We start from the raw sequence: 115,343 nt of genomic DNA on the forward strand, positions 1-115,343 counted from the left end.
ATGATCCCGTCGCTGGACTCCATTCTGGTGGCAAGCCTCGGTTATCTGGCGCTAAGTCGCCGCCCGGCACTGCTCGCCGATAAACGGGCTCACTGATCCCTCACATACCAAAAAGGCCGCATCTGCGGCCTTTTCATAGCAGAACCAGCGCTAGCCGAGTGGCCCCAGCAACCCCTGTTGCAAGGCCGGATCACGCAGTTGCCGCAACCACCAGCTAAAGCAGGGACGCGTATGTTGACGCTGCCAGGCCAAAAACAGAGGCGTGGACTGTTTGGGGGCTTCCACCGTCATCACCTGCAGGCGACCATCGTCGATAAGCGGTTGACCAAAATGACGTGGCACAAAGCCGATGCCGATCCCTTCGGCCTGCAGCGCCAGCTTGCTGTGAAAATCAGGCACCTGCAGCGCCTTCTGACCACGCAGCAGCCAGGCCTCCTTGGGCTTGAGCTGTACCGAGGTATCTCGAATGCAGATGGCCGGATAGCGGCGCAGGGTTCGCTCGGTCAGGGGTTGGGGCAATTGTGCCACCGGATGGCGCGGGCTCACGGCAAACACCCACTCCACCATCCCCATCGGCTCTGCGCCGATCTCGCTATTGGCAATCACCTGATTGGGCGCCCCTACAGCGATATCGGCCCGCTTGGCCAGCAGAGCATCCCACACCCCGCCGTGCACGTCGATGGCGAGCTGGATCTCAGTCTGGGGAAAAAGAGCCTCACATTCACGTAGCAAGGGGGTGAGAGGCGCCAGCGAGAGGATGTTGTTAAAAGAGAGGCGAATCGCGGGTTCAACCCCCATGGCAATCAGGCGGGTGGAATCTTCGAGGCTGCCAAGCTCGCCCAGGATCAGCTCCCCGCGCTTGATAAAGTGGTAACCCGCCTCCGTCAGCACCAGTTGCTTGCCTTGGCGCTCGAACAGACTGACACCGAGGGCATCTTCCAGCTTATGCAGGGTGTAACTGAGAGCACTGGGTACCTTGTGCAACTCCTGGGAAGCGGCGGCAAAACTGCCACAGCGGGCAATGACAATAACAACCTTGATCGCGTCGGCGGTAATAACCATGCATAACAGCTCCTTTTCGGGAGCGTAATATAACATCACCAGTCATCCAGTTTTTTGACCACCGCCATCAAGACAGAAAAAGGTACCCAAAGCAGGTCACTTTTCCACATGCATTTGGGGTTATTTCTGGCCATGTTCAGGCATCAGCGAGATCACCGATGGCCGGAATACGGCCAGTTCTATGGCCTTTACGCTTTTTGGATAAAAACCCCATCACCGAAAACAAAACCTCTCTGCTAGACTGGCCCTCTTTTTTATCATGTCGTGCATCTTGCAAAGGAGTGTTGGATGTCTGCTTCTTCCTGGTGGGACAGGTCCACCGGTTTCGCCCTGCTGACCATACTGCTGTGGGCCTCTCTGGCGGCCCTCACCTCCAGAATCACCAGCGTGTCGCCACTGGTATTGGTGGGTCTGGTGCTGCTGTTTTGCGGCGTAGGGGCCTTGCCATTCTGGCGCCAGTGGCGGGCCAGCCCTCTCACCTGGCTGGTCACTGTGACTGCCCTCTTGTTCTACCACCTGTTGTTGTTCATGAGCTTTCGCCACGCTCCCGTGCTGGAGGCAAACCTCATCAACTACCTGTGGCCCCTGTGCATCATATTGTTCACCCCCCTGCTGCTACCGGGTCACCCGCTGCAGGCCCGCCACCTGTTGGCCGGAGCGCTCGGCCTGGCCGGCTCCGTGCTGGTGATGGTCAATGGCGAGCTGCAACTGCAACAGGCCTATCTGCCCGGTTATCTGCTGGCACTCGGCGCCGCCATCATCTGGGGCGGCTATTCCGTACTCTCACGCCGGCTTCCCCCGGCGCCGGCGGTCGTGACGGCGGCAGCCTGCCTGCCCGCGGGCTTGCTAGCATTGCTGCTGGCCTGGCTACAGGAGGGGCCCTTGCCCCTTACACAGATCCCGACCGGTGACTGGTGGCTTATCGTCGGATTGGCGATCGGTCCCATGGGGGCTGCCTTCGTCACCTGGTATCTGGCGCTGCGGGACGGAGATCCACGCCGGATCGGAGCCCTTGCCTATCTCACGCCACTGTTGAGTACTCTTCTACTGGTGCTGCTCAACGGCGAGCAGCTCACACCCCGCCACCTGCTGGCCGGCACCCTCATCATGGGGGGGGCCCTGCTCGGTATGCAGGGCAAACGAACCACCCCGGCACTGACAACGGCACACCCGAAGTAACGGTCGGGAGCCTGGCGCCCTTGCCACCAAGGCGCGCAAGGCTCCTGTCATAAAAATGCCACGCATCCTGTTTAGCCTCACGCCATGCTCCCCATGGTCTGTGCATACAGGAAGATCACAGTGAAAATCGCCCATTACGCCACCCTCTCCTCCCTCGTCTTGTTGCTGGTTGCTGGAGGGCAGGCGTTGGCCCTGCTCCACGGCTGGCAGCAACTGGGCCAGAGCAATCTCGCCCAACAGCAGCATGAGGCTCGCCAGCAACTGATCACCGTCTCTCTGCAAGATACCCTGCGCGCCTATCTGGATAGTGGCGATCCGCAACGACTCACTGAAGCGCAGGCGCTGCGCCAGCAAGCACTGGAAAGTCTGACGGGACAACCCGATGCTCTGGCAGGGCCACTGCGCCAGCAGCTGGCAGCGATGGAGCAGCGGATCGCGCACGACTATCTTGCCGCCGGCAAGCTCTCCGGCAACAGCCAGTCACTGCTGCAACATGCCGAAAGCGAGCTCGCTAGCCAGGCCATTGCCCTGTTGCGTTACGCCGGGTCGGGCAACTCCGACGAGCAAGGGGCTGTCGCCCGGCAATACCGGGAGGGAGCCGCCACCGTGCTGGCCAGCCTGCCGGCGCTCGCTCATCTACGCGAGCGTTACATGACGCAGGGCAACGACAAGTTGCTCGAGGGGATCCGCTTCGAACTGGACGCCCTGCAAAAACAGACGGAGCAGCTGCAAGCCCTGCCTCTGCTCGGCCGCTATGAAGAGGCACCAGCCGATGAATTCACCCTGGGTGAGCCGCAGCGCCAGGAGCTGGGTGAGCAGCCCCGCAGCGAACTGCTGTCGCTGATCAAACGTTACCCACAGGAACTGGCCAACAGCAGCAAGGCGCTGAGACAGCAACAGGCGGGCCGTCAGGCGATACAGGAGGACATCTTGCAGATGCTGCAGGCAACCGGGCAGATGGGAGAACAGCTCGCCCAGGCGCGTCTGGCGGTGACCCGCCACCTTGCCACCATACTGGGTTCCCTGGCGTTGTGTCTGGTGCTGGTCGCGCTGCTGTTTGCCCTGGTGCAGCGCCGCTGGCTGCTCAGGCCACTGCTGCGGTTGCGCAGCGCCTTCCTGCTACTGGATCAGACCGGCCAGGCCGATCCCCTGCCGACGGGGCGCGAGCGCAACGAACTGGCGGATATCGTCGCCAGCTACAACCGTCTGATCGGACGCCTGCAGCAGGAGCAAAAACACAAGGCCGGCCAGCTGTCGGCGGTATCCACCAGCTTGCAGGGCATGGTCAATCAGGTCGATGAAATCCACCAGAGCACCCGCACCACGGAGCAGGTGGTCGACGAGAGCGGTCAGATGATGGGAGAGCTCAACCAGCTGGCCAGCGAAGTGCATCAGGTCGCAGCCGAGATAGCCCGGCATGCCCATCACAACGAACAGGCGATGAGCGAGAGCGAAGGGCTGGTCGGCAATATGCTGCACGCCACCCATCAGACCGGGCTCGCCATCGACGAGAGCGACGAGGCCCTGCGCGCGCTCAGGGGATCGGTCACCGAGGTTTCCGCCATTGTCGATGTCATTGGCCACATCGCCCAGCAGACCAATCTGCTGGCCCTCAATGCCGCCATTGAAGCAGCCCGGGCCGGTGAAGCCGGACGGGGATTTGCCGTGGTCGCGGATGAAGTGCGCACGCTCTCGGCCCATACCCAACGTTCCCTTGACCAGATCACCGACATCCTGAAACGGCTGACCCACTCGGGTGAGCAACTTGCCACCGTGCTGACCCGCATCACCAGCGAATCCGGCAGCCAGCGGGTCCAGGCCGAGCGGTTGCGCCAGACTACCCTGGCAGTGCGGGAAATCGCCCGCAACACGGCGGTGATCGCCCTGCAGGGGGCGGACAACGCCAAAAGCCAGGAGCACAAGCTTGCCAACTTTGCCGACCTGATCGCCCGCATCCATCAACATGCGCACCAGGTCAGCCAGCTGTCGGTCCAGGTTTCATCCCACATCCATCACCAGGCCCAGCAGATCCCCCGCATCCTCGGCCAGCAAGGCTAATCCGCACCATTCGCCCAACTCACTCCGCCATGGCGGGGTGAGTTTTTTTGTATCGCAAAATTATATGTTGCATACGGGTTATACCCGCACCGGCATAACCCTGCAGGATACGCAGGTTCCACCACCCTGACGGCAAGCAAGAAAACGTTCTCATTGCCGTCATACGGGGGATGAAACGGTATGAGAGCGGCCGTCACGATTATTTGCACTCGGTCATATTTTTGAAACTTGGTGGGAACTTTTAATTGATATTTCGCACCGCGAACGTACTCTTGAGTTGTCCGATAGCCAAGGATCGGAACACAAAAAACACAATTAGTGATGAACAGAGCTGCCCACCGCAGATGTGCCAAGACGTCGCGGCTGCAGACCAGATACAACGATTTTTTTGCCCTTCGGGGTTTTGATTGCAATGCCAATACCGAGCGGTAGGCCTGCTGCCAACTGCCGGAACAAAAAAGCTAAGTCCATAAAATCAGGAGCAATAGAAATGGAAAAAGTGATCTTCAAGCGCGCCGCTTTGAGTGCCGCTGTGGTAGCCGCGCTGGTCGCCCCCGGTATGGCGTTGGCAGCCCAGGACATGATGAGCCCGGAATACGGCAAATCCTATGAAGCCTTCGTCAATGATTCCAAACTGACTGGCGGCCTCTTCTACTTCCAGCGTGATCGTCAACGCGTGGAAGGCCCCATGATGGCAGACCCTAACAATCCCGGCAAAGAGATACCGAATCCCAATACGGGGCGTTATAAATCCAACCTTAGCCATGCAACTGCCCAAGTTGCTCTTAACTTCAATTCTGGTTATGCCTGGGACATTATCGGCTTAGATCTGGGTGGATTTGCGGCCTATGACTTCTCCGTTGACGAATCAAATGGGGTTAACGAAGAAAACGAATTTTCTTTCTGGGGTGACAGCTGGTCACAAACCGATGGCGTACCTGAAAATGGTGCGAGCCTTTCCACTGCTGCCCTAAAACTTAAATTCATGGATGGTGCGATCACCGCTAAAGGCGGTTACACCCAGCTCTACGTACCGGGTCAGATTGGTGTCAACTGGTCCTACCAGCCGGGTACCTACCGTGGTGGCCAGGTTGAAGGTAACTTCGGTGGTCTCTACCTGACTTACGCCATTGCTGATGAGTACAAAGCTCCATGGTTTAAGAATACCAATGGGTTCTCCAAAGCTGGTAACTACGCTGGCGCAGACACCCAATACTCCGATGAAAACAAAATCGACTATATCCACGCCCTCGCTGCTCGCTACACCTTTGAAAATGGCACCGCCGTTACCGGTTCTTTCGGTCAGTCCGAAGGCTATATGGATAGCTACCATTTCAAACTGGCACACAAGTTTGACATCTTGGGTGGTTTGAATACCAGCTACCAATTCTATGGTTCTGACACCACTGGCAACAATGACTATGATGGCTTGGCATGGCAACAAGCATTGACCGCAGCATGGGGTATGGGCCCGTACGGCTTCCGCCTGGAAGGGATGTGGACCAAAGCGGAAGGTGATATGGGGAACTATCTGCCCCGTTTGACCAAAGGCTATGGTAATTCCCAAGGCGCGAACGAAATTTGGTGGGATTCCCGCTCCGACTGGAATAACAACAATGAGAAAGCTGTATTTGCTGGTGTAACCCGTACTTTGGATGACTTGGTTGGAGCTCCGGGCTGGACCGTTGGTGTGTCAGGGGCCTATGGCTGGGATGCTGAACACGGCACCGATCCGAACCGTAAAAATGGTGAGGAGTGGGCGACCAACTTCGACGTTATGTACACAGTTCAAGATGGCAAGCTGAAAGGTACCCTGTTCAAGCTGCACTTTACTGACTACAACAACAAACAAGACGAGATGGGTAGCTGGTACTATCCGAACATGTTCACCTCTGAGCGTGACGTCAAGTTCCACATCATCATGCCGTTTACCATCATGTAAGCAGGCAATGATTATCAGCAAACCGGGCCAGTCGGCCCGGTTTTCTTTTTTCCGGCGCTCGGGCTACCATGCGCCTCGACTCCCCTCAGGTTACAAGGAAGGTTCTCATGTCCCGTTTTGTGCTGATCACCGGCTGCTCCAGCGGCATAGGGCTGGCCGCCGCCAAGGCGTTGGGGGAGCACGGTTTCACTGTGATCGCCTCGGCCCGCAAAGCGGAGGATGTGACCCGGTTGCAGCAGGAGAGATTGCTGGCAGTGCAACTTGATCTGGCGGATCCCGCCTCCATCGAGCAGGGGGCTGGCGCCGCGCTGGCATTGGCGGGAGGACGCCTCTATGGTCTCTTTAACAACGGTGCCTACGGCCAGCCTGGCGCACTGGAAGACCTGCCTACCGAGGCGCTGCGCGAGCAGTTCGAAACCAACCTGTTTGGCTGGCACCACCTGATCCGTCAGGTTCTGCCCGCCATGCTGGCGGCAAGAGAGGGTCGGATAGTACAAAACAGCTCTGTGCTGGGGCTGGTGGCCATGAAGTATCGCGGCGCCTACAACGCCAGCAAGTTCGCACTGGAAGGGTACAGCGATACCCTGCGCCTAGAGCTGGCCGGCAGCGGCGTGCATATCAGCCTGATCGAGCCCGGGCCCATCGACACCCGTTTTCGCGCCAATGCCCGCTCAGCCTTCCTGCGCCACATCGATCCGGCGCAAAGCCGCCATCAGGTCGCCTACCAGCAGACCCTGAGCCGGCTGGAGCGTGAAGGCGGCGCCCGCGGCTTTACCCTGCCAAGCGAAGCCTGCATCCCGCCGCTGCTGCACGCCCTCACCAGCAAGCGGCCGCGCCATCGTTACCCCGTTACTTTTCCAACCCGACTGTTTGCGATCTTGCGCCGCCTGTTGCCAAGCCGCTGGCTGGACCGGATCCTCGCCAAATCGGCCTGAACCGGGCAAGCAGCCCATCCAGGCCCTGCCCGACGCCCCCGAGCCGGGGCAAACCGCTGGCACGACGCGCACCGTCGTCTCGATCAGTAGTGCTCGCCGTTGCTGTAGTAGGCGCTTTTCACCATGGGGATCACCTGCACCACCACATAGGTCTGCTCCCCCAATGCAGCCTTCAGGTGGCGGGTGATGAGCCCGGCTACCGCGTCCTGCATCGCTTGTGGTCGCTCGAACCAGTGCAACTCGACGAAGGGTGAGCCCGTCTCCACCGCGCCATTGCGCACCTGACAGCGGTCGATCAGCTCCATGGTGACAAACTCCGGCTTGCCGCCGGTCAGGGTGCAGAGCTCGGCCAGCAGCGGACCACTGATCTGCTGCAGAGTGTCGAGGGAAATGGCGCGAAAACGAAGATGGGGCATGGCAAACCTCTTGGTTATCTGAATGGAGGTCTTATCATAGGGTTTATAGTCATGAAGAGAAGCCACCCTACACACATAAGGCGCCCCATGAAATTTCACCGCACACTGTTTTCCTTCCTGCTCTGTCTGCTGTTGCCGCTGACGGCCCTGGCCGATCCCGCCTTCTACCGGGTCAGCAAGGGTGATGAGCAGCACTGGCTGATGGGCTCCATTCATGCAGGCAAGCCCACGCTCTATCCGCTGCCCGAGCCTGTCGAACGCGCCTGGCAGCAGAGTCGCGCCCTGGTGATGGAAGTCGACATGAACAGCATCAGCCAGGAGCAGTGGCAGGGGATGGCGTCTCTCACCCAGCTCAACGATGGCAAGAGCCTCAAGGAGTACCTGCCTGCCGAGCTCTACCAGCGCACCCTGATGGCGGGGACCCGCTATGGTCTGGATGAGGCGACCCTCTCGCCACTGCGCCCCTGGTTTGCCGCCATTACCCTCACCCAGGCGGCCATGGCCAAGACTGGCTTTGACAGCCAACTCGGCATCGATCAGCACTTTGCCGGTTTGGCCGCCAAAGAGGGCAAACCCGTCGTCGGCTTCGAAACCCTGCTGGAACAGCTTGGTTATCTCGCCAGCGTCGGTGACAACCAGACCCTGATGCTGGCCAGCACCCTGGACGAGCTGCCCATGCTGGAGAATGCCTTTACCGCCGTGATGAAGGCGTGGCAACAGGGGGACGAAGCCACCCTCATCAATCTGCTCAAGGAGGAGATGGCTCCCCCCGCCCTGCAGAGCTGGATGGAGCAGACCCTGCTGGCGGAGCGCAATCACAACTGGCTGAAAAAATGGCCGAGCCTGCCGAACGAAAGCTTCATCGTGGTAGGTGCCCTGCATCTTTACGGCGAACAGGGGCTGCTGGCCCAGCTGGAGCAACAAGGGTGGCGCATCACCCCGCTGACCCAGCCAACCATGACGCAAGGAGCCCAGTGAGAACGATCACAAATCGGCGTGGATGTTTAATAACCATCCACTGAGTTGATCGGGATCATCTCTCTACAGATAAAGAGGTATTTATCATGCCTGTCATCAATCGGGTGACAGGAGCAACAAAATGGATTTTTGGCTGGATCTGATGTTTGGCAACAGCGTGGGGCTGATGTCCATGCTGGTGGTGATCGGTACCTTCTTGCTGATCAGCTCTTATGCGGCCTACTTCATCTACAAGGTGATGAAGTCGCAGCCGCCCAAGGGAGAGCAGCAGCCCCATCACAACGAGTCGTAACAACCCAGGGCGGCCGGCCCCGTCTGACCGCCTGTCCCGTTTTCCGTCCCGCTTCCCGCCGCTATAATGGCTCCCACTTTTTCTGATGGGGAGCCTGCCGTGTCTCATAACGACGAACTCTCGCTATTTCTGAATGAAGTGGCCGATGTCAGGCCCATTCGCAGCGATCATATCCATCCCCAAGTGGGCAAACCCACCCCGACCGAAGCCCAGTTGGCCCGCCGCCAGGCCGCCACTGCACAGCAACTCGAGCTCGATCACCTCACTATGGAGGCGATCGAGATGCGCGATCCCCACGAGATCGTCGGCTTCAAGCGCGACGGGGTGCAGGAGGGGGTCTACAAGAAGCTTCGGCTCGGCAAATACGAGTTGCAGGCGAGCCTGGATCTGCACCAGAAGACCCTCAACGAGGCGCGCCAGGCTCTGGTGCAATTTGTTCAGGATTGCGAGCAGCGGGACATCCGCTGCCTGCTGATCCTGCACGGCAAGGGGGAGCGCAGCACGCCACGCGCTCTGCTCAAAAGCTATGTGAGCGCCTGGCTGCCGCAGTTGCCAGCAGTGATGGCCATCCACAGCGCCGAACGTCGTCACGGCGGCAGCGGCGCCCTCTATGTGCTGCTGCGAAAGAGCGAGCGCAAGAAGGCGGAAAACCGCGAACGTCACCAGAAGCGCCTCGGCTGATCCGGCCAACCGGCAAACATGGCGCAGGGCGTCATGGCAGTGATAGCATCGAGCGACCCCGATCATGCCAGGTACGGGGTGCATAGCATCAGGGACGATAACAAGGACAATCCCATGTCATATCAAAAACTTGAACAACATCAGCAACAGCTGCACCGCTTCTCCCACCTCTCGGCCATCTGCGGCTGGGATCAGGCTGCCATGATGCCGGAGGGGGGCAATGAGGCCCGCGCCGAAGCCATGGCGGAGCTCGGTCTGCTGATCCACCACAAGCGTACCGCTCCCGAGCTTGGCGACTGGATTGCAAAGGCTGAGACGGAAGCGCTGGATGAGGTGCAGCGCGCCAACTTGCGCGAGATCAAGCGCCAGTGGCAGGACGCCAGCCTCTTGCCCGGCGAGCTGGTGGAGGCGCTGTCGCTGGCCGGCAGCAAGTGCGAACACGCCTGGCGCAGCCAGCGCAAAAACAACGACTGGGCCGGTTTTGCCCCGAATCTCGCAGAAGTCGTGAAACTGTCGCGGGAGGTCGCCTCCTTGCGTGCAGAGGCCCTCGGCGTACGCCCTTACGACGCCATGCTGGCGCTCTACGAGCCCGGCATGATCAGCGCCCGGCTCGACGAGATCTTCGGCGATCTCGCCAGCTGGCTCCCCTCCCTCATCCAGCAGGTGAGCGAGCAGCAAAAGAGCGAAACCATCCTGATCCCGCAAGGCCCCTTCCCCATCGCCAGCCAGCAGGCGCTCGGCCAGGAGGTAATGGGACTGCTCGGATTTGATTTTGCCCACGGCCGCCTCGATGTGAGCAACCACCCGTTTTGCGGCGGGGTGCCGACCGACGTGCGCATCACCACCCGCTACAACGAGCAGGAGTTTGTCTCCAGCCTGATGGGCATAGTGCACGAGACCGGTCACGCCCGTTACGAGCAGGGGCTGCCGCGCCACTTATTGGGCCAGCCGGTGGCCGAGGCGCGCTCCATGGGCATTCACGAGAGCCAGAGCCTGTTTTGCGAGATGCAGCTGGGCCATGATCCCGCCTTCCTCGCGCTCTTGGCACCACGCATTCGCACCCACTTTGGCGAACAGCCGGCCTTTGCACCGGCCAATCTGGCCAAGCTCTATAACCGGGTCGAGCCCGGCTTTATCCGGGTCGATGCGGATGAGGTGACCTATCCGGCTCACGTGATCCTGCGCTACGAGCTGGAGCGCGACCTGATGGAAGGTCGCATCGAGGTGGCGGACATCCCCGAGCTGTGGGATGCCAAGATGCAGCAGTGGTTGGGCCTCTCTACCAAGGGCAACTACCAGAACGGCTGCATGCAGGATATCCACTGGACCGACGGCTCGTTCGGCTACTTCCCGAGCTACACCCTTGGTGCCATGTATGCGGCACAATTGCGTTTCGCGCTGGAGAAGGAGCTCGGCAGCATGGGCGAGCTGATCGCAGCGGGCCGCCTGCCGGAGATCTTCGCCTGGCTGGGCCGCCACATCTGGTCCCAGGGAAGCCTTCATGACACAGACGAGCTGGTGCACCGCGCCACCGGCGAAGCGCTGAACCCACACTGGCTGCGTCAGCATCTGGAACAGCGCTATCTGAAGTGATGGCCTGACACTGTGACATAAAAAACGGGGCAGCCAGGCTGCCCCGTTTTTTTATCGCACGCCTGGCGGATTCAGTGTGACTCGGGGGCCCCGAGAAACTCCCGCAACTGCAGGATGTTGCCTTCCGGATCAAAGGCATTACGCAACACGAAGCCGGGGCCTGACCACTGCTGCGGCAACAGGCCACCGCCGAGATCGGCTGCTTTTGCCTCCGCCCAGGCGAGACTCGGCACGGTAAAGAACAGCTTGATGGCACTACGCTCTCTCAGCTCGGGGGGCCGGGTGACCACGACCTGGCCTGCATAGGGCTCCGGGATAGTGTGGAGCAGCAGCTGGAAATCGCCGTTCTCCAGCACCACCAGCTGCTCATCCTGGCTGAGAAGATCCATCTGCAACAAGGTGCGATAAAAGTGGGTCAGCAAACCGGGATCTTTGGCATAGATCAGGGCGCCGGCACGGGCAGGACCAGGCATGGGCAATCCTCCTTGTGTGTCAGGATCCCAGCTTGTCACAGTTGCCGGCCCGGTTCGACCTTTTCGTTGAAGCCGGTGCGGATGCCTTGTTGCTAGTGCACAAAATGCCACTGCTTCAGCGCCAGCACGGGGGCAGGCCCATGTTCCGCGCCAAGATCCGCCAGTCCGAGCGCCTCGTCATAGTGCACGCCGCCAGCGCCGCTCTCGTTCAGATATTTGGCGCGCACCGCGCCATACAGCCCGCCACTGCCGCTGATGCTCATCTCGGTCAGAGGAGCATAAAGAGCGGCATAGAGCGGCGTGTTGCCCGACAGTTTGACCCCGTCCTTACCGCTGTAGGCCGAATAGAGGGAGATGGCCGGGGTGCCCTCTGCGGTGAGTCCCTGTTTGGCTGCGCTCACCTCGGCCCCCGCCCCCAACTCGACCTTGCCGCCGACGATCAGGGTCAGGCTGCTACCCTCGGCCACCGTCAACTTGTTGCTGCCGCTCATGGTGAAATCCCGGTCAATTACTAGCACCACGTCTCCCTGGATGGTCAGCGCCGCATCGGCCCCCATGTTGAGGCTATCCAGCCGGTAAAGGGTCTGCTCCTTGCCAAACAGCTCCCCCTTGCCCGGGAAGGGTAACGCCGGCTTGTGTTGGTTGGTGCTGGAGACAGAGCCGGTGGCGGGACTCTCGGTCAGCACCATCTGCTGGGTCGACCCCAGCGTCAGGGCACCATTGATGGGCAGGTTGGCGAACTGGGGAGAGCCGGCGAGCGCCGTCACGTTGAGGGGATCACACACCTGACCCGCCACTGGCGGCAGCTTGGGATGCTGGCGATATTGGGGCTCCAGATACTTCTGGTTTTCTGCATCGTTGAAGCTGCCAACCCCACCATAGTTGAGCTGGCCGCTGTCGATGCTGGTGCCCCAGCCCATGGCCACATTGCCGTTCATCGCCACCGAGCCGGTTATTCGTCCTCCTTGCAGGGTGAGGTTGCCGCCCCCCTGCAGGTTGCCATCCACCCGCACTATCTTGTCGGAGGACGGGGAGATGGTGATATCGCCCCCCGCGGCCAGGCTGCCGGAGACGGGGGACGAGCCATTGAGGGTAACCGAGCCGGTCGCCCGCACATCGCCCCAGATGGGTGAGTGGCCATCGAGCACCACATTGGCCTGGTCGCTGACCGTCGCCACGCTGGCATTCTGGTTGACATTGCTGCCACCATAGCTGCCCTTGCGCGAATCATAACTGTCGATAAGCCCACTGCCGGAGAGGCTGAGCCCCTCGCAGGCGACCACCGAATCCTGGAAGATCAGGTTGCCGGGCTGGCGCCTGAGGGAAAACAGGGCATTGAGGCCGGCGCTCCCCTCCAGAAAATGGCCACTGCTATAGAGCGCCAGGGTGTCAGCCACCGCCTGCGCCGGTTTGTCGATTTGATAGTGGCTGCCATCCTGTACCCCGTTACCCCGATCGGGTATGGCCCGGATCAGCACGGCCCACTCGCTGCGTGGCGTCTCCTCCAGGGTGGTCCGCAAGGCTCGGTAACTCTCGTTCATCCCCTGTTCGGCACTGAGCTGGGCATTGATCTTCTTGTGAAAATTGCCGCTGAGCCGAGTCTGTATCTGGTTGTCCTGGATGCTGGTCAGCACCAGCAGGCTCGAGAGCAGGCTGAGCACCAGCACTACCAGCAAGACGGCCCCCCGCTGTCGTTGCAATCCCTTGTTCATCCCGCTCCTCCTGCGGCCTGACCAGCCAGTGCGGCATCCCAGATGGCCTTGCGTCGCGCCACCTGTACTGTTACCCCCGGGGCCAGATAGGCTGGCAAGCCCTCCGGCATGATGCGGATGGTGACCAGCGACCCTTGCTCGCCAAATTCCAGCTCCTTGAGCCCGGTCACCAGCAGACGTGCCCCCTCGCCGTCGTTACAACTGAGCACGGGCGGCGTGAACCGGTACTGCTCGGTAAAGTCGGCGGTCTTGCTATTGCCAAGGCAGGAGAGCACCTCGGCGCCCCCTTCCACCCTGAATCCCAGCGTCAGCCGATCCGGGGTGACGGCGATCAGTCGATCCGCCTGCTTGATGCTGCTGGTGAAGGTGAGGGTGGCAAAGCGCAGCACCTCGCTCGCCTGCTCCAGCGCCTTGCTCTGGGCCACGGTGCGTTTGATGGGGGCATAGCCGGCAAAGACCGCCAGCATCAGCAGCAGGCCGAGTACCATGGCGATCATCAGCTCCACCAGGCTGACCCCGCGCTGTCTGTGCATGGTGTTCAACATAGGGGGGGGAATCCGGCATTCAACGCCACCTGCCAGGCACCGGAGACCCGTCCATCACGCCACTCTATGGTCACCACGAGGTTGTCGCTGTAGCGTGCAGGCAGCAGCAGGCGCTGCCCCGGCTGCAGGGCGAAGCGGGCGAGATAGTCATCATCGGAGAAACGCTCGGGCGTGCGCTGCACTTCGCACAGAGTGCCCCAAATTTGCTCCACGCTATTGCTCGCCGCTATGGTGGCCAGAGTCGTCTGCAGGCTGAAGTGCGCCTGCTTGAGCGACACCACCTGCCCCTTGGCCAGCCCGAGAAATACCATCACCGCGAGCACCATGGAAACCATGATCTCCACCAGATTGAACCCCTGCTGACGCCCCATGGCGCCGGGTTGCCAGTTCATCACGAACAGCTCCCGTGCAGCAGCTGGCCACTCGGGGCGATGCAGAGCACGCGCTGCTCGCCGAGGCGATTAGCCAGGGTGATCTCGGCCTGCGCGCTGCTGCCGGTCGGCGCTATGGTGATGGGAGCAAACGGCGAGATGCTCACGCCTCCGCCGGGGGCGGCAGCCTGCCTGAGCAGCTTGCTGTCTGCCGTTACCTCCCAGCCCCCGTTCTGCGTGCCTTGCAGCACCACGGGCAGCGTCAGCTTCACCGCTTCACTGCGCGCGAAACGATAGGCGGAGGCGAGCTCCCCGGTGGAGCGCTCCAGCCGTTCGGCGGCGAGTCGCTCGCTCAGGGAGGGAATACCGACCACTAGCAGGATGGCCGCGATCACCACTGCCACCATCAATTCGATCAGGGTAAAGCCTCGTATCTTCATCTCATGACCCCCAGCAATCGCTGCGCGCGGCGGCGCGATATCCGGTGTGATCCAGCGTCAAGGTGCCGCAACTGTCCTTTTGCAGACGAGTCGGTGTCGCCTTGAGCAGATAGGTGTACTGCGCCAGCTGGCTGTAGCTGAACTGATAAAAATCGGAGTTCGCAGGGAGCGTGAATTGCACGGGATAGCGGCCCTGCTCAGTGAAGATGCGCTCGAGTGCAAGCGCCTGCTCCATCATCAATTGCTGCGCTTCATAGCGCCGCCCTTTCTCCAGATAGTCGCGATAGGTGGGCAGCGCGATAGCGGCGAGGATGCTGACTACCGTCATGGTGATCAGCAGTTCGGTCAAGCTGAAGCCCCGGACACGGGCTCCTTCAGAAAGATATTTCACTTATCGTCCTTGGCAAGTGGTTATTGTTTTATATCAGTAAGTTAGCTGCGCATTGGCAATACTTAATAATCAAAGAGAAAAAACTATTTAGATTGGACAGTATCGAGTCCCACCAGGCAATGACTATTTGATGAATATGTGATCGGTTATTAATTTTTACGCAAATGAATCCGATTGTACGTGCCACTCATGTCGAGGGGCTCATGCGTGCTTTTTTCCTATCCCTGTCCGTTTCTGGCTAGTCACTGCCCCCTCGCCCCCTTACTCTCTCATCATGTCTCCCGTACCGAGCCGCCATGTCATGACCCAGTCACCCAGCCACGACCATCTGCAGGAAGAGACGCTCCAAGGCCTCAGCCGAGAGCAATGCCACGCCGCGCGACTTGCCCGCGATGCACGCTTCGATGGCCGCTTCTTTACCGGTGTCATCTCCACCGGCATCTACTGCCGCCCCGTCTGTCCGGCCAGGCCGCCGCACGAACACAATGTGCGCTACTTCCCAAGTGCCGCTGCCGCCGAACAATATGGCTTGCGCCCATGCCTGCGCTGTCGCCCCGAGCTCGCCCCCGCAGCCCGCGGCGATCTGCCCCATGCGCTCGCCCGCTTGTTGGCGCGCATCGAGCGCGGTGAGCTGGCGGATGGCTCGCTCGCCGCACTTGCCGAACAAGCCGGCCTCAGTGAGCGCACGCTGCGCCGCGAATTCAGGCAGCACCTCGGCGCGTCGCCAAAACAGGTGGAGCAGACGCGTCGCCTGCTGCTCGCAAAACGGCTGCTGACAGAGACGCAACTATCCATCACGGACATCGCATTTGCCGCGGGCTTTTCGAGCATTCGCCGCTTCAACGACGCCTGGCTGCAGGCGTATGGCATGGCGCCGCGCACCCTGCGCCAGCAAGAGGACCAGGGTGAGCAGGCTAACAACAAACTGCCGGATGATCGCGGTGCAACGCTGACGTTGCAGCTGCCGTATCGGCCCCCGTTTGATGTGGCGGCTATGCTCGCTTTCTACCGGCTACGGGCGATCCCCGGGCTGGAGCGGGTGGATGGTGAAGTGTATGAGCGACGCCATAGTGTCGGCGATCAGAGTGGTCTGGTGCGCATCACACAAGGCAAGGGGCACAGCCTGACGCTCACCGTGCATGATCTGCCACCCGCGGCGCTGCCTGATCTCCTGTATCGCGTGCGCCGGATGTGGGATCTCGATGCCGACATGCAGCGCATCGGCGAGCAACTCGGACAAGATCCGCTGATGGCGCGCCTGCAGGCGCGCTGGCCCGGTGTGAGGCTACCCGGCGGTTGGGATGAGTACGAGGTGATGCTGCGCGCCATCGTCGGCCAGCAGGTATCGGTCAAAGGCGCCATCACCATACTGGGACGGTTGGTGACGCGTACCGGGGCGCAATTCGGAGTGGCTCAGCTGCCCACGCCAGCCCAGTTGTGCGAGCTTGATCTCGATGGCATCGGCATGCCCGGCAGCCGCATTCGCACGCTGCAGGGACTGGCCACCGCCATCGCGAGCGGCGAACTCTCCCTCGTCAGTGCCAGCGACGAGCAACTGCTGGCGCTGCCTGGCATAGGCCCCTGGACGGTCGCCTACTGGCGACTGCGTTGCGGGCTGGACACGGACGCCTTCCCCGCCTCCGATCTGGTGCTGCAAAAGGCACTGGGAGGCGGCGACAAGCTGCCGGTGAAAGAGGTCGTGGCGCAAAGCAAGGCGTGGCAACCGTGGCGAGCGTACGCCGCCAGCTGGCTGTGGCACGCCATGAGTGAAGCGCCGGCGCAGCTGATTGACCCAGCCCACCCAGGCGAAAACACTGGAAACAACGAACACAAGGAGATAACCCCATGATCCGCTATGATATTCTGCCAACCCACTGCGGCGATCTGTTGATCGCCATCAACGAGCGCGGCCTGGTGCATGTGGACTTTGTGGCAGGCCTGCGAGCGCTGCCCGATATGAGCGGTTGGCAGCAAGATGGCGAGGCGCTCGCTCCCTATCTTGCCGAATTCGAGGCCTATTTTGCCGGTCGCCTGCAGCGCTTCACCCTGCCGCTCGCCGCCAGCGGTACCGCCTTTCAGCAGGCTGTATGGCAAGCGTTGTGTGATATCCCCTATGGCGAGACCCGCAGTTACGGCGATATCGCGCGCGCCATTGGCAAACCAAATGCGATGCGGGCAGTGGGCGCCGCCAACGGTCGCAATCCGCTCTCGATTATCGTCCCCTGCCATCGGGTGATCGGCCAGAATGGCAGCCTGATCGGCTATGCGGGAGGATTGGAGATTAAAAAAGCCTTGCTGCAACTGGAAAATATTAAGGTTAAATAGCGTGATATCTAGCTAACCATAGACCCTGTCTATCATAAATAGATATCCACTTTACATTTACGACTTCATGCAAGCCCCTGAAATAGGTATAGTGGTAGATCCATATTTATTGAGGAGATATTAAATATGGAACAACTATTATCTGCCTACAGACAGGGAAATGTGATTCTTTTTGTTGGTGCAGGCGTGTCTATGAACCTTGGTCTTCCATCATGGTCCACTCTGATCGACAAAATAGCCAAGGATCTGGATTATGAACCAGAAATATATAGATCTTTTGGCGATCATTATGCATTGGCAGAGTACTATCGTTTAAAGAAAGGAAGTATTGGCCCTTTAAGAAGCTGGATGGATAGAATTTGGCATTCCCCTGAAATTGACATTTCAGACTCAAAAGTGCACGAGTATATTGCCAAAGCCAATTTTCCCATAATATACACAACCAACTATGATAGATGGATTGAGAATGCCCTTGCCTATTATAACAAGCCATTTACCAAAATAGCCTCGGTGTCAGACTTTACAAGAATCAAAAGTGGCAATATACAGGTGGTAAAGTTTCATGGTGATTTCGATGATGATAAATCAATTGTTATTGATGAAACGAGCTATTTTGAGCGGCTTGAATTCGAAACACCGCTTGATATAAAACTTCGTTCAGATGTTTTAGGTAAATCTGTGCTTTTTATTGGATATGGTTTGGCAGATATCAACCTGCGACTTTTATTTTATAAGCTATCCAAGTTATGGAAAGCCAATCAAGCAGGCGATGCACAACCCAAATCTTATATTTTCTCAGCGAAACCGAACCCGGTACAAGAAGCTGTGCTTGAGCAGTGGGGCATCAGCATGATTTCTTCTGGGAAAGAAAATCCAGGAGAGGCATTGGAAGAGTTTCTGAGTAAATTTCAATAGTTAAGAATCACAGCCAGCATTTTAAATGTAACCCACCTACATCGTTTTTAACCATTAACGATATTTAAATTAGTAAATAACATAATAACTTGCCTCATATAAACCTAAATAATGTTAACAAATGCAGAAATTTTCCAAGATAGCCCCCCCTTCCATTAAGGAAAAGGGGAGACATCTTCAACGCTTCAGACTTCCCATTACATGCATTTCGCAGCGCCGGCAGTCAAAGCGCAGGCGGAAGGTATCCTTGCCCATCTTGAGCTCCAGCGGCTCGGCCTTGAGGCCCGGCACCTCGTTTGGGCAGAGGTTCTGGCTGTAGCGAATGCAGTGCTTGGTGATCATCAGCACCACTTCCCGCTCCTCCTTGTTCGCCTCATAAGCGGGGGCGATGCGCTCCACCCCGTGCTCGCGGAAGAACTGCTCGGCCGCGCTGTTCAGCACGTTGCCAAGGTAGGAGAGACGGTGCTGAGGATAGCGGATATCCCGCAGGGCGATGCGTCGCTCGGGGCGCTGGTAGCCGGCCAGACGGGCAGCCTCCAGCGCGGCGATGCCATCCCGGCGCAAACCGTTGAGCATGGATGCGGCAATGAATAGCGGGTGAGTAAACGCCAACTCAACCTTGCGCGCCACAAACAGGGTGTTACCAAGTTTACCAAGCTGGTCACGCGCCTGCTGCAGCGCCCGCTCCGGGTTGTCGGCCGGTTGCTTGTCACAGGGGAGCGTGACGGCGGCGCTGATGCCCTGCTCATCGGTCAATTCAAGCCGGATCCCTACATCGCACTCGGATAGCAGCATATCGACCCGGATACGGCGATCTGCGCTCGCCTTTTCCAGCATCTTGCTGAACGCCTGATCGTGGTTGCGGTAGATCTCGGTACCTACCTTCAGCCCCGGCATGCGCTCTGACAGGAGTAACAGCTTACTCTCTGCCTTCTCTTCGACCTTGTTGAGGCGCATCCCCACCAACTCGTTGTTCGGCTTGAAGAAGCCAAGACCGTCGCCGTTGTTGAGGGTCACGGGCTTGCCGTCGAGCTCGATACCCTCTCTGGTGACTCTGGTAACTCGCCCCAGTGGCTCGCCCACGTATTTCGGGCTTCGGGTGGAGTCGATCCCTTGTTGACGACCATGAAGGAAATAGTCGGTACTGCCGCGGTTGAAGCTCTTTTTCGGATCCGGTGTGAAGCTGTAGCTGCAACGGCCAGCCGAGGAGGCCACCAGATCGCTGCGGCGCTCCAGAATGGCGTCGAGCTTCTGACGATACCAGGCGGTGACGTTCTTGACGTAGTCGAGCCCCTTGAGGCGACCCTCTATTTTGAAGGAGCGGATCCCCGCCTCGATCAGCGCTTCCAGGTTTTCGGTTTGATCCATGTCCTTGAGGGAGAGGAGGTGGCTGTCGGCCACCAGCACCTCCCCATCCGGCTTTTGCAGCGAGCAGGGCAGCCGGCAGAGCTGGGCACATTCGCCGCGGTTGGCGCTGCGGCCGGTGCGAGCGTGGCTGATGTTGCACTGGCCGCTATAGGAGACGCAGAGTGCCCCGTGGATAAAAAACTCCAGCTGCACATTGGTGGCCGCACTGATCTCGCGGATCTGTTCGAGCGACAGCTCACGCGCCAGCACCACCTGGGAGAAGCCCACATCCTGCAAGAACTTCACCTTCTCCGGGGTGCGATTGTCGGTCTGGGTACTGGCATGGAGCGCGATCGGCGGGAGATCGAGCGCCAGCAGCCCCATATCCTGCACGATAAGCGCATCGGCTCCCGCTTCATAGATCTGGTGGGTCAGGCGCCGGGCCTGCTCCAGCTCGCTGTCATGCAGCAAGGTATTGAAGGCAACGAAGACCTGGGCACCGAAACGGTGGGCATGACGCGCCAGCGCTTCGATATCCTCTATGCTGTTGCCCGCCGCGCTGCGGGCGCCAAAGGCGGGTCCGCCCATGTAGACGGCATCGGCGCCGTGATTGATGGCTTCAATGCCATAGGCGAGGTTCTTGGCCGGAGCCAGTAGCTCCAACCGGTTGTGGTGGCTTAAGGAGTGCTTGTTCTGGTGCATGGTCTCGGGATCAGGGCGGACAGCAAATGGCAGCCACTCTAGACCATTGCCACCCTGATTGCCTTGATCCCGCTTAAGATCACTGCGAAATACAGGATTAGAGCTGACGCACGTGGCCCTTCTCCCTTGGCAAGGGAAATTCCTTCTCCTCCTTTACGGCAGGCTGCGCTTATCCTCCTCCCCCAACCAAGGAGAAGGACGGTCAGCTGATACTGATGCTAAATCACCACCTTGAGCGCCAACCCCAGCAGCACCAGACCACTGACCTTGTCGATGACGAAGGATTTGGCTTTGAGCCAGGCCAACACAGGGCCACGGGAGAGTACCAACGCCACCAGCACATACCAGAGCGCGTCGATACCACCAGCGGTGAGCATCATGATGCTCCCCTCATACCAGCCGGTATCGGCATGCACAAACTGGCTGAACAGGGCGATAAAGAAGATGGCGAGCTGGGGGTTGAGGAAGGCCACCATAAAGCCCTCGAACGCCCCCTGACGACCGCGCAGCTGGTGCATCTCCTCTTCACGCGACTCACCACTGGCGGGTTTGGCCAACAGCGCCTTGACCCCGAGCCAAGCGAGAAACACGGCGCCACCGTAGCGGATGAGATCAAACAGCAAGGGGGTCTGGGTGATCAGCAGCGACAGACCGAGTGCCGTGATAAGCGCGTAGATGCCCACCCCGAGACCGTGGCCCAACGCGGTCGCCACCCCGTGGCCCTGCCCTCCCTGCACCGTATTGCGAATGATCAGCGCCAGACTCGGCCCCGGGCTGATGGCCCCCATCACGCAGATTGCGGCCAATGCCAGCCAACTCGTCAGTTCCATTTTGTGTTTACCCTCACCCTGAATATGTTGTAACTGGATTCAGGGTAAGGGGCGCATGGCTATGCCAGAAGTGAAAGTTATGAATAGATCCCATAACCATTGGCTATGCTGTGGCATAACCGACTGGCACTAACGGGTCCGGGTCTGAGCCAGCACCTTGCGACTCTCGGCCACTGTGCCTTGCAAGTGGTCCCGCAGGAAAGGATAGGCCAGCTCGCGAAACCAGCGATGGGCCGGGTCCTGATGGTGGCGCTGATGCCACAGCAGATGATAGTGCTGAGTGCGGGTCGAAAAGGGGAGATCCACAAAAGCGAGCTCGTTGTTGCATGAGAGTTGCCAGGCGATATGAGCGGGTGTGGTCATCAGACAGTCGGTTCGCAGCAATACCTCCACCGCCGCCTGAAAGAAGGGCACCCGGGCAAACCAGCGCCGGGAGAGGCCCTGTGGCGCCAGCACCTGCTCCACCGGGCTGTCCTTGTCACCGCCACCGCTCACCTGCAGGTGTGGCCAGGCGAGGTAATCATCGAGTGTCAGGCGACGGTTCGCCAGCGGATGCCGACGGCCCATCAACACCACCAACCGATCCTCCCCCTGATGCAGGCCGCGGATCTGATCCGGCACCTGTTCCGTGATGGTGGAGACCAGGTCAAGCTGTGATTGCCACAACTGCGGTAGCTGGCGCTTGTCCCACAGGCTGTACTCGAGCGCTGCCAACGGCGCCTCTTTGGCGAGCGCTGCGCAGATATCGGGCAGGATATGCTGGGCCACGTAATCGGACGAGGCGAGCCGGAACACCCGTTCACAGCGGCCAGGCTCGAACCCGGGCGGCTCATAGAGCCGCTCTAACGCACCGAGAGAGTCCGCCAGCTGGGCGGCCAGGCTTTCGGCCCGCGGCGTCAGCAGCCAGCGTTGTCCTTCCCGCACCAGCAGCTCGTCGCCAAACTCGTTGCGCAGCAAGGCAAGTTGCTTGCTGATAGAAGGCTGGCTCAGGTGCAGCAGCTCCGCCGCCCGACTGATGTTGCGAGTCTCCAGCAGCACCTTGAGGGTAGGCAACAGATTGAGATTGGCTTTGAGCAAGGTGTCGCCTCGTCGAGGGAGAAAACCCTATCTTAGGGCAGGCAAGTCCTTCCCTTTAAGCGAAATTTCCCTTGTTTTGCGGCCCATTGCCACATCCTCCCTGCCAGATAACCATGACCACAAGATGACAGTAGTTGTCTCGTGCGGCATAATTGCGCGATTTTCCGCCCGCGGGCGATCCACATTGAGAAGCGGTAACAAGATGAAATACGCCAATATCACCGGTTGGGGCAAATGCTTGCCTCCCTCAGTGCTGACCAACGATGACCTCAGCACCATCATGGATACGTCGGATGAGTGGATCTATCCGCGTACCGGCATCAAGGCCCGCCGGATCTCCCACGTCAGCACCTCGGATCTCGCCACCCTGGCCGGTCGCCGCGCTCTCGCCTGCGCCGGTCTCGAGGCCAGCGATCTCGATGGCATCATCCTGGCTACCGCCACCCCGGACAACCTGCTGCCGAGCGCTGCTTCCGCGGTGCAGAAGAAGCTTGGCGCCACCAATGCCGCTGTGTTTGACCTCAACGCTGCCTGTACCGGTTTCGTCTACGCCCTCTCCGTCGCCACCTCGCTGGTGCAGACTGGCATGATGAAGAAGGTACTGGTGATCGGTGCCGAGCGTCTGACCTATCTGCTGGACTGGGCCCGCCGCGATACCGCCGTGCTGTTTGGCGATGGCGCCGGTGCCGTGATCATCGAAGCGAGCGAGCAGGAAAGCGGCCTCATCGCCAACAAGCTCGGCTGCGACAGCGAAGCGCGGGAGATCCTGCATGTACCGAATTTCGGCACAGATCGCGTACGTTTTGCCGACATTGACGGCCTGTTCACCTTCAATTTCGAAGGCCCCGAGATTTTCAAGCGCGCCGTCCGTGGCATGGGTGAGGCAACCGGCACTGTACTGGAACAGGCCGGCATTGCTCCCGAGCAGATCGATCTAATCGTGCCGCACCAGGCCAATATCCGCATCATCGAAACCCTGGCCAAGCGCATGAACGCGCCCATGGAAAAGGTGATGGTGAACATCGAAAACTACGGCAACACCTCCGCCGCCACCGTACCCATTGCCCTGTGCGAAGCGCTGGAACAAGGTCGCGTCAAGCCGAACTCCTATCTGCTGACCGCAGCCTTTGGCGCCGGCCTCACCTGGGGTGCTGCCATCATCAAGTGGGGCGATCGCATCACCCCCATCAGTCAGTGCGATGAAGAGCTGCCTGCGTGCGAGCAGAGCGCGCTGGAGCTGATCGCCCATGCCGTCGAAGGCTGCCAGCAGGCTCACGCCAGCAAAGCCTGACATGGTTCAAGGAGCCTGCCATGGCAGGCTCCTTATTTGTCTTTCTCTCCTTCGCTACCCCAGATTTCGCTATCTCGCTGATATCGGCGGAAATAACGCTCAGCATCAACTCCCCTTATCAAGGCCCTACCTCTTTTTCGGCAAGCAATACTGACTTGCAACCAACTATTTTTTTTACGCTACCCTTACTGAGCCAATAGTAAATATAACCAGGCCCTGGGTTGCCAATCTGGATGGCACAACCCGACGGCCAAGCTGATGACTAGCACAGGGATAAGTTGCGTATGGCACAACACAAAAGTGGCGTGATCAACCCGCTATGGGATCCGGTTTGCTGGCTGAGCTGCATCGGGCTGGGATTGCTCGGTTGCCTGCTGCTTCTGTCCGGATCTTCTTCTTTGCTTTACCTGTTATTGAACGGCGCCTTGGCCATTGGTGCCGCACTCTGGACTTCCCATCGCGTCAATCAGGCCCGCCACATTCACGCCTCAACCAACGAGCAGGACGCTACCCCAGCTTCCTTCGCCAATGCCATCATCGGGCTGGAAGAGGTCTGCCAAAAGGCGGTCCCCATCTGGTCACAACAGATAGAGAGCTCCCGGCAGCAAACTGAAGAAGCGATGATCGAGCTGACCCAGCGCTTCAGCGGGCTCGCCAACAAGCTGGAAGAAGCGGTCAACGCCTCCCATCAGGCTGCAGGCGATCTGGGTGGCACCGAATCAAAAGGGATGGCCGCCGTGTTGAGCGAGAGTCAGCTCCAGCTCAATGAGGTACTCAGCCTGATGCATTCGGCCCAGGAAAACCGTGATGCCATGTTGGCAGAAATAAAGAGCCTGACCGCCTATACCCTGGAGCTCAACACCATGGCGCTGGATGTCGCCAAGATTGCCTCCCAGACCAACCTGCTGGCCCTCAATGCTGCGATTGAAGCGGCGCGGGCAGGTGAAGCAGGACGAGGATTTGCCGTAGTTGCCGATGAGGTGCGCAACCTCTCCCGACTCTCCAGTGAAACCGCCCAGAAGATGAGCGACAAGGTCGATACCATCAACACCGGGATTGGCCGCGTCTCAGAAATTGCCGAAAGCTCCGCCGCCCGGGATCACGTCTCGGTCGCCAACTCGGAGCAGGCTATCGAACAGGTGCTGACCCGGTTTCGTCAGGCGACCGACAGCCTCGCCGAATCGGCTTCCCTGCTGCAAAGCGAAAGCACCGATATTCATCACGAAATTTCCAATGTCATCATTTCACTGCAGTTTCAGGACAGGGTCAGTCAGATCCTCAACCAGGTACGCAACAACATGGAGCATCTTTCAAGCCATCTGAACGACCCGGAACAACAAGTACGCACTTCCGGCCCGATCATGATCGACGCCGATAGCTGGCTGGCCGACATGGAGCTCACCTATGCCACGGATGAGCAGAGGGACATTCATCATGGTCGAACGACCAAGCCTACGGCCAGCAGTGCAGACATTACTTTTTTCTAGGAGAGAAACATGGGTAAAACGATCCTGATCGTGGATGACTCGGCCACCATTCGCCAGGTGGTTGGCATGACGCTGAAAACCGCAGGCTACGACGTACTCGAAGCGCAAGATGGCAAGGATGCCCTCAACAAACTCGACGGCAAGAAGATCAATCTCATCATCAGCGACGTCAACATGCCCAATATGGATGGCATCAGTTTCGTCAAAGAGGCCAAGAAACTCTCCAGCTACAAGTTCACTCCCGTCATCATGCTGACTACCGAATCGCAGGACAGCAAGAAGCAGGAGGGACAGGCCGCCGGCGCCAAGGCCTGGGTCGTCAAACCTTTCCAGCCGGAACAGATGCTTGCCGCCGTCGCCAAGCTCATCATGCCGTAACCTGGAGTCAGCCATGGAATTGCAGCGCGAACTGCAAGGTGACAAGACTGTGCTCACCCTGCCTGACGACGTCACTATCTACACGGTAGCCGAACTAAAAGAGGCGCTCTCTCCCCTGTTGCACCAGGGACAAGAGCTGGAACTCAATCTGGCCAATGTGACTGAAATCGACAGTGCCGGGCTACAGCTATTGCTGGCAGCCAAAAAGACTGCCTTGGCCAATGGCTATCCGCTGCACCTGGTCTGGCACAGCCATGCGGTGCTCGAACTGCTGGAACTGTGCCAATTGTCGGGATTTTTTGGGGATCCCACCCTGTTTCCCCATGCTGAACACCCCTGAATCGCCATGCCGAGGAGTCACCCGTGAGCATCAATCTTGACCAGGCCCTGCAGACCTATATTGCCGAGGCTCGCGAATTGCTTGAAGAAATGGAGTCCTCTCTGCTCTTGCTGGAGGAAAATCCTGACGACAACGAGCTCATCGGCGCCATATTCCGGGCGGCTCACACCATCAAGGGCTCCGCGGGCCTGTTTGGTCTGCTTCCGATCGTGGGGTTTACCCATATTGTCGAGGATCTGCTGGATCAGATCCGCAACCAGCAATTATCGGTGACCTCAGCGCTTATCAAGGATCTGCTGGAGAGCTGCGACCACATTCAATTGCTGATAGAAGTGGTGGCTGAGCAGGGAGATAGCCTGACCGCCGACGTCCTCGCCCGGGATGACAAGCTGCGCCTGGCCCTTATTCGGCACCAGAATGCCCAGGAAGCCCAGTTGCCCGACACGATAATGCCTTCGCCCCCTCCCATCGAAAAAGAGGAAGTGCCGCTGTCCAGCGGTTCCCTTTGGCATATATCTCTGCGTTTTGGGCCTGATGTGTTGCGCAACGGCATGGATCCCGCCGCATTTCTGCGCTATCTCGGCACATTGGGTACCATACGCTCGCTGGAAACCATCCATCAGGCCATACCGGATTGGGAGGAGTTCGATCCGGAAAGCTGCTACCTCGGCTTCGAGGTCGATTTCGATTCCCAGGCAGACAAGGCTGCGATCAGCGATGTCTTTGAATTCGTCAGAGATGATTGCCAGATCGCCATCTTGCCGCCTCACAGCAAGATCAGCGAATACATAGACCTTATCAATGCCCTGCCGGAAGATAGCGAAATGCTGGGGCAACTCCTGGTCAAGACCGGCGCGCTAACCGCAGAAGAACTGCGCCACGGACTCCAGCTACAACATTCGGCCACAGAGCACCCTGCCTCAAAACTGGGAGAGATCCTCATCTCTCAGGGCTCCGTCGATGAAGTCGTGGTCGATGCAGCCCTGAAAAAGCAGCACCAGACCAAGGAGAATAAAAGCAAGGAAGGACGCTATGTCAGAGTCCATGCCGACAAGCTGGATGACCTGATCAATCTGGTAGGTGAACTGGTGGTAGCCAGCTCGGGCGCCAATATGCTGGCCCAGCGCAGTAGAGAGAGCCAGCTACAGGAAGCGACGTCCGTCATCGCCAACCTGGTGGAAGAGATAAGGGACAATGCCTTGCGCCTTCGAATGGTGCCCATCGGTGATACCTTCAACCGCTTTCAGCGGGTGGTGCGTGATGTCAGCCAGGAGCTCAACAAGGATATCGCCCTGGTGATCTCGGGTGCCGATACCGAACTGGACAAGTCGGTGGTGGAAAAAATTGGCGATCCACTGATGCATCTGGTCAGAAACTCGATGGATCATGGCATCGAACCTGCAGAACAAAGGCAGCTTGCCGGCAAACCGGCAAAAGGAACCCTGACTCTCAACGCCTACCATGACTCCAGTAGCATAGTGATTGAAATCAAGGATGACGGAGCCGGCCTAAACAAGACCAGGATCCTGCAAAAAGCGCAGGAACGAGGCTTGATTGGCGCTGGCACCACACTCACCGATCAGGAGATCTACAACCTCATCTTTGAGCCTGGATTTTCCACAGCAGAAGCCATTACCAACCTCTCTGGACGTGGCGTCGGCATGGATGTGGTCAAGAGCAACATCACAGCCCTGCGCGGAACCGTGGATTTGGACAGCATTCCGGGCCAGGGCACCCGGGTACAGATAAGACTGCCCCTCACGCTCGCCATCATCGACGGCTTTCTGGTCAAGGTGTGTGATACCTATTACGTCATCCCTCTGGATATGGTGATCGAGTGCGTAGAACTGACCGCCAGTGCCTTGGCCGATACCCAGGGGCGAAATTTCATCAACTTGCGAGGAGAAGTCCTCCCCTTTATCCGTCTGCAACACTATTTCGACACTCGGGGCAGCAAGGGGAGCCGTGAGAATATCGTGGTTGTCAGCCACGGCGGCAAAAAATCGGGACTGGTCGTCGACGAGCTGCTGGGTGAATTCCAGACCGTTATCAAACCCCTTGGCAAATTATTCCAGCGTCTGCAAGGGATCAGCGGCTCCACCATTCTGGGAGGGGGCGAAGTCGCCCTCATCCTTGATATTCCCTCGTTGATCCAGCACGCCATCCATCAGGAGTCTGGCCTTATCAACAGGCAGACCCTGACACGGCTGCAACATCAACCGCGCATCAATTGAGGAAAACACTGTGAAGCACACTTTCAACATCCTCACTATTCCTCCCGTTCAGTACACGGCTTGTATGCAGGTTGATAGCGTCATCGCCCATGTCCTTCGGCACATATTGGCACAGGAGGCCTGGCCACAAGCCAGCCAACCACGCCAGGGGGTGCAGTCAGATGCCACCTGCAGCACACCGCCGAAGCATTCCTCATCTTTTTTCAACCGGAGGCTGATATGACCCCATCGACCGAAGTGGCCGTGGTTGCCCCCCCGCCACATCCCACAATGACGCCCAGTACCTGACTTTTCTCATCAACGGAGAGATGTTTGCCATCAATATCCTGGGAGTCAAAGAGATCATCGAATACGGGAACATCACCTCCATACCCATGATGCCAAGCTTCATTCGCGGTGTGATCAATCTACGCGGCGCCGTGGTTTCAGTCGTTGATCTCAACGCCCGCTTTGGCAACGTGCCCTCCAACATCACCCGGCGTACCTGCATCGTCATCATTGAAGGCCTACACCATCATGACGATACACAAAGTAGCCAGGATATCGGTGTGGTCGTGGATTCAGTCTCCGAAGTCCTCAGCATTTCACCCAGTGAAATCGAACCGCCCCCCAGCTTTGGTGCCCGGATCAGGGCTGACTTCATCAGCGGCATGGGCAAGGTCAACGGCAAATTCGTCATCCTCATCGATACGGAAAAAGTCCTGTCACTTGAGGAGATGGCACAGCTCAGTGAACTGGCACAGCAACCGGAAAAATTACCGGAATACATACAGGCATCCTGATTACTCACGCTCAATACGCATTGGCATGTCGCACAAGGATAAGGCTCATGACTCAATCACTGTTTGAAAAGCTCTTCGGCAATGGTTCCAGCTACAACCAGCAGCAAGAGCAGCTAACCAAGCTTGCTGAGGAAACTCGGCGCATCCATCACGCCATCACCCTCGAGCAAACAGCTGGCCAGATAGATCTGTCTACCCTCACCGGCCCGCTACGGGACCTCTGCCACGAGTTCAATGAAACCCTCAACCTGCTGCAAACCCGCTTGCGGAATGCATTGGACACTATCGAGAGCAACCAGACCCAGTACCGGGAGAATCTGCGGGTGCGCAAGGCGCTGGACGGCGCATCGACCAACGTGATGATTGCCGACACCGACCTCAACATCATCTATATGAACGAGGCGGTCACCACCATGCTCGGCCAGGCGGAGCAAGATATTCGCAAGGAACTGCCCAATCTGGACGTTAAAAACCTGATGGGCAAGAACATCGACAACTTCCACAAGAATCCGAGCCATCAGCGGGCCATGCTGCAAAAGCTCGATACAACCTATCGCACCCAGATAACCATTGGCGGCAGAACCTTTTCGCTGATTGCCAACCCCGTATTTGGTGACAATGGCGAGCGGCTGGGGTCAGTCGTGGAATGGGCTGATCGCACCAAAGAGATCGCCATCGAAAATGAGGTCAAGGCCGCCAATGAAGCCGCCAAAATCGCGGCTAATGAAAGCCTCAGGGTCAAGAGAGCACTCGATTGTGCCAGCACCAACGTCATGATCGCCGATACCAACCTCGACATCATCTATATGAACGACTCCGTCACCGAGATGCTCAAGCTGGCCGAGCCGGACATCAAGAAAGATCTCAACAACTTCAATACTGCGAATCTGATGGGGGCCAATATTGACAGCTTCCATAAGAATCCGGGGCACCAGCGGACCATGCTGGCCAAGCTCAACAGTACCTACCGCACCCAAATACAGCTTGGTGGACGTACCTTTGCGCTGATCGCCAACCCGGTATTCAGTGACAGTGGCGAACGGCTGGGGTCGGTGGTCGAGTGGGCAGATCGCACCAAAGAGGTTGCCATCGAGCACGAAATGTCGGAAATAGTGCAATCCGTGATCAATGGCGAGTTGCACCGCCGCATGGATCTCGCCGGCAAATCCGGCTTCTTCCATAATCTGGGCGAAGGCATCAACCAGATTGCCAACGTGATCGATACCAGCCTCAATGACGTGATCCGGATCGTGCAGTGTCTGGCCAAGGGAGACCTGACCCAGAAGATAGAGACAGACTACCCGGGAGTCTTTGGTACCACCAAGGATGCCCTCAACAAGACCATCGATTCCCTGACCAATATAGTAACCGAGGTCCGCGGCGCTTCCGACAATCTGTCGAGTGCCGCCGAACAGGTGAGTGCGACCGCCCAGTCCATCAGCCAGTCCAGCAGTGAACAGGCCTCAAGCATGGAGGAGACCAGCGCATCCATCGAACAGATGAGCGCCAGCATCAACCAGAATACCGATAACGCCCAGGTGACAGACGGCATGGCCAGCAAGGCAGCCAAGGAAGCTGTCGAAGGCGGTGAGGCCGTCCAACTGACCGTCGATGCCATGAAACAGATCGCCAAACGGATTGGCATCATCGACGACATCGCCTACCAGACCAATCTGCTGGCCCTCAATGCGGCTATCGAAGCGGCGCGAGCGGGGGATCATGGCAAGGGGTTTGCTGTCGTCGCAGCCGAGGTGCGCAAACTGGCGGAGCGCAGCCAGGTAGCGGCGCAGGAGATAGGCGAGCTGGCCTCCAGCAGCGTGGAAATGGCGGAAAAGGCCGGCCGGCTACTCGATCAGATGGTTCCCTCCATCAACAAGACATCCGATCTGGTGCAGGAGATCAGTGCAGCCTCTGCCGAGCAATCAACCGGTGTCAGCCAGATCAACCAGGCAATGAGCCAGCTCAGCCAGGTCACCCAGCAAAATGCCTCCTGCAGCGAAGAGCTGGCCGCCACGGCAGAAGAGATGAGCAGCCAGGCAGAGCAACTGCAGCTTGTCATGGAATTCTTCACTCTCGAACAGAGCCACAGGAGCAATGGTCACAACGCCGCACAACCCCAGAACAGTACCAAGGGGCGCTTTGTTCTGGAGGGGAATGGCCGTGAGCAGCCCGGTCTTCCGCCACGACCATTCAACGAGGGAGACTTTGTCCGTTTCTAGTGTGCCGGGGCCTGGGCAACCAGGCCGCTTTGCCGAGCCGGGAGCATAGCCTTGTACCAGACTCAACTTCATGACGACGAATTTGGCCAGTTCCAGCGCTGGTTACATCAGGCCGCAGGTATCGACCTGTCACCGGCCAAGAAAGCACTGGTCGCCAGCCGGCTTTCCAAACGCCTGCACCATTACGAACTGGACAGTTATGGTGACTATTTTCGCCTGATCATGAGCGACCATCATCAGGAGTTGCAGCTGGCGCTGGATCTGCTGACAACCAATGAAACCTACTTCTTCAGGGAGTCCAAACACTTCGACTTTCTCTGCAATACAGTACTGCCGCTCGTGCCAAAGGAGCGGACATTGCGGATATGGAGTGCAGCCAGTTCATCCGGGGAGGAACCTTACAGTCTGGCGATGACCCTGGCGGAAAAGCACGGCGGCTTCAACTGGGAAATCATGGCCTCGGACATCTCGTCACGCATGCTGGAACAGGCCAGGCTGGGACGCTACCCCATAGAGCGGGCGCACAATATCCCCATGTCATACCTGATGAAATACTGCCTGAAGGGCATAGGGCAACAGGAAGGCAGTTTCATCATCGACCGCAAGCTGCAGGAGCGAGTGAGGTTTTTGCACATCAACCTCATCCAGGAGCTGCCCGACATCGGCATGTTCGATGTCATATTCATCCGCAACGTAATGATTTACTTCAACAAGGAGACCAAGGCCGAGGTCGTGCAACGGCTGGTACCCAGACTCAGGACCGGGGGTTACCTGCTTGTCAGCCATGCCGAAAGCCTCAACGGATTGCCTCATGGTCTGCATCTGGTTTCCCCTTCCATCTACCAAAAGCGGTGATGATGATGCAACGCGAGATCATGCTGCACCCCGGAGAGTTTTTCTTCGGCCAGGAGGACGCCGTGATCAAAACCCATCTGGGGTCCTGTGTCGCCATCACCATGTGGCACCCACAACATAAATCGGGAGGGATGTGTCACTACATGCTGCCGACCCGGGGAGTCAAAACCACTACCCTGGATGGCCGTTATGGCGACGAAGCGATCACCTTGTTTCTCGAGGCTATCCGGCAATATCCGTCTCCGATCCAGGAGTATGAAGTAAAGCTTTTTGGTGGCGGACACATGTTTGACATAACGACCCCTGCCGGAGACTACCCCAATGTGGCCGACCAAAATATCCAGGCCGCATGGCAGTTGACCCGGCATCTGGGCCTCACCATAAAAGCGCATCATCTGGGCCTCTCTGGCCACCGAAGCCTCATCTTCGAGCTCAACAACGGCCATGTTTGGGTGCGTCATCATCGTCTGCCACATCATCGAGGGACGGGGGAATGAAACAGATAAGAGTCATGCTGGTGGATGATTCCGCCGTGGTTAGACAGGTGTTGCAAGGGGTGCTGGAACAGGAACCCGACATCAAGGTGATCGCGACCGCCTCCGATCCGTTGTTTGCACTGGAGAAACTGAAGAAGGAGTGGCCGGATGTCATCGTGCTGGATGTGGAGATGCCACGGATGGATGGCATCACTTTTCTCACCAAAATAATGGCCGAGCACCCCACCCCGGTAGTCATCTGCTCATCTTTGACCGAGAAGGGAGCCGAAACCACCTTGCAAGCCATGGCAGCCGGCGCTGCAGACATCATCACCAAACCGACCATGGGCATCAAAAGCTTTCTGCAGGAGTCAGCCCACGATCTGGCCATGGCAGTACGAGCGGCCTCCCAAGCCAACCTCAAGCGACTCGGCAAGCCGGCCCCCTTGCAAGTTGCCACCAAAATCCATGCCGACGCCATACTGGCGCCGACGCGAGATGCCATGGCGCAGACCACAGAGCGACTCATCGCCATCGGTACCTCCACCGGCGGTACCCAGGCGCTGGAGGCTGTGCTGACGGCCCTTCCCCGGGTCAGCCCCGGGATCGTCATCGTGCAGCATATGCCGGAGAAATTTACGGCATCATTTGCCGCTCGCCTTAACGGGTTATGCCAAATCGAGGTACGGGAGGCGAAAAACAATGACAGGGTCATCCCGGGACTCGCGCTGATCGCCCCCGGCGGCAAGCACATGCTGCTAAAGCGAAGCGGTGCCTACTACCATGTGGAGGTGGTCGACGGTCCCCTGATCAACCGACATCGCCCTTCGGTGGATGTGCTGTTTCGCTCCGTGGCCAAATACGCAGGCAAAAACGCGACCGGCATCATCATGACCGGCATGGGAGATGATGGCGCCAGAGGGCTCAGGGAGATGCTGGATGCCGGTGCCAATACCTATGCCCAGGATGAGGCCTCCTGTGTGGTGTTTGGCATGCCAAAGGAGGCGATCAAGCTCGGTGCCGCACGCCACATACTCCCGCTCGACGAGATGCATCACGCCATTCTCGGTAGATAGCCACTCTGCTGGCCAGCCATAAAAAAATCCGGCTCCCCTGGGAGAGCCGGATTGGTCAGCCAGACCGGGCAAGCCCGGTCAGCACTGCGTCTTAATCTGCAGCAGGCGCTTCGGCAGCGACCGGAGCGGCATCGGCAGCCGGAGCAGCGGCTTCGGTCGGGGCGTTCGCTTCCTTGATGGAGAGACGTACGCGGCCCTGACGGTCCACTTCCAGTACCTTCACCTTCACCACGTCACCGATCTTCAGGTAGTCGGCCACGTTCTGCACGCGTGCATCGGTGATCTGGGAGATGTGTACCAGACCGTCTTTGCCCGGCAGGATGTTGACGAAGGCGCCGAAGTCGGCCAGACGTACCACCTTGCCTTCGTAGATGCGGTTCACTTCGATCTCGGCGGTGATGGCCTCGATGCGGCGGATCGCTTCCTTGGCGGCGTCACCGTCAACGGCGGCGATGCGGACGGTACCGTCATCATCCAGCTCGATGTTGGTGCCGGTCTCTTCGGTCAGGGCGCGGATCACGGAACCACCCTTGCCGATGACGTCCTTGATCTTCTCTGGGTTGATCTTGATGGTGTGGATGCGCGGGGCGAAATCGGAGATCTCGGCACGCGGAGCCTGGATGGCTTCGTCCATCACTTTCAGGATGTGCAGGCGAGCACCACGAGCTTGCTTCAGGGCAATCTCCATGATCTCTTTGGTGATGCCTTCGATCTTGATGTCCATCTGCAGGGCGGTCACACCTTCGGTGGTACCGGCAACCTTGAAGTCCATGTCGCCCAGGTGATCTTCGTCACCCAGGATGTCGGACAGCACGACGAAACCTTCTTCTTCCTTCACCAGACCCATGGCGATACCGGCGACGGAGGCCTTGATCGGCACACCGGCATCCATCAGCGCCAGGGAGGAACCACAGACGGAGGCCATGGAGGAGGAGCCGTTGGATTCGGTGATTTCAGAAACCACGCGCACCACGTACGGGAACTCGTCGGCGCTAGGCATCACGGCAGCAACGCCGCGCTTGGCCAGACGACCGTGACCGATTTCACGACGCTTGGGGCTACCCATCATGCCGGTCTCACCGACGCAGTATGGCGGGAAGTTGTAGTGCAGCATGAAGCGATCGGCGCGGTTGCCGGTCAGCTCGTCGATGTTCTGGGCGTCACGCTCGGTACCCAGGGTCGCAACGACCATGGCCTGGGTTTCACCGCGGGTGAACAGGGCGGAGCCGTGGGCACGCGGCAGTACGCCGGTGGCGACGGACAGGGCGCGGATCATCTCAGGATCGCGACCATCGATACGCGGCTCGCCACGGACGACGCGACCACGGACGATGCGGCTTTCCAGGCTGTGGAACTCTTCGCCGATCTTCTTGGCATCTTCTTCCACGCCGGAAGCGATCACTTGCTCAACCACGCGAGCCTTGATGGCACCGATGGTTTCGTAACGCACGGCCTTCTCGGTGATGCGGTAGGCTTCACCCAGCTCGGCAGTGGCCAGCTCGGCAACCTTGGCTTTCAGCGCTTCGTTGACGGCAGGCGCAGTCCAGTTCCACGGCTTGGTGCCGACGTCGGCAGCGAATTCGTTGATGGCGTTGATAACGGCCTGCATCTGCTCGTGACCGAACACCACGGCACCCAGCATCACCTCTTCGGAGAGGATGGCCGCTTCGGATTCCACCATCAGCACGGCGTTGGCGGTACCGGCAACCACCAGATCCAGATCGCTCTGGGGCAGTTCGGTGGTGGTCGGGTTCAGCACGTACTGACCGTTCATGTAACCCACGCGGGCTGCACCGATCGGGCCGCCGAACGGGATGCCGGAAATGGCCAGTGCCGCGGAGGCACCGATCATGGCAACGATGTCGGGAGAGACGGCCGGGTTCACGGACATGACGGTGGCAACCACCTGAACCTCATTGAGGAAGCCTTCCGGGAACAGCGGACGAATAGGACGGTCGATCAGACGGGAGATCAGGGTCTCGCCTTCGCTCGGACGGCCTTCACGACGGAAGAAGCCACCCGGGATGCGACCAGCAGCATAGGTACGCTCCTGGTAGTTGACGGTCAGCGGGAAGAAATCACGGCCGTGATCGGCCTCTTTCTTGCCAACAACGGTCACGAAGACGCAGGTATCGTCCATGCTGACCATCACGGCCGCAGTGGCTTGACGGGCCATCACACCGGTTTCCAGTGTGACGGTGTGTTGACCGTACTGGAATGACTTTACAATAGGATTCACGTGAATTTCCTTTTTACAATTTGGCTCTTTAAATTCGCGCACAAGTATACTTGATTCGATGCAAAAGGTAAGCGGTGACACAAATTCTGTGAGGCAGGCAACGCGCTGATAGGGAATAAAAAAAGGGGAACCTGACGGTTCCCCTTTTTCGCGAAATCTGATGGTCGATTAACGACGCAGACCCAGCTTGGCGATCAGAGCAGCGTAACGCTGAACGTCTTTACGCTTCAGGTAGTCCAGCAGCTTACGACGCTGGGAAACCATGCGCAGCAGACCGCGACGACCGTGGTGATCCTTGGAGTGCTCCTTGAAGTGACCTTGCAGATGGTTGATCTGGGCAGTCAGCAGGGCAACTTGCACTTCGGGGGAACCGGTGTCGTTGGCGCCACGAGCGTGCTCGGCAACGATTTGAGCTTTGATCTCAGCATTTAGAGACATGGTATTACTCCAGTAGAGTGTTTAAAGGTTCACAGCCAATCTCTAATTCAGCCGTGAAATGAGGGCGGTATCATAATCGCCCCCGCCCCTTTTCGCAATGATAAAGACGCGCAACGGGCAAGAGCACGGATACCGCCTGAGGATCACTCCTCGTCGTGATAACGGACCAGGCGCTTGGGGGCAACCCGACCATCATCATCAATTTCGCCGACACCGATGAACTCGCGCTCGGGGCCGACCGTCATGCGAACCTGACCGCTGGTTGGGGCACCTGGCACCTGAACTGCCTGACCCTGGTTCACATAGGCCGCCACTACGGCCAACATGTTCACCTCGGGCAGAGACGCCACGGCGGTGTCCATCGGCAGCAACAGGGGATCCAGCTGCTCGCGCGGCGGAATGCTTTCGGCCTTGGCCTGCTCGAAGATGCACTCAAGCTGCTCCAGGGTCAGCATCCGATCGTACGGATAGCTGGCCACCTGGGTGCGGCGCAGCTGGGTGACATGAGCGCCACAACCCAGCACTTCCCCCAGATCATCGACCAGAGAGCGGATGTAGGTGCCTTTGCTGCAGTGCACTTCCAGTTTGACCTCGTCCCCTTCGAAGCTGATGAGCTTGAGCTCGAAAATCGTGATGGGGCGGGCTTCCCGCTCAATTTCGATCCCCTCGCGGGCATACTCGTAGAGCGGACGGCCATTATGCTTGAGGGCGGAGTACATGGACGGCACCTGCATGATGGGGCCGCGGAACTGGTCCAGCGCCTCAATCAGGGTACCCACGGCCACGTTCACCGGACGGGTGGCAACCACCTCGCCATCGGAGTCGCTGGTGTTGGTGCGCTCGCCCAGCTTGGCAGTCACCTCGTAGCGCTTGTCCGCATCCAGCAGATACTGGGAGAACTTGGTGGCCTCGCCCAGGCAAATCGGCAACATGCCGGTCGCCAGGGGATCCAGGGCGCCGGTGTGGCCGGCCTTGGCGGCGTTGTAGATCCGCTTTACCTTCTGCAACACATCGTTGGAGGTCAGGCCGGTCGGCTTGTCCAGCAACAGAATGCCGTGCACATCACGGCCCTTGAAACGACGTCTTCGGGTCATCTCAGGCTTTATCCTCAGTCGTGTCATCCGGAGCGGCCACGTCATCCTCACGACCTGACTCGGCCATGCGACGCTTGTCTTCACGGATGGTATTGGTCACCAGGTTGGAGAGACGCATCCCCTCGACCAGGGTCTGGTCGTAGAAGAAACGCAGCTCGGGCACCACACGCAGGCGCATGGCGCTGCCCAGCAGGCTGCGGATGTAACCGGCCGCTTCAGTCAGCGCCTTGAGCCCTTCCTTGATGCGCTCGGCGTCATTCTCCAGCTGCAAGAAGGTGACATAAACCTTGGCGTAGTTGAGGTCACGGGACACTTCCACGTCGGAAACGGTCACCATGCCGATGCGCGGGTCTTTCACCTCACGCTGCAGGATCAGCGCGATTTCACGCTGGATCTGCTGCCCGACCCGACGGGTCCGGCTGAATTCTCTGGCCATAATCTATCCTGCGATAAAAGGGGGCCGCGGCCCCCTATTTTGTCTGACTCTCGGCTTACAGAGTACGCTGAATTTCAACGGTCTCGTAAACTTCGATCTGGTCGCCTTCGCGTACGTCGTTGTAGTTCTTGACCGCGATACCACACTCGTAACCGTTGCGAACCTCGTTGACGTCATCCTTGAAGCGACGCAGGGATTCCAGCTCGCCTTCATAGATAACCACGTTGTCACGCAGAACACGGATACGGTTGGAGCGCTTGACCACACCTTCGGTGACCATACAGCCGGCAACGGCGCCAAACTTCGGTGAGCGGAAGACGCTGCGCACTTCGGCCAGACCGATGATCTCCTGCTTGTACTCCGGCGCCAGCATGCCGCTCATGGCCTGCTTCACTTCGTCGATCAGGTCATAGATGACGGAGTAGTAGCGCAGATCCAGGCTCTCGGCCTCGATGACCTTGCGCGCAGAGGCGTCGGCACGGACGTTGAAGCCCACCAGGATGGCGCTGGAAGCGGCAGCCAGGGTCGCATCGGTCTCGGTGATACCACCCACACCGGAACCCACGATCTTCACCTTCACTTCGTCGGTGGAGAGCTTGACCAGAGCGTCGCAGATCGCTTCCACGGAACCCTGTACGTCGGCCTTGATCACCACGTTCACTTCGGACACTTCGCCCTCGGTCATGTTGGCGAACATGTTCTCCAGCTTGGCCTTCTGCTGGCGAGCCAGCTTGACTTCGCGGAACTTGCCCTGACGATAGAGAGCCACTTCACGGGCCTTCTTCTCGTCACGCACCACGGTCGCTTCATCACCGGCAGAGGGAACACCGGACAGACCGAGGATTTCCACTGGCAGGGACGGACCGGCCTCTTTGATCTCGCGACCCAGTTCGTCACGCATGGCGCGCACACGACCGTATTCGAGACCGCACAGCACGATGTCACCCTGGCGCAGGGTACCTTCCTGTACCAGTACGGTAGCAACCGGACCACGACCCTTGTCGAGGAAGGATTCGATGACTACACCGTTGGCCATACCGTCAACCACGGCTTTCAGCTCCAGTACTTCGGCCTGGATCAGGATGGCTTCCAGCAGATCGTCGATACCTTCGCCGGACTTGGCGGAGACGTGCACGAACTGGCAATCGCCACCCCAGTCTTCGGACATGACGTCGTAACGGGCCAGCTCGGTCTTGACGCGATCCGGATCCGCTTCCGGCTTGTCAATCTTGTTGACCGCAACAACCAGCGGCACACCGGCCGCCTTGGCGTGCTGGATAGCTTCGATAGTTTGCGGCATCACGCCGTCATCGGCAGCCACGACCAGCACCACGATGTCAGTCGCCTTGGCACCACGAGCACGCATGGAGGTAAACGCTGCGTGACCTGGAGTATCCAGGAAGGTGATCATGCCGCTTTCGGTCTTAACGTGGTAAGCACCGATGTGCTGGGTAATGCCACCGGCTTCGCCTGCGGCAACCTTGGCCTTACGGATGTAGTCCAGCAGCGAGGTCTTGCCGTGGTCAACGTGACCCATGATGGTCACAACCGGCGCGCGCGGCTTGGCTTCGGAGGTCTCGTCACGATCGGACAGTACTGCCTCTTCCAGCTCGTTCTCGCGGCGCAGCACCACCTTGTGGCCCATCTCCTCGGCGACCAGCTGAGCAGTCTCCTGGTCGATAACCTGGTTGATGGTAGCCATGGCGCCCATCTTCATCATCACCTTGATGACTTCGACACCCTTGACCGCCATCTTGTTGGCCAGCTCGGCCACAGTGATGGTCTCGCCAATCACCACGTCGCGGTTAACCGCGGCAGCCGGCTTGTTGAAGCCGTGCTTCATGGCATTCGGGGTAGCAACCTTGCCACGCTTGCCTTTACGAGCGCGCGGATCGCGGGAGTTGCGGTCATTGCGATCGTCGTCGCGGCGACCGGCCTTCTTCGGCCCCTTGGCGGCAGCGGCGGTACGGCGGCTGGTCTCTTCCTTGCGATCCAGCTCATCTTCTGCAGCCTGGGCATGCTTGGAGGTGGTCACGTGATAATCGCTGCTCTCTTTGGCGCGGGCGGCGTCTTCTTCAGCCCAGCGGGCTGCATTCTGTTCTGCCATGAGACGAGCCTCTTCGGCTTTCTTCGCGGCGAGTTCTTCAGCTTTTTGCAAAGCTGTTTGTTCCTGTTGGCGCTTCAGTTCTTCTGCTTCGCGCTTGGCCATCTTTTCTGCCTCTTGCTGAGCTGTGCTACTGGCTGCTTTGGCGGGCTGTTGAGCCTGTCGAGCCTTTTGTTGTGCCTCGATCCGCGCCTTTTCCTCAGCTTCACGACGAGCCTGCTCAGCCTCACGGAGAGCCTTCTCTTCAGCGTCGAGACGAGCCTTCTCTTCGGCTTCGCGACGAGCTTTTTCTTCTGCTTCCAAACGCGCTTTTTCCTCGGCTTCCGCCTGACGCTGTTCATCTTCCAGCGCCGAGCGTCTTACATAGGTGCGAGACTTGCGTACTTCTACCTGCACTTCCTTGTTCTTGCCGCCAGTCCCCTGAACACTGATGGTGCTCTTGGTCTTGCGCTGCAAGGTCATGCGGGCAGGAGCAGTGACCTCGTCACCTCCATGCTGTTTCTTCAGGTGTGCCAGCAGGGTCTGCTTCTCAGACTCGCTAACCATGTCGTCGGCCTTGCTCTTGCTGATACCGGCATCGACAAACTGCTGGAGAAGACGATCAACCGGTGTGTCGATGTCAGTGGCAAGTTGTTTGACTGATACTTCTGCCATTCATTTTCCTCCGTTTGATCTTACTCGGACTGCTCTTCCCCGAACCAACAGATGTTGCGAGCAGCCATAATGAGCTCACCGGCCTTCTCGGCAGTCAGCCCTTCGATATCGGCAAGGTCATCAATGCCTTGCTCTGCCAAATCTTCCAGGGTACCGATGCCACGGCCCGCCAGTGCGTAAGCCATTTCACGGCTCAGACCGTTCAGATTGAGCAGCTCTTCTGACGGCTCGACGCCATCGAAAGATTCTTCTTTGGCCAGGGCCTTGGTAGTCAGGGCATCCTTGGCGCGCTTGCGCAGCTCTTCGACCATGTCTTCATCCAGACCGTCGATGGCCAGCAGCTCGTTGACCGGTACGAAGGCGATCTCTTCCAGAGTGGAGAAGCCCTCTTCCATCAGCAGGCTGGCGAAATCGTCATCGATGTCCAGAGTACTGGTGAACAGGTTCATGATGCGGTCGTTCTCGGCCTGGTGCTTGGCACGCATGTCTTCAACGGTCATCACATTCAGCTCCCAACCGGTCAGCTGGGATGCCAGACGCACGTTCTGACCGTTACGGCCGATGGCCTGGGCCAGGTTGGCCGCTTCCACTGCGATATCCATGGTGTGGTTGTCTTCATCGACGATGATGGAGGCCACATCGGCGGGCGCCATGGCATTGATCACGTACTGGGCCGGGTTGTCATCATACAGCACGATGTCGGCACGCTCACCGCTCAGCTCGGCGGAGACGGCCTGAACGCGGGCACCGCGCATGCCGATGCAGGCACCGATCGGGTCGATGCGACGATCGTTGGTCTTCACCGCGATCTTGGCGCGGGAACCCGGATCACGGGCGGCGCCCATGATTTCGATCATCTCTTCACCGATCTCCGGCACTTCGATGCGGAACAGCTCTTTCAGGAAGTCCGGGCTGGAGCGGCTGACAAACAGCTGGGAGCCACGGGCTTCCGGACGCACTGCGTAGAGCAGACCACGGACGCGGTCACCAGGACGGAAAGTTTCGCGCGGCAGCATGTCGTCGCGGAAGATCACGGCTTCTGCATTGCTGCCCAGATCCAGGATCACGTTGTCGCGGTTGCTCTTCTTGACCACGCCGCTGATGATGGTGCCTTCTTTGTCCTTGAACTGGTCAACGACTTGTGAACGCTCGGCTTCGCGCACTTTCTGCACGATGACCTGCTTGGCAGTCTGGGTGGTGATGCGGTCGAAGGTCACGGAGTCGATCTGATCTTCAACATATTCACCGATCTGGATGTCCGGCTGTTCGATCTGCGCCGCTTCCAGAGTGATTTCAGCGTAGGGGTTTTCCATGGCGGCCTGATCCGCGATGACTACCCAGCGGCGGAAGGTATCGTAATCGCCGGTCTTGCGATCGATCTCGACACGAACCTCAATCTCGCCTTCATATTTTTTCTTGGTCGCAGTCGCCAAGGCAGTTTCCAACGCCTGGAAGATCTTTTCGCGGGGTACCGCTTTCTCGTTGGATACTGCGTCAACGACCAGCAAAATCTCTTTATTCATATCCGATAGCCTCGTTAACCAAAGTTCGGCACTATGTTCGCTTTTTGGATATTGGTGAAAGCCAACACTTCGTCCTTACCATCTACCGTCAGGGTGATCATGTCGCCCTGTACGGCTTTGATTACGCCTTTGAACTTGCGGCGGTTGTTTGTTGCCATCCGAAGCGTTACCGCCGCCTCTTGGCCAACGTATTTTTCGAACTGGGCAACCTTGAACAGCGGGCGATCCAGACCCGGGGAAGATACCTCGAGGTAATACTCCTCGGTGATGGGATCTTCGACATCCATGATGGCGCCAACCTGATGGCTGACCTCAGCACAGTTCTCGACGGTCACGCCCTGCTCGCCATCAATGTAGACGCGCAGGGTGGAGTGTTTACCCGCACGGATAAACTCGATACCCCAAAGTTCAAAGCCCAAGGCAACGACCGGCGCCTCGAGCATATCGGTCAAACGTTGTTCCAACGTAGCCAAAGTCACCCTCCGAAAAACAAAAAAAGGGCATAAAGCCCAGATAGAGATCCATTCAGAGTAAATTGCACATAACAAAAAGCCCCGATATCAAATCGGGGCTTGGCGCTTTACCCTGATTGTCGCCTCGCAGCGACCGCCTTCCTGAGCGTAGGAAATGCGTGAAATTTGGTTGCGGGGGCCGGATTTGAACCGACGACCTTCGGGTTATGAGCCCGACGAGCTACCATGCTGCTCCACCCCGCGTCCGAAATCGTGCGAGATTATAGCCATATCACTCCGATGAAACAAGACTGACTGGCTATAACACACCCAGTTACCCGGGCTTACTGCTTAATTGGTGCCGTGGGCGGGACTCGAACCCGCACACCCTAGAGCACTACCCCCTCAAGATAGCGTGTCTACCAATTCCACCACCACGGCAAAACTCTTACTCGGGAACGTCAGTATCTTTCTTCACTGGCGCTTTGTTCTGCTCAACCTGTTGGGTCTGTTGCAGATTTTCCCATTCGCTACCCTGTTTTACCTTGTGAGTGGACATGGATCCAAGCACCAGGCTAATTACGAAGAACAGAGTAGCCAAAATCGCTGTTGTTCGGGTCAGGAAGTTGCCTGAACCACTGGAGCCAAACACTGTGTTTGATGCCCCTGCGCCGAAGGAGGCGCCCATGTCAGCCCCTTTACCTTGCTGAATCATCACCAGACCAATCAGAGCCAGTGACACCAGCAGATAAACGACCAAAAGAATCTCGTACATTTAACTTGCACCCTTTGCCGCTTCAACAATTCCTAAAAACGCATCGCTATCGAGACTTGCACCACCAATAAGACCACCGTCTACATCGTGCTGGGCAAACAAATCTCTCGCATTGGCTGGCGTCACGCTCCCACCATAGATGATTCTAACTTTCTCACCTATTACCGGAGTATCCTCCGCCAAGCGACCACGTATAAAGGAATGAACCTCTTGTGCCTGCTCGGGTGTGGCGCATTTACCTGTACCTACAGCCCAAATCGGCTCGTAGGCGATGATAGCATTATCGAAAGCCATCGCGCCATTTTTCTCTATGACGATGTCCAGCTCTTCCGCGATGACCTCAAAGGTTCTTCTCGCCTGCCTTGCTGCACCCGACTCACCCAAACAGAGGATTGGAACAAGCCCTGCCGCTCTGGCAGCCGCAAACTTCTCTGCGACGATAAAACTGGTTTCTCCAAAGAGACGCCTGCGCTCGGAGTGCCCTACCAGTACGTAGCGACATCCTGCCTCAACCAGCATCTGACACGAAACTTCTCCCGTGTAAGCGCCTGCTGTGTGCTGACTCACATTCTGAGCCCCCAACTTTATCGCCACCTGCTCACCGAGCAGTGATGCGGCAAAGTCGAGATGCACATGGGACGGACAGAAAACAACATCTACATCATCACCAACACCCTTCAGGCATTGACTTGTAAACTGCTCTAACTGCGACCTACTACCGTGTAACTTCCAGTTGGCTGCTACAAACGGCTTGCGATGTCCCATCGGCAACTCCCTTGCGAAAGCGGGGCTGATAATATCCAGAGGATTGTCAGCTGACAAGTGCTATTTTCAATTTTTTGAATCGATTGAACAAGATACAACCAGGGCGACTAAAAAGTCGCCCTGAATGCTCATTAAAGCGCCGATTCAACCTGCTTGGCAATACGCTGTGCCATGTCATGAACCTGCTGTTCATGCTCACCTTCCACCATCACCCGGATCAAGGGCTCGGTGCCGGATTTGCGCAGCAGCACGCGGCCACGACCGGCCAGCTCCTGCTCCACCTTTGCCACCTCCTGCTTGACCGCATCGGCAGAGAGCGGATCCTTGCCCTCGGCAAAGCGAACATTCACCAGCACCTGCGGGAACTTGTTCATCCCTGAGCGCAACTTGGCCAGCGGCATCTCGGCGCTGCGCATGGCGGTGAGTACCTGCAGGGCGGCAACAATGCCATCCCCGGTGGTGGTCTGGTCCAGGCAGATGATGTGACCGGAATTTTCGCCACCGATCCGCCACCCCTTCTCTTCCATCATCTCGAGAACGTAACGGTCACCCACCTTGGCACGGGCAAACGGGATGCCAAGCGTCTGCAACGCCAGCTCCAGCCCCATGTTGGCCATCAGGGTTCCAACAACTCCGCCCTTGAGTCGACCGTTGCGCAGTGCATCACGCGCGATGATATAGAGAATTTCATCACCGTCGATGAGATAGCCGGTATGGTCAACCATGATCAGACGGTCGCCATCCCCATCAAATGCCACCCCGAGATCGGCCTTGCACTCCAGCACCTTGGCGACCAGCGCCTCAGGGGCGGTAGAACCGACACCGTCGTTAATATTGAGACCATCCGGCGCACACCCCATGGTGATCACTTCTGCTCCCAGTTCACGGAACACGGAAGGGGCGATGTGGTAGGTGGCACCGTGGCCGCAATCAACCACCATTTTCAGCCCTTCCAGGTTCATATGAGAGGGGAAGGTGCTCTTGCAAAACTCGATATAACGGCCAGCGGCATCATCGATGCGAACAGCCTTGCCCAGCTCGGCAGAGTCAACGCACTTGAGCTCATGATCCAACTCGGCCTCGATGGCCATCTCGACCTCGTCGGGCAACTTGGTGCCATCGGCAGAGAAGAACTTGATGCCATTGTCATAGAAGGGATTGTGTGAGGCACTGATGACGATACCGGCTTCAGCACGGAAGGTACGGGTCAAATAGGCCACAGCCGGCGTGGGCATGGGGCCCATCAGAATGGCCTTGAGGCCTGCGGCAGAGAGGCCTGCCTCCAGGGCCGACTCCAGCATGTAGCCTGAGATGCGGGTATCCTTGCCGATCAGCACCTTGCGGGTACCCTTCTTGGAGAGCACCTTGCCCGCAGCCCAACCCAGCTTCATTACGAAATCCGGAGTGATCGGGTACTCACCCACCTTGCCGCGTACCCCATCGGTACCGAAATACTTTCTTGCCATTGTCTGTTCTCGTTTTTTTATTTGGATATGAAATCTTGTCCCGTCATGACCATCCAGCCGGTGCGCAGAGCATCCATGGTCGCTCGCACGTCGTGCACCCGGATGATCCGGGCACCACGCTGCATCCCGATAAGGGCACAGGCCAGGCTGCCGGCCAGCCGTTCATCAACCGGGCGACCGAGCAGGTTGCCTATCATAGACTTTCGCGACATCCCGACCAAGAGCGGCAGCTGGTAATCGAGCAATGACTCCTGCTGTGCCAGCAGCTGATAGTTGTGCGCAAGGGTCTTGCCAAAACCGTAGCCAGGGTCCAGCAGCAGCTGTTCACGAGCGATGCCAGCCGTCAAACAGGCGGCGATCCGCTCGTCAAAGAAGGCCCTCACATCCCCTAACAGATCGTCGTAATGGGGCTCGGCCTGCATGGTTCTCGGTTGCCCCTGCATGTGCATCAGACACACAGGGACGTCAGCAGCGGCGGCCGCAGCCAGTGCCCCTGGTTCGAGCAGGGCTCGTACGTCGTTGATAAGATGGGCCCCCGCCGCGCAGCCCTCCCGCATGACCGCCGCCTTGGATGTGTCGAGGGAGATCATCACGTCCAGCTCGCGCACCAATCGCTCGACGATGGGGATAACCCTATCCAGCTCTTCCTGTTCGCTTACATCAGGGGCACCTGGCCGGGTCGATTCACCACCGATATCGATCAGGGTCGCGCCGTCGGCCACCATCTGGCGAGCGTGGGTCATCGCGCGCTCAAGCTGGGTGAAATTGCCACCATCGGAGAAGGAGTCCGGCGTCACATTGAGGATCCCCATGACATGAGGACGATCGAGGGAGAGGCTGAGCCCCTTGCTGATTAACTGCATCTTCATTTCCGTCTGGATAAAGAAAAACCCCGGGCAAGCCCGGGGTTTGGAAAGTTACGATTATTTAGCCGGGAGATCGTTGGCCTTGTCGATATCGACATCCGCCACCGGTTCCGTCGCGGCTGCAGCCGGTTTGGGCTCAGCAGCAACAGTCGAACCACCCTGCGGTGTATCACCGTGCTCATCATGCCAGTTGCTGGGGGCACGGACTTCGCGACGGGCCATCAGATCGTCGATCTGCTTGGCGTCGATAGTTTCGTACTTCATCAGCGCATCTTTCATGCTGTGCAACACGTCCATGTTGTCCAGCAGGATCTGCTTGGCACGGTCGTAGTTGCGATCGATCACCTGCTTTACTTCGGCATCGATGATACGGGCCGTATCGTCGGACATATGCTTGGCCTTGGCCATGCTGCGACCGAGGAATACTTCACCATCCTCTTCCGCATAGAGCATGGGACCGAGACGCTCGGACATACCCCACTGGGTCACCATCTTGCGGGCGATGTCTGTGGCTCGCTCGATGTCGTTGGAGGCACCAGTCGATACCTTCTCGGCACCGTAAATCAGTTCTTCTGCCAGACGACCACCGTACAAACTGGAGATCATGGACTCCAGATGCTGCTTGGAGTGGCTCCAGCGATCCTGCTCCGGCAGATACATGGTCACACCCAGCGCACGACCACGGGGAATAATAGAGACCTTGTATACAGGGTCATGATCCGGGACCAGACGCCCGATGATGGCGTGACCCGCTTCGTGATAGGCGGTCATCTCCTTCTCGGACTCTTTCATCACCATGGAGCGACGTTCCGCCCCCATCATGATCTTGTCCTTCGCCTTCTCGAACTCGGCCATGGAGACCACGCGGCGGCTCTCACGAGCGGAGAACAGGGCCGCTTCGTTGACCAGGTTGGCCAAATCGGCACCGGAGAAACCGGGTGTACCACGGGCAATCAGGGCTGCGTTGACGTCATCGGCCAACGGCACCTTGCGCATGTGTACTTTCAGGATCTGTTCACGACCACGGACATCCGGCAGACCGACCACCACCTGGCGATCGAAACGACCAGGACGCAACAAGGCCGGATCCAGCACATCAGGACGGTTGGTGGCGGCGATGACGATAATGCCTTCATTACCTTCGAAACCATCCATTTCGACCAGCATTTGGTTCAGGGTCTGCTCACGTTCGTCGTGACCACCACCCAGACCGGCGCCACGCTGGCGGCCGACAGCATCGATCTCATCGATAAAGATGATGCAGGGAGAGGATTTCTTGGCCTGCTCGAACATGTCACGTACCCGGGAGGCGCCCACACCCACGAACATCTCGACGAAATCGGAACCGGAAATGGTAAAGAACGGCACCTTGGCTTCACCGGCAATGGCCTTGGCCAGCAAAGTCTTACCGGTACCGGGAGGACCTACCAGCAGTACGCCAGTCGGGATCTTGCCACCCAGTTTCTGGAATTTGCTCGGGTCGCGCAGGTAGTCGACCAGCTCCTTGACCTCTTCCTTGGCTTCATCGCAACCGGCGACGTCGGCGAAGGTGGTCTTGATCTGATCTTCACTCATAAGGCGAGCCTTGCTCTTGCCAAACGACATGGCACCTTTGCCACCGCCGCCCTGCATCTGACGCATAAAGAAGACCCAGACACCGATCAGCAGCAGCATCGGGAACCAGGAGATGAAGATGGAGGTCAGCAGAGACGGCTCTTCCGGCTTCTCGCCCATGACTTTTACGTTATGGTTGAGCATGTCGTTGAGCAGCTGGGGATCCGGCGCAGGAATGATGGTGGTGAAACGTTCACCAGTCCGTTTGACGCCGTTAATGACCTTGCCGTCCATCCGAACTTCACGGATCTGCTCTTGGGTCACCTCTTTAACGAAGCTGGAATAGTCCAGCTGGCGACTGGTGGTATCGCTGGGGCTGAAGCTATTGAACACCGACATCAACACGACGGCGATGACCAGCCACAGGATTAAGTTTTTCGCCATGTCACTCAAATCAGTAACCTCGCAGACTGACAGTTAACGATGAAGGTTAGGGTACTACAGTTTAAAACCGGTAGCCACAATGTAGACTTCCCGTGATCTGGCTCGGGATGAGTCTGGTTTGCGAATTTTGACAGTTGTGAAAAGTTGACGTATTTCATTGAGATAGGCGTCGAAACCCTCCCCTTGGAACACCTTCACCACAAAACTGCCATCGCTGCGCAATACCTGGTTGCACATGTCCAGTGCCAACTCGACCAGATACATGGCCCGGGCCTGATCCACCTGCTGGGTACCGCTCATATTGGGTGCCATATCAGACATCACGACATCTACCTTGTCGGGACCCACTCGCTCCAGCAAAGCGCCAAGCACAGTTTCCTCCCGAAAGTCCCCTTGCAGGAAATCGACACCGGCAATGGGATCCATAGGCAAAATGTCACAGGCGATGACACGACCCGACTCACCCACCTGTTCAACCGCGAACTGGGACCAGCCACCCGGAGCCGCCCCCAAATCCACCACTGTCATGCCATTCCTGAGCAAACGGTCTTTGCCCTGGATCTCGTCAATCTTGAAAACGGCACGGGAACGCAGCCCCATCTTCTGGGCTTTTTTGACGTATTGATCGTCGAAATGTTCTTTTAACCAGCGAGTTGAACTGGCGGAACGTTTTTTCTGGGTCATGATAATCGACTTTAAAAAACCACAAGGGTTATTAGTATTAAGGGCTAAGTGGGGGTAGAATACGCCCCTTTCAACCCTGACTTATGAAGAAATTGCGATGATTCTCAACAATAAACAGAAACAGTACCTCAAGGGCCTTGCCCACAGCCTCAAGCCTGTCGTCCTGCTGGGTCAACATGGTCTGACCGAAGGCGTACTGGCCGAGATCGATCTGGCACTGAACCATCACGAGCTGATCAAGGTTAAGGTTGCCTCTGAAGATCGCGAGATGAAACAACTGGTTATGGATGCTATCGTCCGTGAAACCGGTGCAATCAAGGTGCAGAGCATGGGTCATGTGCTGACCATCTACCGTCAGGCCAACGAACCCAAAATCCAGCTGCCCCGCAAGTAAAAGGAAAGAGCATCGCTCTTTCCTTATTTCATTTCCTTCCCGAGTCGCTTGCAAAGGTAGTCGCCAAGCCCTTAACCTGCGATGAATAGTCGTGGAGAGAGCCGCTATGGAACATCACCAGATTCTCACCGAAGATGAACTGGCCATGTTGCGGGACCTGGGAAACGATCAGGAAAACACCGCCGGACAATCTCTGAGCGGTTACCTCGCAACGCCTCTGGTTGGACTGCTGCAACGCGCCGATCGGCTCGTACTTGAAGCCCGCTTCGCAGGACATCAGCTTCGTTTTCCCCTGCGCTTCACCCAGGGGGATGACGGCTTTATCGAGCCACGCATTACCGCTCCTGTCATCAAGGAACTCGGCTACCCACACCAACGAACCTGGCGTCTCGATGAGAAAGCCCGTTTCAGGGTGGCCGGAACCGACTATCAGGTGCACAGCCTGTCACTGGACGGTCTGGTAGTGGAAGGCTTGCCCTCAAACCTGATCAAGGGCTCCACTCTCAACGGCACCCTCTATATTCACGAACTGGCCCCACTCCCCCTTTGCGCCGAGCTGATCAGGCATATTCACCAGCAAAACGGCCTTCAGGGTTGGGCGCTGCATTTCCAGATGGCCAAACCTGATCTGGAGTGTCTACGCAACTGGATTTTCCTGCGCCACCAGGATGCCTTCACCGAAGCCTATCGAACCGGGTAAAGACAAACAGGGGAGCCTATGCCCCCCTGTTTCGGCACCTTGCCATCCTGTCAGATGTAGGCGACTTCCAGGATTTCGTATTCCACATCGCCTGCCGGCGTCTTGACGATGGCGACATCATCCACTTCCTTGCCAATCAGGGCTCTGGCAATGGGGGAATTGACGGAGATGAGGTTTTGCTTGATGTCAGCCTCATCGTCACCCACGATGCGGTAGACCACTTCTTCCTCGGTCTCGCTCTTGAGCAGGGTAACGGTAGCGCCAAAAATCACCCGACCATTGTTGGTCATCTTGGTGACATCGATCACCTGGGCATTGGAGAGCTTGCCTTCGATCTCCTGGATACGTCCTTCGCAGAACCCCTGCTGCTCACGGGCGGCATGGTATTCGGCATTTTCCTTCAGATCGCCGTGCTCACGGGCATCGGCAATCGCTTCGATAATCTGGGGACGAAGCTCGGTCTTGAGATATTCGAGCTCTTCGCGCAGCTTTTCAGCGCCGCGAACAGTCATCGGAGTATGATTCATAGTCGAAACCTGGGTTGCTTGAAAAAAGAGACTGCGACCAAGCATCAGCCGGTCGCAGCAATCGGTTCGGATGGGGCATCTTAATATGAAGCCGGCACAAAATCCATGTCAGTGCCCCGACACAGATCCCACTTGCACACTTGTTTATGGCCGTGATCACTGTGCTTTCGGCACGGATATCGGCTCGGAAATCGTCGGTTTGCCCTGCATGATGGAGATCTCCACCCGTCGATTCATCCGACGGTTTTCGGCCGTCGTATTGGGCACCAGCGGCTGGGTATCGGCCATTCCCTGCACCACCAAACGACTCTGATCGAAACCGGGCACCTTGATCATCTGGTGGGCTACCGCCACCGCACGCTGGGTGGATAAATCCCAGTTGGAGCTGAACAACTCGTTCTCGGTCGCCACATTGTCGGTATGGCCCGAGATGGTGATCTCCCCGGGAACATCCTTCAGCAGAGCGGCGACCTTGCGGATAACCGGCCAGAACTGCGGTTGCAAGAATGCAGAGCCGGCAGGGAAGGAGGCCTTCTCGCGGATCCGGATGATGATCTGCTGCCCCAAAGCCTCAATTTCGATGGCGCCATCCTGGATCTGATCCTTGAGCTGCTCGGCCAGTGCTTTGGCCAGGTTGTTGGACTGCTGCTGGGCCTGCTGCGCCGTTTGCGACGTCTGGGGCGTATCTCCCCCGGTCTGCTTGCCATCGCTTTTATCCTGACCACCCGCCTGTTCCGCCTCACCCGGCAGGAACTCCAGCTCGGTCTGGGTCATGTCGATGGTCTGCTGCATGATGGTATCGATCGGGGTCGGTTCGGGACGGCCGGGTCTGAACTCCTGGGCGATGACGGACGTCCCCTTGGGTATGTCCTTCACTTCCAGAATGTTCTGCACCCCGAATGCGTTCTTCATGGAGCCTGCAATCTGCTTGAACTTGAGCACGTCCATCTCGGCAAACGACAGCAACAACACGAAGAAACACATCAACAGCGACATCAGGTCAGCGAAAGTCCCCATGTAACCGGGCAGCCCTGGTGGCGGACATTTGCATTTAGACATTATGCCCCCTACTCGGTGCCATCATTGCGTTTGGACTGGTTCAGGTAGTTCTGCAGCATGGACTGGATCACCCGCGGGTTCTGGCCATCCTGGATCCCCATGATGGCGTCGAGGATCAGGGCACGGCTCAAGCTCTCCTCGCCGCTACGCAACTCCAGCTTGTCAGCGATGGGAATGGCGATCATGTTCGCTTCGATGGCCCCGTACAGGGTGGTCAGCAAGGCGACCGCCATGGCCGGGCCGATGGATTTGGGGTCGCTCATATTCGACAGCATGGCCACCAGACCGACCAGAGTACCGATCATGCCCATGGCCGGACCGAGATCCCCCAGGGTGCGAAACACCTTGATGGCACTGGAGTGGCGCTCCGCCGTGAGATCGATGTCTTTTTCCAGCACAGAACGCACCACATCGGCATCGTGACCATCCACCAGCATGTCGATCCCCTTCTTCATGAAGGGACTGGGGATCTCGGCTGCCTCCAGTGCCAGAAAGCCCCCCTTGCGGGCGGCATCGGCCAGTTCAACCGCCTTGGCAATCAAGTCTTCCAGCTTGTCGCCCTTGTACATGAAGGCTTTGCCCGCCACCTTGAAAGCCATCAGGAACTGGCCAAGGTTGAACTTCATCATGGCGATAAAGATGGAGCCCAAGACGGTGATCATGACAGAGGGGACATCCACATACATGCTGACCGGACCACCCAGCAGCATGCCGTATACGACCACCCCGAATCCCAGCACTACCCCAATCAGACTACCTAGATCCACAATCCCTACTCCTGTCACCGGTGCTTGTTGCTATTTATAGTTTGTTGAATTTTCTGCTATTGCGCCCCAGGCGGCAAGCACACATCCGCTCGGAATGATGTCTCATTATCGACCAATTGTCGGAGAGTTTGAGCCATGGGTGTTTTTCTGCCTCCCCCATGGGGGCGGTCGATGTTAATATAAGCCGTTTTTTTCAATCCCCGAGGATGGACATGGCCAGTAAAAAAATCGACCGTCTGAGTTTTGATGCCACTCTGGAAGAGCTGGAAACCATCGTTCATCAGCTGGAACAAGGTTCCTTACCGCTGGAAGAGGCACTCAAGCAGTTCGAACAGGGCATTCATCTGGTTCGCGCCGGTCAGCAGAAGCTGGAACAGGCCGAACAGAAGATCCAGATCCTGCTGAGCCAGGCCGATGGCAGTGAACAACTCGCCCCCTTCCAGCCAGAACAAGGAGAGGAGTGAGTGGCGCTGGACCAATTTTCCCGTCTGCATCGTCAACGTATCGACGACTGTTTGTCAGCACAACTTGAATCCTTGCCCGCCATGGCCCCGCGCCTGCGCGATGCCATGAAGTATGGCTTGCTGCTCGGAGGCAAGCGGGTACGCCCCTTCCTGGTCTACGCAGTTGGCGAAATGCTGGGAGTAAAAAGCGAACTGCTGGACGGCCCGGCCGCCGCGGTCGAGTGCATCCACGCTTACTCCCTCCTGCACGACGACCTGCCCGCCATGGACAATGACGATCTGCGTCGCGGCCAACCGACCGTGCACAAGGCTTTCGATGAAGGCACCGCCATCCTGGCCGGTGACGCCCTGCAGACCCTGGCCTTCACCATCCTGGCCGATCACCCCCTGCCCGGCGAACTGATGGCCAACCGGGTGCGGATGCTGAGCGTCCTCGCTCGCGCCTCGGGATATCTGGGTATGTGTGGTGGCCAGGCCCTCGATCTGCAGGCCGAAGGACGTCAAATCAGCCTGGCCGAACTGGAGCAGATCCATCGCCACAAGACCGGAGCCCTCATCGAGTGCGCCGTCATGCTGGGGGCCCTGTGCAAGGCCGACGTGGATGAAGCGACCCTGGCCGCACTGCAGACCTACGCCGCCGCCATTGGCCTCGCTTTCCAGGTGCAGGATGACATCCTCGACATTACCAGCGATACCGCCACCCTGGGCAAGCCGCAAGGCTCCGATCTCGCGCAGGAGAAAAGCACTTATCCTGCGCTGCTCGGACTCGACAATGCCCGTGAACTGGCTCGCGAACTCCATGGTAAAGCCTTAACAGCATTGCAATCTTTACCCTACAATACCGACATTCTGGAAGCGTTTGCCGATTACATCATCGAGCGAACCCACTAAACGCTGGATAACAGTAACAATATGAGCGTTGATATTAGCAATTTCCCCAACCTGGCCCTCGCGGATACCCCGATAGAGCTGCGTTCTCTGCCCAAGGATCGGCTGCCTGCACTGTGCAACGAGCTGCGCGAGTATCTGCTGCGCTCGGTGAGCCGCTCCAGCGGCCACTTTGCCTCTGGTCTGGGCACGGTCGAGCTGACGGTTGCCCTGCATTATGTCTACAACACCCCGTTCGATCGCCTGATCTGGGATGTGGGCCACCAGGCCTATCCCCACAAGATCCTGACCGGACGTCGCGACCAGATCCACACCATTCGCCAGAAGGATGGTCTGCACCCCTTCCCCTGGCGGGGCGAGAGCGAATACGACGTCCTCAGCGTTGGCCACTCCAGCACTTCCATCGGTGCGGCGCTCGGCATGGCGGTCGCGGCCGAGAGTGAAGGATTGGGGCGCAAGGTGGTAGCGGTGATCGGCGATGGTGCCATCACGGCCGGGATGGCGTTCGAGGCGCTCAATCACGCCGGTGACGTCCACAAGGACATGCTGGTGATCCTCAACGACAACGAGATGTCCATCTCCGAGAACGTCGGGGCACTGAACAATCACTTGGCCCGGGTCATGTCCGGCAAGCTCTACACCACTATCCGCGAAGGCGGCAAGAAGGTGCTGGCGGGTCTGCCGCCAGTCAAGGAGCTGGCCAAACGGGCCGAGGAGCATCTCAAGGGGATGGTGGTGCCGGGCACCCTGTTCGAGGAGTTCGGCTTCAACTACATCGGCCCCATCGACGGCCACGATATCGACGCCCTGGTCGAGACCCTGCGCAACATGCGCAATCTCAAGGGGCCCCAGCTGCTCCACATCAAGACCAAAAAGGGCAAGGGCTACGAGCCAGCGGAGAAAGACCCCATCGGTTATCACGCCGTCCCCAAATTCAATCCCGACGAGTGCACCCTGCCCAAGAGCGGCGGCGGCAAGCCCACCTTCTCCGCCATCTTCGGCCAGTGGCTGTGCGACATGGCGGCGAAAGACGAGAAGCTGGTCGGCATCACCCCCGCCATGCGCGAGGGCTCCGGACTGGTGAAATTCAGCCAGCAATACCCGGATCGCTACTTCGACGTGGCCATCGCCGAACAGCATGCGGTCACCTTCGCCGCCGGCCTCGCCATCGCCGACAAGAAGCCGGTGGTCGCCATCTATTCAAGCTTCCTGCAGCGCGCCTACGATCAGGTGATCCACGACGTGGCCCTGCAGGATCTTCCGGTGCTGTTCGCCATCGACCGGGCCGGTCTGGTGGGGGCCGATGGCCCGACCCATCAGGGGGCGTTTGACATCAGTTTCCTGCGCACCGTGCCCAACATGGTGATCATGACTCCGTCCGACGAGAACGAATGCCGCCAGATGCTCTACACAGGCTACCTGCATCAGGGGCCGGCGGCAGTACGCTATCCCCGTGGCAGCAGCCTGAGCGATGCCCCCGTCTCGCAAGAGATGCAGGCACTCGAGCTTGGCAAGGGTCGCGTGCTACGGGAAGGCAAGGGCACCGCCATCCTGGCATTTGGTACCCTGCTGCAGCACGCCTGGGCCGCCGCCGAGGCGCTCGACGCCACCCTGGTGGACATGCGTTTCGTCAAGCCGATGGATGAGGCGCTGGTGCTCTCCCTGGCCGCAACTCACGATCACTTCGTCACCCTCGAGGACAACGCCATCATGGGCGGTGCCGGCTCGGCGGTGAACGAATTGCTGATGCGCAGCAAACAGTGCAAGCCGGTGCTCAACCTGGGCCTGCCGGATCGCTTCGTGGAACAAGGCACCCAGCAGGAGATCTACGCCCTGCTGGGACTGGATGATGCTGGCATCCAGGCCAGCATTGAGCGCTGGCTGCAAGCCTGACGAAATTCCCCGCGAGCAATAAAGAAGGGCGCCGATATGGCGCCCTTCTTGTCATTCATGGTCTGGAACCTGTTCACAAATCGTCGCAACCGCTCCGTGAACAGGGCACCGTCAACCTTTGTAGATTTTGGGGTTGAACACATCCCGCAGCCAGTCACCCAAAAGGTTGATGACCAGCACCAGCACCACCAGGCAGATGCCCGGGAAGGCGGTGATCCACCAGGAGCCGGAGAAGATGTAGTTGAAACCCACGCTGATAAGGGAGCCGAGGGACGGCTGATCCACCGGCATGCCGAGCCCGAGGAAGGAGAGCGCCGCCTCACTCATGATGGCGTTGGCCACCTGCACGGTGGAGATCACCAGAATGGGCGACAGGCAGTTTGGCAGTATGTGACGGAACATGATGCGCGGGGCGCGAAAGCCCATCACCTTGGCCGCTTCCACATACTCCTTCTTCTTCTCCGCCAACACGGAGGCGCGCACGGTCCGGGCATATTGCGGCCATTCGGCGATGCCGATGATCACCACCAGCATCAGGATGGCGAACTTGGAGTAGAACTCCGAACCAAAGGTCGCCTGGAAGATGGCGGAGATGATGATGGCCACCATCATGGTGGAAAACGACAGCTGGACGTCGGCAAAACGCATCAGCAGGTTGTCGATACGGCCACCGAAGTAACCGGCCAGCAGGCCGATGACGATGCCAAGCACCAGCTGCAGCGCTACCGCGAATAGACCTATGGTCAACGAGATGCGAGCGCCATAGAGGATGGTGCTCCAGATGTCGCGGCCCTGGTTGTCGGTGCCGAGCCAGAAGCGCTCTTCGCCCCCTTCCAGCCAGGAGGGCGGCAGTTCGGCATCCATCAGATCGAAGCTGGTCTGGTCATAGACGTTGTGCGGTGCAATCCAGGGCGCCAGCAGCGCCGCCAGCACGAAGACCACGAAGACCGCAAAGCTGAACATGGCTACCTTGTCCCGCAGGAAGTAGTAGACGATGTCGGAGTTCTTGAAGCGCGCCCAGCGGCTCGGGCTCGCAGTTACTGCATTGCTCATGTGCTTACCCCTTAGCGGTCAAGTTGACGGTCGGGTTGATCAACCCGTAGAGCAGGTCGACCAGGGTGTTGGTCACCACGAAGATCAGGCCGACGAAGATGACGTAGGCGGTGATGAGCGGGGTATCGACCCGGTGAATGGCCTCGAGGAACAAAAAGCCGGTACCCGGCCACTGGAACACGCTCTCGGTCAGTATGGTGTAGGCCACCATGGTACCGATCTGCACGCCGCCAACTGTGATGACCGGCAGCATGGTGTTCTTCAGGGCGTGCTGGTAGTAGACCTTGTTGTTGTCCAGCCCCTTGGCGCGAGCAAACTTGACGTACTCGGAGGAGAGCTGCTCCAGCATCTCGGAGCGTACAAGCCGGATAAACAGCGGCAGCATGATGGAGGAGAGCGACACCGCCGGCAGGATCAGGTGCTTGATGCCATCCCAGGTGAAGAAACCGGACTCCCAGCCCAGCAGGTTGTAAGTCTCGCCACGGCCGTAGGCAGGCAGCCAGCCCAGCTGGATAGAGAAGAGGTACATCAGCATGATGGCGGTCAAAAAGACCGGGATCGAGATGCCGATACTGCTTCCCGCCATGATGATCTTGGTGAGAACACTGCGCGGGCGGATCGCGGAGTAGACCCCGAGCGGAATAGAGACCACGACGATGATGATCGCGGCGGCAAATACCAGCTCAAGGGTAGCCACCAACTTGTCGAGGATCACCTCGAGGGCAGGTCGCTTGAAGAAATAGGAGGTGCCCAGATCCCCATGCACCGCATTCTTCAGAAAGCGGCTGTATTTGACCAAAAAGGGATCATTGAGGCCCATCTTGTCGCGCAGCTCTTGGCGCACGGACTCGGAGACGGATTGTCCCACCAGCTCGCGCAGCGGATCCCCCAGGTTGTCCTGGATGGAGAAGGCGACCAGGCTGATGACGAACATCACTATCACGGCCTGATAGAACCGTTTCAGCAGGAATGTAAACATGCTTGTCCTTCTACGTGGCCTGTGTCATGGCACAGGCTTCTGTTAGTGGGTGGCGCAACCTCGGCCGCGCCACCCCGTCCTTCCTTGCGACTTGCGCTTACTTGTTGACCACCAGGTCACCCAGGTAAGGGAAGTTCATTACGTTGACCACCGGCTTGATGTCGACGTTCTTCTTGGCGCCATAAGCCAGATCTTCCCAGTGCAGCGGCACATAGGCGGCATCTTCAATCAGCATGGCTTCCACCTTCTGCAGAATGGCGGCACGCTTGGCCGGATCTGTCTCGGTGTTCGCATCCATCACCATCTTGTCCGCTTCAGCGTTGGCATAGCCACCACAGTTGTACTGGCCCATGCCGGTCTTGGCATCCTTGGTGAAAGTCAGGAACTCGAAGAAGTTCGCGGTATCTTCGGTGTCGGAGTGCCAGCCAATCAGCTGCATGTCGGCGGCGCACTTGTCAAACTCCGGCCAGTACTGGGCCACCGGCATGGTCTTCAGATCCACCTTGATGTTGATCTTGGCCAGCATGGCGGAGACAGCCTGGGCGATCTTGACGTCGTTGACGTAACGGGCAGCCGGGGAGATGAAGCTCATCTTGAAGCCCTTCTCGTAACCGGCTTCCTTCATCAGCTCCTTGGCCTTGGCCAGATCATACTGGGGCACCAGCGCCTCGTTATAGCCTGCATAGCCTTTCGGGCTCAGCTGGCCGGCCGGGGTACCGAAGCCCTTGTTGATCTTGTCGACAATACCCACCTGGTTGATGGCGTAGTTGATCGCCTGACGCACGCGCTTGTCTTTCAGCGCCGGGTTGGTGTTCTGGTTCAGCTCGATGATGATGGCACGGGTACCGGACAGGGTGACCAGCTGGGAATCCTTGCCATTCTTGACGCGCTCCAGATCGTTCGGGGCAACCGGGTAGATCATGTCCACGTCACCACCCAGCAGGGCGGCCACACGGGTGGCGTCCTCCTTGATGGGCACCACGGTCAGGTTCTCGACGTTGCCCTTGGAAGCCTTGTCCCAGTAGTTGGCATTGCGCACGTATTCCAGCTTCACGCCCTGCTCGCGGAACTTGACGCTGAACGGACCGGTACCGGAGACATTGGTAGAGGCAAAGGAGTCACCGTTCTTGACGATCTCGGCCTTGTCCTTGCCCGCTTCGGTCTTGCCGGTATAGAACTTGGAGTCCATCGGGAAGATATAGGTCACGGTCTGCAGCACCAGCGGGAACGGCTTGGCGGTGATCAGATCGACGGTGAAATCATCCACCTTCTTGGCTTCGGCGATGGGGTCGAAGATCGCCTTGAAGTCAGGGGAAGCCTTCAGACGGTTGACGGTCCACACCACGTCATCGGCGGTGAAGTCATTGCCGGAGTGGAACTTGACGCCCTTGCGCAGGTGGAAGCGGACGGTCTTGTCGTCGATACGCTCATATTTTTCGGCCAGGCGCGGCTCGAACTGCAGGTCCTGGGTGTAACGCATCAGGGGATCGAACACCAGGTGGGACATTTCCAGAGTCTGGCCGGAGAGCTGCTCCTGGGGATCCAGCGAGGTGGCATCGGAAGCGACGCCTACCTTGATATCGGCGGCAGAGACACTGAACGCGAAACCGGCGGCAAACAGCGCCATGGCAATTTTGGACAATCCTTTCTTCATTGTTTTCTCCATGCTTTTGGCTTTTTTATTGACAGACAAACCGGCGAACCGGTGCTTTTCTAGCTTGCGATTTCCAGCCCCTCGCGGGACATTCCCTTGAACTCCGGCATCAGCGAGATCAGCTTGCGGCTGTACTCATGCTCGGCATTGGTAAACAGTTTCTCGGTCTCGGCCACCTCCACCAGGTTGCCGTGCTGCATCACCCCGATGCGATCGCACATCTGGCGGATGACCGGCAGATCGTGGCTGATGAACAGCATGGTGAGGCCGAGTTCCTTCTGCAGATCCTTGAGCAGGTTGAGGATCTGGGCCTGCACCGAGACATCCAGCGCCGAGGTGGGCTCGTCGCAGATGAGGAAGCGCGGACGGGTCGCCAGGGCACGGGCGATGGAGATGCGCTGGCGCTGACCGCCGGAGAACTCGTGGGGATACTTGACCCCGGCACCGCGGCCGAGCCCCACGTGATCCAGCAGATCGCCGACGATCCCCTCGATCTGGCTCTCGCTGTCCGCCAGTTTGTGGAAGCGGATCGGCTCGGCGATGATGTCACGCACCTTCATGCGCGGATTCATCGACGAATAGGGATTCTGAAACACCATCTGCATCTGGCGACGCAATGGGCGACGCTCGCTCTCGCTCTTGAGCGCAGTCAGATCGATCCCCTCGAACACGATCTTGCCGGTATCGGGCGGATAGAGGCCGGTGATGGCACGGGCGATGGTGGATTTGCCGGAACCCGACTCTCCCACCAGACCGAAGGTCTCCCCTTCGAAGATCTCGAAGCTGATGTTGTTGCAGGCCCGCACATACTGACGGCGGCTCGGGAAGATGGAGTCCTTGGTGACGAACTTGAGATCGACGTTCTCCACCCGCAGCAGGGCTCCTTCGTATGAGCGCTCATCCTGGCTCTGGCCGAGCCAGTGGGTCTTGAGATCGATGCAGGTATCCGGAGCACCGGCATCCTCGATATAGGAGACCAGCGGGAAGCGCACCAGCTTGACGTCGGAGCGCGGCACCGCCGAGATGAGACTGCGGGTGTAGGGGTGGTTGGGTGCACCCAGCACCTGCTCGGTGGTGCCGAATTCCACCAGATCGCCGCGATACATCACAGCCACCTTGTCAGTGACATTGGAGACCACCCCCATGTCGTGGGTCACCAGCATGCAGCCCACCTGGCGCTCCTTGCACAGGGTGCGGATGAGCTGGAGGATCTGATCCTGGATGGAAACGTCCAGCGCCGTGGTCGGCTCGTCGGCGATGATGAGCTCGGGATCGCACGACAGGGCGATGGCGATGACCACCCGCTGGCGCATGCCACCGGAGAACTGGTGCGGATACTGCTTGATGCGCAGATCCGGATTCGGGATCCCCACCGCTCCCATCAGCTCGAGCGCCTTGTCAAAGGCCTGCTGGCGGGTCAGATCGGTATTGGCGAGGATGGTTTCAACCAGCTGATGTTCGACGGTGAACAGCGGGTTGAGGGAGGTCATGGGATCCTGGAAGATGAACCCGATGCGCGAGCCGCGAATGGCCCGCATCTCGTTCTGACTCTTGCCGGAGATAAGCTCGCCGTTGAGATAGATATCGCCGCGGGCGATGCGACCGGGGGGGCTCAACAGATCGATGACGGCATTGCCGATGGTGGATTTGCCGGCACCGGACTCACCCACGACGCCGACGATTTCCCCTTTTTCGATGGAGAAAGAGAGATCTTTGACTGCGGCCAGCACCCCATAGCGGGAGGGATACTCGATCCGCAAGTTCTTTACTTCGAGCAAGGACATGTTTACCTCTGCGGGGGACATCCGTCCCAAATAATTCGTCCGTAAATCAGCCGCAGATGCCGGTTGTTACCTTGGGCAATAGTTGCTCAATCCATGAGGCAGTGAAACCAGCGATCCGGGCGGGTTTTTTGCATTTTTTTGGAATAACCCGCGAGTAACTTAGACGGTTTGCCAACGGGTGTAAATGATTGAGTTATACAATTTCGCAATACTTTGCTCAGATAACCAGCAACACAGTAGATGAAAGTTATGATTTTCATCACAAATGCAGCCTATAAACCCATCAATTACATTGTATCAATACTTTAATTTCAACAATGGCGCAACAGATGGCAATAAGCACTATTGCATTATTAGTAGCGAGCTTCGATTGAGTAGTGAATATTTATGTGAAATGGATTTTTACTGGCAGCATATGCCGACGAATGAAAATTAAGCAGATATAAATCGGGGAGGAGCAGAGCCGTCCTCCCCTGAAGGGGTTGCTCAGCCGAGCCAGAAGGCCAGCAATTGCATACAAAACAGGGCGAACAATCCGGCGATGAGATCGTCGAGCATGATGCCAAGCCCGCCGTGGATGCGACGGTCAAACCAGGAAATGGGCCAGGGTTTGAGCACGTCGAACAGGCGGAACAGCACGAAGCCGGCCACAACCCATTCCCAACCAGCCGGCGCCGCTATCATGGTGACACCAAAGCCGATCACCTCGTCCCAAACGATGGCGCCATGATCCGGCATGCCGATGGCATCGGTGGCGCTCTGGCAGATACGAATGCCCGCCACAAAGCCCACCAGCAACAGGGCGATAAACCAGGGGGTAGCCAGACCACTCACCAGCAGATAGAGCGGGATGGCGGCCAGGGTTCCCATGGTGCCCGGCGCCTTGGGCGAGAGGCCGGAGCCAAAGCCCACCGCCAAAAAATGAAGCGGGTTCTTCAGGTTCAGCCGTTTCAGCTCGGGCTTTATCATGAACCAGCTCATGCGAAGTGATCCCACCCTTTCAGCGCCAACTCGACCCCCTGCTCGCCGCGTACATAGTCGATCCCGGGATCACCGGCCACGATGCGACCAATGCGGGTAAACTTGACGCCACTGTGAGCCAGCGCCGTATCCAGGGCACCGCGGTGTTCTTCCGGCACGGTGAAGCAGAGCTCGTAGTCGTCGCCACCGGCCAGGGCCAGTTGCCACGCCTCCTGCTCGCTCACCGCATCCAGCAGCACCGGCGAGAGGGGCAGCAGATCCAGATCGATCTGGGCCCGCACGCCGGACGCCTTGAGAATGTGGCCAAGATCCGAGGCCAACCCGTCGGAGAGATCCAGCGCACTGCCCGCCAGCCCGCGCAGAGCCTGACCGGCCAGGATGCGGGGATGGGGGTGATCGAGCCTCGGCAGAACGGCCGCCAGCTGGTTCTCGTTGAGAGTACGCTTGCCGAGCAGATGGGAGAGCGCCAGGGCGGCGTCCCCCAGGGTGCCGGTGACATAGATACCGTCGCCGGCCCGGGCGCCGCTGCGCATCAGGGCACGTCCGGCCGGCACCGAGCCTTGCACCGAGATGGTGATGGAGAGGGGGCCACGGGTCATGTCGCCCCCGACCAGGGCCACGTTATAGTACTCGGCAAGCTCGAGGAAACCTTCAGCAAAGCCGGCCACCCAGGACTCGTTGATGGCGGGCAGGGTCAGGGCCAGAGAGACCCAGCGCGGCTCGGCCCCCATGGCGGCGAGATCGGACAGGTTGACTGCCAGCGCCTTGTATCCGAGATCCACCGGATCCATGTCAGGAAAGAAGTGCACGCCGCTCACCAGGGTATCCGTGCTCACCGCCAGCTGGGTATCGGGAGGCAGGGTCAGCAGGGCGCAGTCGTCTCCGGGGCCCATCACCACGTCCTTGCGGGCGTGGGGAACCTTGAAGTACTTATCAATCAGCTCAAATTCACCCATACAGTAAAAAGCCAGCAGTTAAGCTGGCTCCTCTCTTAGATGCTGTTGCTGCTCTTGCTGCGAAATCGTGATCAAGGCTCATCCGCTGCTCGGGCTCCTCATGTATTTCTATACACTCCGGCCCCTGCGCTGCTCTTCACCTTGCTGACGACTTCTCGTGACAGAGCTTCTATCAGCATTGAATGCTGATGAACGTCAGGATCAGCGCTTGTTCAGCGACTTGATCACCTTGTCCAGTACACCGTTGACAAACTTGTGGCTGTCATCGGCAGCAAAGGCTTTGGCCAGCTCGATCGCTTCGTTGATCACCACGCGCGGCGGCACATCATCACGACGGGTCAGCTCATAGGTCGCCAGACGCAGGATCGCCTTGTCCACCATGTCCACTTCTTCCAGCGGACGGGAGAGGAAAGGTGCAAACACCTTGTCCAGCTCGTTGCAGTGGAGCGATACCCCAAACAGCAGATCGCGGAAATAGTTCAGGTCCACACCCTTGGTGTCCTGATCGATCTTGAACTGTTCTTCGATGTCACCCACATTGGCCTTGGTCATCTGCCACTGGTAGATGGCCTGGGTGGCGCAATGGCGGGCTTTACGGCGCTCGGACGGTTTCAATGCATTTCTCCTCGTTACACGTCCAGTTCTTTCAGGACGTTGATCATTTCGAGCGCTGCCAGTGCAGCCTCTGCACCCTTGTTACCCGCCTTGGTACCTGCACGCTCGATGGCTTGTTCAATGTTTTCAGTGGTCAGTACGCCGAAGGCAACCGGAATTTCATATTCCATCATTACCTGGGCCATGCCCTTGCTGTTCTCGTTGGCGACCAGATCGAAGTGGTAGGTGCCGCCACGGATGACGGTGCCGACCGCCACGATGGCGTCGTATTGACCACTCTTGGCCAGTTTCTTGATGACCAGTGGCATTTCAACCGCACCCGGCACTTTCACCAGGGTCAGGTTGCTGTCCTGTACCTGGCCTTGACGCTTCAGTACGTCCACTGCGCCACTCACCAGGCTGTCGTTGATGAAGCTGTTGAAGCGGGCAACGACAATCGCAACGCGCGCTGCTGGAGCGGCAATATTTCCTTCGATAACCTTCATTGGAAATCCTGTATCTGTGCAATCAAAAGGGCCGGAGTCAAAAGTGCGCACATTCTAGCACAACAGACCCACGACAAAAACCATGGCCGCAACAGGCGGCCATGATAGTGATTTAAGCGAAACGAGGCGCTTATTCGCCGACGTATTCCACCACTTCCAGGCCAAAACCGCCGAGGGCGTGGTACTTCTTCGGCGAGCTCAGCAAGCGCATCTTGCCCACCCCCAGCGCCTTGAGGATCTGGGAGCCGACGCCGACCCGGCGCGAGGTGCCTTGCCACTTGGCCCCTTCCGGTGCCAGCCCCTTGTCGGCGGCCTCGAACCCCTTGACCCGGGCCAGCAGCTCGGCGCCATGGGCTTCCGCTCCCAGGATCACCAGCACCCCGCCCTCGTCGGCGATGCGGGCCATGGATTTGGGCAGCGGCCAGCTGCGTGCCGCATGACGGTCGGTCAGCAGCAGATCGCTCAGCACGTCGTGCAGATGGACCCGCACCAGGGTCGGCTGATCCGCCTGCACCTCGCCTTTCTTCAGGGCAAAGTGAACCTGGTTGTCGATGGTGTCGCGGAAGGTGATGAGATCAAACTCGCCATATTCGGTGGGCAGCTTGCATTCGGCCACCTTCTCGACCGTGGTCTCGTGCTGGTTGCGGTACTCGATGAGATCCGCAATGGTGCCAAGCTTGATGCCGTGCTGCTCGGCGAAGATCTCGAGGTCCGGGCGGCGCGCCATGGTGCCATCCTCGTTGAGGATCTCGACGATGACGGAGGCCGCCTCGTAACCTGCCAGACGAGCCAGGTCACAACCCGCCTCGGTGTGGCCGGCGCGGGTCAGCACACCACCATCCTGCGCCATCAGCGGGAAGATGTGGCCCGGCTGCACCAGATCGGAGGCCTTGGCGTCCGGCGCCACGGCAGCCTGTACGGTCACGGCGCGATCGGCGGCGGAGATGCCGGTAGTGACCCCTTCAGCCGCTTCTATGGTCACGGTGAAGGCGGTGGAGAACTGGGCGTTGTTGCGATCGACCATCAGCGGCAGCGCCAGCTGCTTGCAGCGATCCCGGGTCAGGGTCAGGCAGATGAGACCGCGGCCATAGCGGGCCATGAAGTTGATGTCTTCCGGGCGGACACAGGAGGCGGCCATGATGAGGTCCCCTTCGTTCTCCCTGTCTTCGTCGTCCATCAGGATCACCATCTTGCCAGCCTTGATATCGGCAATGATTTCCTGGGTTGTGCTCAGCGCCATGGGCTACTCCATCAATGTGCGTGGGGATTGAGCCTGCGGGCTCAACTCGACCTGGGTTTATGTGGCTCTAGATTGGGGCACCCTGGCCCATTTCAATCGGAGCGGGATCACAGAACGGTGTTTTGCTTCGCCTCAGAGAAAACCGGCCTTGGCCAGCTTCTCCAGAGTCAGGTTAGAGGCCGTGCTCTCCTGGCTCTTGCCCATCATCAGCCGCTCCAGATAGCGGGCGATCTGATCCACCTCGAGGTTAACCCGCTGGCCCGGTTTCCACTGGGCGATGGTGGTCTCCTGGGCTGTGTGGGGCACGATAGTCAGGCGAAACAGATCCCCCTGCACCGCGTTGACTGTGAGGCTGATGCCGTCCACCGCGATGGAGCCCTTCTCGGCGATGTAGCGGGAGAGCGACCCTGGCGCCTTGATCCAGTATTCGATGGCGCGGCCGCTGCTGGCGACACTCTTGACCTCGCCCACCCCGTCCACGTGGCCGGAGACCAGATGACCTCCGAGGCGGGAGGTGGGCATCAAGGCCTTCTCGAGGTTGACTCTATCGCCCACCTTCGCCTCGGCAAAGCCGGTGCGCGACAGGGTCTCCAGCGACACGTCGGCGGTATAGCTCTGGTCACCCAGCGCCACCACCGTGAGGCAGACGCCGTTGGTCGCGATGGAGTCACCCAGTTTCACGTCGCCAAAATCCAGGGTCGGCGCGTGTACGGTGAGGGCCATGTCTTCGCCCTGGCGGCGCAGGCTGGCCAGGGTTCCCACCGCTTCGATAATTCCGGTAAACATGCAGATCACCTTGCTGATGACGGGGCCGGCCCGGCCCCGCTGAAAATGAAAAGTTCAGGTTATCTTTAGCCATGGTGCGAGTGGCTTGCGCTCCCTCACACGACCAACCGTGAAAGCAGCCGGCTCGTCAGGCAATCCTGGCCGTGATGCGAATATCCTGCCCCACCAGCCGTACATCCTTGATATTGAGCTTGGGCGCCTGGAACAGACGGGTGAGCGCCGGCAGGTGGAACAGGCCGCGCCCCTCATCACCCATCAGTTTCGGTGCCTGATAGAGCACCAGCTCATCCACCAACCCCTTCTCCAGCAGGGCACCGCACAGCCGCGGCCCCGCCTCCACCAGTACCGAATTGATGTTCTGCTTGGCCAGCAACATGAAGAGACTGACAAGGTCCAGCCTTCCCTCGTGCAGCGGCAGCTCCAGTTGCTGCACCCAGGCAGGCCACTCTCCGCCGGCCTGGTAGCGGGCCAGCAGCACAGGACTCTCGCTCTGGAACAGGGGCAGGTCGGGGGTCAGGCGGTTTTGCGAATCGACGATGACCCGCAGCGGCTGGCGCAGGGTCTCCTTGGGATAGGCGGCCTTGACTGAGGAGGGCAGCTCATCCCAGCGCACGGTCAGGGAGGCGCCATCAGCCAGCACGGTTTCGGCGCTGGAGAGCACCGCATCGTGGCGGGCCCGCAGCCGCTGCACATCGCGGCGCGCATCGGGGGAGGTGATCCACTGGCTCTCGCCGCTCGCCATGGCGGTGCGGCCATCGAGACTGGCGCCAAGCTTGACCGTCACCAGCGGAAACGCGGTGCGCATCCGCTTGAAGAAGCCCGGGTTGAGCGCCTCGGCCTCGGCAGCCAGCAGGCCGAAATCAGCCTTGATCCCCGCCTCGGAGAGCATCCGCAGGCCGCGACCGGCCACTTGGGGGTTGGGATCCACCATGGCAGCCACCACCCGGCTGACGCCGGCCTTGATCAGCGCCTCGGCGCAGGGCGGGGTACGACCATGGTGGGAACAGGGTTCCAGAGTCACGTAGGCGGTGGCGCCGCGTGCCTTTTCACCCGCGGCATGCAGGGCATAGACCTCGGCATGGGGTTCACCGGCACGCTGGTGCCAGCCCTCCCCCACCACTTCGCCGGCCTTGACCAGCACGGCGCCGACACAGGGGTTGGGCGCCGTGGTGTAGCGGCCACGACGGGCCAGTTCGAGGGCCCGACTCATCCATCGGTAATCGTCTTGACTAAACATCTGGGCTCCCGTTACAGGCGAGAAAAGAGGGTCATTCATACAAAGCCTGACGCAGGCTTACTTCTCCAGCTTGGCAATCTCTTCGCCAAACTCGCGAATATCTTCAAAGCTGCGATAGACGGAGGCGAAACGGATATAGGCCACCTTGTCGAGCCCCTTGAGTTCGTCCATCACCAGGTTGCCCACCAGCTCGGAGGCGACTTCACGCTCGCCGGTGGCGCGCAGGCGAGACTTGATATGGTTGACCGCCTTTTCGATGGCCTCCATGCTCACCGGGCGCTTCTCCAGCGCCCGCAGAATGCCGGCACGCAGCTTGTCCTCGTTGAACGGCTCGCGCGAGCCGTTGCTCTTGATGACCCGCGGCATCACCAGCTCGGCCATCTCGAAGGTCGTGAAGCGTTCATGGCAGAGCAGACACTCACGACGGCGGCGTACCTGATGGCCTTCGGCCACCAGACGGGAATCGATCACCTTGGTATCAACGGCACTACAGAAAGGGCAATGCATCGGACCTCCGGCGTTAACAGAAACGGGCTCCTGCCCCACGGGGCCAGGCACTAGGCCGCTCAGTGTAACACGGCCATCCAAAACCGGTAAAAGCCCAGAAAAAACAATGCCACCCGAGGGTGGCATTGCTCTTCAACCTAAAAGGTCAGGCTGATTATGCATAAACCGGGAAACGGCGGCAGATGTCCAGCACCTTCTCGCGGGTGTTGGCCAGCACTTCGTCGTTGTCGTGGTTGTCCAGCACATCGCAGATCCAGTGGGTCAGCTGGATGGACTCGGCTTCCTTGAAACCGCGGCGGGTGATGGCCGGGGTACCAATACGCACACCGGAGGTGACGAACGGGGAGCGCGGGTCGTTCGGCACCGAGTTCTTGTTGACGGTGATGTTGGCCTTGCCCAGCGCAGCGTCTGCATCCTTACCGGTCAGCTCGCGGCCGATCAGGTCAACCAGCATGAGGTGGTTGTCGGTGCCGCCGGAGACGATCTTGTAACCGCGCTCGATAAAGGTCGCAGCCATCGCCTTGGCGTTCTTCACCACCTGAGCCTGATAGGTCTTGAACTCGGGCTCCAGCGCCTCTTTGAAGGCAACAGCCTTGCCGGCGATGACGTGCATCAGCGGGCCACCCTGACCACCCGGGAAGACGGCGGAGTTGAGCTTCTTGTACAGATCTTCGTCGTCGGCGGCGGAGAGGATCAGACCACCGCGCGGACCGGCCAGGGTCTTGTGGGTGGTGGAGGTGACCACGTGAGCATGGGGAACCGGGTTCGGATAAACGCCGGCGGCAATCAGACCGGCCACGTGAGCCATGTCGACGAACAGGTAGGCACCGATCTTGTCGGCGATCTCGCGCATACGGGCCCAATCGACGACGCCGGAGTAGGCAGAGAAGCCACCGATCATCATCTTCGGTTTGTGCTCAACGGCCAGACGCTCCATCTCGTCGTAATCGATCTTGCCGGACTCGTCGATGCCGTAGGGAATGATGTTGTACAGCTTGCCGGAGAAGTTGACCGGGGAGCCGTGGGTCAGGTGACCGCCGTGGGCCAGGTTCATGCCCAGCACTGTGTCGCCCGGTTGCAGCAGAGCCATGTAAACGGCGCTGTTGGCCTGGGAGCCGGAGTGCGGCTGCACGTTGGCATAGGTGGCACCGAACAGCTCTTTGGCGCGCTCGATGGCCAGGGTTTCGACCACATCCACATACTCGCAACCACCGTAGTAGCGCTTGGCCGGGTAGCCTTCGGCGTACTTGTTGGTCAGCTGGGAGCCCTGAGCTTCCATGACGCGGGGGCTGGTGTAGTTCTCAGACGCAATCAGCTCGATATGCTCTTCCTGACGACGGGTCTCGTCTGTGATGGCCTGCCACAATTGCGGATCATAATTGGCGATGGTCATGTCACGTTTCAACATCCGTTTCTCTCCTGAAAATCGTTTGCGCGTTAGGTGAAGTGGGGCAGCGCATTGTAACGTGAGCTGGATCAAAGAGACAGTCCAACCACCCAAAAAAATGTTGAATTTATGTTGTAAAAAACGAGTGCGATCACGTCTTCAGATCTAAAGCCTCCCCCCTCCTCGATCAGGATGCCGAGGGAACATGGTGTGAAAGCCACGCTTCCAACGCTTGCTGCGCCGCCTCGAAACGCCCCCTCAATGTGCCAGTATCCCCCTCTCCTGCCTCCAGCGCGGCGCAGTAATCGGCAAATTCTCCGAGCCCCAGGGCCAGAGCGCTCCCCTTGAGCTTGTGGGCCAAAGATCGCCTCTGCTCTTCATCATCGCTTTGCTCCAGTCTGGCGACCAGCTCGCCCCCCTGGCTGGCGAACAACTCGGCCAGCTGGCGGATGCGCGGCCCGCCCAGCAGGTGCAGGTCAGCTTCCAGCACAGGGTTGGCGATCCGCGTCGGCTCAGCCGGGACGGGTGGCAAACCCTGCTCGACAAGCAGTGGTGCGGCAGGCTCGCCCTCTTCCTGAAACTGGCGTTCGATGGCGCTGGCCAGGGCCGCCAGGCGCACCGGCTTGCCGACGAAATCGGCGAACCCGGCGGCGAGACAGTGGCGGATATCCTCCGGGTACATCTGGGCCGAGATGGCGATGGCGGGCAGGCCGCAGCCATGTTCCTCCTCGCTGATGGCGACCAGATCCTCGCGCAACGTCATGCCATCCATGTCCGGCAGGTTGATATCGAGCAGGGCCAGCTCGAAGGGGCGCTCGGTCACCCGCGCCAGCGCGGTGCGCCCGTCTTCGGCCAGAGTAACCCGGTGGCCGAGGCGTGCCAGCATGCCCTGGGCTACCAGCCGGTTGATCTCGTTGTCCTCCACCAGCAGGATCTCCCGCGGCTGGCCGAGGCGCACCGGCTGGGAGCTAACCGGCAACCGGGCAGCCGAGCGCTGCAGCGGCAGGCTGAAGCTGAATTCACACCCTTGACCCGGTTCGCTGGAGAGATTGAGCTCTCCGCCCATGGCCGCCACCAGCCGGCGGCTGATGGCAAGCCCCAGCCCCGTGCCCCCCTGATGGCCCATGTCCCGCTTGCGCTGGCGGAAGGCCTCGAACACCGCCTCCTGCTCCCCGACCGGAATGCCGGGGCCCGAGTCTTTCACCACGAAGCGGATGCAAGGCTCGGCACAGGGGCCCGCACAAGCCAGAGGGGCCACCACCAGGGTGATGCACCCCTCGCCGGTAAACTTGACCGCATTGCCCAACAGGTTGGCGAGCACCTGGCGTAGCTTGCCCACATCCCCCTCCACCACGGGGGGGAGCGAAGGGGCATACTCCAGCGCCAGCGCCACCCCTTTTCCCTCGGCCTTCGGTCTGAACAGGGCAATAAGCTCGTCGGCGAGCTGATGGAGGGGGAAAGGCTCGCGACGCGCCTCCACATGGCCCGCCTCTATCTTGGAGTAGTCGAGGATGTCGTTGAGGATCTCCAGCAGGGATTCGCCGCTGTGCTCGATGGCGGCCAGATAGCGCTGCTGGGTCTCGCTGAGATGGGTGTCTTCCAGCAGGGTGAGGCCGCCGAGGATGCCGTTCATGGGGGTGCGAATTTCGTGGCTCATGGTGGCGAGGAACACCGACTTGGCCCGGTTGGCCTGCTCCGCCTCGGCGCGGGCCAGCCGCTGCTTCTCCACCTCTTCGTTGAGGCGCGCATTGGCATGGCTGAGCTGCTCCGTGCGCTCCTCGACCCGCGACTCCAGCTCCCGCTGATAGCGGCCAAGTTCAATGGCATTGTCACGAAACACCTGCAGTGCTCGCGCAAGCTCCGCCAGCTCGTCGCGCCCCGCTTCCCCAACCGGCGTCAACGGCGTCAGATCCCCCTTGGCCAGGCGGCTCATTCCCTCCACTGCATGCTGCAGCGGCCAGACGATGCGGCCATAAACCATGCGCCACATCAGCAGGATGAGCAGCACCAGGGTGAACAGACCGATCACCATCAGGGCCTGTTCCAGCAGTTGCAACCGGGCGCTCAGGGCCTGCTGGCTCTCCCCGAGGGAGTCCCGAGCCTTGTTCACCAGGCTACCGACCTGACGGTTGAGACTCTCCATCAGGGCCTCGTTGGCGGCGGCCAGCACCCGCAGCGCCTCCCCCTTGCCGAGCCAGTCGCTGCGCAGCTGCACCAGCCGATCGCTTTGCTCCAGCACAGTCAGCGCCTGCTCCACCGCCTGGCGGCGCGCGGGGTCAGTCACAGCCCCGGATCGCAACCGCAGGATAGCCAACTCACGGCGCACGTCCTGCAGCAGGGTTTGCAGCCCCTCCTGCTGCTCGCTGCGCCAGATCTCCTCGATGCGCTGCTGTTGCATCAGGGTACGATGGCGCAGCTCCGTCATCTGCTCCAGCCAGTCGAGATCCTGCTCCAGCAGCCGATCGATAGCCCGATCTGCAGACCGTCCTTGCAGTGAATAGAGGGAGCCAAGCCCCGCTACCATCACGGTTTCAGCGTTCTCCATCTGGCTGCGGGCCAGCTCCGCCACCTGACCGGCGGCTTCCACCAGGCGGGATCGCAGGGCACTACCTTCAGCCATTAACGTGAGCCGCTCCCCTACCAGCCAGCCCTGCTGGCCCAGGTTGCCGATGATGGTCTGGCTGAGCTGGTGCAACTCATCGGGCGTCTGCTTGCCACCCCCATGGCCCAGTTGCTCCAGCACGCGCTGCATCTGCTGCCCCTGCAGGGTGAGCAGCCGCCCCTGATGCTCCCGCTCCCCTTCGCTGGTCGCGGAGGCCAGCAGGTGGGAGGAGCTCTGGATCTCGCCGCTCAGCCGCGCCAGGGTGCGGGCCAGCTCCTGATCCGCCAGGGTCTGTTGCACCCCCTGCTCCAGCTGGCGCAGATGAGTGAGCCCGATCCACCCCAGCAGGGAGGCGCTCAGGGTCAACAGCGCCATCAGGGAGAAGGCCAGCAACAACTTGCCGCCCAGGCCGGAAAAGATTCTCACGGGAAGTACCTTGGTTGTGGTCGACTTTGACCGGATAATATGGCTCCACACTTTAACAAAACCCCTGGCCATGCGAAGCGTCTATCTCTCCCTGCTGCTCATCTTGCTCCCGGCCTGTGTCCACGCCTTCGAGGTGGATCACTGGCCCGACGGCACCTTCAGCGGCCAACCGGTCAGCCTCGACTGGCCAGCACCAGCCCCCCTTGCGCGCCCCCTGACCCTGTGCGCCCTCTATCCCCATCTGCGCGATGCCTACTGGCTGTCGGTCAATCAGGGCATGGTGGAAGAGGCCAAGCGGCTCGGCGTGAAACTGCGCATTCATGAGGCGGGCGGTTACGGCGCCATTGCCGAACAGCGACAGCAGTTGCAGCAGTGCGTGAGCGAGGGGAGCGACGCCATCCTGCTCGGCGCGGTGAGCTACGACGGCCTGAACGAGGCGATCAACGCCAGCCCGCTGCCGGTGTTCGGGCTGGTCAATGATCTGCCCGCCGGGCTGGTGCGGGCCAAGGTGGGGGTCTCCTGGTACCAGATGGGCTGGCAGATTGGCCACTGGCTGGCAAAGCGCCACCCTGCCGGAAGCCCGCCGGTCTCGGTGGCCCTCTTCCCCGGCCCGCAGGCGAGTGGCGGCAACAACTTCGTCGAGCCGGGTTTTGCCGACGGCATCAAGGGAAGCGCCATCAGACTGGTGACCACGGCGCGCGGTGACAACAGCCGCGAGATCCAGCGTACCCTGGTGCAGCAAACCCTGGCTCGCCATCCTGACCTCGACTATCTGGTGGGGGGCGCCATCGCCGCCGAAGTGGCGGTCAACGAGCTGGCGCAGCGCCAGCTCGATCGTCCCAAAGTACTGAGCACCTACTTCAGCCACGGGGTCCAGCGCGGCCTGCGCCGGGGCAAGATCCTGGCCGCCAACAGCGATCAGATGCGCCTGCAGGGACGCCTTGCGGTGGCCCAGGCGGTCTGCCTGTTGCAAAAGCCCGATGCTGGCGAACGCCAGTGCCCAAGGGTGATGGGCCCCCCCATCCTGACCCTGGAGGCCCCTCTGGCCGACCCGGGCAACTCCTTGTCCGATGGCGCCTTTCGCCCCGTCTACCGGGTCGGTACCGACGCCAGCGGCAAGTAACGCCACCAAACTCAAGGAAGAAGAGATGAGAACATTGCATGCAAGCTGCCTGTGCGGCGCCGTCGCCCTGACCCTGCCGGATCAATTCGACTACATGGGCAACTGCCATTGCAGCGAGTGCCGCAAGTTTTCAGGGGCGGATTACGCCTCCGTCGGCGGGCTGGATGGCTACAAGGTAACCATCGCGAAGGGGGCTGAAGCCATCAGCCGCTATCAGAAATCGGACGAGACAACCCTCGCCTTCTGCCGCCACTGCGGTTCCAGCCTGTTCAGTCAGAAACGCAGCAGCGGCAAGATCAATCTGAGGCTGGGGGTACTGGACGAGGCGCCGAGCCAGCGCCCCGCCTTTCACATCTTCGTCGCCTCCAAGGCGCCCTGGCACCAGATCGGGGACGACTGCCCGCAGTTCGACACCCGGCCACCGGCCTGAGCCCCTCTTGATATGACGGCCTGCGCGAGGAAAAGCACCAGGCCCTGATATGGCGCCCCTGGTTTTAAGAGGCTATCTCGCCGGCGAACAGGTAGCCTTCCCCGTGCACGGTGACAAACAGCTGGGGATCCCGGGGATCCTGCTCCATCTTGCCCCGCAGCCGGCGGATCAGCACGTCTATGGTGCGATCGCTCGGGCCATCGCCGCGGTGGCTGGTGAGGGCCAGGATCCGCTCCCGGCTCAGCACCCGTCCGGCATTGGCGATAAAGGCCACCAGCACCTCATACTCCGCCTTGGTCAGGCGCACCGGCACCCCGTCCTTGCTGAGCTGGCGACGGGGAATATCGAAGCGCCAGGGACCAAAACGCACCGCATCGTCGGCCGGGGCCGGCTCGCACGGCGTTGCCGCGGCCAACGAGATGCGCCATAGCAGGTTCTTGACCCGCACCAGCAATTCCCTGAGCTCGAATGGTTTGGTGACATAGTCGTCGGCTCCCATCTCGAGGCCAACGATCCTGTCCACCGCATCGCTGCGACCGGTCACCAGGATGATCCCCACTGTGCTGCGGGCGCGCAGTTCACGGGTCAGCAGCAAGCCATCCTCCCCCGGCAGGTTGATGTCCAGCATCACCAGGGCCACCTCCTGCTCTGCCAGCACGGCCCGCATCTCCTGGCCGTTTTCGACTGCGGTCACCCGATAGCCTTCCCGTTCGAAATAGCCGGTCAGCTTCTCGCGGGTAACGGCATCATCTTCAACAACCAGAATGTGGTGGCTCATGGGCAAGGTCCGCGGCGTTCAACAAGGGAGGGTTATTCTATTCATATTTTGTCATAAATACCCCTATTTCATTAATTTCCGACGGCAGCCCTGTTCACAACGCCTCCCTATCATGACCTCCATCAAAAAAGTGATGTGAGAGACCATTATGAAAAAACTGTGGCATTTCCTGCGCACACCCAGCCGTCGCTGGTCGGTGCTGGCGCTGGTTCTGGCCGGCGTCGGGGTCACCCTGGCCGGTACCGTTGGCTTGCACTACGGCTTCGAGAAGACCAGTACCCTCGAGTTCTGTATCTCCTGCCATACCATGAAGGACACCGTCTACCCCGAGTACAAGGAGTCCATTCACTTCAAGAACGCCTCCGGCGTCCAGGCCGTCTGTACCGACTGCCACCAGCCGAAGGACTTCGTCGGCAAGGTAGCCCGCAAGATGGAGGCGGCCAACGACCTCTATCAGCAGTACATCGGTCACAGCATCGACACCCAGGAGAAATTTGAAGACAGGCGTCTGCACCTGGCCGAGAAGGTCTGGGCGCGCATGAGCAGCCAGAACTCCAAGACCTGCAAGTCCTGCCACAGCTACGACAACATGGACCACGCCAAGCAGTCTCCTGCCGCCGCCAAGGCGATGACCGAGGCCGCAGCGAAGAACATGAACTGCATCGAATGCCACAAGGGCATCGCTCACGAACTGCCGAACATGGCGGGCGGCTTCCGTGCCACCTACGCCACCCTGGCAAGCGAAGCCCAGCAGGCACCGGCTGCCGAGACCCTCTACACCCTGGGTGAGAAGGATCTCTACGAAAGCGAAGAGAGCACCGATCCGGTCGGCAAGCTGCTGCCCGCCTCCCGCATCGAAGTCGTGGCCCGCAGCGGCGATCGCCTCAAGGTGACCATCGAAGGCTGGCGCGAAACCGAAGGCAAGGGCCGCGTGCTGAGCGAGTACATGGGCAAGCGAGTCTTCGTGGCCACCATCCGTGACGAGCTCAAGGCAAACGAGAAGATCCTGAAACAGGAAACTGACAGCGCCACCCATATCAAGTGGGAACAGGTGCAGGTTCAGGCCTGGGTCGATGGCAAGGGCCTCGAATCCTCCCTCAAACCGATCTGGGATTATGCCGGCGAGATGTACAAGTCCACCTGCAACTCCTGCCACGCGGCGCCGGATCCGGCTCACTTCACCGCCAACGGCTGGATCTCGGGTCTCAAGGCCATGTCCGCCTACTACCGCCTGAGCAAGGAAGAGGAGCGCACCCTGCTCAAGTACCTGCAAAACCATGCCGCCGATACCGGTGGTCAGGGCAGCCACTAATTCCGGATTCGAAAGAGGAATAACAAGATGATCAATATTTCCCGTCGTGGTTTTCTGGGTGGCTTGCTGGCCAGCGGTGCCAGCGCCCTGATCGGTCCCTCCCTGCTCGGTCGCGCCGTGATGGCCGCCGAGTCCGGCGAAAAACTGGTGCAGTCCGGCTCCCACTGGGGCGCCTTCCGCGCCCGTGTGGTCAACGGCCGCTGGGTCGAGACCCTGCCGTTCGAGCATGACAAGCATCCGACCGAGATGCTCAAGGCCTTGAGTGAAGTGGTCTACAACCCCTCCCGCATCCGCTACCCCATGGTGCGTCTGGACTGGCTGCGCAAGGGCCACCAGTCCGACACCAGCGAGCGCGGCCAGAACCGCTTCGTGCGGGTGACCTGGTCCCAGGCGCTGGACTTCTTCTATCACGAGCTGGAACGGGTGCAGAAAACCTATGGCCCGAGCGCCCTCTACGCCGGTCACTCAGGCTGGCAGTCGGTGGGCAAGCTGCACTCCGCCGGCGCCATGCTGGGCCGCGCCATGAACCTGCACGGTACCTATCTGGCCAAGGCCGGTGACTACTCCACCGGCGCCGCCCAGGTGATCCTGCCCCACGTGGCGGGCGCCATGGAGGTGTACGAGCAGCAGACTTCCTGGCCCCTGGTGCTGGAGCACAGCAAGACCATCGTCATCTGGGGTTCCGATCCCATCAAGAACCTGCAGGTGGGCTGGCTGGTGCCGGATCACAGCGTCTACGAATACTGGGCCCAGCTGAAAGAGAAAGTGGCCAAGGGCGAGATCAGGGTCATTAGCGTCGACCCGGTCAAGTCCAAGACCCAGAAGTACCTCAATTGCGATCAGGTGACCCTGAACCCGCAGACCGACGTGCCCCTGATGCTGGGTATCGCCCATACCCTCTACAGCGAGAAGCGTCACGACGAGGCCTTCCTCAAGAACTACACCACCGGCTTTGACAAGTTCCTGCCCTATCTGCTGGGCACCAGGGATGGTCAGGTGAAGGATGCCGAGTGGGCGGCCGCCATCTGTGGCGTGCCTGCCGAGACCATTCGCGAGCTGGCGCGCACCATGGCCAACGGCCGCACCCAGCTCATCGGCGGCTGGTGCGTGCAGCGCATGCACCACGGCGAACAGTACGCCTGGATGCTGGTGGTACTGGCCTCCATGCTGGGCCAGATCGGCCTGCCGGGGGGCGGTTACGGGTTTGGCTGGCACTACAACGGCGCCGGTACCATCACCAGCACGGGCCCCATCATGTCCGGCTTCAGCTCCGTCATTCCCGGGGTCAAACCACTCCATGACGGCGACTGGAAGGGCTACTCCAAATTCATCCCGGTGGCCCGTTTCGTCGACTGCATCCTGAACCCGGGCAAGCGCATCGCCTTCAACGGTCAGACCATCACCTATCCCCAGATGAAGATGGCGGTGTTCTGCGGCAACAACCCGTTCCACCACCAGCAGGATCGCAACAAGATGATCGCCGCCTGGCGCAAGCTGGAAACCGTGGTGAGCGTGGATCACCAGTGGACCGCCAGCTGCCGCTTCGCCGATATCGTGCTGCCGGCCACCACCACTTACGAGCGGGATGACATCGAGCAGTGGGGTTCCCACTCCAACGCCGGCATCCTGGCCATGCACAAGGTGGTCGAGCCACTGTTCGAGGCGCGCGACGACTACGACATCTTCGCCGATCTCTGCCGTCGCTTCGATCGCGAGGCCGAGTTCACCGGTGGCAAGAGCAAGCTGGAGTGGATCCAGAGCATCTATGACGACGCCCGCCTGCAGGGCCGCGGCATCGGTATCCGCCTGCCCCGCTTCAGCCAGTTCTGGCACGGTGAAGGCTTCGTCAGCTTCCCGGCGGGCCAGCCCTGGGTGCGGCACGAGTCGTTCCGCAAGGAGCCGGATCTGGAGCCGCTGGGCACCCCATCCGGCCTCATCGAGATCTACTCCAAGACCATCGCCGACTACGGTTACGCGGATTGCCCGGGCCACCCGGTCTGGATCGAGCCTTATGAGCGCTCCCACGGCGGGCCGGGCAGCCAGCAGTTCCCGCTGCACCTGCAATCCTGCCACCCGGACAAGCGGCTGCACAGCCAGCTCTGCTCCTCCGATGCCTACCGTGCCACCTACACGGTGCAGGGGCGCGAGCCTGTCTACATGAATCCGCAGGACGCCAGGGCGCGCGGGCTCAAGGACGGGGATCTGGTGCGAGTCTTCAACGGCCGCGGTCAGGTGCTGGCCGGTCTGGTGGTGAGCGAAGACTACGCCCCCGGCGTGGTGCGCATCCAGGAGGGGGCCTGGTACGGCCCGCAGGAGGGCGGCAAGGTGGGGACCTTGTGTACCTATGGCGATCCCAACGTGCTGACCGCCGACATCGGCTCCTCCAGCCTGGCGCAGGCCACCACGGCCCACACAGCACTGGTGGAGATCGAGAAGTTCCGCGGGCAGGCGCCGACCGTCACCGCCTTCGGGGCACCGGAGTCCGCCAAGGGCATAGATCCCATGTTCCCGGCACTGTGACCCGAGGGGACGAAAGTCACCCCTTGAGTTTCCTTTATTTTTAAAGTCGTTAGAATCGGGAGCCTCTATGGCTCCCGATTGTCATCCACGGAGGATAAATGCAGGAATTCATGGCTACCAGCGAACGCCGGGCCGAGCTTTACTGGTGGTTCTCCACCCTGTTCGCTGCCGAGCTCAGTGATGCACAGATCGCTGAATACGACACCTATGACGTGCGCAGCTTCTTGAAGAGCCTCTCCACCCTCGACCCCATGCGCGAGGCCGTGGCCGAACTGAACGAGGCCATTGCCCGCCTGCTGGTGCGCCCGGATCGCCAGCTGGAGCTCGCCGCCGACTTCGCCGGCCTGTTCCTGGTCGACCCCAAGCAGGGCGCCCTGCCCTACGAGTCGCTCTATCGCGGTGAGGGCAAGCTGTTGATGCAGGCCCCCATGAGCGAGATGCAGGCCCGCCTCGATCGCCTCGGCATCAACGTCAGCGACAAATACAAGGAGCCTGCCGATCACCTGGCCATCGAGCTGGATCTGATGGGTAACCTCATCATCCGTGCCGCCGAGGCGACCACCGCCGCCCAGCGTGAAAGCTGGCTCGGCGAGCAGGAGTCCCTGCTGCACGGCCACCTGCTCGGCTGGTTCGACAAATTCGAAACCGCCTGCCGCGCCGCCGACCAGTTCGGCTTCTACGGCGCCAGTGCCCGGCTGCTGGGGGTATTCCTCAAGATGGATGCCAACTACCTCAGCCTGGTCAAACCGGCGCAAGCCGCCGACTAAGCCGATGAAGACAGCCCTGCTCCTGATAGCATGCTGGCTGCTGGCCCTGATCCCGCAGGATCAGGGCATTACTCCCCTCGTCGCCCTGCTGTTCAATCCGGACCGGGAACTCTACGGCACCGCCCAGCTCACCGGCTTCGCCGGCATACTGCTGACCCTTTACCTCGCCAACCTCGGCGTCGAGGTGGTGCTGCGCCGCCGCTTCCAGATAGCGGGCATGCTGGCCCTGCTGGCCGCCTGGATCGACTTCATTCACAGCAGTGGCAGCGAGGCCCACTGGCTGCAGCTCTATGCCATGGCGCTGCCTTTTCACCTGATCGGCTGGCTGGTATTCGTGCGGGGCATTCAGGCCTTCGGCCGCGAGAAGGGGTGACGGCCTACTGGCCGCCGATTTCCAGCTGCCAGCTGTCATCCCGTTCGTTGAGATAGCGGGTCAGCGGAGAGTCGCCCTGATAGCGGGGCGTTTTCTTGAACTGGAGCGGGAACGGCTCATCGACCAGCGACTGGTTCAATGAATCGGCTACCTGTTCACGCACCGATGGCGCCAGTCCAGCCCCCTGTTCCACATAGCCCTGGCCGGCAAAATCCGATTCGAACGCGGGGGCCTCAAACTGCCAGGCCGCGGCCAGCAACATCAATCCAATCATCAAACAAACTCCTCTTTACCGTCTCTCATACGCCTTGTTTTCCGTATTTTTGCCGCATCTTATGCTCGAGGAAAGAGCAAGACCGCTATTAATGCCTTTATCAGAGGGCGGATCTCTCCGTAGATGCCCTTGCTGCCTGGTCTGAACGAGGTTTTTGCCGCCCTCTGAAAACGATCACCTAACCCCAGCTGACTCCCTACCCGAGAGTTCGTGCCATACTGAAATCCACTTAAGTAACAAATCAGTCAATGCCGAGGTCTTCATGGACGGGAAGCTTTTCAATGCCGATGCCGAGGCACTCCTGACCCAGCTGTCTGATCACACCGTTCTGGAACAGCTGATGGATACGGCGCCGCTGGGCATAGGCGTATTCGATCGCGAATTTCGTTATCGCAGGGTCAACCAGGTGCTGGCCGACATCAACGGCAAGAGCATCGCGGAGCACCAGGGCAAGTTATTGCGGGAAGTGGTGCCCCAGTTGGCCCCTACCCTGGAGCCCATGTTTCAGCAGATCATGCGCAGCGGCGTGCCCTATGTGGATATCGCCATCTCGGGTCAGACCGCCGCTCACGGCTGCAGCTACCGGCGCTGGCAAGCCACCTACAGCCCGATGCGCAATGAAAGGGGGGAGCTTAACGGGATCCTCGCCATCGTGCGGGACATCACGGAGCAGTACGAAACCGAGCAGCGGCTGCAACTGGCGATGCGCGCGGCCCAGATCGGGGTCTGGGAGTGGCATGTTACAGAAGACCGTCTGCTGTTTGAGGGGCAGATTGGCTCCCTGCTGGGCCCCCGAAACAACCGCTTCCTCGGGGGGCTGCAGTCGTTCGTCGACTGTTTCGAGCCCGAATCCGGCAACCAGCTCAAGACCGCCCTGCTGGGGGATCAGCCAATCCACCTCACCTTGAGTTACATCAACCACCTCGATGAGCGTCACTGGGTCGACATCCATGCCGATCACGTCCCTGCCACCGAATCCGTCGGGCGCCGGGTGATGGGGGTGATCCACAATGCCACCGCCCGCCGCCGTCAGGAGGAGCGGCTGCACCAGGCCAACGTGGTGTTCGATACCACGGCCGAAGGGATCATCATTCTCGATCACGACCACCGCATCATCTCGGTCAACCCGGCATTCACCATGCTGACCCAGTACGACTCTGACGAGGTGATGGGGCACACTATGGATATGGTCATGCATCTGCAAACTCACGGTGCGCGCGACTATCCCTGGTACCAGTTGCAACCGGGCAACAATACTTGGCATGGCGAGCGACTGTGCCTGCGCAAGGATGGCAGCTACTTCTCCTCCTGGCAGCAGATCAGCGCCGTCTACGACAGTTTCAACAACACCACTCACTTCGTGATAGCCCTCTCCGACATCAGCGCCATCCGCAAGGTCGAGGCCGAGCTCAACCATTTGGCCTACCACGATCCCCTGACGGAGCTTGGCAACCGCCATCTGTTGCAGGAGCGGCTGGCCCTTGAGCTGAAGACGGCCAAACTCAACCGAAAGCGACTGGGGCTGTTGTTTATCGACCTGGACGGCTTCAAGCTGATCAACGACAGCCTGGGCCACGGGGTCGGCGATCAGTTGCTCAAGCGCCTGGCAGAGCGGATCCACGGCTGCCTGCAAGCACACGATCTCGCAACACGGCTTGGCGGCGACGAATTTCTGGTGTTAATCCCCTATCTGGATCAGCCCGAAGAGCTGGAGATGCTGGCCAGTACCCTGTTGGATGTGCTGCGTGAGCCTGTAGAACTGGTCCATGAGCAGGTCGCCATCTCCGCCAGTATCGGGATCGCCCTCTACCCGGACCATGCCGATACGCCCGAGAGCCTGATCAGCGCAGCAGACAGCGCCATGTACGAAGCCAAGAGCAAGGGGCGCAACGGCTACCAGTTCTATACCCCCAGCATGGCCGCCCGTGCCCGGGAAAGAATGCAGATGGAGCAAGGGCTGCTCAAGGCGCTGGAGCAGGATCAACTCTGCATCTTCTACCAACCCATGACCGACCTCACCACTGGCCACTTAAGTGGACTGGAGGCCCTGATACGCTGGCAACACCCCCATGAGGGGATGATTGCCCCGACCCGCTTTATTCCGGTGGCGGAAGAGTGCGGGCTGATCGAAAAAATCGGGGAGTGGGTGATGCGCAGCGCCTGCCGCCAAGGACAGAGCTGGCTGGCGGCAGGTCTGGACGTGCCCCGCCTATCGGTCAATGTATCGGTGCGGGAGATGCGCTCCCCCGGTTATGTGGAGCGGGTCGCCGCCATCCTGAAGGAGACCGGATTCCCACCAGAGCGGCTGGAAATCGAAGTGACCGAGAGCATCATTCAGCGGGTCGATCAGAGCCTTGAGCTCTTCACCCGCCTGAAAAATCTCGGGGTGCAGATCGCCATCGACGACTTTGGCACCGGCTTCTCATCCCTAAGCCTGCTAAAAAGCCTGCCCATCGATCGTATCAAGATAGATCGCGCCTTCGTCCAGGCGCTGCCAGATGACAAGAACAGTCGCGAGCTGTGCCGCACCATCATCAATCTGGCGGACAGCTTGGATATGGAGGTCACGGCGGAAGGGATCGAGACCCAGGCCCAGTATGCATTCTTGCAGTCGCTCAACTGCGGTGAAGGTCAGGGCTATCTGTTCAGCAAGCCGCTACAGGTGGAACATATGAGCCACCGGCTGGCTCCGCCCCCCCAGTCCTAGGTCACACCATTGAAACAGGCCCTCGGTGCAGCAAATGCCGGGGGCCGATTTTTCCTACCTCATAACTGACAATCGGATAAAAAAACGCCCTCCATGGGCGTTTCGTTGCAAAGACTTTCACCTCTGTCATCCCCTGTGTACGGGAGCGGAGCACCGCCTATCCAAAAGTCTAATTGCCCCCTCATGCCAAAGGTATAAGTTGTTACTCAATTATTAAAAGGATGTTTTCACAGGAGTGACAGATGAGCGAGAGCAAGGTCTACCCGGTCAAATCCCATATCAGCAACGGCGCCCTGCTGGACAAGGCAGGTTATGAGGCCATGTACCAGGCCTCCGTTGAAAACCCGGACGCCTTCTGGGGCGAGCAGGGCAAAATCCTCGACTGGATGAAGCCCTATACCAAGGTCAAGAACACCTCCTACGACCCGGGCCACGTCTCCATCAAGTGGTTCGAGGATGGCCAGCTCAACGTCTCGGCCAACTGCCTGGACCGCCACCTGCGCGATCGAGGCGACAAGGTCGCCATCATCTGGGAAGGGGACAACCCGGCAGAAGATCGCAAGCTGACCTATCGCGAGCTGCACGGCGAAGTGTGCAAATTTGCCAACGTGCTCAAGGCACAAGGGGTGCGCAGGGGTGACGTGGTCTGCCTCTACATGCCCATGGTGCCGGAAGCGGCCATCGCCATGCTGGCCTGTACTCGCATCGGGGCCGTGCACAGCATCGTCTTCGGTGGTTTCTCGCCGGAAGCGCTGGCCGGTCGCATCATAGATTCGGGTTCGCACATCGTCATCACCGCCGACGAGGGGCTGCGTGGCGGGCGTGCCGTGCCGCTCAAGAAGAATGTGGACGAAGCGCTCACCAACCCGGAAACCCAGGTCAACAAGGTGATCGTGCTCAAGCGTACCGGCGGCGATGTCGCCTGGCACAGCCATCGCGATGTGTGGTGGCACGAAGCCACCGCCACCGTCAGCAGCGACTGCCCGCCCGAGGCGATGAACGCCGAAGACCCGCTGTTCATCCTCTACACCTCCGGTTCAACCGGCAAGCCCAAAGGGGTGCTGCACACCACTGGCGGCTACCTGGTCTATGCCACCCTCACCTTCAAGTACGTGTTCGACTACCACGAAGAGGACATCTACTGGTGTACCGCCGACGTGGGCTGGGTTACCGGTCACTCCTATCTGGTCTATGGCCCGCTTGCCAACGGTGCCACCACCATCATGTTCGAAGGGGTGCCCAACTACCCGGCCAGCAACCGCATGAGTCAGGTGGTGGACAAGCATCAGGTCACCATCCTCTACACAGCCCCCACCGCCATCCGCGCCCTGATGGCCAAGGGCAACGAGGCAGTCGAGGGTACTTCCCGTTCGAGCCTGCGCATCATGGGATCCGTGGGTGAACCCATCAACCCGGAAGCTTGGGAGTGGTACTACCGCACCATAGGCGACGAGCGCTGCCCCATCGTCGACACTTGGTGGCAGACCGAGACCGGCGGCATCCTGATCACTCCGCTTCCCGGCGTCACCGACCTGAAACCCGGCTCCGCCACCCGTCCCTTCTTCGGGGTACAACCGGCGCTGGTCGATAACATGGGCGAACCGCTGGAGGGGGCCACCGAGGGCAACCTGGTGATCACCGACTCCTGGCCGGGTCAGATGCGCACCGTGTTTGGCGATCACGAGCGCTTCGAGCAGACCTACTTCTCCACCTTCCCGGGTCGCTACTTCACCGGCGACGGAGCTCGTCGCGACGCCGACGGCTACTACTGGATCACCGGTCGGGTGGATGATGTACTGAACGTCTCCGGCCACCGCATGGGTACCGCCGAGATCGAATCGGCCCTGGTGGCCCATCCCAAGATTGCCGAGGCGGCCGTGGTCGGCGTGCCCCACGAGATCAAGGGTCAGGGTATCTATGCCTACGTCACCCTGATCGCCGGGGAAGAACCGAGCCGCGAGCTGCACAAAGAGGTCAAGGAGTGGGTACGTAAAGAGATCGGCGCCATCGCCACTCCGGACGTCATCCACTGGGCCGAGGGGCTACCCAAGACCCGCTCCGGCAAGATCATGCGCCGCATCCTTCGCAAGATTGCCACCGGCGAGACCGACAGCCTGGGAGACATCTCCACCCTGGCGGATCCGGGTGTGGTAGACAAGCTGATCCGCGAGAAGTCGGAAGCCGCCTGATCGAGCCCCGTTTTACCGATGAACAAAGCCGACCCTGGGTCGGCTTTGTTGTTTCTGCGGAGCCGGAATCGGCACCCTGCGCAGATGGTGGACGGGGCAGATAAACGAGCAAAAAATAGGCAGATGTAGAGATTAGACCAGTAAAATGCTGTTAATTTTCACGAAATCAATATAATTGCGAAATCTGTGTGCCAGGGCACACCCATTTGCGCAGAAAATGGCTAGATTTCTGGTAGTCCGCAAGATAGCTGACAGATAGCAGCAATATCATCGAGGATGTACTCAATATGTCGCAAAATCACCGAATCCTTCTGCTTAACGGACCAAACCTGAATCTGCTGGGCAAACGGGAGCCGGGTATCTACGGCAGCAAGACGCTCGATGAGATCGTCGCCGATCTGGCGCACAGCGCCAGTGAACTCGGCGTCAGCCTGGAACACCTGCAATCCAACGCCGAACACGAGCTGGTCGGCCGCATTCATCAGGCCATGGGCCAGGTGGATTTTATCATCATCAACCCGGCCGCCTTCACCCACACCAGTGTCGCCATCCGCGATGCCCTGCTGGGTGTGGCCATCCCCTTTATCGAGGTGCACCTGTCAAATGTTCATGCCAGGGAGCCCTTCCGTCATCACTCCTACCTCTCCGATGTCGCCAAGGGCGTCATCTGCGGGCTGGGAGCCGATGGCTATCAATTCGCTTTAACCGCGGCCGTGCACCACCTGCGCGCGGCTTGATAATCACTTATCTGATAAAGAAGAAAGAGAATGCTAATGGATATCCGCAAAATCAAGAAGCTGATTGAACTGGTTGAAGAGTCCGGCATCGCCGAACTGGAGATCTCCGAAGGTGAAGAATCCGTTCGCATCAGCCGCAACTTCTCCGGTCAGGTGACTGCCGCCCCGCAGATGATCATGCCGCAAGCTGCTCCGGTTGCTGCGCCTGTTGCCGCTGCACCGGCTGCTGCGCCGGCCGCCGCCGATGCCGCCCCGAGCGGTCACCTGATGCGCTCCCCCATGGTTGGCTCCTTCTACCGCTCCTCCAGCCCGGAAGCCAAGCCGTTCGTGGAAGTGGGCCAGCACGTCAATGTCGGCGATACCCTGTGCATCGTCGAAGCCATGAAAATGATGAACCAAATCGAATCTGACAAGGCCGGTGTGATCAAAGCGATCCTGGTTGAAAATGGTCAGGCCGTCGAATTCGACGAGCCGCTGTTCATCATCGAATAAGGGAAATCGCCACCCATGTTGGACAAAGTAGTCATCGCCAACCGCGGTGAAATTGCCCTGCGGATCCTGCGCGCTTGCAAAGAGCTCGGGATCAAGACAGTGGCCGTTCACTCCACCGCCGACCGGGAGCTCAAGCATGTGCTGCTGGCCGACGAATCCATCTGTATCGGCAAGCCGGCCAGTACCGACTCCTACCTCAACGTGCCGGCCATCATCGCCGCCGCCGAGGTAACCGGTGCCGTGGCCATCCACCCGGGTTACGGCTTCCTCTCCGAGAACGCCGATTTTGCCGAAGTGGTCGAAAAGTCCGGCTTCATCTTCATCGGCCCGCGTGCCGAGACCATCCGCCTGATGGGTGACAAGGTCTCCGCCATCGAGGCGATGAAGAAGGCGGGCGTCCCCTGTGTACCGGGCTCCGACGGTCCGGTCGACAACGACGCCAAGCACAACGCCGCCATCGCCAAGCGCATCGGCTATCCGGTGATCATCAAGGCCGCCGGTGGCGGTGGTGGTCGCGGCATGCGCGTGGTGCGCAGCGAAGCCGAGCTGGCTTCCGCCATCGCGCTGACCAAATCCGAAGCGGGCCAGTTCTTCAAGAACGACATGGTCTACATGGAGAAGTACCTGGAGAACCCGCGTCACATCGAGATCCAGGTGCTGGCTGACGGCCAGGGCAACGCCATCTATCTGGGCGAGCGTGACTGCTCCATGCAACGTCGCCACCAGAAAGTGGTGGAAGAGGCACCGGCACCGGGCATCACTTCCGAGATGCGAAAGTTCATCGGCGAGCGCTGCGTGCGCGCCTGTATCGAAATCGGCTACCGCGGTGCGGGTACTTTCGAGTTCCTGTACGAAAACGGCGAGTTCTATTTCATCGAGATGAACACCCGTATCCAGGTTGAGCACCCGGTTACCGAAATGGTCACCGGCGTGGATCTCATCAAGGAGCAGCTGCGCATCGCCGCCGGCCAGCCCCTGTCGATCACCCAGCAGGACATCCGCATCCGTGGTCATGCCATCGAGTGCCGGATCAATGCCGAGGATCCGGCCACCTTCATGCCCTCGCCGGGTCTGGTGCAGCGTTTCCACGCGCCGGGCGGTCTGGGTGTGCGCTGGGATTCCCACATCTATGCGGGCTACAAGGTACCGCCCCACTACGATTCGATGATCGGCAAGCTGATCTGCTACGGCGAGAATCGTGACATCGCCATCGCCCGCATGCGCCACGCGCTGGACGAGCTGGTGGTCGAGGGGATCAAGACCAACGTGCCGCTGCAAAAAGAGATCATGAAGGACGAAAACTTCCAGCACGGTGGGACCAACATCCACTACCTGCACAAGAAGCTGGGTCTGTAAGACTCGCGTCCGCGGATCTTCTGCTGAAAAAGGGCCATGGCGACATGGCCCTTTTTTGTTATCCTTGCGCCCCTCGAAATTGTCGGAGGCCAAGGTGAACCGTTTCGCTCTCGCCCGCCGGGAAGCAGTCTTCTGCCTGCTGCTGACCCTGCTCTACTTCTTTGCCTGGTATGGCACCGCCTACTTTATTCCGCCGCAGCTTGAGCTGTGGGGGCTGCCGCTCTGGTTCCTGCTCAGCTGCATGCTGATGCCGCTGCTGTTCATCCTGCTCTGCACCCTGATGGTGAACCGCTTGTTCGTGGAGATCCCCCTCGATCCCGAGCCGCTCCAGCCCAAGGAGTCTTCCCATGAATCTTGAGTTGATGCTGCCGCTCTTCATCTATCTGGTGCTGGTGCTGGGGGTTGGCTTTTGGGCCAGCCGCCATCGCGCCGCCGGCAACTTCGTTCAGGAGTACTTCATCGGCAACCGCAGCATGGGCGGCCTGGTGCTGGCCATGACGCTGGTAGCCACCTATACGTCGGCCTCGTCCTTTATCGGCGGCCCCGGCGCCGCCTACAAGATTGGTCTTGGCTGGGTCTTGCTGGCGATGATCCAGCTGCCCACCGTCTGGCTCACCCTGGGGGTACTTGGCAAAAAGTTCGCCATCATAGCCCGCCGGGTCAATGCGGTGACCATCAACGACATGCTGTGGGCCCGCTACCAGAGCCGGGCCGTGGTGTTCCTGGGCTCGGTGACCATCATCCTCGCCTTTATCGCCACCATGGTGGTGCAGTTCATCGGCGGGGCCCGCCTGCTGGAGACCGCCACCGGCCTCTCCTACCAGCAGGGGCTGTTCCTGTTTGCCGGCTGCGTGCTGCTCTACACCATCATCGGCGGCTTTCGCGCCGTGGTGATGACCGATGCCCTGCAGGGGATCATCATGCTGATCGGCACCGGTGCCCTGCTGGCGGGGATCCTGATCGCGGGGGATGGTTTGCCCAACCTCATCCACCAGCTCAAGGCGATCGATCCCAAACTGGTAAGCCCGCAGGGGGCCGGCGACATGCTGACCCAGCCCTTCATGCTGAGCTTCTGGATCCTGGTCTGCATCGGGGTCGTGGGGCTGCCCCACTCGGCCCTGCGCTGCTTTGGCTATCGCGACAGCAAGGCGCTTCATCGCGGCATCCTGATCGGCACTGTGGTGAGCGCCCTCTTGATGTTCGGCATGCACCTGGCCGGGGCCCTCGGCCGCGCTATCCTGCCCGGCATGGATAGTCCGGACAAGATCATGCCCTCTCTCATGATGGAGGTGCTGCCCCCCTGGCTGGCCGGGGTCTTCCTGGCGGCGCCCATGGCGGCCATCATGTCGACCATCGACTCCCAGCTGATCCAGGCTTCGGCCACCCTGGTGAAAGATCTCTACCTCAACTATCTCAATCCGAAGCAGGAGAAGCTGGAGGTACGCATTCCTCGCCTCTCCCTGCTCTGCACCCTGATCCTCGGCACTCTGGTGCTGCTGGCGGCGCTGCAGCCCCCCGAGATGATCATCTGGCTCAACCTGCTCGCCTTCGGCGGCCTGCAGGCGGTATTCCTCTGGCCCCTGGTGCTCGGCCTCTACTGGCCGCGGGCCAACGGTCGCGGCGCCCTGGCCAGCATGATCTGCGGCATTCTGTGCTACTGCATCCTGAGCCAGTGGGGGATCAAGCTGGCTGGCCTGCATGCCATCGTGCCCAGCCTGACTCTCGGTTTGTTTGCCTTCGTGGTGGTGAGCCTGCTCAGTGCTCCGCCTTCGCGGGAAGTGCGGGAGTTGTTCGAGTAAAAATTGAGTAAAAAATGAATTAGGGGTTCCGAAACTATCCCCAAATGGGTGTTTTACGGGTAAACTGTGCGCCGAGTCACAAAATAATGGCGTCGTATGCCCGTAAAAGACACCCGACAAGTCGTTACCCAAGCCCTGCAGCGGCTTGGTTATGCCCTGCTGCTGCCCGTCTCCATCTTGCCGGTGGCGGCCCTGGTCTATCGACTCGGGCAACCCGATGCGCTGGACATGGCCGTGCTCTCCCTCACCGGTCAGGCAATCTTCAGCCAGATGCCACTCATCTACGCAGTGGCCATCGCCTTTGGCCTGAGCCGGCAGGGGGAAGGCACCCAGGCGCTGGCCGGGGCGGTCAACTTCCTGCTGCTCAGCACCGCCTTCAACACCCTGGCCCCGAATCTTCATGCAGACATGATCTGCGGCCTGCTGGCGGGACTGACCACCGCCATCATCTATCCCTGGGTCCGTCAGCAACAAACACGGCCTGGCTGGCTTCGCTTCGCCCGGGGTGAATTCCCCAGCCTGCTCTGCTCGGCGCTGGCCTGCCTGCTTATCGCCCTGCCACTGTCACTCTTGTGGCCACCACTGGAACGTGGCCTCACCCTGCTCACCTCCGAGCTGCTCACCACGCCACTCGGGGCCTTCTGTTACGGCACCCTCAACCGGCTGCTGATCCCGCTCGGCCTGCATCAGGTGCTGGGCAGCGTCATCGGCCTTGGCGAAAGCAACCTGCAGGCACTGGCCAGTGCCCAGCCGCTGCACGAAGGGTATGTGGCGGGCCTCTATCCCATCATTATGTTCGGTCTACCGGGTGCCTGTTTCGCCATCTGGCTCCATCGCCAGCGGATGCGGCGGCTGCCGCAGGGTGGCCTGCTGCTCACCCTGGCGCTCACCTCGGCGCTGGTGGGGATCACCGAACCCATCGAGTTTCTGTTTGCCTTCACCGCCCCCTGGCTGTTTCTGGCCCACGCCCTGATGACCGGGCTGTCGCTGGCAGTGTGCAGCAGCCTCGGTATCAAGGTGGGCAGTTACTTCTCCGCCGGCCTGCTGGATCTGGTGCTGAGCTATCAGACGGGCGAACACAGCTTCTGGCTGATCCCGGTCGGCATCCTGTTCTTCGTCGCCTATACCCTGCTGTTTTACCAGTTGCTGGAACGCTCCCCCCTCAGCATGCCGAGCAAACCCATCGCCAGGGAACACTCACGGCTGGCGAGCGTGGCCCCCTCCGATCCCCAGATGTTGGCGATCCAGTACCTCAAGGTGCTGGGAGGCATGGACAACCTGCAGGCCATGAGCGTCTGCCTGACCCGCCTCAGCCTGCGGGTGCGCGACATCGAGTTGGTGGATCAGTCCCGCTTTCTCGAGCTCGGTTGCCTCTCCTGGATCCAGCTCAACGATCATCAACTGGTGCTGGTGCTGGGCCCCAGCGCCAACCTGATAGAGGGGCAGATCCGCATGATGGCCGAACGCCAGTCCGTGCCCATCGGCCTCAAGCCCAATCAGGAGTCGGCCAGCCAGAGCGGCTGGTAGCCTCAGGCAAACGGCAGGCGCTCGGCCACAAAATCCATCAGGCTGCGCAGGGCGGGAGCCAGGTGCTCCCGGCTCGGGTAGATGAGGTAAAACGGATTAGTGGGAATGGGGATCATGGGCAGGATCTTCTGCAATTTCCCGCTGGCCAGCCCGCTCTCGCAAACATGCTGCGGCAACAGGGCGATTCCCCCGTCATGAAGCGCCAGCTCCCGCAGCGCCAGCAGGCTGTTGCTGGCACAAGCCCCCTGCGGTCGCCAGCCCCCCTCCTGCAACGGCCACACCGGAAGAGCGGTGTGAACCAGACAGACATGGTGCGCCAGCTCGGCCAGCCGCTGCGGCATGCCGTGGCGCGCCAGATAACCGGGAGAGGCCACCAGATAACGGGCCACCTCGCCGATGCGCCGGCAGATGAGGCTGGAATCCTTTAGCGGCGCAGCCCGCAGCGCCAGATCGTACCCCTCCCCCACCAGATCCAGCTGCTCGTCACTCAGGGTCAGCTCCAGCACCACCTCGGGATAGAGGGCGCGAAACTCGGCCAGGATAGGGCCAAGCAGCAAGGTGCCGGTCGCCTCGGGCGCAGTGATCCGCACCCGGCCGGCGGGAGCGCTGCGAAGCCGCGCCATCGCCAGATTGGCGCTGCGGGCCAGGGTCAGCAATCCGCGGCAGTGTTCTACATAGATCTCACCCTGAGGGGTCAGGCTGAGCCTGCGGGTGGTGCGCTGAAGCAACCGCACCCCAAGCTGTGACTCAAGCCGCGAGATCTTCTGGCTCACCGAGGACTTTGGCATGCCGAGCAGCTCGGCCGCCCGGGTAAAGCTGCCCTGCTCCACCACGGTGGCAAACAGCCCCATCAATTCCAGTTCGACATTGTTCATATATTCAAACAGTCTTTACCAATTACCCATCTTAATCCGAATAATCAGACAGACTAGAGTGGCTGGCAATCCCCCTCCAACCGATTTGAAAGGAACTGCCATGAAAGCCATCGCCCTGACTCACTACCTGCCAAGCGATCACCCCCACTGCTTCATCGAGGCCAATCTGCCCGCCCCGACGCCGGGCCCACGCGACCTGCTGGTGCGAGTCAACGCCACCTCCGTCAACCCGGTCGACACCAAGGTGCGCGCCCCCAAGGAGAAGGTAGAGAGCAGCCCCCGCGTGCTGGGTTGGGATGCCGTGGGCGACGTCGTTGCCGTCGGCAGCGAGGTGACCTTGTTCAAGGCGGGCGACCGCGTTTGGTATGCCGGTGACATCAGCCGCCCCGGCAGCAACAGCGCTCTGCAACTGGTGGATGAACGCATCGCCGCCCTCGCCCCTACCACTCTGAGCGACGTAGCGGCCGCCGCCCTGCCACTGACCGCCATCACCGCCTGGGAGGCCCTGTTCGAGCGCCTTGGCCTCACTCGCGAGAGCACAGGCCGGCTGCTCATCATCGGCGGTGCTGGCGGAGTGGGTTCCATCGCCATTCAGCTGGCCCGCCAGCTCACCGGCATGGAAGTGATCACTACCGCCTCCCGCCCCGAGACTCGCGACTGGTGCCAGCAGATGGGGGCCCATCAGGTGGTGAATCATCATAGCCTGTCATCGGATCTAGCCGACCTTGGCATCGACCAGGTGGACGCCATCTTCTGTACCAATGCCACCGAGCAGCACTGGCAAGCCATGGCAGATCTCATTCGCCCGTTCGGTCACATCTGTACCATCGCCGAATCGAAAGATCCCTGGGATCTCTCCCTGCTCAAGAGCAAGAGCGCCACCTTCAGCCAGGAGTTCATGTTTACCCGCTCCCTGTTCCAGACCCCGGACATGATCGAGCAGCACAGGCTGCTGCAACAGGTTGCCACCCTGGTGGATCAGGGCGTGCTGAAGAGCACCCTGACCCACACGCTGCCCGAACTGACACCGGCCGCCCTGGCCCGGGCCCATGCCGAGCTGGAAGCCGGCCGCATGATGGGCAAGCTGGTGATCGATATGAGCGGCTTCTAGTCCCTTGGAGGTAAAAAACGCACCAAGCTGGGGTATTTTCACCAACGGCAAGCCCCATCAAGGCACAGGGCCGGTCGGTTGTCCGGCAATCAGGCGCGACATGATTGAAGAGATGACATAAAAAAGGGGCCATTCCGTCGGAATGGCCCTAAATACCTGAACATTGGGGTAACAATCACACACACATCCTTTGCAGGACAGATTGGCTTTTGCAGCTTGTGTGCCAATACGCCGTTTATTGCAGACTTTCCCCTCTCTCCGACTATTCAAAGTCCCATGCCACTCTCACGCCATCGGTTTGAAACAAAAAAAGCCACCCGAAGGTGGCCAAGCAATGACGGAACTTTCCTAGAGCAAAGCATTCAGCGGGAACAGGTTGCTTCCCGTCACCCATTGGGGAATACATTAACCATGCCAACTTGGCAAAGTTGCCTTGCTCCACCACCCCCCATGGGCAAACCACGACAGCAAAGCCCCATGATGGTAGAATCCCGCGGTTTCACATTTATGAAGAGTCGACGCCATGCCCTGGATACAAATTCGAATCAACGCCACTGCCAAGACCGCAGACAAGGTGAGCAACATGCTGCTGGGGCGTGGTGCCCAGGCGGTGACCTTTATGGATGCCAAGGATGTGCCCGTCTATGAACCCATGCCCGGCGAAACCCCGCTGTGGGGCGAGACCGAGGTGATGGGTCTGTTCGACGCCGAAACCGATCCGGCCCCCACCATCGCCTTCTTCCAGCAGATCTTCGGCGAGAACGTCGGCTACAAGGTCGAGCAGCTGGAAGACAAGGACTGGGTACGCGAGTGGATGGATCACTTCCACCCCATGCAGTTTGGCGAGAGGCTGTGGATCTGCCCGAGCTGGCGCGATGTGCCGGACCCCGAGGCGGTCAATGTCATGCTGGATCCGGGTCTGGCGTTCGGTACCGGTACCCACCCCACCACGGCCCTCTGCCTGCAGTGGCTGGACGGGCTGGATCTGGCCGGCAAAACCGTGGTCGATTTCGGTTGTGGCTCCGGCATTCTCGGCATCGCCGCCCTGAAACTCGGCGCCGCCCGGGTGATCGGCATCGACATCGATCCGCAGGCCATCCAGGCCAGCCGTGACAACGCGATGCGCAACGGCGTCGCCGACCAGATCGAGCTCTATCTGCCCGCCGAGCAACCGGAAGGGCTGCTGGCCGACGTGGTGGTCGCCAACATCCTGGCCGGCCCGCTACGTGAGCTGGCGCCGCTGATCGCCGGTCTGGGCAAGCCGGGCAGCCTGATGGCCCTCTCCGGCGTGCTGGAGAGCCAGGCCCCCGAGCTGGAGACTATCTACGGTCAGTGGTTCGAGATGGATCCGACCGCAGTGAAAGAGGAGTGGTGCCGCCTATCCGGCCGCAAACACGGCTGATAGCGAAAAGGCAGCATGACGACGACAAGGGCACCTTCGGGTGCCCTTGTTCTATTTGCTCGCCTGCTCGCCCCCGTTTATCCACTCGCAATGCTGCTTCACACACCAGGACCAGGGAAAAACTTCATCGCGCAGATGGCGTGGAGAGTGGCGGATATCAGGCCATGAGAATTGCCAGAACACGGCTGAAAACACCATAAAAATAAAGCCCAATGTCACGAGGACGTTGGGCTGTTTAAAAAGGTGCTACGGAATTGCGACTCTCATCGCAGAAAAATTAGAAGGGATGCCCTTCTAAACTGGCAGGGGGATATTAATGGATGCGCAAACGTTTTACATAGCTAAATACTCCAGGATTGAGAGGCGTATCTCACTATTTAAAAAATTCCCTGCTACGGCCCGTCATCCCGATCTGCCCCCATTTATTTTCAGTGGCCACTCTGGTTACTATCCGAAGTTTGCCAAAAAAAGCCCTGATGGATCAGGGCTTTGTCCGAGACTATCGAAGCAGAGTCAGCGACTCAGAAACGGCGGACATACTCGCCGAGGGGTAATTCACGCAGCTTGCGCGCCTCCAGCATGGGAGTGCCGAGATAGAGGAAGCCCACCAGCTGATCCTCTGCCCCCAGCCCCAATCCCTGGTTGATCTGCTCATCGAAGATGAACCAGCCGGAGCGCCAGATGCCGTTGAATCCCTGCGCCTGAGCCGCCATCTGCATCGCCATCAGGGCGCAACCGGCGGAGAGCTCCTGCTCCAGTTTCGGTACCTTGGGGTGTTCCTGATAACGGGTCGCGACGGCAACTACCAGCGGGGCCCGCAGCGGCGCCTCCTGACACTTCCTGATGCTCTCGTCATCTTCACCCCGGCGGCGGGCAGCCTCTCCCAGCAGGGTACCGAGCCGCTCGCGCCCTTCCCCTTCAAACAGGATGAACTGCCAGGGGGTCAGGGTACCGTGATCCGGCGCCCGCAGCCCGGCCTTGAGAATATTGTCGAGCACCTCGCCAGCGGGAGCCGGCTCGGCCAGACGGCCACAGGAGTGGCGATTGAGCAACAGGGTAAGGGCATCCATGGGCAGTTCCTTGTCTGGGGCTATGATGGCGCTACCTTAGCACAGCGCCGAATGAAGAAAACCCCTGAGGCTCAGGGGTTTATGACATGACCAAAGTGCCTGGTACCTAGATGACGGCAGCCAGCTCCGCCCCCTGACGGATCGCCCGCTTGGCGTCGAGCTCCGCCGCCACATCGGCGCCGCCTATGATGTGCACCGGTTTGCCGGCAGCCTGCAGGCCGACTTGCAGCTCCTTGAGCGGCTCCTGCCCGGCACAGATGATCACCTGATCCACCGGCAGGCACTGCTGCTTGTCGCCCACCTGGATATGGAGACCCTCGTCGTCGATACGCAGGTACTGCACCCCGGAGAGCATCTGCACCTTGCGGTTCTTCAAGACGGTGCGGTGGATCCAGCCGGTGGTCTTGCCAAGGCCGTCACCCACCTTGCTCTCCTTGCGCTGGAGCAGCCAGATCTGGCGCTCGGGAGCGTCGATCTCGGGTGCCGTCAGGCCACCACGCCCGGCAAGCTGCCGGTCGATGCCCCACTCCTTGAGCCAGTGGTCACGACGAAGATCCCCGTCCCCGTGGGATGACTGCGCCACCCTTTTCTCCACCAGGTACTCGGCCACGTCGAAGCCGATGCCGCCGGCACCGATCACCGCCACCTTCTCGCCCACCGGCTTGTGATCGCGCAGCACGTCCAGGTAGCTCAACACCTTGGGATGCTCGATGCCAGGAATATTGGGGGTACGCGGGCGAATGCCGGTGGCGAGGATCACCTCGTCAAAGCCGCCGCCCAAGAGGCTTTCGGCGCTCTGGCGCTGGCCGAGATAAAGCTCGACGCCGCACTTCTCCAGCCGTTTGGCAAAATAACGCAGGGTCTCATGAAACTCCTCCTTGCCCGGGATCTGCTTGGCGAAGTTGAACTGGCCGCCTATCTCGCTCGCCTGATCGAACAGGCTCACCTGATGGCCGCGCTCGGCGGCGTAGCAGGCAAACGCGAGTCCGGCCGGACCGGCCCCCACCACCGCCAGCTTCTTGGGCTGGGGCACCCGGCCGAAAGTGAGCTCGGTCTCGAAGCAGGCGCGCGGATTGACCAGGCAGGAGGCGCGCTTCTGCTTGAAGATGTGGTCGAGGCAGGCCTGGTTGCAGGCGATGCAGGTGTTGATCTCGTCAGCTCTGTCTTCGGCGACCTTGATGACGAACTCGGGGTCGGCCAGGAAGGGGCGCGCCATGGAGACCATATCCGCGTCCCCCTGCGCCAATATGCGCTCGGCTACCTCCGGGGTGTTGATGCGATTGGTAGTGATAAGCGGCACCTTGAGGTGTTTTTTCAGCTCTGCCGTCACCCAGCTGAAGGCGCCGCGCGGCACGCTGGTGGCGATGGTGGGAATGCGCGCCTCGTGCCAGCCGATGCCGGTGTTGATCAGGGTCACCCCCACCTGCTCCAGCGCCTTGCCAAGGGCGATCACCTCTTCCAGGGTCGAGCCCTGCTCCACCAGATCCAGCATGGAGAGACGGAAGATAATGATGAAATCCGGGCCGACCCGCTCGCGGATGGCACGCACTATCTCCACCGGGAAACGCATCCGGTTTTCGCTGCTGCCACCCCAGCCATCGGTACGCTTGTTGGTGCGCTCGCAGATGAACTGGTTGATGAGATAGCCTTCCGACCCCATCACCTCGACCCCGTCATAACCTGCCGCCCTGGCGAGCGCGGCGGTGGCGGCGAAGTCGCGGATGGTGCCGCGGATCTGCCGCTCGCTCATGGCGCGCGGCTTGAACGGGGAGATGGGAGCCTTGAGGGCACTCGGTGCCAGGCTGAAGGGGTGATAGGCGTAACGGCCGGCATGGAGGATCTGCAGCGCTATCTTGCCCCCCTCCTGATGGACCGCCCGGGTCACCTTCTTGTGTTTGGCAACCTGCCAGGGAAAGCTCAGCTGGGAACCGTGAGGCACCAGGCGCCCACGCAGGTTGGGGGCGATACCGCCGGTCACGATGAGGCCGACCCCGCCACGGGCGCGTTCGCCATAGAAGGCGGCCAGCTTGTCAAAGCCCCCTTTCTCCTCTTCGAGGCCGGTGTGCATCGAACCCATCAATACCCTGTTGCGCAATTGGGTAAAGCCGAGATCGAGCGGGGTCAGCAGGGTTGGATAACGACTCACAGGGCCTCCAGTTAATTTTTTGTTATCAATGTGGAGCTAGAGTAAAGAATCGAAAATTCTTTTTCAAACAAATGTTTGGACAATTTTTCAGCGCACAGCCGTGTCCTGAATCCCGGGCGCCGGATCCACCAGCCGGAAATGGCAATTTCGCCCCCAACTGGTTAATAATGGCCCCTCCTCCCCCATTAACAGGGCGATAACGCGACTATGTCTATTTTCAAAGGCCTGGGCTGGTTGTTCCGCAGCCTGTGGCGCCTGCTCAACTTCACCCGCCTGATGCTGGTCAATCTGCTGTTTCTGCTGGTCGTGCTGGTCATCGTCGTCAGCTTCGGCCAGAAAGAGGCTCCGGTGGCCCCCATCGAAGGGGCGCTCACTCTCAACCTCAACGGCGTGCTGGTCGAGCAGCGTTCCCAGACAGACCCCACTGTGCAGCTACTGCGCCAGATGGACAGCAGCGACGAGCAGCCGAGCGAGATCGTGCTCTCCGATCTGCTGTGGGCCATTCACAACGCCAAGGATGACGATCGCATCAAGGCGCTGGTGATCAAGCCCCAGGGGCTGCAGGGCGCCAGCTTCTCCAAATTGCAGGAGGTGGCAAGCGCCATCGATGCCTTCAAGGAGAGCGGCAAGCCGGTCATCGCCATGGCCGACTTCTATACCCAGGGGCAATACCTGCTGGCGGCTCACGCCGACCACGTGCTGCTCAACCAGAGTGGCGCCGTGGTGATCGAGGGACTGGGCGTCTACCAGACCTACTTCAAGTCGGCGCTGGAGAAACTCAACATCACCCCCCATGTGTTCAAGGTCGGTACCTACAAATCCTTCGTCGAACCCTACACCCGGGATGACATGTCCCCCGAGAGCAAGGAGGCGAACCAGCGCTGGCTGGATCAGCTGTGGCAATCCTATGTTGCCGACGTGGCCAACCAGCGGGAGATAGACTCGGAGATCGTGGCACCGGGCAAGGATCGCTTCCTCGAACTGCTGCGCAAGGCCGGTGGCAATGCCGCCAACTACGCCCTCGACAACGGTCTGGTGGATCAGCTCGCCACCCGTGACGAGATGACCCAGGCGGTGATCAAGGAGGTGGGAGAAGACGAGGATCACGGCTGGAAAGGGGTCGGCCTCAAGGAGTATCTGGCCGCCATTCCCGAGCAATATCCACAGAGCGGCAAGGACGAAGTGGGCCTCATCGTCGCCAGCGGCGCCATCATGGACGGCATGCAACCCGCCGGCACCATAGGCGGAGACAGCCTCTCCGAGCTGCTGGCCGATGCCCGTCGCGATGACAAGGTAAAAGCCGTGGTATTGCGGGTCGACAGCCCCGGCGGCAGCGCCTTCGCCGCCGAGCAGATCCGCGCCGAATTGCTGGCCCTGAAACAGGCCGGCAAGCCGGTCGTGATCTCCATGGGCAGCTACGCCGCCTCCGGTGGCTACTGGATCTCCGCCGATGCGGACAAGATCTTCGCCTCCCCCACCACCCTCACCGGCTCCATCGGGGTGTTCGGCATGTTCGCCACCATCGACAAGGCACTCTCCCAGTACGGGGTATATACCGATGGCGTCGGCACCACGGATTACGTCGGCGTCGGTCTGACCCGAGCCCTGCCCGAGCACGTCAGCCAGGCCATCCAGCTGAGTGTGGAGGATACCTACCAGCGCTTCGTCGATCTGGTGGGCAAGGGGCGCGGTCTGAGCCCGGAAGAGGCGGAAAAAGCCGCCGAAGGGCGAGTCTGGACCGGTGAGGATGCCAAGGCACTGGGTCTGGTGGATGAGTTCGGCAACCTCAACGATGCCCTCAAGGCCGCCGCCGACCTCGCCAATCTCAAGGAGTGGCAGGTAAGCCCCATCGAGCAGGAAGAGTCAGCCAGGGACAAGTTCCTGCGCCAGTTGTTCGACAGCAGCGTCCAGGCGCTGGCACCGTACCTGCAAAGCTGGCTGCCAGCCGGATTTGGCAAGGCCATGGTGGAGGTGAAGCGCAACCTGGATCCGCTGACGCGCTTCAACGACCCGCAGGGCACCTACGCCTTCTGCCCGGTCTGCGTGCAGTAACCCCAATTGATGGCGCTCAGACGCCAGCCATAAAAAACGGCGACCAGATGGTCGCCGTTTTCGTTAGCCTGCCCGGGCCTTCTTGAAAGGCAAAGCCTTCATCAGGGATTGAGGCGGGTCGGCATGCCGCTGCGCTGCTCCAGCACCTGCTTGACCACATTGGAGTCAGAGTCGGCGTGGGCGATGAAGCGGGTAGTGGCCTGGGTCATGGGCAGCGGCACGGCGGCGGTGGAGTTGAACTCCTCCTCGGTGCGCGACAGCGGCTCGTGCACTTCCATGTAGCGACCGCCATCCGGCTCGACCGTGGTCTTGACCGGCTGGTTGACGAACTGGACGCGGGTGCCGACCGGCACGTGGTCGAACAGGTATTTGATATCGTCGGCGCGCAGACGGACGCAGCCGCTGCTCACCCGCAGACCGATGCCGAAGGTGGCATTGGTGCCGTGGATGGCGTAGAGGTTGCCGATATAGAGGGCGTGCAGACCCATGGGGTTGTCAGGACCGGCCGGCCAGACCGCAGGCAGGGTCTTGCCCTGGGCGGCGTAGCGGCGACGGATGTTCTCGGTCGGGGTCCAGGTCGGGTTGGCGCGCTTGCGCTCCACCTTGGTGATCCAGTTCTCCGGGGTGTTTACCCCCAGCTGGCCGATGCCGATGGGCAGCACCTGCACCACGTTCTTGCCTTTCGGGTAGTAATAGAGGCGCATCTCGGCCACGTTGATGACGATCCCTTCGCGGGGTGCATTGGGCAGGATCAGCTGATGGGGAATGATCAGGGTGCTGCCTGCCTTGGGCAGGTAGGGATCGACCCCGGGGTTGGCTTCCATGATGTTGGTCAGACCCAACTGGAAGTCAGAGGCGATCTGCTCCAGCGGACGGTTGTCCGCGGGCACCACATATTCCTGGTTCTCGCCGATCAGACGGCTGTTGGCCGCAGGCAGACGGTACTCGACGGCGGCGGCCTGTTGGCTGACCAGTGCGAGTGTGCATAAAAGGGCCGAAGCGGCAGTGCGAAGGGGATTCATAAAATTCCTGTATGGTTTCCTGTACCAATGGGCCGACGGCCCTGTCATCCTCGGTCTGCCGGTGGCGGGTCAACCTGCACCACAGGCCAATAACCGAGCGCGCATTCTTTCCTGTGTCGGCCAAAATTTCAACTTCGACGTAACGCTTTTACCATCAAAATCAGCCGACAGACCGCCATCGGGGGAGATCCTCTCCCCTGCCAGAGTGCCCACGCCACCATGAGCAAAAGATGAACAGCCTGAATTGCCCCTCCCAGTGTTGTACGCTCCCGTTGCCGCAATCCATCCTCATCGGCTAACGGGCTGCACGCCATATGGCCAGCCAGTCTCGGGCCAGCAACCAGCGACCATAAAAAAACCGCTCCGAGGAGCGGTCAATGGAGCCACCAGGCAACCATAAAAGGGACTACGGGTTGTGTTGTCATTGGTATTGCTGTGTCACGCTCACTACTGCACCGTGGCGTCCGTGGCACCGGTCTGCTCCTTGAGGAAAGTAATCCAGGGAGAGGCGCGGCCGCTGACATTGCCATTCTGGGCTGCCTGGGTGAAGGCATTGAGCGCCTCTTTCGGTTTTTGCTGCTCGAAATAGGCAATCCCGCTCAGGAACTTCAGATCGGCGCGCTGCTCGCCACTGGCATTCGCCGCAGGTTTGGCAGCCAGTGCTACCAAGTCCTGATAGCGCTTGCTCTGGATCATCATGCGCGCCATTTTCAACTGCAGCTCGGCGCTGGGGGCCAACCGGTAGCTCTTGGCCAGCGTATCGATGGCCGGATCCAGCTCCTTGGCCTGATGCCAGTAGTTGGCCAGCGTCTTGTAGTTGCCGGCGCTCGCCTCAATCGCCCCCTCCTTCATCCCCTTCTCCATCACCCGAGCGGCGCGATGGGGAATGCCGACAAAGGCCAGGTAATTGGCCAGCCGCTGCAGCTCGGTTGCCTCGGTCAGCATGCCGAGGTTGTAGGCCGACTCCAGCGCCGCCAGCGCCTTGCCATCATTGCCCGCCTGCATGTGCATGGCCGACAGCTGGGTCCAGTACTTCTTCTTCTCCGGGAACATGTTGACCAGGGTAGTCAGCACCTCGGTGGCTGGCTTGTACTGCTTGAGCTCGTAGTGGGCCCCCATCTTGAGCAGGTACCAGGACTCCGGTGCCTTGCCCGCCGACAGCCTGATCGCCTGATCCACCGCAGGGATCGCCTCCCGGTACTGCTTGAGCTGCACATGGGCGTTGGCCAGGGTGATGTAGGCGTGGGCGTTTGGCTTGTCACCCTTGCCCTGGTTGGCAAACCACTCCTTCATGGTCTTTACCGAACCCTGAAAGTTGCCCTCAGCCATATAAAGCTGGGCCAGGTTGTAGCGCACCTGCTGGGCCACCACGGGCGGCAGGCCGCCGGTGGCGATGGCATCGGCGAAGTATTTGGTCGCCTGACCATACTTCTCCTGCTGCGCGGCCACGAAGCCGAGGGTTTGCAGAATAACCCCCTTGTCGTAGACCCGCTCACCGGTACCGGACAAGGCCTCCTGCAACTTGGCATTGGCATCGCCATAGCGTTTCTCGGTGATCAGCTCCTGCGCCTTGTTGACCGCACGATAGGCTCGATCCGACAGGGTCGGCTGCTCGGCGGCCCAACTGGCGGTGCTGAGCAGCACCGCCATGGCGACCGGGGCGAGGATCATCTTGTGTAACTTGTTCATCGCCACCTTCCTTAGTTGACCGCGAACTCGATTTCTTGCTGCATCCGGGAAGCCTGCGGCTTGCCATCCACCATGGCCGGTTTGAACGTCCACTTGGCGATGGTCTTGCGCGCCTCCTTGCCAAGGTCATAGCTGCGCGGCTCTTCCTTCACGATCCGCACGTTGCTGACGGTACCGCGCTCGGTCACGGTGAACTCCACCAGCACCTTGCCGGAAGCGAGCCCAGCCAGCGCCGCCTTGCGGGGCATCATGGGTTCGAACGTTGCCAGGGGAATGGCACCGTTGTTGCCACCGATCCCGCCACCACCGCCGCCCGTGCTGTAGGCACCGAGGGCATTGCCGCCGCCGATGTTGACCGGGATGTCGAGCTTGGGCATGTCCATGGGCGCGCTCTCCATCTTCGGTCTGTCCGTGCTTGCCACCTCCATTTCAGGCGGGGGGGGCGGACGCTTCGGGGGCGGCGGTTTGGGCAGCTCCCTCTGTTTCTCTTGCAGGGTCTCATCGGGCTTGATGCGGATGAAGTCGGTCATGGTGACGTCATCCTTCTCCGTCAACTCCCGGTGATCCGGTGTGATCAGCTTGTTCATTCCCAAAAACAGAAAGAACACCACCACACAGGAGACCGCCAACGATATCAGGTATCTCATAGGTCTCTCTCCGGCATCAGCTGCTCTTGTCGGCAGCGATGGAGATGTTCTGGACACCGGCCATGCGGATCTGATCCATGACCTGCACCACCAGACCGGAACGGGATTCGGTGTCGGCCTGGATCACCACGGCGCTCTCCGGGTTCTCCGCCCGCAGCCGCTCGATGTTTGCGCGCACAGCACCAACTTCCACCACTCGCTTGTCGACCCAGACCTGGCCATTTTCCCGTACCGCAACCATGATGTTGCCCTTCTTCACCGTCTCGGCCGTGTTGGCACTGGGACGGTTGATCTCGACACCGGACTCCTTGACGAACGAGGTGGTCACGATGAAGAAGATCAGCATGATGAACACTATGTCCAGCATGGGGGTCAGATCGATGGCCGCCTCGTCAGCACCGCTGTCGCTGTGACGTTTTCTCATGGCAAAAACTCCTTGCTTGTTCTGAGCCTCCGACAGGTCCGGCCTGACCGGAGGCGTGCATCCTGCATCAACCGTGTTTCAGGTTGTCTTCCAGCTTCTCGACCGCCAGCTTGGCCTTGTGATCGAGCTGGTTTACAAAAAACAGACCGGAAAGGGCGGCAACCATGCCCGCCATGGTCGGCACCGTAGCCTTGGAGATCCCCGAGGCCATGGCGCGCGGCGAACCGGTACCGGTCACGGCCAGGGTGTCGAACACCTGGACCATGCCGACCACGGTGCCGAGCAGCCCCATCAGCGGACAGAGGGCGATCAGCACCTTGATGATCGGCATCCCCTTGTCCACCGCCATGGCCACCCTTGAGACCAGCTCGCGCCGGATCTGCCTGGCAGACCAGGAGAGGTGATCGCTGCGGGCCAGCCAGGTCGCCTTGGTCTGCTTCACCTGCTTGGGGTAGACGGCGATGAAGTAGAACCAGCGCTCCAGCAACAGGGCCCACATCATCAGGGTCAGGAAGAACAGGGCGACCAGCACGTCGCCCCCCAATCCCAGAAACCGGCGGACCGACTCGACTTCTTCAATCAACCAGAACCACATGGATGACTCCTTAGGCTGCTGCCTTGGCAGAGTGCAGACGCTCCTGATAACGGGCGACGAAACCGGCACTCTGCTCTTCCAGTACCTGGATCAGGCGACGGCTCTGGGTCTGCACCAGGGTGTAGAGGAACAGCATGGGCACGGCCACGACCAGACCCTGCATGGTGGTCACCAGGGCTTCGGAAATACCGCCGGCCATCAGCTTGGGATCGCCGGTACCGAACAAGGTGATGGCCTGGAAGGTGGCGATCATCCCGACCACGGTACCCAGCAGGCCCAGCAGCGGAGCAACCGAGGCGATCAGCTTGATGATACTGATTCCCTTCTCGAACTTGGGTACGTTGCGCAGGATGATCTCGTCGAGCTTGGACTCCAGATCCTCGATGTTGTCACCACGGTGCGCCTGATAGGCCCCCAGCATGTCACCGATGGGGTTGCCCTTGATCACCTGATCGGATTTCAGCTGCTTGCGCATGGAAGAGCCGATCAGCGACAGGCGGACGCCACAGAAGATGGCCAGCAAGGTCCCTATGACCCCGAGTGCGAGGATCACATACCCCACAGTGCCACCCTGATCGATGCGCTCCTTCAGGGTCGGCGACTGCACCAGCAGGGAGAGGATCACGCCACGGGACGGATCGATAAAGACAGGCTTGACCCCGTCACCACCCGCTTCAAACTCGGCGAGCGGTGCCAGCACGCTCTTCTCCGGTTGGCGGGAGAGCTGCTCGAACTTGCCGGTTTCCGGCACGAAAGTCAGGTACTTGCCTTCGGAGACAGTGTTGAACTCGCCGATCTGGGTGACCGTCTTCTCGGCCTGATTGCCCTCGCCGTAAACCACGGTCGCCGGGATCTGGCTCACCTTGCCGCCATCGACCATGCGGCCGAGAGTGGTGGTCCAGAAGGCTTCCAGATCATCGCTGGAGGGAAGCTCCTTGCTCTCGGCCAGACGGGTCAACAGCACCGCCTGCTCCGGATGTTCCACCCGGCGGGCGGAAGCGTTGAAGATCCCCTTGAACTCGCTGGCGAACTGGCGCAGTACGCCGAACATCTCGCCCATGTTGCCGGAGCGCTGGCGCAAGGTCTCGGTCAGTTCGGTCAGCTGCTTGTCATTGGCATCAAAGGTCGCCTTGAGCTGTTCGCCCTTGGCGGTCTCGGCTGCCAGCTCCGCCTTGGCCTTGGCCAGCAGGGCGGCCTGCTCGTTCTTGTCAGCCAGGAAGCGGGCTTCCCGCTCCTTGTTGAGCTGGGATTCGCTCAGGCTGGAGGCTTTCACCTGGTTCAGCAGCGCATTGAGATCCACCGGTTTTTCGACGGCAGTCACCGGCAATGTGATCAGGGTGGCTCCCGCAATCAGGGAGGCGATGGCAAGTTTGATTCCTTTCATGATGCTTTCTCCGCAGTGTGAACCGGCAGCTTGATCAGCGCAGGAGGCGCCTGCTTCTTGGCAATACGCAAGCCATGTTCAATTGCACTGCGATACTCCTGGGGCAACTCTTCCCATTGACGGGTCTGCTTGTTCCACATGCCGGTTTCCTGGCCATCCGGAGACTGATAAAGGAGGGCGATGCGACCGACGCGCAGGAACTCGTAGGTCTTCTCGCTACCATCCTTGTCCAGGCTCGCCTTGTAGGCCTCGATGGTGCGGCTGAAGCTCTCCTCGATCTGGTAGGCCTCCAGGATCTTGCGGTACTTCTCTGAGATGGTGACGTCGGCCCGGTTCATCAGGTCGGTCAGGGCGGCGACCCTGTCTTCACGCTCGACCTTCTGGAACGGCAGATCCAGGGAGACGAACTGTTCGAGGGAGTCGATCATCTTGAGCATCAGGGGCACCACTTCGGTGCTGGTCTGGTCGATCTGGGCGATCTGCTTTTGCATCGAGGCCAGCTCGCTGCTCTGGGACTCGACCATCTTGGCGACCTGCTCGTTATAGGTGCGCAGGCTGTCGACCTGGCGCAGGGCCGCCTTGTACTGGGCCAGTGCGGACTCGGCGGACTCGGCGTAGTTGTCGATCTTCTGCTGGGAAACTTTGGATGCGTTGTCGGTGGCGGCTTGAGCGTCCACGGCCTGTCCGGCGGTGGCGGCACTCAGATTGAAGCTGGTCAACAAGGCGGCCGATACCAGGCTGCCAAGGAGCGCTTTCTTCATTGTAATGGTCCTTGTCTTCATAGGATTACCCTATCTCCGTAACTTCCTTGGACGTTGGGCACAGCCGGCCCGACCGGACCGGCTGAGATGTTGTATCAACGGGGTTGATTAGAACTTCTGGGTGTAGTCGATGTAGTAGATGCGACCATCGATGCTGTAGAGGTCTTCGGTGTAGGTGAAGCCGTCACTCGACAGGGAAGGTTCGCGGTTGAACATGTTCTTCACACCGGCCTGGATCTTGGCGTTCCAGCTGGTATCGACCGCCACGTTCAGGTTCCAGACGGTGTTGGAAGCGATGTGGCCCTCTTCCTGACCGTCGACATAATCCTGACTCTGGGAGTCGATGTAGTTGGCGCTCAGGTAGGCATCAAGATTCCACCACTGCGGGAAGGTGGCACCGATCCCGGAGTTGAAGCGCAGCTCGGGCCGCTCGTTCCACCCCTTCTTGTCGATCATGGGACCACCGGCGAACAGACCCTCTTCGTACTTCAGGATGTAAGTCCCGCCGAAGTCATAACGCATGGTGAAGACGTTGAAGTCGTACTTGTAGTCCGCCTTGAAGTCGAGACCGCTGGTCTTGAGCTGACCCAGGTTGACCATGCCGGCATAGACCATCTCGACATCGCCATTGGCATCGCGAACGACGTTCGGGTTGCTGCCGGTGTTGAGCTCCTGATAGAACTGGGTCTGAGTGGTGGCCAACTGGATCACGTCATCAATCTTGATGTAGTAGTAATCCAGCGAGAGGTTCAGGTTGTCCAGCGGGCTGTAGGCGGCACCAATGGTAAAGGTGTCGGCCGTCTCTTCTTTCAGCTGCTTGTTGGCCTGGCGGGTGGTGTCGTACTGCGACTCGGGGCAGTTGGCGACATTATTGGCCTGGCAGCCAACATAGTCCTTGGCAAAGTCAGCGGAGAAAGAGTCTGCCGCATACAGATCATCCAGCCCGGGTGCCCGGAAAGACTGGGACCAGGAGGTTCTGAACATCAGGTTGTCGAGCGGCTGATAGCGCAGGCTGGCCTTGGGCGAGAAGGCGCTGCCAAAGTCGCTGTACTTGTCATAGCGACCGGCCAGGTTCAGCTCGATCTGCTCGGTGATGGGGATCAGGGTTTCGATATAGGTGGCAAACACATCGCGCACCCCGGAACCCGAGTTGCCGGAGGAGCCCAGGACGTTGCCCGCCTCGGACTGGCTGTCATAGGTATCGGAGTAGACCCAGTCGTTATACTCAGCCCCCAGATACCAGCTCACGGGACCGGCGGGCAGTTCGCCCATCTCCCAGCCCAGACCACCGTACCACTGGAAGAAATCCATCTTGGAGGTGCGGCTGGTGTCGTAGGAGAGATCGTTGGTCGCGCTGTCAGAGAAGCTGCCATTGACAAAATTGCCGCTGTTGACCTGGGTCTGGACCGCAGGCTCCAGCACGTAACCGCTACCCGAGCTCTTGTTGTCGGTCTTGGAGTACATGTAACCGGCGTTCCACTCCACATCCCCTACCGCTTCGGTTGGCAGTACGCCTTCGAAGCCCAGGTTCATGGAGCCGGTCAGGTCGGTCACGTCATTGTCACGGGGACCCACGTTGTTGAAGCGGTAGTAAACGGTGGCTTTTTCACCCACACCGGTGTTGAAACCATTGTCTGCCAGCACGGCATCGCCGCCAGTAGTGCCGCCGTTGACCGAGAAGACGCCCGCAGCCGGCGCAAAACGACCAAAGCTGGTGACACGGGAGCCAATCATCTGGGGAACGAAGTCCACGTTGTCGTTGATATGGTAACGACCGTTCACATAGACGGTGTCACGGGTACGGGACGCCGTCTTGGCGGCAACCTGGGCAAAGTCGAAGCGACAGGCCGTACCCTTGGTCACAAAACCGGCACCAGTGCTTTCACAATCGATCCCGTCCAGGGTACGGGTGACCGTCTTGCCGGTCGCGGCATCTACGCCCTTGATATTGCGGCCATAGAGGCTGGGGGCCGAGGCGCCCTGCAATGCCAGATAGTCACGATCACGGTAGTAGATCACGTCCTTCACATCGTGCTCGTAGACCATCATCAGGGAGCCTTTCTCCCCCGTGATGCCGCTGACGATGGAGCCGCTCTGCTCATCACCACCCTCTTCGGTCGGTGAGCCGAAACGCCCCTGGAACATCAGGCCGTCGAAACCCTCTTTGAGGATCACGTTGATGACGCCACCGATGGCATCGGAACCATAGAGCGCCGAGCCGCCGTCCAGGTTCACTTCAACCCGCTCGACGGCGGCCATGGGAATGGTGTTGAGGTTGATGGAAGTACCGCCCATGGTCGGTGAACCGGCGATCCGCTTGCCATTGAGCAACACCAGAGTACGGGTAGAACCCAGGCCACGCAGACCGACAGTGCCCTGGGACTGATAGGAGTCACCAGACGAGGGAGAGTATCCACCAAAGGAGTTGTAGGAGGCCTGCTTCAGATAATCCGCCACGGTCTGCTGACCGGACTGTTCTATCTGGGCCTTGCTGACGGAGACAACCGGGGTGGCACCTTCGACATCGACACGGGAAATACGGGAGCCAGTGACTTTGATTTTCTGCAGTTTTTCAACGTTCTGCCCCTCTTCGGCAGATACGGACGGGGCCGCTGCAAGGCTCGCCAAGGCGAACGCAATCGCAGCAGAGATCCTGCTCTTCCTAAGCATCGCTTATATCCTTCCTGGTTGTTTATTGTTTGCTTCCTGATACCGCCCTCTTTGGAGCAGTGCGTAAGGCTTATCAATCTTTGACAGGTGACGTCAATGGAGGTGGGAGACACGAAAGAAAACCCAGCAATAAGACAGGTATCTTATTTAAACGGGATTTTTTTAGTGAATCATTCTGGTATTAGTCAAAACAACAATGTAAATATTTTGTTAAATTTAATATTTGACGTCAAATTGAAGTTTCATGAACTTATTGAACAACATGCTGTCGCTATATATTTTGTTTTGAAACTATCGAATTAATCAGGATTAAACTCCATCACAAGACAGGTTGCCAAACGGCCGTCCTGGCTGGTATCAGAGATATAACAATATTGCTGGTATCGTTTACAAAGTAACGCATCAAAATATAAAAACATTAAAAATCAAAAAGATAAAATCAAACTACATGTATTGAAACGACTGTTTATAAAATTTCAAAAAATATTGAGACGCAGCGTTTTATGTCGATTTTATATTTCCAGATAAAAAGTGCCGTTTCCCGCCCGTTTTTGTCTCTGCATCTCATTTGTCCCGGTTTTGCATTTCCTTGTACTTGATTTTTGTTTCAGAGCTTTTACAGTGGCCGAGCGGATTGTCTGCTATTTGTCAGGCGATCCAGCGCGTAATGCCAGGAAGGACAGGCTGGCCACCGGATGTGACTAGCCACAAAAAAGAACAACAAGGACGAGGTTCCATCATGCTGTCGTACTTTCTACGCCGGATGCTTTTGATCATCCCGACGTTCCTCGGTATCACCCTGCTCGTCTTCACCATCACCCGTTTCGTGCCAGGCGGCCCGGTCGAACGCATGTTGCTGCAGGCACAGGTGTCGCAGAACGAAAGCGGTCGCTCCAGTGGCAGCAAGGGGGCCCAGGCGCTCTCTGACGAACAGATCGAGGAACTCAAGGCGTTCTACGGGCTCGACAAGCCCATGCTGGTTGCCTATTGGGAGTGGCTGCAGAAGCTGGTGGTGCTGGATCTGGGGGAGTCGACCCGTTACTACGAGCCGGTGTGGGATCTTATCAAGGACAGGTTGCCGGTGACCGCCTTCTTCGGGCTGGCGACCTTCTTGCTGAGCTACGCCGTCTCCATCCCGCTCGGGGTGGCCAAGGCGCTCAGGCACAACAGCCGCTTCGATTCGTTAAGTTCCATGCTCATCTACATGGCCTATGCGCTACCTGCCTATGTGGTGGGGATCTTCCTCATCACCGTCTTCGCCTTCCATCTTGAGTGGCTGCCCATGGGGGGCTTCCCGGGGGACGATTTCGAATACATGGAGAGCAGCTGGGATCAGATCCGCACCGTCTTCGCCCACGCCCTGCTGCCGCTCATCGCCTACGCCATCGGGGATTTTGCTATCCTCACCATGACCATGAAGAACAGCCTGATGGAGAACCTGTCGGCGGATTACGTACGCACCGCCGTGGCCAAGGGGCTACCGTTTCGCAAGGCGGTCACCGATCACGCTATGCGCAACAGCCTGATCCCCATCGCCAGTCACTTAGGGTCAGTGCTCACCGTCTTTTTCGGGGGCTCCTTCCTCATCGAGACCATCTTCAACATCGACGGCATCGGCCTGCTCGGTTACGAGGCGATCGTCGAACGGGATTACCCCACAGTGATGGGCATACTGGCCATCACCTCCATGCTGATGCTGGTGGGCAATATCGTCTCCGATATCTGCGTGGCCCTGGTCGATCCCCGCGTGCGGTTTGGAGAGTGAGCATGAACCCTGTCACCTTGAAAAAACTCAAACGTTTCAAATCGATAAAACGCGGCTACTATTCCTTTATCATCTTCACCACCCTGGTGGTGCTCTCCATGCTGGCGGAGCTGCTGGTCAACAGCCGGGCGCTGATGGTGAGCTATCAGGGCCAGCTTTACTTCCCCACCTATGGCGACGTGATCCCGGGTCAGCACTTCGGGCTCGATTACGAGTACGAGACCAACTACCGCCAGTTGCAGACCAAGTTCGTGCAGGAAGGAAAAGAGGACTGGGTGCTGCTGCCACTGGTGCCCTGGAATCCTTACGAACAGGACTTCAAGGAGGATGCCTACCCGCCCTATGCCCCGAGCACGGCCGAGCGCCACTTCCTCGGCACCGACACCAGCGGCCGCGACGTGCTGGCACGGCTGGTCTACGGCTTTCGCATCGCCATCGGCTTTGCCTTCATCGCCCTGGTGGCGAGCTACACCATCGGGGTCACCATCGGCTGCATGATGGGTTTCCTCGGCGGGCGGTTTGACCTGGTGCTGCAGCGCTTTATCGAGATCTGGTCCCAGGTGCCCTTCCTCTACGTCATCATGATCCTGGTGTCGCTGGCCAAGCCGAACTTCGGCCTGTTTGTCGCCATCAACGTGCTGTTCGGCTGGATGGGCATCACCTGGTACATGCGCACCCTCACCTACAAGGAGCGGGCGAGGGACTATGTGATGGCGGCGCGGGCCCAGGGGGCGAGCACGGGGCGGATCATCTTCCACCACATCCTGCCGAACACTCTGGTGATGGTGGTGACCCTGGCGCCCTTTGCCGTAGTGGGCAACATCTCCACCCTGACAGCGCTGGACTATCTGGGCTTTGGCCTGGCACCACCGACCCCGAGCTGGGGGGAGCTGCTCTCCCAGGGCATCAACAACCTGGACGCTATCTGGATCGTGAGCTCGGTGGTAGCGGCGGTGAGCCTGGTGCTGATCATGGTCTCCTTTATCGGCGAGGCCATTCGCGAGGCGTTCGATCCGCGCAAATTTACCCGTTATCAGTGACAGGACGAGCCGCCACGACGGGCGGCCACGGGTCACATGGATTAACCCGTTATCAATCAAGCCCCCGCAGTGGGGAATGACCAGGAAGTCAAACATGAACAATAAAATCAAATGGATAGGTGCACTTTTTCTGCTGGTGAACGGTTCCTGGGGTTGGACGGCCAGCCTGCCTGCGGATCTCAAGTGGGAGACCAACGACACAGACCCCGTGTTCGCCTCCCCCAAGGCGCTGCCAGGCGGCAGCATCACCATGTTTGTCGATAGCTTTCCGCTGACGTTTCGCACCGTCGGGCCCGACTCCAACGGCGCGTTCCGCTCCTTCATCCTGGACAACCAGCTGAGGCTCATCAGCTTCCATCCCAATACCGGCAACCCCATCCCTGCGCTGGCGACCCACTGGGCCATCGCGCCGGACAACCAGACCGTCTACTTCAAGCTGGATCCGCAGGCCAAGTGGTCCGACGGCAAGCCCGTCACCGCCGATGACTACACCTTCGGCTACGAGATGATGCGCTCCAAGGACATCAAGGGCCCCTGGTTCAACAACTACTACACCACCGAGGTGGTGGCGGTGGAGAAGATCGACGACCACACCATCCTGGTGAAGGCGGGCAGCCGCAAGGCCAGGCTGGATCTCCTCAACACCACAGAGCTGTGGCCCCAGCCCAAGCACTATTACAAGCTCGGCCCCAATTGGGTGAAGCAGTACAACTGGGCCGTGGTGCCCACCACGGGCCCCTATGTGATGAGCGACGTGAAGAAGGGTAAATCCATCACCTTCAGCAAGCAGAAGGAGTGGTGGGCAAAGAGTGATCGCTACAACCAGCACAGATTCAACCTCGACACCATCAAGGTGCAGGTGATCCGGGATCGCAATATCGCCTTTCGCCACTTCCTGAAAGGGGAGATAGACACCTTCGAGATGATCCTGCCGAACTGGTGGCATGAAAAGGCCGTGACCCCCGAGTACAAGAAGGGGTACGTGCAGAAGGTGATGGCCATGACCGACACCAAGCAGGGCGGACAGGGGGTTCACCTCAATGTGGCTACTCCCAAGCTGGCCGACATCAATGTGCGGCTCGGCATCCAGCACGCCTTCAACATCGACAAGATGATCGAAACCGTGCTGCGGGGCGACTACGACCGGGCCACCACCTTCGGCTCGGGCTTTGGCGAATTTACCAACATGACGCTGCCGGAGCGGGCCTATGACATCGCCAAGGCACGCGACTACTTCGCCAAGGGGGGCTATAGCAAGCCGGGGCCGGACGGCATCCTGCAAAACGACAAGGGGGAGCGGCTGACCCTGGCCGTCACCTACACCAGTCAGGAGCACTCCAAGCGGCTGACCGTGCTGAAGGAAGAGGCCAAGAAGGCGGGCCTGGATCTGGAGCTCAACCTGGTGGATGGAGCCACCGGCTTCAAGGTGATGCTGGAGAAGAAACACGAGGCGGCCTGGATGGGCTGGGCTGGCGGGGGTCTCTATCCGCAATATTGGGAGTCGTTCCACTCGGCCAACGCCAACAAGCCGCAGACCAACAACCTGTTCAACGTGGCCGACAAGGAGCTGGATAACCTTATCGACGCCTATAACGTCGAATTCGACATGGCCAAACGGGCCAAGCTCTCACAACAGATCCAGCAGCGCATCTATGATCTCGCCATCTTCGTGCCCGGGGTCCAGCTCAACTATGTGCGGGCCAGCAGCTGGCGTTATGTGATGCTGCCCGAGGTGCCCGCCACCCGAAACACACCTGATCTGCTCTACTGGCCCATGGATGGCTATCCCCACAGCAGTGGCGGCCTGCTCTGGCTCGATCCCAAGGTGAAGGAAGAGACCCAGAAAGCCAGGGAGGCAGGGGAGGCGCTGACCCCCATTACGCAGACCGACAAGACCTATGCACGTCATTGATGCCGCAGAGAAGGGAGCAGCAGTCATGCCCAACACACAGGCCTCCATTCTTGACGTTCGGGATAACGGGGTGGAGGGTGCCGTTGAGAACGGCCAGAACAAGACCCCGATTCTTGAGGTGCGCGATCTCGAGGTGGAGTTCGCCGTCGACGACGGCAAGATAAAGGTGCTCGACGGGGTCAGCTTCCAGGTTGCTCCGGGCCAGACCCTGGGGATCGTCGGCGAGTCCGGCTGCGGCAAGAGCGTCACCTCGCTCGCCATCATGGGACTGCTGCCCAAGCCCCACGGCCAGGTGGTAGCGGGCTCCATCCGCTTTCAGGGGGAGGAGCTGCTCACTCTGGCGCCGGATCAGATGTACAGGGTGCGCGGCAACCGCATCTCGATGATCTTCCAGGAACCGATGACGGCGCTCAACCCGGTGCAGACGGTCGGGGATCAGCTGATGGAGGTGTTTCACCTCCATCGCCCTGACTACAGCAAGGCCCAACGCAAGGAGGCCGCCATCGCCATGTTGCAGAAGGTGGGGATCCCGGAACCGGCCCAACGCTTTGCCGTCTATCCCCACAACCTCTCCGGCGGCATGCGCCAGCGGGTGATGATCGCCATGGCGCTGGCCTGCGAGCCTTCCCTGCTTATCTGCGATGAGCCGACTACGGCGCTCGATGTCACCATCCAGGCCCAGATCCTGGAGCTGATGAAGGAGTTGCAGGCCCAGACCGGCATGGCCATCATCTTCATCACCCACGATCTCGGGGTGGTGGCGGAGCTGTGCGACGAAGTGGTGGTGATGTACGCCGGCCGCGCGGTGGAACAGGCAAACGTGTTCGAGCTGTTTGACCAGCCACGCCACCCCTATACTCATGGCCTGATGGCCTCGATCCCCCGTCTCGAAGATGCCCCCAAGAGCCTGCTCAAAACCATCAGGGGTCAGGTGCCCGCCCTTGACGAGATGCCGGCCGGCTGTCGTTTCTCCAATCGTTGTCCCCATGCCACCGAGATCTGCGTGAGGGCCATTCCGGCCACCGAGCAGCTCGCCGAGCGGCACGGGGTGGCCTGCCACCACTGGAGGGAGCTAGCCGTATGAAGACGCTTTTATCGGTGCGGGATCTGAAACAGCACTTCCGGCTGGGGGGCGGATTTTTGCGCAAGCAATATACGGTCCACGCGGTGGATGGCATCAGCTTCGATCTCAAACAGGGGGAGACGCTGGGGCTGGTGGGTGAATCCGGCTGTGGCAAGTCCACCCTGGGACGCACCCTGCTCAAGTTGTTCGAGCCGAGCGCCGGCACCATCACCTTCGAAGGGCGGGATATCACTCACCTTTCCCCCAGGGAGATGCGATCCCTGCGCCAGGAGATGCAGATGGTGTTTCAGGATCCTGCAGAATCCCTCAACAGCCGCCACACGGTAGGCCAGATCCTGGAAGAGCCCTTCATCATCCACGGCAAGGGCAACACTACTCAGCGCCGCGAGTGGGTGCTGGAGCTGCTGGAGAAAGTCGGTTTGCCGGGCAGCGCAATGGATCGCTACCCCCACGAATTTTCCGGCGGCCAGCGCCAGCGCATCGGGATTGCCCGGGCCATCGCCCTCAAGCCCAAGCTGCTGGTGTGTGACGAGGCGGTGTCGGCGCTGGACGTCTCGGTGCAGTCCCAGATAGTGAACCTGCTGCTCACCCTGCAGCAGGAGATGAACCTCGCCATCATCTTCATCGCCCACGACCTGTCGGTAGTGAAACACATCTCGGATCGGGTCGCCGTTATGTATCTGGGCAGGATCGTCGAACTGGCAGAGGCGCAGTCACTCTATCTGGCGCCGCGCCACCCGTATACCCGGGCGCTCATCTCGGTCATTCCGGTGCCGGATCCCCGTCGGCGCAGCCAGCGCATCCTGCTGACCGGCGACGTCCCCTCCCCCATCTCGCCCCCGAGCGGCTGCCACTTCCACCAGCGCTGCCCTTATGCCAGCGAGCTGTGCAGAAGCGCAGCGCCGAAACTGGCACTGTGCGGCGACGGTGCCCACCAGGTGGCCTGCCACACGCCGCTCTCCGCCAGCGGCGATCCCTCGCTGGATCAGGCCAGCTGACGCTGGCAAGGCAGAAACGAACGAGGCGGCCC

General features: G+C 59.7%; 102 protein-coding genes, 2 tRNA genes and 1 pseudogene (1 of these 105 only partly in view). 49 read left to right on the forward strand and 56 right to left on the reverse strand.

Translation table 11 applies throughout. The features are described from left to right. Nucleotides 1-96, forward strand: the 3' end of a protein-coding gene (locus LA321_RS01815) for a cytosine permease (RefSeq protein ID WP_042073238.1). It extends 1,149 nt beyond the left edge of the window; only the last 96 of its 1,245 coding nucleotides appear in the window; its start codon lies off the left edge, out of view; the stop codon is at nucleotides 94-96. 54 nt (nucleotides 97-150) lie between these two features. Here LA321_RS01815 and LA321_RS01820 read toward each other — a convergent pair whose 3' ends face one another. Next, nucleotides 151-1,062 carry a LysR substrate-binding domain-containing protein gene (locus LA321_RS01820; protein ID WP_042073240.1) on the reverse strand — a complete coding sequence of 304 codons (912 nt, stop codon included), beginning with the start codon at nucleotides 1,060-1,062 and terminating at the stop codon, nucleotides 151-153. Between the two features lie 288 nt (nucleotides 1,063-1,350). Here LA321_RS01820 and LA321_RS01825 point away from each other — a divergent pair, with 288 nt between their 5' ends. The 4 genes from LA321_RS01825 (at nucleotide 1,351) to LA321_RS01840 (ending at nucleotide 7,176) form a co-directional block, all read left to right on the forward strand. Then, nucleotides 1,351-2,241 (forward strand): DMT family transporter, encoded by an 891-nt coding sequence (locus tag LA321_RS01825; RefSeq protein WP_042073242.1) that lies wholly within the window; start codon nucleotides 1,351-1,353, stop codon nucleotides 2,239-2,241. Nucleotides 2,242-2,361: 120 nt separating this feature from the next. Beyond that, nucleotides 2,362-4,299: a methyl-accepting chemotaxis protein gene (locus tag LA321_RS01830; RefSeq protein WP_042073243.1), complete on the forward strand. Its 1,938-nt coding sequence runs from the start codon at nucleotides 2,362-2,364 to the stop codon at nucleotides 4,297-4,299. A gap of 490 nt (nucleotides 4,300-4,789) precedes the next feature. After that, nucleotides 4,790-6,241, forward strand: coding sequence for an OprD family outer membrane porin (locus tag LA321_RS01835; RefSeq protein WP_042028070.1), 1,452 nt, complete (start codon nucleotides 4,790-4,792; stop codon nucleotides 6,239-6,241). A 107-nt stretch (nucleotides 6,242-6,348) separates the two neighbouring features. Continuing rightward, complete coding sequence (locus LA321_RS01840; protein ID WP_042028072.1) at nucleotides 6,349-7,176, forward strand: SDR family oxidoreductase; 828 nt, start codon at nucleotides 6,349-6,351, stop codon at nucleotides 7,174-7,176. Nucleotides 7,177-7,259: 83 nt separating this feature from the next. Here LA321_RS01840 and LA321_RS01845 read toward each other — a convergent pair whose 3' ends face one another. Next, nucleotides 7,260-7,592, reverse strand: a complete 333-nt coding sequence (locus tag LA321_RS01845) for a DUF1904 family protein (RefSeq protein ID WP_042073245.1) — start codon at nucleotides 7,590-7,592, stop codon at nucleotides 7,260-7,262. An 87-nt stretch (nucleotides 7,593-7,679) separates the two neighbouring features. Here LA321_RS01845 and LA321_RS01850 point away from each other — a divergent pair, with 87 nt between their 5' ends. The 4 genes from LA321_RS01850 to LA321_RS01865 all read left to right on the forward strand — a co-directional run bounded on the left by LA321_RS01850 (nucleotide 7,680) and on the right by LA321_RS01865 (nucleotide 11,136). After that, the gene (locus tag LA321_RS01850) at nucleotides 7,680-8,570 is read left to right on the forward strand and encodes a TraB/GumN family protein (protein WP_042073246.1); all 891 of its coding nucleotides are present in this window, start codon (nucleotides 7,680-7,682) and stop codon (nucleotides 8,568-8,570) included. 121 nt (nucleotides 8,571-8,691) lie between these two features. Next, nucleotides 8,692-8,862 carry a DUF3149 domain-containing protein gene (locus LA321_RS01855; RefSeq protein ID WP_082037553.1) on the forward strand — a complete coding sequence of 57 codons (171 nt, stop codon included), beginning with the start codon at nucleotides 8,692-8,694 and terminating at the stop codon, nucleotides 8,860-8,862. Between the two features lie 99 nt (nucleotides 8,863-8,961). Beyond that, nucleotides 8,962-9,543, forward strand: coding sequence for a DNA endonuclease SmrA (smrA, locus tag LA321_RS01860; RefSeq protein ID WP_042028077.1), 582 nt, complete (start codon nucleotides 8,962-8,964; stop codon nucleotides 9,541-9,543). Between the two features lie 114 nt (nucleotides 9,544-9,657). Continuing rightward, on the forward strand, nucleotides 9,658-11,136 hold the full coding sequence (locus tag LA321_RS01865) for a carboxypeptidase M32 (protein WP_042073247.1): 1,479 nt from the start codon (nucleotides 9,658-9,660) through the stop codon (nucleotides 11,134-11,136). A 71-nt stretch (nucleotides 11,137-11,207) separates the two neighbouring features. Here LA321_RS01865 and LA321_RS01870 read toward each other — a convergent pair whose 3' ends face one another. The 6 genes from LA321_RS01870 to LA321_RS01895 form a co-directional block, all read right to left on the reverse strand. Further along, nucleotides 11,208-11,609, reverse strand: coding sequence for a VOC family protein (locus LA321_RS01870; RefSeq protein ID WP_042073249.1), 402 nt, complete (start codon nucleotides 11,607-11,609; stop codon nucleotides 11,208-11,210). Between the two features lie 92 nt (nucleotides 11,610-11,701). Continuing rightward, on the reverse strand, nucleotides 11,702-13,321 hold the full coding sequence (locus LA321_RS01875; RefSeq protein WP_224212239.1) for a DUF7305 domain-containing protein: 1,620 nt from the start codon (nucleotides 13,319-13,321) through the stop codon (nucleotides 11,702-11,704). Continuing rightward, nucleotides 13,318-13,866, reverse strand: coding sequence for a PilW family protein (locus tag LA321_RS01880; protein ID WP_042073253.1), 549 nt, complete (start codon nucleotides 13,864-13,866; stop codon nucleotides 13,318-13,320). Before LA321_RS01880 ends, LA321_RS01875 begins: the two co-directional genes overlap by 4 nt. Further along, nucleotides 13,860-14,258, reverse strand: coding sequence for a type IV pilus modification PilV family protein (locus tag LA321_RS01885; RefSeq protein ID WP_042073254.1), 399 nt, complete (start codon nucleotides 14,256-14,258; stop codon nucleotides 13,860-13,862). Before LA321_RS01885 ends, LA321_RS01880 begins: the two co-directional genes overlap by 7 nt. Next, nucleotides 14,258-14,677 carry a GspH/FimT family pseudopilin gene (locus LA321_RS01890; RefSeq protein ID WP_042073255.1) on the reverse strand — a complete coding sequence of 140 codons (420 nt, stop codon included), beginning with the start codon at nucleotides 14,675-14,677 and terminating at the stop codon, nucleotides 14,258-14,260. Before LA321_RS01890 ends, LA321_RS01885 begins: the two co-directional genes overlap by 1 nt. Nucleotide 14,678: 1 nt before the next feature. Further along, the gene (locus tag LA321_RS01895; RefSeq protein ID WP_052445761.1) at nucleotides 14,679-15,068 is read right to left on the reverse strand and encodes a type IV pilin protein; all 390 of its coding nucleotides are present in this window, start codon (nucleotides 15,066-15,068) and stop codon (nucleotides 14,679-14,681) included. A gap of 301 nt (nucleotides 15,069-15,369) precedes the next feature. Between LA321_RS01895 and LA321_RS01900 the strand changes: the two genes are divergently transcribed. The 3 genes from LA321_RS01900 (at nucleotide 15,370) to LA321_RS01910 (ending at nucleotide 18,308) form a co-directional block, all read left to right on the forward strand. After that, complete coding sequence (locus LA321_RS01900) at nucleotides 15,370-16,917, forward strand: AlkA N-terminal domain-containing protein (protein WP_156141193.1); 1,548 nt, start codon at nucleotides 15,370-15,372, stop codon at nucleotides 16,915-16,917. Next, a complete protein-coding gene (locus tag LA321_RS01905; protein WP_042073381.1) occupies nucleotides 16,914-17,393 on the forward strand; it encodes a methylated-DNA--[protein]-cysteine S-methyltransferase in 480 nt (159 codons plus the stop codon). The genes LA321_RS01900 and LA321_RS01905 overlap by 4 nt, the downstream gene beginning before the upstream one ends. A gap of 126 nt (nucleotides 17,394-17,519) precedes the next feature. Beyond that, nucleotides 17,520-18,308, forward strand: coding sequence for an SIR2 family NAD-dependent protein deacylase (locus LA321_RS01910; RefSeq protein WP_042073256.1), 789 nt, complete (start codon nucleotides 17,520-17,522; stop codon nucleotides 18,306-18,308). A gap of 177 nt (nucleotides 18,309-18,485) precedes the next feature. Here LA321_RS01910 and LA321_RS01915 read toward each other — a convergent pair whose 3' ends face one another. The 3 genes from LA321_RS01915 to LA321_RS01925 form a co-directional block, all read right to left on the reverse strand. Then, the gene (locus tag LA321_RS01915; RefSeq protein WP_042073257.1) at nucleotides 18,486-20,357 is read right to left on the reverse strand and encodes a peptidase U32 family protein; all 1,872 of its coding nucleotides are present in this window, start codon (nucleotides 20,355-20,357) and stop codon (nucleotides 18,486-18,488) included. A 218-nt stretch (nucleotides 20,358-20,575) separates the two neighbouring features. Continuing rightward, nucleotides 20,576-21,187: a LysE family translocator gene (locus tag LA321_RS01920; RefSeq protein WP_042073258.1), complete on the reverse strand. Its 612-nt coding sequence runs from the start codon at nucleotides 21,185-21,187 to the stop codon at nucleotides 20,576-20,578. Nucleotides 21,188-21,316: 129 nt separating this feature from the next. Next, nucleotides 21,317-22,264, reverse strand: a complete 948-nt coding sequence (locus LA321_RS01925; RefSeq protein ID WP_042073260.1) for a LysR family transcriptional regulator — start codon at nucleotides 22,262-22,264, stop codon at nucleotides 21,317-21,319. Between the two features lie 202 nt (nucleotides 22,265-22,466). Between LA321_RS01925 and LA321_RS01930 the strand changes: the two genes are divergently transcribed. The 10 genes and pseudogenes from LA321_RS01930 (at nucleotide 22,467) to LA321_RS01975 (ending at nucleotide 33,402) form a co-directional block, all read left to right on the forward strand. Continuing rightward, nucleotides 22,467-23,555 carry a ketoacyl-ACP synthase III gene (locus tag LA321_RS01930; RefSeq protein WP_042073264.1) on the forward strand — a complete coding sequence of 363 codons (1,089 nt, stop codon included), beginning with the start codon at nucleotides 22,467-22,469 and terminating at the stop codon, nucleotides 23,553-23,555. Between the two features lie 284 nt (nucleotides 23,556-23,839). Beyond that, nucleotides 23,840-25,042, forward strand: coding sequence for a methyl-accepting chemotaxis protein (locus tag LA321_RS01935; RefSeq protein ID WP_042073268.1), 1,203 nt, complete (start codon nucleotides 23,840-23,842; stop codon nucleotides 25,040-25,042). A 9-nt stretch (nucleotides 25,043-25,051) separates the two neighbouring features. Further along, a complete protein-coding gene (locus LA321_RS01940) occupies nucleotides 25,052-25,420 on the forward strand; it encodes a response regulator (RefSeq protein ID WP_026455745.1) in 369 nt (122 codons plus the stop codon). Nucleotides 25,421-25,433: 13 nt separating this feature from the next. Further along, nucleotides 25,434-25,760, forward strand: a complete 327-nt coding sequence (locus tag LA321_RS01945) for an STAS domain-containing protein (RefSeq protein ID WP_042028090.1) — start codon at nucleotides 25,434-25,436, stop codon at nucleotides 25,758-25,760. 23 nt (nucleotides 25,761-25,783) lie between these two features. Next, nucleotides 25,784-27,994: a chemotaxis protein CheA gene (locus LA321_RS01950; RefSeq protein ID WP_042073270.1), complete on the forward strand. Its 2,211-nt coding sequence runs from the start codon at nucleotides 25,784-25,786 to the stop codon at nucleotides 27,992-27,994. Between the two features lie 219 nt (nucleotides 27,995-28,213). After that, nucleotides 28,214-28,776, forward strand: a pseudogene (locus LA321_RS01955) (chemotaxis protein CheW). A gap of 47 nt (nucleotides 28,777-28,823) precedes the next feature. Beyond that, on the forward strand, nucleotides 28,824-30,995 hold the full coding sequence (locus tag LA321_RS01960; RefSeq protein WP_042073274.1) for a methyl-accepting chemotaxis protein: 2,172 nt from the start codon (nucleotides 28,824-28,826) through the stop codon (nucleotides 30,993-30,995). A gap of 51 nt (nucleotides 30,996-31,046) precedes the next feature. Further along, nucleotides 31,047-31,850, forward strand: coding sequence for a CheR family methyltransferase (locus LA321_RS01965; protein WP_026455742.1), 804 nt, complete (start codon nucleotides 31,047-31,049; stop codon nucleotides 31,848-31,850). Nucleotides 31,851-31,855: 5 nt separating this feature from the next. Next, complete coding sequence (gene cheD, locus LA321_RS01970) at nucleotides 31,856-32,347, forward strand: chemoreceptor glutamine deamidase CheD (RefSeq protein ID WP_052445763.1); 492 nt, start codon at nucleotides 31,856-31,858, stop codon at nucleotides 32,345-32,347. Further along, entirely contained in the window at nucleotides 32,344-33,402 is a 1,059-nt protein-coding gene (locus tag LA321_RS01975) for a protein-glutamate methylesterase/protein-glutamine glutaminase (RefSeq protein WP_042073275.1), read from the forward strand. The genes cheD and LA321_RS01975 overlap by 4 nt, the downstream gene beginning before the upstream one ends. A gap of 91 nt (nucleotides 33,403-33,493) precedes the next feature. On the opposite strand, the gene pnp is transcribed toward LA321_RS01975, so the two are convergent. From pnp to rlmE, 15 genes are all read right to left on the reverse strand, one after another. Further along, on the reverse strand, nucleotides 33,494-35,641 hold the full coding sequence (gene pnp / locus LA321_RS01980) for a polyribonucleotide nucleotidyltransferase (RefSeq protein ID WP_042073278.1): 2,148 nt from the start codon (nucleotides 35,639-35,641) through the stop codon (nucleotides 33,494-33,496). 168 nt (nucleotides 35,642-35,809) lie between these two features. Further along, nucleotides 35,810-36,079 carry a 30S ribosomal protein S15 gene (gene rpsO / locus LA321_RS01985; protein WP_026455738.1) on the reverse strand — a complete coding sequence of 90 codons (270 nt, stop codon included), beginning with the start codon at nucleotides 36,077-36,079 and terminating at the stop codon, nucleotides 35,810-35,812. A gap of 143 nt (nucleotides 36,080-36,222) precedes the next feature. Then, complete coding sequence (gene truB / locus LA321_RS01990; protein ID WP_026455737.1) at nucleotides 36,223-37,173, reverse strand: tRNA pseudouridine(55) synthase TruB; 951 nt, start codon at nucleotides 37,171-37,173, stop codon at nucleotides 36,223-36,225. 1 nt (nucleotide 37,174) lies between these two features. Next, nucleotides 37,175-37,609, reverse strand: coding sequence for a 30S ribosome-binding factor RbfA (rbfA, locus tag LA321_RS01995; protein ID WP_042028100.1), 435 nt, complete (start codon nucleotides 37,607-37,609; stop codon nucleotides 37,175-37,177). Nucleotides 37,610-37,664: 55 nt separating this feature from the next. After that, nucleotides 37,665-40,367, reverse strand: a complete 2,703-nt coding sequence (infB, locus tag LA321_RS02000) for a translation initiation factor IF-2 (protein ID WP_042073280.1) — start codon at nucleotides 40,365-40,367, stop codon at nucleotides 37,665-37,667. A gap of 20 nt (nucleotides 40,368-40,387) precedes the next feature. Then, nucleotides 40,388-41,890 carry a transcription termination factor NusA gene (gene nusA / locus LA321_RS02005; RefSeq protein ID WP_026455734.1) on the reverse strand — a complete coding sequence of 501 codons (1,503 nt, stop codon included), beginning with the start codon at nucleotides 41,888-41,890 and terminating at the stop codon, nucleotides 40,388-40,390. Nucleotides 41,891-41,904: 14 nt separating this feature from the next. Continuing rightward, nucleotides 41,905-42,363 carry a ribosome maturation factor RimP gene (rimP, locus tag LA321_RS02010; protein WP_026455733.1) on the reverse strand — a complete coding sequence of 153 codons (459 nt, stop codon included), beginning with the start codon at nucleotides 42,361-42,363 and terminating at the stop codon, nucleotides 41,905-41,907. Nucleotides 42,364-42,529: 166 nt separating this feature from the next. Continuing rightward, nucleotides 42,530-42,606: transfer RNA gene (locus tag LA321_RS02015), tRNA-Met, on the reverse strand. 92 nt (nucleotides 42,607-42,698) lie between these two features. Beyond that, nucleotides 42,699-42,783 (reverse strand) — tRNA-Leu (locus LA321_RS02020). A gap of 7 nt (nucleotides 42,784-42,790) precedes the next feature. Next, entirely contained in the window at nucleotides 42,791-43,117 is a 327-nt protein-coding gene (secG, locus tag LA321_RS02025; protein WP_026455732.1) for a preprotein translocase subunit SecG, read from the reverse strand. Then, entirely contained in the window at nucleotides 43,118-43,882 is a 765-nt protein-coding gene (gene tpiA, locus LA321_RS02030; RefSeq protein WP_042073281.1) for a triose-phosphate isomerase, read from the reverse strand. It abuts the gene before it with no gap. Nucleotides 43,883-44,013: 131 nt separating this feature from the next. Beyond that, the gene (glmM, locus tag LA321_RS02035) at nucleotides 44,014-45,348 is read right to left on the reverse strand and encodes a phosphoglucosamine mutase (protein WP_026455730.1); all 1,335 of its coding nucleotides are present in this window, start codon (nucleotides 45,346-45,348) and stop codon (nucleotides 44,014-44,016) included. A gap of 17 nt (nucleotides 45,349-45,365) precedes the next feature. After that, nucleotides 45,366-46,211, reverse strand: a complete 846-nt coding sequence (folP, locus tag LA321_RS02040) for a dihydropteroate synthase (RefSeq protein ID WP_042073282.1) — start codon at nucleotides 46,209-46,211, stop codon at nucleotides 45,366-45,368. Between the two features lie 60 nt (nucleotides 46,212-46,271). Beyond that, a complete protein-coding gene (ftsH, locus tag LA321_RS02045; protein ID WP_026455728.1) occupies nucleotides 46,272-48,221 on the reverse strand; it encodes an ATP-dependent zinc metalloprotease FtsH in 1,950 nt (649 codons plus the stop codon). Between the two features lie 45 nt (nucleotides 48,222-48,266). Continuing rightward, nucleotides 48,267-48,896, reverse strand: a complete 630-nt coding sequence (rlmE, locus tag LA321_RS02050) for a 23S rRNA (uridine(2552)-2'-O)-methyltransferase RlmE (protein ID WP_026455727.1) — start codon at nucleotides 48,894-48,896, stop codon at nucleotides 48,267-48,269. Between the two features lie 97 nt (nucleotides 48,897-48,993). Between rlmE and yhbY the strand changes: the two genes are divergently transcribed. Then, nucleotides 48,994-49,290: a ribosome assembly RNA-binding protein YhbY gene (yhbY, locus tag LA321_RS02055; RefSeq protein ID WP_026455726.1), complete on the forward strand. Its 297-nt coding sequence runs from the start codon at nucleotides 48,994-48,996 to the stop codon at nucleotides 49,288-49,290. Between the two features lie 106 nt (nucleotides 49,291-49,396). Then, the gene (locus tag LA321_RS02060; protein ID WP_042073284.1) at nucleotides 49,397-49,990 is read left to right on the forward strand and encodes a hypothetical protein; all 594 of its coding nucleotides are present in this window, start codon (nucleotides 49,397-49,399) and stop codon (nucleotides 49,988-49,990) included. 50 nt (nucleotides 49,991-50,040) lie between these two features. Here the strand turns inward: LA321_RS02060 and greA are convergent, their stop codons facing one another. From greA to pomA, 3 genes are all read right to left on the reverse strand, one after another. Further along, nucleotides 50,041-50,517 carry a transcription elongation factor GreA gene (gene greA, locus LA321_RS02065; RefSeq protein ID WP_042028108.1) on the reverse strand — a complete coding sequence of 159 codons (477 nt, stop codon included), beginning with the start codon at nucleotides 50,515-50,517 and terminating at the stop codon, nucleotides 50,041-50,043. 156 nt (nucleotides 50,518-50,673) lie between these two features. Next, entirely contained in the window at nucleotides 50,674-51,576 is a 903-nt protein-coding gene (locus tag LA321_RS02070) for a flagellar motor protein MotB (protein ID WP_026455723.1), read from the reverse strand. 8 nt (nucleotides 51,577-51,584) lie between these two features. Then, complete coding sequence (gene pomA / locus LA321_RS02075) at nucleotides 51,585-52,343, reverse strand: flagellar motor protein PomA (protein ID WP_026455722.1); 759 nt, start codon at nucleotides 52,341-52,343, stop codon at nucleotides 51,585-51,587. Between the two features lie 212 nt (nucleotides 52,344-52,555). On the opposite strand from pomA, the gene xseB reads away from it, so the two are divergent. From xseB to dxs, 3 genes are read left to right on the forward strand one after another with little or no spacing between them, the layout of a single operon-like run. Beyond that, on the forward strand, nucleotides 52,556-52,807 hold the full coding sequence (gene xseB, locus LA321_RS02080) for an exodeoxyribonuclease VII small subunit (RefSeq protein WP_042028110.1): 252 nt from the start codon (nucleotides 52,556-52,558) through the stop codon (nucleotides 52,805-52,807). Then, on the forward strand, nucleotides 52,808-53,698 hold the full coding sequence (gene ispA / locus LA321_RS02085) for a (2E,6E)-farnesyl diphosphate synthase (protein ID WP_042073285.1): 891 nt from the start codon (nucleotides 52,808-52,810) through the stop codon (nucleotides 53,696-53,698). It begins immediately after the preceding gene. 21 nt (nucleotides 53,699-53,719) lie between these two features. Beyond that, on the forward strand, nucleotides 53,720-55,588 hold the full coding sequence (dxs, locus tag LA321_RS02090; RefSeq protein ID WP_042073286.1) for a 1-deoxy-D-xylulose-5-phosphate synthase: 1,869 nt from the start codon (nucleotides 53,720-53,722) through the stop codon (nucleotides 55,586-55,588). Nucleotides 55,589-55,699: 111 nt separating this feature from the next. Here dxs and LA321_RS02095 read toward each other — a convergent pair whose 3' ends face one another. From LA321_RS02095 to torS, 14 genes are all read right to left on the reverse strand, one after another. Further along, nucleotides 55,700-56,641 carry an ABC transporter permease gene (locus tag LA321_RS02095; RefSeq protein WP_042028115.1) on the reverse strand — a complete coding sequence of 314 codons (942 nt, stop codon included), beginning with the start codon at nucleotides 56,639-56,641 and terminating at the stop codon, nucleotides 55,700-55,702. A 4-nt stretch (nucleotides 56,642-56,645) separates the two neighbouring features. After that, on the reverse strand, nucleotides 56,646-57,620 hold the full coding sequence (locus LA321_RS02100) for an ABC transporter permease (protein WP_042073288.1): 975 nt from the start codon (nucleotides 57,618-57,620) through the stop codon (nucleotides 56,646-56,648). A 97-nt stretch (nucleotides 57,621-57,717) separates the two neighbouring features. After that, on the reverse strand, nucleotides 57,718-59,274 hold the full coding sequence (locus LA321_RS02105) for an ABC transporter substrate-binding protein (RefSeq protein ID WP_026456636.1): 1,557 nt from the start codon (nucleotides 59,272-59,274) through the stop codon (nucleotides 57,718-57,720). Nucleotides 59,275-59,333: 59 nt separating this feature from the next. Then, nucleotides 59,334-61,058: a dipeptide ABC transporter ATP-binding protein gene (locus LA321_RS02110; RefSeq protein WP_042073290.1), complete on the reverse strand. Its 1,725-nt coding sequence runs from the start codon at nucleotides 61,056-61,058 to the stop codon at nucleotides 59,334-59,336. A gap of 486 nt (nucleotides 61,059-61,544) precedes the next feature. After that, nucleotides 61,545-62,039, reverse strand: coding sequence for a phosphatidylglycerophosphatase A family protein (locus LA321_RS02115; RefSeq protein WP_042073293.1), 495 nt, complete (start codon nucleotides 62,037-62,039; stop codon nucleotides 61,545-61,547). Beyond that, on the reverse strand, nucleotides 62,036-62,995 hold the full coding sequence (gene thiL, locus LA321_RS02120) for a thiamine-phosphate kinase (protein WP_042073295.1): 960 nt from the start codon (nucleotides 62,993-62,995) through the stop codon (nucleotides 62,036-62,038). The genes LA321_RS02115 and thiL overlap by 4 nt, the downstream gene beginning before the upstream one ends. A 201-nt stretch (nucleotides 62,996-63,196) precedes the next feature. Next, nucleotides 63,197-63,610, reverse strand: a complete 414-nt coding sequence (nusB, locus tag LA321_RS02125) for a transcription antitermination factor NusB (protein ID WP_026456816.1) — start codon at nucleotides 63,608-63,610, stop codon at nucleotides 63,197-63,199. A 14-nt stretch (nucleotides 63,611-63,624) separates the two neighbouring features. Beyond that, nucleotides 63,625-64,095 (reverse strand): 6,7-dimethyl-8-ribityllumazine synthase, encoded by a 471-nt coding sequence (gene ribH / locus LA321_RS02130; protein WP_026456817.1) that lies wholly within the window; start codon nucleotides 64,093-64,095, stop codon nucleotides 63,625-63,627. Between the two features lie 130 nt (nucleotides 64,096-64,225). After that, nucleotides 64,226-65,335: a bifunctional 3,4-dihydroxy-2-butanone-4-phosphate synthase/GTP cyclohydrolase II gene (gene ribBA, locus LA321_RS02135; RefSeq protein WP_042073296.1), complete on the reverse strand. Its 1,110-nt coding sequence runs from the start codon at nucleotides 65,333-65,335 to the stop codon at nucleotides 64,226-64,228. Nucleotides 65,336-65,467: 132 nt separating this feature from the next. Continuing rightward, complete coding sequence (locus LA321_RS02140) at nucleotides 65,468-66,121, reverse strand: riboflavin synthase (RefSeq protein ID WP_042073298.1); 654 nt, start codon at nucleotides 66,119-66,121, stop codon at nucleotides 65,468-65,470. A gap of 127 nt (nucleotides 66,122-66,248) precedes the next feature. Continuing rightward, on the reverse strand, nucleotides 66,249-67,358 hold the full coding sequence (ribD, locus tag LA321_RS02145; protein WP_042073299.1) for a bifunctional diaminohydroxyphosphoribosylaminopyrimidine deaminase/5-amino-6-(5-phosphoribosylamino)uracil reductase RibD: 1,110 nt from the start codon (nucleotides 67,356-67,358) through the stop codon (nucleotides 66,249-66,251). Nucleotides 67,359-67,415: 57 nt separating this feature from the next. After that, the gene (nrdR, locus tag LA321_RS02150) at nucleotides 67,416-67,865 is read right to left on the reverse strand and encodes a transcriptional regulator NrdR (protein ID WP_005298086.1); all 450 of its coding nucleotides are present in this window, start codon (nucleotides 67,863-67,865) and stop codon (nucleotides 67,416-67,418) included. 154 nt (nucleotides 67,866-68,019) lie between these two features. Beyond that, on the reverse strand, nucleotides 68,020-69,273 hold the full coding sequence (gene glyA / locus LA321_RS02155) for a serine hydroxymethyltransferase (RefSeq protein WP_042073300.1): 1,254 nt from the start codon (nucleotides 69,271-69,273) through the stop codon (nucleotides 68,020-68,022). Nucleotides 69,274-69,439: 166 nt separating this feature from the next. Next, entirely contained in the window at nucleotides 69,440-72,280 is a 2,841-nt protein-coding gene (gene torS, locus LA321_RS02160; protein ID WP_042073302.1) for a TMAO reductase system sensor histidine kinase/response regulator TorS, read from the reverse strand. 70 nt (nucleotides 72,281-72,350) lie between these two features. Here torS and torT point away from each other — a divergent pair, with 70 nt between their 5' ends. Next, nucleotides 72,351-73,403, forward strand: a complete 1,053-nt coding sequence (gene torT / locus LA321_RS02165; protein ID WP_042073303.1) for a TMAO reductase system periplasmic protein TorT — start codon at nucleotides 72,351-72,353, stop codon at nucleotides 73,401-73,403. A 25-nt stretch (nucleotides 73,404-73,428) separates the two neighbouring features. Continuing rightward, complete coding sequence (locus LA321_RS02170) at nucleotides 73,429-73,833, forward strand: GFA family protein (protein WP_042073304.1); 405 nt, start codon at nucleotides 73,429-73,431, stop codon at nucleotides 73,831-73,833. Between the two features lie 64 nt (nucleotides 73,834-73,897). Here the strand turns inward: LA321_RS02170 and torR are convergent, their stop codons facing one another. Continuing rightward, nucleotides 73,898-74,611, reverse strand: a complete 714-nt coding sequence (gene torR, locus LA321_RS02175; RefSeq protein WP_042073307.1) for a two-component system response regulator TorR — start codon at nucleotides 74,609-74,611, stop codon at nucleotides 73,898-73,900. A gap of 148 nt (nucleotides 74,612-74,759) precedes the next feature. On the opposite strand from torR, the gene torC reads away from it, so the two are divergent. The 4 genes from torC to LA321_RS02195 all read left to right on the forward strand — a co-directional run bounded on the left by torC (nucleotide 74,760) and on the right by LA321_RS02195 (nucleotide 79,583). Continuing rightward, nucleotides 74,760-75,923 carry a pentaheme c-type cytochrome TorC gene (torC, locus tag LA321_RS02180; RefSeq protein ID WP_042028133.1) on the forward strand — a complete coding sequence of 388 codons (1,164 nt, stop codon included), beginning with the start codon at nucleotides 74,760-74,762 and terminating at the stop codon, nucleotides 75,921-75,923. A gap of 27 nt (nucleotides 75,924-75,950) precedes the next feature. After that, nucleotides 75,951-78,443, forward strand: a complete 2,493-nt coding sequence (torA, locus tag LA321_RS02185; protein ID WP_042073309.1) for a trimethylamine-N-oxide reductase TorA — start codon at nucleotides 75,951-75,953, stop codon at nucleotides 78,441-78,443. A 98-nt stretch (nucleotides 78,444-78,541) separates the two neighbouring features. Continuing rightward, nucleotides 78,542-79,210, forward strand: a complete 669-nt coding sequence (gene torD / locus LA321_RS02190) for a molecular chaperone TorD (protein ID WP_017788403.1) — start codon at nucleotides 78,542-78,544, stop codon at nucleotides 79,208-79,210. Between the two features lie 4 nt (nucleotides 79,211-79,214). Further along, nucleotides 79,215-79,583 carry a hypothetical protein gene (locus tag LA321_RS02195; protein ID WP_042073311.1) on the forward strand — a complete coding sequence of 123 codons (369 nt, stop codon included), beginning with the start codon at nucleotides 79,215-79,217 and terminating at the stop codon, nucleotides 79,581-79,583. A 4-nt stretch (nucleotides 79,584-79,587) separates the two neighbouring features. Here the strand turns inward: LA321_RS02195 and LA321_RS02200 are convergent, their stop codons facing one another. Then, nucleotides 79,588-79,857 (reverse strand): hypothetical protein, encoded by a 270-nt coding sequence (locus LA321_RS02200; RefSeq protein ID WP_042028137.1) that lies wholly within the window; start codon nucleotides 79,855-79,857, stop codon nucleotides 79,588-79,590. A 262-nt stretch (nucleotides 79,858-80,119) separates the two neighbouring features. On the opposite strand from LA321_RS02200, the gene LA321_RS02205 reads away from it, so the two are divergent. The 8 genes from LA321_RS02205 to LA321_RS02240 all read left to right on the forward strand — a co-directional run bounded on the left by LA321_RS02205 (nucleotide 80,120) and on the right by LA321_RS02240 (nucleotide 90,664). Further along, nucleotides 80,120-82,564: a sensor domain-containing protein gene (locus LA321_RS02205; protein ID WP_082043464.1), complete on the forward strand. Its 2,445-nt coding sequence runs from the start codon at nucleotides 80,120-80,122 to the stop codon at nucleotides 82,562-82,564. 242 nt (nucleotides 82,565-82,806) lie between these two features. Further along, nucleotides 82,807-84,753 (forward strand): acetate--CoA ligase, encoded by a 1,947-nt coding sequence (acs, locus tag LA321_RS02210; protein WP_042028138.1) that lies wholly within the window; start codon nucleotides 82,807-82,809, stop codon nucleotides 84,751-84,753. A 287-nt stretch (nucleotides 84,754-85,040) separates the two neighbouring features. Next, complete coding sequence (gene aroQ / locus LA321_RS02215; protein WP_026457432.1) at nucleotides 85,041-85,490, forward strand: type II 3-dehydroquinate dehydratase; 450 nt, start codon at nucleotides 85,041-85,043, stop codon at nucleotides 85,488-85,490. A gap of 36 nt (nucleotides 85,491-85,526) precedes the next feature. Then, complete coding sequence (gene accB, locus LA321_RS02220; protein WP_026457431.1) at nucleotides 85,527-85,982, forward strand: acetyl-CoA carboxylase biotin carboxyl carrier protein; 456 nt, start codon at nucleotides 85,527-85,529, stop codon at nucleotides 85,980-85,982. A 15-nt stretch (nucleotides 85,983-85,997) separates the two neighbouring features. Next, nucleotides 85,998-87,338 (forward strand): acetyl-CoA carboxylase biotin carboxylase subunit, encoded by a 1,341-nt coding sequence (accC, locus tag LA321_RS02225; protein ID WP_042073312.1) that lies wholly within the window; start codon nucleotides 85,998-86,000, stop codon nucleotides 87,336-87,338. Nucleotides 87,339-87,432: 94 nt separating this feature from the next. After that, entirely contained in the window at nucleotides 87,433-87,696 is a 264-nt protein-coding gene (locus LA321_RS02230) for a YhdT family protein (RefSeq protein ID WP_042073384.1), read from the forward strand. Beyond that, a complete protein-coding gene (panF, locus tag LA321_RS02235) occupies nucleotides 87,686-89,137 on the forward strand; it encodes a sodium/pantothenate symporter (RefSeq protein WP_042073314.1) in 1,452 nt (483 codons plus the stop codon). The genes LA321_RS02230 and panF overlap by 11 nt, the downstream gene beginning before the upstream one ends. 96 nt (nucleotides 89,138-89,233) lie before the next feature. Beyond that, on the forward strand, nucleotides 89,234-90,664 hold the full coding sequence (locus LA321_RS02240) for a PTS transporter subunit EIIC (protein WP_042028143.1): 1,431 nt from the start codon (nucleotides 89,234-89,236) through the stop codon (nucleotides 90,662-90,664). A 2-nt stretch (nucleotides 90,665-90,666) separates the two neighbouring features. On the opposite strand, the gene LA321_RS02245 is transcribed toward LA321_RS02240, so the two are convergent. Then, on the reverse strand, nucleotides 90,667-91,539 hold the full coding sequence (locus LA321_RS02245) for a LysR family transcriptional regulator (protein ID WP_042073315.1): 873 nt from the start codon (nucleotides 91,537-91,539) through the stop codon (nucleotides 90,667-90,669). Between the two features lie 100 nt (nucleotides 91,540-91,639). On the opposite strand from LA321_RS02245, the gene LA321_RS02250 reads away from it, so the two are divergent. Next, nucleotides 91,640-92,650: a zinc-binding alcohol dehydrogenase family protein gene (locus LA321_RS02250; protein ID WP_042073317.1), complete on the forward strand. Its 1,011-nt coding sequence runs from the start codon at nucleotides 91,640-91,642 to the stop codon at nucleotides 92,648-92,650. Between the two features lie 523 nt (nucleotides 92,651-93,173). Next, entirely contained in the window at nucleotides 93,174-94,052 is an 879-nt protein-coding gene (gene prmA / locus LA321_RS02255) for a 50S ribosomal protein L11 methyltransferase (protein WP_042028149.1), read from the forward strand. A gap of 521 nt (nucleotides 94,053-94,573) precedes the next feature. Here the strand turns inward: prmA and LA321_RS02260 are convergent. Continuing rightward, nucleotides 94,574-95,122: an NAD(P)H nitroreductase gene (locus LA321_RS02260; protein ID WP_042073319.1), complete on the reverse strand. Its 549-nt coding sequence runs from the start codon at nucleotides 95,120-95,122 to the stop codon at nucleotides 94,574-94,576. Nucleotides 95,123-95,228: 106 nt separating this feature from the next. Beyond that, the gene (locus tag LA321_RS02265; RefSeq protein ID WP_042073320.1) at nucleotides 95,229-97,268 is read right to left on the reverse strand and encodes an NADPH-dependent 2,4-dienoyl-CoA reductase; all 2,040 of its coding nucleotides are present in this window, start codon (nucleotides 97,266-97,268) and stop codon (nucleotides 95,229-95,231) included. A gap of 207 nt (nucleotides 97,269-97,475) precedes the next feature. Here LA321_RS02265 and sppA point away from each other — a divergent pair, with 207 nt between their 5' ends. After that, nucleotides 97,476-99,320 (forward strand): signal peptide peptidase SppA, encoded by a 1,845-nt coding sequence (sppA, locus tag LA321_RS02270; RefSeq protein WP_042073322.1) that lies wholly within the window; start codon nucleotides 97,476-97,478, stop codon nucleotides 99,318-99,320. A 101-nt stretch (nucleotides 99,321-99,421) separates the two neighbouring features. Here sppA and LA321_RS02275 read toward each other — a convergent pair whose 3' ends face one another. From LA321_RS02275 to LA321_RS02310, 8 genes are all read right to left on the reverse strand, one after another. After that, complete coding sequence (locus LA321_RS02275) at nucleotides 99,422-100,342, reverse strand: L,D-transpeptidase family protein (protein ID WP_042073323.1); 921 nt, start codon at nucleotides 100,340-100,342, stop codon at nucleotides 99,422-99,424. A gap of 447 nt (nucleotides 100,343-100,789) precedes the next feature. Further along, entirely contained in the window at nucleotides 100,790-102,031 is a 1,242-nt protein-coding gene (locus LA321_RS02280) for a tetratricopeptide repeat protein (protein ID WP_042073324.1), read from the reverse strand. 11 nt (nucleotides 102,032-102,042) lie between these two features. Next, the gene (locus LA321_RS02285; RefSeq protein ID WP_026457092.1) at nucleotides 102,043-102,678 is read right to left on the reverse strand and encodes an energy transducer TonB; all 636 of its coding nucleotides are present in this window, start codon (nucleotides 102,676-102,678) and stop codon (nucleotides 102,043-102,045) included. A gap of 16 nt (nucleotides 102,679-102,694) precedes the next feature. Further along, nucleotides 102,695-103,102: an ExbD/TolR family protein gene (locus LA321_RS02290; protein ID WP_042073326.1), complete on the reverse strand. Its 408-nt coding sequence runs from the start codon at nucleotides 103,100-103,102 to the stop codon at nucleotides 102,695-102,697. Nucleotides 103,103-103,169: 67 nt separating this feature from the next. Beyond that, the gene (locus LA321_RS02295; RefSeq protein WP_042073327.1) at nucleotides 103,170-103,697 is read right to left on the reverse strand and encodes a MotA/TolQ/ExbB proton channel family protein; all 528 of its coding nucleotides are present in this window, start codon (nucleotides 103,695-103,697) and stop codon (nucleotides 103,170-103,172) included. 10 nt (nucleotides 103,698-103,707) lie between these two features. Beyond that, entirely contained in the window at nucleotides 103,708-105,081 is a 1,374-nt protein-coding gene (locus LA321_RS02300; protein ID WP_042073329.1) for a MotA/TolQ/ExbB proton channel family protein, read from the reverse strand. After that, nucleotides 105,078-105,842 (reverse strand): DUF3450 domain-containing protein, encoded by a 765-nt coding sequence (locus LA321_RS02305; RefSeq protein ID WP_042073330.1) that lies wholly within the window; start codon nucleotides 105,840-105,842, stop codon nucleotides 105,078-105,080. The genes LA321_RS02300 and LA321_RS02305 overlap by 4 nt, the downstream gene beginning before the upstream one ends. Nucleotides 105,843-105,950: 108 nt before the next feature. Continuing rightward, the gene (locus tag LA321_RS02310) at nucleotides 105,951-108,512 is read right to left on the reverse strand and encodes a TonB-dependent receptor (RefSeq protein ID WP_042073331.1); all 2,562 of its coding nucleotides are present in this window, start codon (nucleotides 108,510-108,512) and stop codon (nucleotides 105,951-105,953) included. 739 nt (nucleotides 108,513-109,251) lie between these two features. Here LA321_RS02310 and LA321_RS02315 point away from each other — a divergent pair. The 5 genes from LA321_RS02315 to LA321_RS02335 all read left to right on the forward strand — a co-directional run bounded on the left by LA321_RS02315 (nucleotide 109,252) and on the right by LA321_RS02335 (nucleotide 115,311). After that, nucleotides 109,252-110,277, forward strand: a complete 1,026-nt coding sequence (locus LA321_RS02315; protein ID WP_042073332.1) for an ABC transporter permease subunit — start codon at nucleotides 109,252-109,254, stop codon at nucleotides 110,275-110,277. Next, entirely contained in the window at nucleotides 110,274-111,317 is a 1,044-nt protein-coding gene (locus tag LA321_RS02320; RefSeq protein ID WP_082043465.1) for an ABC transporter permease, read from the forward strand. Before LA321_RS02315 ends, LA321_RS02320 begins: the two co-directional genes overlap by 4 nt. Before the next feature lie 94 nt (nucleotides 111,318-111,411). Continuing rightward, the gene (locus tag LA321_RS02325) at nucleotides 111,412-113,229 is read left to right on the forward strand and encodes an extracellular solute-binding protein (RefSeq protein ID WP_042073336.1); all 1,818 of its coding nucleotides are present in this window, start codon (nucleotides 111,412-111,414) and stop codon (nucleotides 113,227-113,229) included. Nucleotides 113,230-113,254: 25 nt separating this feature from the next. Then, a complete protein-coding gene (locus LA321_RS02330; protein WP_042073337.1) occupies nucleotides 113,255-114,313 on the forward strand; it encodes an ABC transporter ATP-binding protein in 1,059 nt (352 codons plus the stop codon). Then, a complete protein-coding gene (locus LA321_RS02335; RefSeq protein WP_042073338.1) occupies nucleotides 114,310-115,311 on the forward strand; it encodes an ABC transporter ATP-binding protein in 1,002 nt (333 codons plus the stop codon). Before LA321_RS02330 ends, LA321_RS02335 begins: the two co-directional genes overlap by 4 nt. Nucleotides 115,312-115,343 lie beyond the last annotated feature (32 nt).

This window comes from Aeromonas enteropelogenes, from assembly GCF_020097295.1.
Taxonomy (GTDB): domain Bacteria; phylum Pseudomonadota; class Gammaproteobacteria; order Enterobacterales; family Aeromonadaceae; genus Aeromonas; species Aeromonas enteropelogenes.

Coding starts and splice junctions, on each gene's coding strand:
- LA321_RS01820 (WP_042073240.1), bottom strand. CDS start 1,062: ATGGTTATTACCGCCGACGCGATCAAGGTTGTTATTGTCATTGCCCGC.
- LA321_RS01825 (WP_042073242.1), top strand. CDS start 1,351: ATGTCTGCTTCTTCCTGGTGGGACAGGTCCACCGGTTTCGCCCTGCTG.
- LA321_RS01835 (WP_042028070.1), top strand. CDS start 4,790: ATGGAAAAAGTGATCTTCAAGCGCGCCGCTTTGAGTGCCGCTGTGGTA.
- LA321_RS01840 (WP_042028072.1), top strand. CDS start 6,349: ATGTCCCGTTTTGTGCTGATCACCGGCTGCTCCAGCGGCATAGGGCTG.
- LA321_RS01845 (WP_042073245.1), bottom strand. CDS start 7,592: ATGCCCCATCTTCGTTTTCGCGCCATTTCCCTCGACACTCTGCAGCAG.
- LA321_RS01850 (WP_042073246.1), top strand. CDS start 7,680: ATGAAATTTCACCGCACACTGTTTTCCTTCCTGCTCTGTCTGCTGTTG.
- LA321_RS01855 (WP_082037553.1), top strand. CDS start 8,692: ATGGATTTTTGGCTGGATCTGATGTTTGGCAACAGCGTGGGGCTGATG.
- LA321_RS01865 (WP_042073247.1), top strand. CDS start 9,658: ATGTCATATCAAAAACTTGAACAACATCAGCAACAGCTGCACCGCTTC.
- LA321_RS01870 (WP_042073249.1), bottom strand. CDS start 11,609: ATGCCTGGTCCTGCCCGTGCCGGCGCCCTGATCTATGCCAAAGATCCC.
- LA321_RS01875 (WP_224212239.1), bottom strand. CDS start 13,321: ATGAACAAGGGATTGCAACGACAGCGGGGGGCCGTCTTGCTGGTAGTG.
- LA321_RS01880 (WP_042073253.1), bottom strand. CDS start 13,866: ATGTTGAACACCATGCACAGACAGCGCGGGGTCAGCCTGGTGGAGCTG.
- LA321_RS01885 (WP_042073254.1), bottom strand. CDS start 14,258: ATGAACTGGCAACCCGGCGCCATGGGGCGTCAGCAGGGGTTCAATCTG.
- LA321_RS01890 (WP_042073255.1), bottom strand. CDS start 14,677: ATGAAGATACGAGGCTTTACCCTGATCGAATTGATGGTGGCAGTGGTG.
- LA321_RS01900 (WP_156141193.1), top strand. CDS start 15,370: ATGACCCAGTCACCCAGCCACGACCATCTGCAGGAAGAGACGCTCCAA.
- LA321_RS01905 (WP_042073381.1), top strand. CDS start 16,914: ATGATCCGCTATGATATTCTGCCAACCCACTGCGGCGATCTGTTGATC.
- LA321_RS01910 (WP_042073256.1), top strand. CDS start 17,520: ATGGAACAACTATTATCTGCCTACAGACAGGGAAATGTGATTCTTTTT.
- LA321_RS01915 (WP_042073257.1), bottom strand. CDS start 20,357: ATGCACCAGAACAAGCACTCCTTAAGCCACCACAACCGGTTGGAGCTA.
- LA321_RS01920 (WP_042073258.1), bottom strand. CDS start 21,187: ATGGAACTGACGAGTTGGCTGGCATTGGCCGCAATCTGCGTGATGGGG.
- LA321_RS01930 (WP_042073264.1), top strand. CDS start 22,467: ATGAAATACGCCAATATCACCGGTTGGGGCAAATGCTTGCCTCCCTCA.
- LA321_RS01935 (WP_042073268.1), top strand. CDS start 23,840: ATGGCACAACACAAAAGTGGCGTGATCAACCCGCTATGGGATCCGGTT.
- LA321_RS01940 (WP_026455745.1), top strand. CDS start 25,052: ATGGGTAAAACGATCCTGATCGTGGATGACTCGGCCACCATTCGCCAG.
- LA321_RS01945 (WP_042028090.1), top strand. CDS start 25,434: ATGGAATTGCAGCGCGAACTGCAAGGTGACAAGACTGTGCTCACCCTG.
- LA321_RS01960 (WP_042073274.1), top strand. CDS start 28,824: ATGACTCAATCACTGTTTGAAAAGCTCTTCGGCAATGGTTCCAGCTAC.
- cheD (WP_052445763.1), top strand. CDS start 31,856: ATGCAACGCGAGATCATGCTGCACCCCGGAGAGTTTTTCTTCGGCCAG.
- LA321_RS01975 (WP_042073275.1), top strand. CDS start 32,344: ATGAAACAGATAAGAGTCATGCTGGTGGATGATTCCGCCGTGGTTAGA.
- rpsO (WP_026455738.1), bottom strand. CDS start 36,079: ATGTCTCTAAATGCTGAGATCAAAGCTCAAATCGTTGCCGAGCACGCT.
- truB (WP_026455737.1), bottom strand. CDS start 37,173: ATGACCCGAAGACGTCGTTTCAAGGGCCGTGATGTGCACGGCATTCTG.
- rbfA (WP_042028100.1), bottom strand. CDS start 37,609: ATGGCCAGAGAATTCAGCCGGACCCGTCGGGTCGGGCAGCAGATCCAG.
- infB (WP_042073280.1), bottom strand. CDS start 40,367: ATGGCAGAAGTATCAGTCAAACAACTTGCCACTGACATCGACACACCG.
- nusA (WP_026455734.1), bottom strand. CDS start 41,890: ATGAATAAAGAGATTTTGCTGGTCGTTGACGCAGTATCCAACGAGAAA.
- secG (WP_026455732.1), bottom strand. CDS start 43,117: ATGTACGAGATTCTTTTGGTCGTTTATCTGCTGGTGTCACTGGCTCTG.
- tpiA (WP_042073281.1), bottom strand. CDS start 43,882: ATGGGACATCGCAAGCCGTTTGTAGCAGCCAACTGGAAGTTACACGGT.
- glmM (WP_026455730.1), bottom strand. CDS start 45,348: ATGGCAAGAAAGTATTTCGGTACCGATGGGGTACGCGGCAAGGTGGGT.
- folP (WP_042073282.1), bottom strand. CDS start 46,211: ATGCAGTTAATCAGCAAGGGGCTCAGCCTCTCCCTCGATCGTCCTCAT.
- rlmE (WP_026455727.1), bottom strand. CDS start 48,896: ATGACCCAGAAAAAACGTTCCGCCAGTTCAACTCGCTGGTTAAAAGAA.
- yhbY (WP_026455726.1), top strand. CDS start 48,994: ATGATTCTCAACAATAAACAGAAACAGTACCTCAAGGGCCTTGCCCAC.
- LA321_RS02060 (WP_042073284.1), top strand. CDS start 49,397: ATGGAACATCACCAGATTCTCACCGAAGATGAACTGGCCATGTTGCGG.
- greA (WP_042028108.1), bottom strand. CDS start 50,517: ATGAATCATACTCCGATGACTGTTCGCGGCGCTGAAAAGCTGCGCGAA.
- LA321_RS02070 (WP_026455723.1), bottom strand. CDS start 51,576: ATGTCTAAATGCAAATGTCCGCCACCAGGGCTGCCCGGTTACATGGGG.
- xseB (WP_042028110.1), top strand. CDS start 52,556: ATGGCCAGTAAAAAAATCGACCGTCTGAGTTTTGATGCCACTCTGGAA.
- dxs (WP_042073286.1), top strand. CDS start 53,720: ATGAGCGTTGATATTAGCAATTTCCCCAACCTGGCCCTCGCGGATACC.
- LA321_RS02095 (WP_042028115.1), bottom strand. CDS start 56,641: ATGAGCAATGCAGTAACTGCGAGCCCGAGCCGCTGGGCGCGCTTCAAG.
- LA321_RS02100 (WP_042073288.1), bottom strand. CDS start 57,620: ATGTTTACATTCCTGCTGAAACGGTTCTATCAGGCCGTGATAGTGATG.
- LA321_RS02105 (WP_026456636.1), bottom strand. CDS start 59,274: ATGAAGAAAGGATTGTCCAAAATTGCCATGGCGCTGTTTGCCGCCGGT.
- LA321_RS02110 (WP_042073290.1), bottom strand. CDS start 61,058: ATGTCCTTGCTCGAAGTAAAGAACTTGCGGATCGAGTATCCCTCCCGC.
- LA321_RS02115 (WP_042073293.1), bottom strand. CDS start 62,039: ATGAGCTGGTTCATGATAAAGCCCGAGCTGAAACGGCTGAACCTGAAG.
- thiL (WP_042073295.1), bottom strand. CDS start 62,995: ATGGGTGAATTTGAGCTGATTGATAAGTACTTCAAGGTTCCCCACGCC.
- ribH (WP_026456817.1), bottom strand. CDS start 64,095: ATGAAGGTTATCGAAGGAAATATTGCCGCTCCAGCAGCGCGCGTTGCG.
- ribBA (WP_042073296.1), bottom strand. CDS start 65,335: ATGGCGCTGAGCACAACCCAGGAAATCATTGCCGATATCAAGGCTGGC.
- LA321_RS02140 (WP_042073298.1), bottom strand. CDS start 66,121: ATGTTTACCGGAATTATCGAAGCGGTGGGAACCCTGGCCAGCCTGCGC.
- ribD (WP_042073299.1), bottom strand. CDS start 67,358: ATGTTTAGTCAAGACGATTACCGATGGATGAGTCGGGCCCTCGAACTG.
- nrdR (WP_005298086.1), bottom strand. CDS start 67,865: ATGCATTGCCCTTTCTGTAGTGCCGTTGATACCAAGGTGATCGATTCC.
- glyA (WP_042073300.1), bottom strand. CDS start 69,273: ATGTTGAAACGTGACATGACCATCGCCAATTATGATCCGCAATTGTGG.
- torT (WP_042073303.1), top strand. CDS start 72,351: ATGCGAAGCGTCTATCTCTCCCTGCTGCTCATCTTGCTCCCGGCCTGT.
- LA321_RS02170 (WP_042073304.1), top strand. CDS start 73,429: ATGAGAACATTGCATGCAAGCTGCCTGTGCGGCGCCGTCGCCCTGACC.
- torR (WP_042073307.1), bottom strand. CDS start 74,611: ATGAGCCACCACATTCTGGTTGTTGAAGATGATGCCGTTACCCGCGAG.
- torC (WP_042028133.1), top strand. CDS start 74,760: ATGAAAAAACTGTGGCATTTCCTGCGCACACCCAGCCGTCGCTGGTCG.
- torA (WP_042073309.1), top strand. CDS start 75,951: ATGATCAATATTTCCCGTCGTGGTTTTCTGGGTGGCTTGCTGGCCAGC.
- torD (WP_017788403.1), top strand. CDS start 78,542: ATGCAGGAATTCATGGCTACCAGCGAACGCCGGGCCGAGCTTTACTGG.
- LA321_RS02195 (WP_042073311.1), top strand. CDS start 79,215: ATGAAGACAGCCCTGCTCCTGATAGCATGCTGGCTGCTGGCCCTGATC.
- LA321_RS02200 (WP_042028137.1), bottom strand. CDS start 79,857: ATGATTGGATTGATGTTGCTGGCCGCGGCCTGGCAGTTTGAGGCCCCC.
- LA321_RS02205 (WP_082043464.1), top strand. CDS start 80,120: ATGGACGGGAAGCTTTTCAATGCCGATGCCGAGGCACTCCTGACCCAG.
- acs (WP_042028138.1), top strand. CDS start 82,807: ATGAGCGAGAGCAAGGTCTACCCGGTCAAATCCCATATCAGCAACGGC.
- aroQ (WP_026457432.1), top strand. CDS start 85,041: ATGTCGCAAAATCACCGAATCCTTCTGCTTAACGGACCAAACCTGAAT.
- accB (WP_026457431.1), top strand. CDS start 85,527: ATGGATATCCGCAAAATCAAGAAGCTGATTGAACTGGTTGAAGAGTCC.
- accC (WP_042073312.1), top strand. CDS start 85,998: ATGTTGGACAAAGTAGTCATCGCCAACCGCGGTGAAATTGCCCTGCGG.
- panF (WP_042073314.1), top strand. CDS start 87,686: ATGAATCTTGAGTTGATGCTGCCGCTCTTCATCTATCTGGTGCTGGTG.
- LA321_RS02240 (WP_042028143.1), top strand. CDS start 89,234: ATGCCCGTAAAAGACACCCGACAAGTCGTTACCCAAGCCCTGCAGCGG.
- LA321_RS02245 (WP_042073315.1), bottom strand. CDS start 91,539: ATGAACAATGTCGAACTGGAATTGATGGGGCTGTTTGCCACCGTGGTG.
- LA321_RS02250 (WP_042073317.1), top strand. CDS start 91,640: ATGAAAGCCATCGCCCTGACTCACTACCTGCCAAGCGATCACCCCCAC.
- prmA (WP_042028149.1), top strand. CDS start 93,174: ATGCCCTGGATACAAATTCGAATCAACGCCACTGCCAAGACCGCAGAC.
- LA321_RS02260 (WP_042073319.1), bottom strand. CDS start 95,122: ATGGATGCCCTTACCCTGTTGCTCAATCGCCACTCCTGTGGCCGTCTG.
- sppA (WP_042073322.1), top strand. CDS start 97,476: ATGTCTATTTTCAAAGGCCTGGGCTGGTTGTTCCGCAGCCTGTGGCGC.
- LA321_RS02275 (WP_042073323.1), bottom strand. CDS start 100,342: ATGAATCCCCTTCGCACTGCCGCTTCGGCCCTTTTATGCACACTCGCA.
- LA321_RS02280 (WP_042073324.1), bottom strand. CDS start 102,031: ATGAACAAGTTACACAAGATGATCCTCGCCCCGGTCGCCATGGCGGTG.
- LA321_RS02285 (WP_026457092.1), bottom strand. CDS start 102,678: ATGAGATACCTGATATCGTTGGCGGTCTCCTGTGTGGTGGTGTTCTTT.
- LA321_RS02290 (WP_042073326.1), bottom strand. CDS start 103,102: ATGAGAAAACGTCACAGCGACAGCGGTGCTGACGAGGCGGCCATCGAT.
- LA321_RS02295 (WP_042073327.1), bottom strand. CDS start 103,697: ATGTGGTTCTGGTTGATTGAAGAAGTCGAGTCGGTCCGCCGGTTTCTG.
- LA321_RS02300 (WP_042073329.1), bottom strand. CDS start 105,081: ATGAAAGGAATCAAACTTGCCATCGCCTCCCTGATTGCGGGAGCCACC.
- LA321_RS02305 (WP_042073330.1), bottom strand. CDS start 105,842: ATGAAGAAAGCGCTCCTTGGCAGCCTGGTATCGGCCGCCTTGTTGACC.
- LA321_RS02310 (WP_042073331.1), bottom strand. CDS start 108,512: ATGCTTAGGAAGAGCAGGATCTCTGCTGCGATTGCGTTCGCCTTGGCG.
- LA321_RS02315 (WP_042073332.1), top strand. CDS start 109,252: ATGCTGTCGTACTTTCTACGCCGGATGCTTTTGATCATCCCGACGTTC.
- LA321_RS02325 (WP_042073336.1), top strand. CDS start 111,412: ATGAACAATAAAATCAAATGGATAGGTGCACTTTTTCTGCTGGTGAAC.
- LA321_RS02330 (WP_042073337.1), top strand. CDS start 113,255: ATGCCCAACACACAGGCCTCCATTCTTGACGTTCGGGATAACGGGGTG.
- LA321_RS02335 (WP_042073338.1), top strand. CDS start 114,310: ATGAAGACGCTTTTATCGGTGCGGGATCTGAAACAGCACTTCCGGCTG.